At 67.7% G+C, this 113,300-nt stretch carries 104 protein-coding genes (2 of these 104 cut by a window edge); 50 read left to right on the forward strand and 54 right to left on the reverse strand.

Annotated elements, in window-relative coordinates:
* The 3 genes from VL15_RS25200 to VL15_RS25210 all read left to right on the forward strand — a co-directional run.
* Positions 1–62: the end of a DNA topoisomerase IV subunit B gene (locus VL15_RS25200; protein ID WP_048249215.1), read on the forward strand. Its footprint begins 1,921 nt before the window's first position; the window shows 62 of its 1,983 coding nt (coding positions 1,922–1,983); its start codon lies off the left edge, out of view; the stop codon is at positions 60–62.
* Positions 63–143: 81 nt separating this feature from the next.
* Positions 144–2,465 carry a DNA topoisomerase IV subunit A gene (gene parC, locus VL15_RS25205; RefSeq protein WP_048249216.1) on the forward strand — a complete coding sequence of 774 codons (2,322 nt, stop codon included), beginning with the start codon at positions 144–146 and terminating at the stop codon, positions 2,463–2,465.
* A 247-nt stretch (positions 2,466–2,712) separates the two neighbouring features.
* On the forward strand, positions 2,713–3,171 hold the full coding sequence (locus tag VL15_RS25210; protein ID WP_047898700.1) for a CopD family protein: 459 nt from the start codon (positions 2,713–2,715) through the stop codon (positions 3,169–3,171).
* A 48-nt stretch (positions 3,172–3,219) separates the two neighbouring features.
* On the opposite strand, the gene VL15_RS25215 is transcribed toward VL15_RS25210, so the two are convergent.
* Entirely contained in the window at positions 3,220–4,104 is an 885-nt protein-coding gene (locus tag VL15_RS25215; protein ID WP_048249217.1) for a LysR family transcriptional regulator, read from the reverse strand.
* A 113-nt stretch (positions 4,105–4,217) separates the two neighbouring features.
* Here VL15_RS25215 and VL15_RS25220 point away from each other — a divergent pair, with 113 nt between their 5' ends.
* Positions 4,218–4,664, forward strand: a complete 447-nt coding sequence (locus VL15_RS25220) for a multidrug/biocide efflux PACE transporter (RefSeq protein ID WP_048249421.1) — start codon at positions 4,218–4,220, stop codon at positions 4,662–4,664.
* A 46-nt stretch (positions 4,665–4,710) separates the two neighbouring features.
* Here VL15_RS25220 and VL15_RS25225 read toward each other — a convergent pair whose 3' ends face one another.
* The 7 genes from VL15_RS25225 to VL15_RS25255 form a co-directional block, all read right to left on the reverse strand.
* Positions 4,711–5,919 (reverse strand): chromate transporter, encoded by a 1,209-nt coding sequence (locus VL15_RS25225; protein ID WP_048249218.1) that lies wholly within the window; start codon positions 5,917–5,919, stop codon positions 4,711–4,713.
* A gap of 197 nt (positions 5,920–6,116) precedes the next feature.
* On the reverse strand, positions 6,117–8,456 hold the full coding sequence (locus VL15_RS25230; protein ID WP_048249219.1) for an EAL domain-containing protein: 2,340 nt from the start codon (positions 8,454–8,456) through the stop codon (positions 6,117–6,119).
* A 217-nt stretch (positions 8,457–8,673) separates the two neighbouring features.
* On the reverse strand, positions 8,674–9,555 hold the full coding sequence (locus VL15_RS25235) for a PhzF family phenazine biosynthesis protein (protein WP_048249220.1): 882 nt from the start codon (positions 9,553–9,555) through the stop codon (positions 8,674–8,676).
* A gap of 13 nt (positions 9,556–9,568) precedes the next feature.
* Positions 9,569–10,027, reverse strand: coding sequence for a RidA family protein (locus VL15_RS25240; protein WP_006478174.1), 459 nt, complete (start codon positions 10,025–10,027; stop codon positions 9,569–9,571).
* Between the two features lie 42 nt (positions 10,028–10,069).
* Positions 10,070–11,251, reverse strand: a complete 1,182-nt coding sequence (locus VL15_RS25245; RefSeq protein WP_048249221.1) for a PLP-dependent aminotransferase family protein — start codon at positions 11,249–11,251, stop codon at positions 10,070–10,072.
* Positions 11,252–11,403: 152 nt separating this feature from the next.
* Entirely contained in the window at positions 11,404–12,312 is a 909-nt protein-coding gene (locus VL15_RS25250; RefSeq protein ID WP_048249222.1) for a DMT family transporter, read from the reverse strand.
* A gap of 46 nt (positions 12,313–12,358) precedes the next feature.
* The gene (locus VL15_RS25255) at positions 12,359–13,051 is read right to left on the reverse strand and encodes a VOC family protein (RefSeq protein ID WP_048249223.1); all 693 of its coding nucleotides are present in this window, start codon (positions 13,049–13,051) and stop codon (positions 12,359–12,361) included.
* Positions 13,052–13,281: 230 nt separating this feature from the next.
* On the opposite strand from VL15_RS25255, the gene VL15_RS25260 reads away from it, so the two are divergent.
* The 4 genes from VL15_RS25260 (at position 13,282) to VL15_RS25275 (ending at position 17,877) form a co-directional block, all read left to right on the forward strand.
* The gene (locus VL15_RS25260) at positions 13,282–14,739 is read left to right on the forward strand and encodes a PLP-dependent aminotransferase family protein (protein WP_048249224.1); all 1,458 of its coding nucleotides are present in this window, start codon (positions 13,282–13,284) and stop codon (positions 14,737–14,739) included.
* Between the two features lie 158 nt (positions 14,740–14,897).
* Positions 14,898–16,796: a molecular chaperone HtpG gene (gene htpG / locus VL15_RS25265; RefSeq protein WP_048249225.1), complete on the forward strand. Its 1,899-nt coding sequence runs from the start codon at positions 14,898–14,900 to the stop codon at positions 16,794–16,796.
* Positions 16,797–16,804: 8 nt separating this feature from the next.
* Positions 16,805–17,401 (forward strand): chorismate--pyruvate lyase family protein, encoded by a 597-nt coding sequence (locus VL15_RS25270; protein WP_048249226.1) that lies wholly within the window; start codon positions 16,805–16,807, stop codon positions 17,399–17,401.
* Positions 17,401–17,877: a DNA-deoxyinosine glycosylase gene (locus tag VL15_RS25275; RefSeq protein ID WP_048249227.1), complete on the forward strand. Its 477-nt coding sequence runs from the start codon at positions 17,401–17,403 to the stop codon at positions 17,875–17,877. Before VL15_RS25270 ends, VL15_RS25275 begins: the two co-directional genes overlap by 1 nt.
* A 41-nt stretch (positions 17,878–17,918) precedes the next feature.
* Here the strand turns inward: VL15_RS25275 and VL15_RS25280 are convergent, their stop codons facing one another.
* Both VL15_RS25280 and VL15_RS25285 read right to left on the reverse strand, forming a co-directional pair.
* The gene (locus VL15_RS25280; protein ID WP_048249228.1) at positions 17,919–18,173 is read right to left on the reverse strand and encodes a hypothetical protein; all 255 of its coding nucleotides are present in this window, start codon (positions 18,171–18,173) and stop codon (positions 17,919–17,921) included.
* A gap of 42 nt (positions 18,174–18,215) precedes the next feature.
* Positions 18,216–18,494, reverse strand: a complete 279-nt coding sequence (locus VL15_RS25285) for a YlcI/YnfO family protein (RefSeq protein WP_048249229.1) — start codon at positions 18,492–18,494, stop codon at positions 18,216–18,218.
* A gap of 169 nt (positions 18,495–18,663) precedes the next feature.
* Here VL15_RS25285 and VL15_RS25290 point away from each other — a divergent pair, with 169 nt between their 5' ends.
* The 4 genes from VL15_RS25290 to VL15_RS25305 all read left to right on the forward strand — a co-directional run bounded on the left by VL15_RS25290 (position 18,664) and on the right by VL15_RS25305 (position 22,515).
* Entirely contained in the window at positions 18,664–19,581 is a 918-nt protein-coding gene (locus VL15_RS25290; RefSeq protein WP_048249230.1) for a spermidine synthase, read from the forward strand.
* Positions 19,582–19,780: 199 nt separating this feature from the next.
* Positions 19,781–20,023: a DUF3311 domain-containing protein gene (locus VL15_RS25295; protein ID WP_048249231.1), complete on the forward strand. Its 243-nt coding sequence runs from the start codon at positions 19,781–19,783 to the stop codon at positions 20,021–20,023.
* Entirely contained in the window at positions 20,020–21,570 is a 1,551-nt protein-coding gene (gene mctP, locus VL15_RS25300) for a monocarboxylate uptake permease MctP (protein ID WP_048249232.1), read from the forward strand. The genes VL15_RS25295 and mctP overlap by 4 nt, the downstream gene beginning before the upstream one ends.
* Positions 21,571–22,002: 432 nt before the next feature.
* Positions 22,003–22,515 (forward strand): hypothetical protein, encoded by a 513-nt coding sequence (locus tag VL15_RS25305; protein ID WP_048249233.1) that lies wholly within the window; start codon positions 22,003–22,005, stop codon positions 22,513–22,515.
* Between the two features lie 52 nt (positions 22,516–22,567).
* Here VL15_RS25305 and VL15_RS25310 read toward each other — a convergent pair whose 3' ends face one another.
* The 5 genes from VL15_RS25310 to VL15_RS25330 form a co-directional block, all read right to left on the reverse strand.
* Positions 22,568–23,020, reverse strand: a complete 453-nt coding sequence (locus tag VL15_RS25310) for a VOC family protein (protein ID WP_048249234.1) — start codon at positions 23,018–23,020, stop codon at positions 22,568–22,570.
* Between the two features lie 241 nt (positions 23,021–23,261).
* A complete protein-coding gene (tal, locus tag VL15_RS25315; protein ID WP_048249423.1) occupies positions 23,262–24,215 on the reverse strand; it encodes a transaldolase in 954 nt (317 codons plus the stop codon).
* 169 nt (positions 24,216–24,384) lie between these two features.
* The gene (locus tag VL15_RS25320; RefSeq protein WP_048249235.1) at positions 24,385–25,596 is read right to left on the reverse strand and encodes a benzoate/H(+) symporter BenE family transporter; all 1,212 of its coding nucleotides are present in this window, start codon (positions 25,594–25,596) and stop codon (positions 24,385–24,387) included.
* Positions 25,597–25,653: 57 nt separating this feature from the next.
* Complete coding sequence (locus VL15_RS25325) at positions 25,654–26,829, reverse strand: vWA domain-containing protein (protein ID WP_048249236.1); 1,176 nt, start codon at positions 26,827–26,829, stop codon at positions 25,654–25,656.
* Between the two features lie 27 nt (positions 26,830–26,856).
* Positions 26,857–27,699 (reverse strand): AAA family ATPase, encoded by an 843-nt coding sequence (locus VL15_RS25330; RefSeq protein WP_048249424.1) that lies wholly within the window; start codon positions 27,697–27,699, stop codon positions 26,857–26,859.
* A 244-nt stretch (positions 27,700–27,943) separates the two neighbouring features.
* Here VL15_RS25330 and VL15_RS25335 point away from each other — a divergent pair, with 244 nt between their 5' ends.
* Together VL15_RS25335 and VL15_RS25340 are read left to right on the forward strand one after the other, a co-directional pair.
* On the forward strand, positions 27,944–28,303 hold the full coding sequence (locus tag VL15_RS25335) for a c-type cytochrome (RefSeq protein WP_048249237.1): 360 nt from the start codon (positions 27,944–27,946) through the stop codon (positions 28,301–28,303).
* Between the two features lie 39 nt (positions 28,304–28,342).
* Entirely contained in the window at positions 28,343–28,702 is a 360-nt protein-coding gene (locus tag VL15_RS25340) for a c-type cytochrome (protein ID WP_048249238.1), read from the forward strand.
* A 72-nt stretch (positions 28,703–28,774) separates the two neighbouring features.
* Here VL15_RS25340 and VL15_RS25345 read toward each other — a convergent pair whose 3' ends face one another.
* Positions 28,775–29,242 carry a DUF1841 family protein gene (locus VL15_RS25345; RefSeq protein WP_419188694.1) on the reverse strand — a complete coding sequence of 156 codons (468 nt, stop codon included), beginning with the start codon at positions 29,240–29,242 and terminating at the stop codon, positions 28,775–28,777.
* A 197-nt stretch (positions 29,243–29,439) separates the two neighbouring features.
* Here VL15_RS25345 and VL15_RS25350 point away from each other — a divergent pair, with 197 nt between their 5' ends.
* Positions 29,440–30,369, forward strand: coding sequence for a DMT family transporter (locus VL15_RS25350; protein ID WP_048249240.1), 930 nt, complete (start codon positions 29,440–29,442; stop codon positions 30,367–30,369).
* Positions 30,370–30,459: 90 nt separating this feature from the next.
* Here the strand turns inward: VL15_RS25350 and nth are convergent, their stop codons facing one another.
* Positions 30,460–31,104, reverse strand: coding sequence for an endonuclease III (gene nth / locus VL15_RS25355; RefSeq protein ID WP_048249241.1), 645 nt, complete (start codon positions 31,102–31,104; stop codon positions 30,460–30,462).
* Complete coding sequence (rsxB, locus tag VL15_RS25360; protein ID WP_419188695.1) at positions 31,101–32,033, reverse strand: electron transport complex subunit RsxB; 933 nt, start codon at positions 32,031–32,033, stop codon at positions 31,101–31,103. Before rsxB ends, nth begins: the two co-directional genes overlap by 4 nt.
* 251 nt (positions 32,034–32,284) lie before the next feature.
* On the opposite strand from rsxB, the gene VL15_RS25365 reads away from it, so the two are divergent.
* Positions 32,285–32,917, forward strand: coding sequence for a TetR family transcriptional regulator (locus VL15_RS25365; protein ID WP_034184817.1), 633 nt, complete (start codon positions 32,285–32,287; stop codon positions 32,915–32,917).
* 89 nt (positions 32,918–33,006) lie between these two features.
* On the opposite strand, the gene VL15_RS25370 is transcribed toward VL15_RS25365, so the two are convergent.
* Positions 33,007–34,476, reverse strand: a complete 1,470-nt coding sequence (locus VL15_RS25370) for a polyhydroxyalkanoate depolymerase (protein ID WP_048249243.1) — start codon at positions 34,474–34,476, stop codon at positions 33,007–33,009.
* Between the two features lie 212 nt (positions 34,477–34,688).
* Positions 34,689–36,518, reverse strand: a complete 1,830-nt coding sequence (locus tag VL15_RS25375) for a glycoside hydrolase family 15 protein (protein WP_048249244.1) — start codon at positions 36,516–36,518, stop codon at positions 34,689–34,691.
* A gap of 165 nt (positions 36,519–36,683) precedes the next feature.
* Here VL15_RS25375 and VL15_RS25380 point away from each other — a divergent pair, with 165 nt between their 5' ends.
* The gene (locus tag VL15_RS25380) at positions 36,684–37,928 is read left to right on the forward strand and encodes a lactonase family protein (RefSeq protein WP_155420297.1); all 1,245 of its coding nucleotides are present in this window, start codon (positions 36,684–36,686) and stop codon (positions 37,926–37,928) included.
* 82 nt (positions 37,929–38,010) lie between these two features.
* Here the strand turns inward: VL15_RS25380 and VL15_RS43710 are convergent, their stop codons facing one another.
* Positions 38,011–42,519 carry a DNA translocase FtsK gene (locus VL15_RS43710; protein ID WP_419188696.1) on the reverse strand — a complete coding sequence of 1,503 codons (4,509 nt, stop codon included), beginning with the start codon at positions 42,517–42,519 and terminating at the stop codon, positions 38,011–38,013.
* Positions 42,520–42,774: 255 nt separating this feature from the next.
* Complete coding sequence (locus VL15_RS25390) at positions 42,775–43,320, reverse strand: META domain-containing protein (protein ID WP_048249248.1); 546 nt, start codon at positions 43,318–43,320, stop codon at positions 42,775–42,777.
* A 213-nt stretch (positions 43,321–43,533) separates the two neighbouring features.
* Between VL15_RS25390 and purT the strand changes: the two genes are divergently transcribed.
* The 4 genes from purT (at position 43,534) to VL15_RS25410 (ending at position 47,398) form a co-directional block, all read left to right on the forward strand.
* Positions 43,534–44,748, forward strand: coding sequence for a formate-dependent phosphoribosylglycinamide formyltransferase (purT, locus tag VL15_RS25395; RefSeq protein ID WP_048249250.1), 1,215 nt, complete (start codon positions 43,534–43,536; stop codon positions 44,746–44,748).
* Positions 44,749–44,766: 18 nt separating this feature from the next.
* Positions 44,767–44,952, forward strand: coding sequence for a DUF6726 family protein (locus tag VL15_RS25400; RefSeq protein WP_048249253.1), 186 nt, complete (start codon positions 44,767–44,769; stop codon positions 44,950–44,952).
* A 79-nt stretch (positions 44,953–45,031) separates the two neighbouring features.
* Positions 45,032–45,412 carry an MliC family protein gene (locus tag VL15_RS25405; RefSeq protein WP_048249254.1) on the forward strand — a complete coding sequence of 127 codons (381 nt, stop codon included), beginning with the start codon at positions 45,032–45,034 and terminating at the stop codon, positions 45,410–45,412.
* Positions 45,413–45,811: 399 nt separating this feature from the next.
* Positions 45,812–47,398, forward strand: coding sequence for a DEAD/DEAH box helicase (locus VL15_RS25410; protein ID WP_048249255.1), 1,587 nt, complete (start codon positions 45,812–45,814; stop codon positions 47,396–47,398).
* A 189-nt stretch (positions 47,399–47,587) separates the two neighbouring features.
* Here VL15_RS25410 and gluQRS read toward each other — a convergent pair whose 3' ends face one another.
* Both gluQRS and VL15_RS25420 read right to left on the reverse strand, forming a co-directional pair.
* A complete protein-coding gene (gene gluQRS, locus VL15_RS25415) occupies positions 47,588–48,481 on the reverse strand; it encodes a tRNA glutamyl-Q(34) synthetase GluQRS (protein WP_048249256.1) in 894 nt (297 codons plus the stop codon).
* A 22-nt stretch (positions 48,482–48,503) separates the two neighbouring features.
* On the reverse strand, positions 48,504–49,358 hold the full coding sequence (locus tag VL15_RS25420) for a sulfurtransferase (RefSeq protein WP_048249257.1): 855 nt from the start codon (positions 49,356–49,358) through the stop codon (positions 48,504–48,506).
* A 233-nt stretch (positions 49,359–49,591) separates the two neighbouring features.
* Between VL15_RS25420 and dnaE the strand changes: the two genes are divergently transcribed.
* The 3 genes from dnaE to VL15_RS25435 all read left to right on the forward strand — a co-directional run bounded on the left by dnaE (position 49,592) and on the right by VL15_RS25435 (position 55,858).
* A complete protein-coding gene (gene dnaE / locus VL15_RS25425; RefSeq protein ID WP_048249259.1) occupies positions 49,592–53,125 on the forward strand; it encodes a DNA polymerase III subunit alpha in 3,534 nt (1,177 codons plus the stop codon).
* A gap of 295 nt (positions 53,126–53,420) precedes the next feature.
* Positions 53,421–54,509 (forward strand): glycosyltransferase family 9 protein, encoded by a 1,089-nt coding sequence (locus VL15_RS25430; RefSeq protein ID WP_048249261.1) that lies wholly within the window; start codon positions 53,421–53,423, stop codon positions 54,507–54,509.
* 170 nt (positions 54,510–54,679) lie between these two features.
* Positions 54,680–55,858, forward strand: coding sequence for a glycosyltransferase family 9 protein (locus VL15_RS25435; protein WP_048249263.1), 1,179 nt, complete (start codon positions 54,680–54,682; stop codon positions 55,856–55,858).
* 168 nt (positions 55,859–56,026) lie between these two features.
* Here the strand turns inward: VL15_RS25435 and VL15_RS25440 are convergent, their stop codons facing one another.
* The 3 genes from VL15_RS25440 to VL15_RS25450 form a co-directional block, all read right to left on the reverse strand.
* Positions 56,027–57,307: an O-antigen ligase family protein gene (locus tag VL15_RS25440; RefSeq protein ID WP_048249265.1), complete on the reverse strand. Its 1,281-nt coding sequence runs from the start codon at positions 57,305–57,307 to the stop codon at positions 56,027–56,029.
* Between the two features lie 133 nt (positions 57,308–57,440).
* Positions 57,441–58,283, reverse strand: a complete 843-nt coding sequence (locus VL15_RS25445) for a glycosyltransferase family 2 protein (RefSeq protein WP_048249266.1) — start codon at positions 58,281–58,283, stop codon at positions 57,441–57,443.
* A 131-nt stretch (positions 58,284–58,414) separates the two neighbouring features.
* Positions 58,415–59,167, reverse strand: a complete 753-nt coding sequence (locus tag VL15_RS25450) for a glycosyltransferase family 2 protein (RefSeq protein WP_048249267.1) — start codon at positions 59,165–59,167, stop codon at positions 58,415–58,417.
* Positions 59,168–59,392: 225 nt separating this feature from the next.
* On the opposite strand from VL15_RS25450, the gene msbA reads away from it, so the two are divergent.
* On the forward strand, positions 59,393–61,144 hold the full coding sequence (gene msbA, locus VL15_RS25455) for a lipid A export permease/ATP-binding protein MsbA (RefSeq protein ID WP_048249268.1): 1,752 nt from the start codon (positions 59,393–59,395) through the stop codon (positions 61,142–61,144).
* Positions 61,145–61,238: 94 nt separating this feature from the next.
* Positions 61,239–61,619 carry an RcnB family protein gene (locus VL15_RS25460; protein ID WP_048249269.1) on the forward strand — a complete coding sequence of 127 codons (381 nt, stop codon included), beginning with the start codon at positions 61,239–61,241 and terminating at the stop codon, positions 61,617–61,619.
* Positions 61,620–61,683: 64 nt separating this feature from the next.
* Here the strand turns inward: VL15_RS25460 and VL15_RS25465 are convergent, their stop codons facing one another.
* The 5 genes from VL15_RS25465 to rng form a co-directional block, all read right to left on the reverse strand.
* Positions 61,684–62,253: an FUSC family protein gene (locus tag VL15_RS25465; protein WP_048249270.1), complete on the reverse strand. Its 570-nt coding sequence runs from the start codon at positions 62,251–62,253 to the stop codon at positions 61,684–61,686.
* A gap of 41 nt (positions 62,254–62,294) precedes the next feature.
* Positions 62,295–63,563: an MFS transporter gene (locus VL15_RS25470; protein ID WP_048249272.1), complete on the reverse strand. Its 1,269-nt coding sequence runs from the start codon at positions 63,561–63,563 to the stop codon at positions 62,295–62,297.
* Entirely contained in the window at positions 63,560–64,516 is a 957-nt protein-coding gene (locus tag VL15_RS25475) for a PRC-barrel domain-containing protein (protein ID WP_048249274.1), read from the reverse strand. The genes VL15_RS25470 and VL15_RS25475 overlap by 4 nt, the downstream gene beginning before the upstream one ends.
* Before the next feature lie 318 nt (positions 64,517–64,834).
* A complete protein-coding gene (locus VL15_RS25480; RefSeq protein ID WP_048249276.1) occupies positions 64,835–65,170 on the reverse strand; it encodes a YggL family protein in 336 nt (111 codons plus the stop codon).
* 126 nt (positions 65,171–65,296) lie between these two features.
* A complete protein-coding gene (gene rng / locus VL15_RS25485; protein ID WP_048249278.1) occupies positions 65,297–66,766 on the reverse strand; it encodes a ribonuclease G in 1,470 nt (489 codons plus the stop codon).
* A gap of 113 nt (positions 66,767–66,879) precedes the next feature.
* On the opposite strand from rng, the gene VL15_RS25490 reads away from it, so the two are divergent.
* Positions 66,880–68,040 (forward strand): RNA-guided endonuclease InsQ/TnpB family protein, encoded by a 1,161-nt coding sequence (locus VL15_RS25490; RefSeq protein WP_048249279.1) that lies wholly within the window; start codon positions 66,880–66,882, stop codon positions 68,038–68,040.
* Positions 68,041–68,086: 46 nt separating this feature from the next.
* On the opposite strand, the gene VL15_RS25495 is transcribed toward VL15_RS25490, so the two are convergent.
* The 8 genes from VL15_RS25495 to upp all read right to left on the reverse strand — a co-directional run bounded on the left by VL15_RS25495 (position 68,087) and on the right by upp (position 74,672).
* Positions 68,087–68,719 (reverse strand): Maf family protein, encoded by a 633-nt coding sequence (locus VL15_RS25495; RefSeq protein WP_048249281.1) that lies wholly within the window; start codon positions 68,717–68,719, stop codon positions 68,087–68,089.
* Positions 68,720–68,770: 51 nt separating this feature from the next.
* Positions 68,771–69,241: a 23S rRNA (pseudouridine(1915)-N(3))-methyltransferase RlmH gene (gene rlmH / locus VL15_RS25500; RefSeq protein ID WP_048249282.1), complete on the reverse strand. Its 471-nt coding sequence runs from the start codon at positions 69,239–69,241 to the stop codon at positions 68,771–68,773.
* Positions 69,242–69,260: 19 nt separating this feature from the next.
* A complete protein-coding gene (gene rsfS / locus VL15_RS25505; protein WP_048249284.1) occupies positions 69,261–69,710 on the reverse strand; it encodes a ribosome silencing factor in 450 nt (149 codons plus the stop codon).
* A gap of 4 nt (positions 69,711–69,714) precedes the next feature.
* A complete protein-coding gene (locus VL15_RS25510; RefSeq protein WP_196319625.1) occupies positions 69,715–70,440 on the reverse strand; it encodes a nicotinate-nucleotide adenylyltransferase in 726 nt (241 codons plus the stop codon).
* 14 nt (positions 70,441–70,454) lie between these two features.
* A complete protein-coding gene (gene hemF, locus VL15_RS25515) occupies positions 70,455–71,378 on the reverse strand; it encodes an oxygen-dependent coproporphyrinogen oxidase (protein WP_048249288.1) in 924 nt (307 codons plus the stop codon).
* A 312-nt stretch (positions 71,379–71,690) separates the two neighbouring features.
* On the reverse strand, positions 71,691–72,971 hold the full coding sequence (gene purD / locus VL15_RS25520) for a phosphoribosylamine--glycine ligase (protein WP_048249290.1): 1,281 nt from the start codon (positions 72,969–72,971) through the stop codon (positions 71,691–71,693).
* A 104-nt stretch (positions 72,972–73,075) separates the two neighbouring features.
* A complete protein-coding gene (locus VL15_RS25525) occupies positions 73,076–73,804 on the reverse strand; it encodes a YebC/PmpR family DNA-binding transcriptional regulator (protein ID WP_048249291.1) in 729 nt (242 codons plus the stop codon).
* Between the two features lie 217 nt (positions 73,805–74,021).
* Complete coding sequence (upp, locus tag VL15_RS25530; protein ID WP_048249293.1) at positions 74,022–74,672, reverse strand: uracil phosphoribosyltransferase; 651 nt, start codon at positions 74,670–74,672, stop codon at positions 74,022–74,024.
* 229 nt (positions 74,673–74,901) lie between these two features.
* Between upp and VL15_RS25535 the strand changes: the two genes are divergently transcribed.
* The 16 genes from VL15_RS25535 to VL15_RS25615 all read left to right on the forward strand — a co-directional run bounded on the left by VL15_RS25535 (position 74,902) and on the right by VL15_RS25615 (position 92,160).
* The gene (locus VL15_RS25535; protein ID WP_048249427.1) at positions 74,902–75,681 is read left to right on the forward strand and encodes an SDR family oxidoreductase; all 780 of its coding nucleotides are present in this window, start codon (positions 74,902–74,904) and stop codon (positions 75,679–75,681) included.
* 52 nt (positions 75,682–75,733) lie between these two features.
* A complete protein-coding gene (locus VL15_RS25540; protein ID WP_048249296.1) occupies positions 75,734–76,126 on the forward strand; it encodes a methylglyoxal synthase in 393 nt (130 codons plus the stop codon).
* A gap of 175 nt (positions 76,127–76,301) precedes the next feature.
* The gene (locus tag VL15_RS25545; RefSeq protein ID WP_048249298.1) at positions 76,302–77,276 is read left to right on the forward strand and encodes a quinone oxidoreductase family protein; all 975 of its coding nucleotides are present in this window, start codon (positions 76,302–76,304) and stop codon (positions 77,274–77,276) included.
* A 299-nt stretch (positions 77,277–77,575) separates the two neighbouring features.
* Positions 77,576–77,668 (forward strand): K(+)-transporting ATPase subunit F, encoded by a 93-nt coding sequence (gene kdpF, locus VL15_RS25555; protein WP_006752209.1) that lies wholly within the window; start codon positions 77,576–77,578, stop codon positions 77,666–77,668.
* Positions 77,665–79,470, forward strand: a complete 1,806-nt coding sequence (kdpA, locus tag VL15_RS25560; RefSeq protein WP_048249301.1) for a potassium-transporting ATPase subunit KdpA — start codon at positions 77,665–77,667, stop codon at positions 79,468–79,470. The genes kdpF and kdpA overlap by 4 nt, the downstream gene beginning before the upstream one ends.
* A gap of 54 nt (positions 79,471–79,524) precedes the next feature.
* Entirely contained in the window at positions 79,525–81,609 is a 2,085-nt protein-coding gene (gene kdpB, locus VL15_RS25565) for a potassium-transporting ATPase subunit KdpB (RefSeq protein ID WP_048249303.1), read from the forward strand.
* 18 nt (positions 81,610–81,627) lie between these two features.
* A complete protein-coding gene (kdpC, locus tag VL15_RS25570) occupies positions 81,628–82,209 on the forward strand; it encodes a potassium-transporting ATPase subunit KdpC (protein ID WP_048249304.1) in 582 nt (193 codons plus the stop codon).
* A 146-nt stretch (positions 82,210–82,355) separates the two neighbouring features.
* Positions 82,356–85,199, forward strand: coding sequence for a DUF4118 domain-containing protein (locus VL15_RS25575; protein WP_048249305.1), 2,844 nt, complete (start codon positions 82,356–82,358; stop codon positions 85,197–85,199).
* Positions 85,192–85,890, forward strand: coding sequence for a two-component system response regulator KdpE (kdpE, locus tag VL15_RS25580; protein WP_048249307.1), 699 nt, complete (start codon positions 85,192–85,194; stop codon positions 85,888–85,890). The genes VL15_RS25575 and kdpE overlap by 8 nt, the downstream gene beginning before the upstream one ends.
* 158 nt (positions 85,891–86,048) lie before the next feature.
* Positions 86,049–86,330 (forward strand): DUF333 domain-containing protein, encoded by a 282-nt coding sequence (locus VL15_RS25585; protein ID WP_048249309.1) that lies wholly within the window; start codon positions 86,049–86,051, stop codon positions 86,328–86,330.
* Between the two features lie 165 nt (positions 86,331–86,495).
* Positions 86,496–86,816 carry a quaternary ammonium compound efflux SMR transporter SugE gene (gene sugE, locus VL15_RS25590; RefSeq protein WP_048249311.1) on the forward strand — a complete coding sequence of 107 codons (321 nt, stop codon included), beginning with the start codon at positions 86,496–86,498 and terminating at the stop codon, positions 86,814–86,816.
* Between the two features lie 210 nt (positions 86,817–87,026).
* On the forward strand, positions 87,027–87,644 hold the full coding sequence (locus tag VL15_RS25595; RefSeq protein ID WP_048249428.1) for a DUF4126 domain-containing protein: 618 nt from the start codon (positions 87,027–87,029) through the stop codon (positions 87,642–87,644).
* A gap of 50 nt (positions 87,645–87,694) precedes the next feature.
* Positions 87,695–90,256, forward strand: coding sequence for an ABC transporter permease (locus tag VL15_RS25600; protein WP_048249313.1), 2,562 nt, complete (start codon positions 87,695–87,697; stop codon positions 90,254–90,256).
* 43 nt (positions 90,257–90,299) lie between these two features.
* Positions 90,300–90,710 carry a group II truncated hemoglobin gene (locus VL15_RS25605; protein WP_048249314.1) on the forward strand — a complete coding sequence of 137 codons (411 nt, stop codon included), beginning with the start codon at positions 90,300–90,302 and terminating at the stop codon, positions 90,708–90,710.
* 104 nt (positions 90,711–90,814) lie between these two features.
* Positions 90,815–91,546, forward strand: coding sequence for an alanyl-tRNA editing protein (locus VL15_RS25610; protein WP_048249316.1), 732 nt, complete (start codon positions 90,815–90,817; stop codon positions 91,544–91,546).
* Positions 91,543–92,160, forward strand: coding sequence for a DUF924 family protein (locus tag VL15_RS25615; protein WP_048249318.1), 618 nt, complete (start codon positions 91,543–91,545; stop codon positions 92,158–92,160). Before VL15_RS25610 ends, VL15_RS25615 begins: the two co-directional genes overlap by 4 nt.
* A 171-nt stretch (positions 92,161–92,331) precedes the next feature.
* On the opposite strand, the gene VL15_RS25620 is transcribed toward VL15_RS25615, so the two are convergent.
* The 11 genes from VL15_RS25620 to VL15_RS25670 form a co-directional block, all read right to left on the reverse strand.
* On the reverse strand, positions 92,332–94,224 hold the full coding sequence (locus VL15_RS25620) for an ArnT family glycosyltransferase (RefSeq protein WP_048249320.1): 1,893 nt from the start codon (positions 94,222–94,224) through the stop codon (positions 92,332–92,334).
* Positions 94,225–94,453: 229 nt separating this feature from the next.
* Positions 94,454–95,215, reverse strand: coding sequence for an SDR family oxidoreductase (locus VL15_RS25625; protein ID WP_048249323.1), 762 nt, complete (start codon positions 95,213–95,215; stop codon positions 94,454–94,456).
* A 22-nt stretch (positions 95,216–95,237) separates the two neighbouring features.
* Complete coding sequence (locus VL15_RS25630) at positions 95,238–95,819, reverse strand: TIGR00730 family Rossman fold protein (RefSeq protein WP_048249325.1); 582 nt, start codon at positions 95,817–95,819, stop codon at positions 95,238–95,240.
* On the reverse strand, positions 95,816–96,574 hold the full coding sequence (locus VL15_RS25635) for a TetR/AcrR family transcriptional regulator (RefSeq protein ID WP_048249327.1): 759 nt from the start codon (positions 96,572–96,574) through the stop codon (positions 95,816–95,818). The genes VL15_RS25630 and VL15_RS25635 overlap by 4 nt, the downstream gene beginning before the upstream one ends.
* A 206-nt stretch (positions 96,575–96,780) precedes the next feature.
* Positions 96,781–97,317, reverse strand: coding sequence for a diacylglycerol kinase (locus VL15_RS25640; RefSeq protein WP_048249329.1), 537 nt, complete (start codon positions 97,315–97,317; stop codon positions 96,781–96,783).
* Positions 97,314–98,348: a glycosyltransferase family 4 protein gene (locus tag VL15_RS25645; RefSeq protein WP_048249331.1), complete on the reverse strand. Its 1,035-nt coding sequence runs from the start codon at positions 98,346–98,348 to the stop codon at positions 97,314–97,316. Before VL15_RS25645 ends, VL15_RS25640 begins: the two co-directional genes overlap by 4 nt.
* A gap of 29 nt (positions 98,349–98,377) precedes the next feature.
* Positions 98,378–99,316, reverse strand: coding sequence for a UDP-2,3-diacylglucosamine diphosphatase (locus VL15_RS25650; protein WP_048249332.1), 939 nt, complete (start codon positions 99,314–99,316; stop codon positions 98,378–98,380).
* Between the two features lie 232 nt (positions 99,317–99,548).
* Positions 99,549–100,055, reverse strand: coding sequence for an RDD family protein (locus VL15_RS25655; protein WP_048249333.1), 507 nt, complete (start codon positions 100,053–100,055; stop codon positions 99,549–99,551).
* A gap of 6 nt (positions 100,056–100,061) precedes the next feature.
* Positions 100,062–100,817: a DUF3106 domain-containing protein gene (locus VL15_RS25660; protein ID WP_048249335.1), complete on the reverse strand. Its 756-nt coding sequence runs from the start codon at positions 100,815–100,817 to the stop codon at positions 100,062–100,064.
* A 26-nt stretch (positions 100,818–100,843) separates the two neighbouring features.
* Positions 100,844–101,272, reverse strand: a complete 429-nt coding sequence (locus tag VL15_RS25665; RefSeq protein WP_048249336.1) for a DUF3619 family protein — start codon at positions 101,270–101,272, stop codon at positions 100,844–100,846.
* Positions 101,269–101,832 carry an RNA polymerase sigma factor gene (locus tag VL15_RS25670; RefSeq protein WP_048249338.1) on the reverse strand — a complete coding sequence of 188 codons (564 nt, stop codon included), beginning with the start codon at positions 101,830–101,832 and terminating at the stop codon, positions 101,269–101,271. The genes VL15_RS25665 and VL15_RS25670 overlap by 4 nt, the downstream gene beginning before the upstream one ends.
* 352 nt (positions 101,833–102,184) lie before the next feature.
* On the opposite strand from VL15_RS25670, the gene VL15_RS25675 reads away from it, so the two are divergent.
* The 6 genes from VL15_RS25675 (at position 102,185) to VL15_RS25700 (ending at position 109,186) form a co-directional block, all read left to right on the forward strand.
* Positions 102,185–103,948, forward strand: a complete 1,764-nt coding sequence (locus tag VL15_RS25675) for an acetolactate synthase 3 catalytic subunit (protein WP_048249340.1) — start codon at positions 102,185–102,187, stop codon at positions 103,946–103,948.
* A 111-nt stretch (positions 103,949–104,059) separates the two neighbouring features.
* Positions 104,060–104,551, forward strand: a complete 492-nt coding sequence (ilvN, locus tag VL15_RS25680) for an acetolactate synthase small subunit (protein ID WP_011352712.1) — start codon at positions 104,060–104,062, stop codon at positions 104,549–104,551.
* A gap of 95 nt (positions 104,552–104,646) precedes the next feature.
* The gene (ilvC, locus tag VL15_RS25685) at positions 104,647–105,663 is read left to right on the forward strand and encodes a ketol-acid reductoisomerase (protein ID WP_048249341.1); all 1,017 of its coding nucleotides are present in this window, start codon (positions 104,647–104,649) and stop codon (positions 105,661–105,663) included.
* 127 nt (positions 105,664–105,790) lie between these two features.
* Positions 105,791–106,435: a phosphatidylserine decarboxylase gene (locus VL15_RS25690; protein WP_048249343.1), complete on the forward strand. Its 645-nt coding sequence runs from the start codon at positions 105,791–105,793 to the stop codon at positions 106,433–106,435.
* A 15-nt stretch (positions 106,436–106,450) separates the two neighbouring features.
* Positions 106,451–107,323 carry a CDP-diacylglycerol--serine O-phosphatidyltransferase gene (pssA, locus tag VL15_RS25695; RefSeq protein ID WP_048249345.1) on the forward strand — a complete coding sequence of 291 codons (873 nt, stop codon included), beginning with the start codon at positions 106,451–106,453 and terminating at the stop codon, positions 107,321–107,323.
* 318 nt (positions 107,324–107,641) lie between these two features.
* Complete coding sequence (locus VL15_RS25700; RefSeq protein ID WP_048249346.1) at positions 107,642–109,186, forward strand: 2-isopropylmalate synthase; 1,545 nt, start codon at positions 107,642–107,644, stop codon at positions 109,184–109,186.
* A gap of 74 nt (positions 109,187–109,260) precedes the next feature.
* On the opposite strand, the gene VL15_RS25705 is transcribed toward VL15_RS25700, so the two are convergent.
* The 3 genes from VL15_RS25705 to VL15_RS25715 form a co-directional block, all read right to left on the reverse strand.
* Positions 109,261–110,811, reverse strand: a complete 1,551-nt coding sequence (locus tag VL15_RS25705) for a SulP family inorganic anion transporter (RefSeq protein ID WP_048249347.1) — start codon at positions 110,809–110,811, stop codon at positions 109,261–109,263.
* 39 nt (positions 110,812–110,850) lie between these two features.
* A complete protein-coding gene (locus VL15_RS25710) occupies positions 110,851–111,492 on the reverse strand; it encodes a carbonic anhydrase (RefSeq protein ID WP_048249348.1) in 642 nt (213 codons plus the stop codon).
* Between the two features lie 382 nt (positions 111,493–111,874).
* A complete protein-coding gene (locus VL15_RS25715) occupies positions 111,875–112,387 on the reverse strand; it encodes a hypothetical protein (RefSeq protein ID WP_048249349.1) in 513 nt (170 codons plus the stop codon).
* Positions 112,388–112,556: 169 nt separating this feature from the next.
* Here VL15_RS25715 and VL15_RS25720 point away from each other — a divergent pair, with 169 nt between their 5' ends.
* Positions 112,557–113,300 carry the 5' portion of a branched-chain amino acid ABC transporter substrate-binding protein gene (locus VL15_RS25720; RefSeq protein WP_048249350.1) on the forward strand. 516 nt of this gene lie beyond the right edge of the window, so 744 of the gene's 1,260 nt are visible here — the first part of the coding sequence; it begins with the start codon at positions 112,557–112,559; its stop codon lies beyond the right edge, outside the window.

Below are 113,300 nucleotides of genomic sequence, written 5' to 3' on the forward strand. Positions count from 1 at the left end.
AGGCAGCCGCGCGGCGCGGCTGGCTCGAGGAAAAGGGCAACGACGTCGAAGCGGATATCTAGGCTTGACTCGATAAGCGCCCCGAGCGCGGCCGGGCAGGACGCCCGGCCCGGCCTTACGCCACTTACGAATACGGAATTCAGATGGACGACAATACTTCCGATCTCTTCGCCGCGCCCGACGCACCGGATGCCGAAGCGCTGACGCTCGGCAACTACGCGGAGCAGGCGTATCTCAGCTACGCGGTCAGCGTCGTGAAGAGCCGCGCGCTGCCCGACGTGTGCGATGGCCAGAAGCCGGTGCAGCGCCGGATTCTCTACGCGATGAACGAAATGGGCCTCGGCCCGGACGCGAAGCCGGTGAAGTCGGCGCGCGTCGTCGGCGACGTGCTCGGTAAATACCACCCGCACGGCGACCAGTCGGCGTACGACGCGCTCGTGCGTCTCGCGCAGGATTTCTCGCTGCGCTACCCGCTGATCGACGGGCAGGGCAACTTCGGCTCGCGCGACGGCGACGGCGCGGCGGCGATGCGTTACACCGAAGCGCGCCTCACGCCGATCGCGAAACTGCTGCTCGACGAGATCGACCAGGGCACGGTCGACTTCATGCCGAACTACGACGGCTCGTTCGAGGAACCGAAGACGCTGCCGAGCCGCATGCCGTTCGTGCTGCTGAACGGCGCGTCGGGCATCGCGGTCGGCCTCGCGACGGAGATCCCGTCGCACAACCTGCGCGAAGTCGCGGCCGCGGCGGTGTCGCTGATCCGCAATCCGAAGCTCACGCACGCGGAGCTGATGAACCTGATTCCGGGCCCGGATTTCCCCGGCGGCGGGCAGCTCATCTCGAGCGACGCGGAAATCGCGGCGGCCTACGAAACGGGCCGTGGCAGCCTGAAGATGCGCGCGCGCTGGAAGATCGAGGATCTCGCGCGCGGCCAGTGGCAACTGGTCGTCACCGAGCTGCCGCCGAGCACGTCGGGCCAGAAGGTGCTCGAGGAAATCGAGGAGCTGACCAACCCGAAGCTCAAGCTCGGCAAGAAGACGCTGACGCCGGAACAGCTCAACACGAAGAAGGCGATGCTCGACCTGCTCGACGCGGTGCGCGACGAGTCGGGCAAGGAAGCGGCGGTGCGGCTCGTGTTCGAGCCGAAGTCGCGCACGATCGACCAGACGGAGTTCGTGAACACGCTGCTCGCGTACACGAGCCTTGAATCGAACGCGACGCTGAACCTCGTGATGATCGGCGCCGACGGCCGGCCGGGCCAGAAGGGGCTGCTGACGATCCTCGACGAGTGGGTGAAGTTCCGCCAGCTGACCATGACGCGGCGCACGCGCCACCGTCTCGGCAAGGTCGACGATCGGATCCACATCCTCGAAGGGCGGATGATCGTCTTCCTGAACATCGACGAGGTGATCCGCATCATCCGCGAATCGGACGAGCCGAAGGCCGCGCTGATGAGCGCGTTCGGCCTCTCCGACCGGCAGGCCGAGGACATCCTTGAAATCCGGCTGCGCCAGCTCGCTCGGCTCGAGAAGATCAAGATCGAGAAGGAACTCGAAGCGTTGCGCGACGAGAAGGCGAAGCTCGAGGAACTGCTCGCGAACGAAAGCGCGATGAAGCGGCTGATGATCAAGGAGATCGAGGCCGATGCGAAGCAGTACGGCGATGAGCGCCGCACGCTGATCCAGCAGGAAAAGCGCGCGACGTTCGAGGCGAAGGTGGTCGACGAGCCGGTGACTGTGGTCGTGTCGCAGAAGGGCTGGGTGCGCGCGCTGAAGGGCCACGGGCTCGACCCGGCCGGCTTCACGTTCAAGGCCGGCGATCACCTGTACGCGGCGTTCCAGTGCCGCACGCCGGACCGGCTGATCGCATGGGGCAGCAGCGGCCGCGTGTACTCGGTCGACGTGTCGGTGCTGCCGGGCGGGCGTGGTGACGGCGTGCCGGTCACGTCGCTGATCGAGCTCGAATCGGGCTCGCACCTGATGCACTACTACGCGGCGCCGGCCGACCAGCAGCTGTTGCTCGCGTCGAGCAACGGCTTCGGTTTCCTCGCGAAGGTCGGCGACATGGTGAGCCGCGTGAAGGCCGGCAAGGCGTTCATGACGATCGATACGGGCGCGGTGCCGCTCGCGCCGATGCCCGTGCTGCCGAATGCGACGCAGATCGCGTGCCTGTCGAGCGGCGGGCGGCTGCTGGTGTTCGGGATGGACGAGATGAAGACGCTGTCCGGCGGCGGTCGCGGCGTGATCCTGATGGCGCTCGACGACAAGGAAACGCTCGTGCAGGCGCTCGCGATCGATCCGGCGGGTGTCGTGCTGATCGGCACCGGCCGCGGCGGTAAGGCGGCGGACGACACGCTGTCGTACGCGGGGCTCGCGCCGCACATCGGCAAGCGCGCACGCAAGGGCCGCGCGCCGGAGTCGAAGCTCAAGGTCGTCAGCGAGCTGCGTCCGCTGCTCGGCTGACGCCGGGCACGATCGTCCGGTTCGGCCGCGATCGAAGGCCGCACGTCCGCTTCGGCGGGCGTGCGGCCTTTTTCTTTTTGCTTCCGGATACGGGTAAGCAAGCGTGGCGCCGTCATGCGGAACTTGCAAAATATTGTGAAATCCCGTCCGGGGTCTGAACCGCGCGGCGCCAAGCGGGTCGAACGACGTTCGATGCCGCGTGCGACGCGGTCGTTCGCCGCACCCAACCCATCACAGGATTGCCCTCATGTCCCACGCTGTTGCCGTCGCGCTGTTTCTTCATCTGCTGGCCGTCGCCGTGTGGGTGGGCGGGATGGTCTTCGCGAACTTCTGCCTGCGTCCGGCGCTGTCCGACCTGTCGCCGCAGCTTCGGCTGCCGCTGATCGAAGGCGTGTTCGGCCGCTTCTTCAACTGGGTGGCGGGTTCGGTGATCGTGATCCTGCTGTCCGGCGGTTTCCTGCTCGTGGAATTCGGTGGCGCGCACGCGACGTGGTCGCTGCACGCGATGGCCGGGCTCGGCGTCGTGATGATGCTGATCTTCGGGCACATCCGGTTCGCGCTGTTCCCCCGCATCCGCCGTGCAGTGCAGGCGCAGAACTGGCCGGACGGTGCGCGCGCGGTGAACGCAGTGCGCCTGCTCGTCGTCGTGAACCTCGTGCTCGGTGTCGTCACGGTCGGCGCGGCCGTGCTGTCGCGCGGCTTCTGATCTTCCGGCGCCGCCAGGCGCCAGCCGCGGGCGCAGCAGCATGCGCCGCTACGCGGCCAGCATCGCGTCGAGCAGCCATGAGCCGGCCGGGCCGAGCGGCCGGTTGCGCGACCAGACGGCATCCACCCGAACGCGGCGCGGCCAGCCGCGCGCACGCAGTTCGCACAGGCGATCGCGGGCGAAGTGCTCGACCATCCAGCGCGGCAGTTCGGCCCAGCCGAATCCCAGCACGGCCATCTCCAGCAGCATCAGGTAGCTCGGTGCCAGCCAGTGCTGCGTGCCGACGACGATCCGGTCGTCGGTGCCGCGGCCTTCCGTTTTCACATAGGTGTTGAGGCGCAGTTCGCGCACGTCGCGCAGCGCCGCGTGCGGCACCTCCGTCTCGCCGTACGCCGCGAGCGCGTGCGTGCGGCCGACGAACAGCCCGATCTCCGATTCCTCCGCCACCGTCGCTGCGCCGATATCGGCCGGGTAGGCCGCACGCGCGGCCATCAGCCCAAGCTGCGCGCGGCCTTGCTGGATCAGGTCGAGCACGTCTTCGTGCTCGGCGATCTGGCATTCGAGCTCGAGCGCCGGAAAGCGCCGCTCGAGCGCCATCAACGTTTCCTCGTAGCGCTTCGACTGGTACGTATCGGATACGACGAGCGTCAGCCGCGCTTCTTCGCCGCCGGCAAGCCGCGCGGCCGTGCGGTCGATCGCCGCGCCGGCCTCGAGCGCGCGCTGCACCTGCGGCAGCAGCGCGCGCCCGGCGTCGGTCAGCGTCGGCGCGCGCGTCGAGCGATCGAACAACTGCACGCCGAGATCGATCTCGAGATTCGCGATCGCCTCCGACACGGTCGACTGGCGCTTGCCGAGCTTGCGCGCGGCCGCCGTGAACGAGCCGAGCAGCGCGGCTTCGGCGAAGGCGAGCAGGGCTTCGGGGGCGTGGCGCATGCGGCACTCCTGGCGGCGTTATATCGGTAAAACCGATGATATCAAACTGGATTCATACGGTTATGCCGATCAAAATGGCCGGCATGAATGAAGGACACGAATCGGAGGGAATCATGAAACAGATGAACAAAACGGTGACGGAACGGCTGCTGCATGCGCTGACGTTCGAGCTGGTCGCGATCGCGCTGTGTGCGCCGATCGGCGCGTGGCTGCTCGACATGCCGGTGTCGCACGTCGGCGTGCTGACGGTGATGGTGTCGCTGATCGCGATGGCCTGGAACATGGCCTTCAACACGCTGTTCGACCGCTTCGAGCGGCGCGCGGGGCTGTCGCGCACGCTCGGCATGCGGATCGCGCACGCGGGCCTGTTCGAGCTGGGTCTCGTCGCGATGGTGGTGCCGGTGGCCGCGTGGTGGCTGAACGTGAGCCTCGTCGAGGCGCTGCTGCTCGACCTCGGCATCGTGCTGTTCTTCCTGCCCTACACGTTCTGCTTCAACCTCGCGTACGACGCGCTGCGCGCCCGCTGGATGGCACGCCGGGTCGCGGTACAGGCGGGTTGAAGTGAATTGATACCGGCCGAGCCGGTGGAGCGGCGGCCGCCGCCCGTCAGCGTGCGGCGGCCCACAGCCACGCGCCGCAGGCAATCGCGACCGCGCCGTAGACGGCATAAACGGGCACCTTGAAGCGCGCGAAGCACAGCGTCGCGAACGCGCCCGTCAGCCAGTAAATCGGATCGGCCGGCTCGCGATGCAGGATCTTCACGACGGCGACGACGAGAAAGCCCGTCGTCGCCGCGCGCAGCAGGCGCATCCCGTGCTCGAAGCGCGAATGGCGCTTGAGCCGGAACAGGTGGTTCTGCGCAAACACGACGAGGCAGCCCGACGGAATGAACAGCGCGGCCGTGGCGAGCAGCGCGCCGACCCAGCCGTCGGTCAGGTAGCCGAGAAACGGCACGACATTGAGCAGCGGCCCCGGCGCCACGGGCGACAGCGCGAACGCAAGCGTGAAGTCGTGATCCGAGATGCCGGTGGCCGGCGTGACGAACAGCGTCTTGAGCACGGGCAGCGCGGAAAAGCCGCCGCCGAACAGCGTCATGCCGGCGCCCGCGAGGCGCGGCCACAGCAACTGCGCCTGGTAATCGCCGGGCAGCGGGACCGCGAACAGTGTGACGAGTACGCCGAGCAGTACGAGCAGGTTGCGATCGCGGGTCGACAGCGTGAAGTCGACCGCGTCGCGTTGCGGCGGCCCCGTCAGCCAGCCCGCTGCAAACGCGGCGAAAAGAATCCCGACGAAAGCGGCCGGACTATGCGCGAAAGCGAGCAGAATCGTCGATAGCGCGGCGATCACCTGTTCGAGCCGGGTGCTCGCGAGCGAGCGCAACTGCCTGACCCACGTGACGCCGATCAGCGCGGCGAGCACCATCCCGAAGTGATTGATCAGCATCGGATCGGCCAGCGAGCGCACGAGCGGCGTGCGATAGAACATCGCGAACAGCGTCATCAGTATGGAGAATGGCAGCACGCTCGCGATACCGGCGACCCATGCGCCGGCGCGGCCGTGCAGCGTCTGGCCGACCTGCACCGCGACATTGCAGCCGACGGGGCCCGGCACGAGCCAGGCGAGCGCGACGAGATCGCCGAACACGTGCGGCTCGATGCGCTGCAGCCGTTCCACGTAGTGGCGTTCGAGCTGCGCCATCATCGAAAGCCCGCCCCACGAGACCGCCGAAATGCCGGCGACGACCTTGAACAAGGTCCACAGGGAGGCCTGTGCCTGTTCGATAGGAGCAGTCGCTTCGACTTCTACGGTTGTCATGGTGGTGCTGTCGGCGCAGGGCCTGATCTCTCATGTGTGGACATGCCGGCGGCCCGCCGACACGTTGGCCCTCCCGATTGTCCGCCGCGCACGATGACACTGCCATGCGCGAAAACGCTAGTTAATGGACTAAACAATCGGATCGGAAAACGAAACAATTGCGGCGGCGCGCAACGCGCATCATGGCCGCGATGCGCTCAGGCGCCGGTGCTGCCGGTGGCGCGATGCGCGATGACGTTCGGATGGTCGCCGCGCACGCCGAAGCGCGCGATCAGCGCGGGAATCGCGTCGGCCGGCACCGGGCGCGAGAACAGGAAGCCCTGCGCCTCGATCTCGCCGAGCGCGGACAGCCACGTGATCTGCTCTTCCGTTTCCGTGCCTTCGACGACGACGGTCAGTCCGAGCGAGCGCGCGAGATGCACGATCGACGACACCATCACGCACACGCTGCGATCGTTCGGGATCGCCTGCACGAACGAGCGGTCCACCTTCAGCGTGTCGACGGAGAAGCGGTGCAGGTACGACAGCGACGAATAGCCGGTGCCGAAATCGTCGAGCGCGATCCGGATGCCGAGCTTCTTCAGCGCGACGATCTTCTCGGACACGAGTTCCGGGTATTCCATCATCGCGGTTTCGGTGATCTCGAGTTCGAGCCGGTTCGCGTCGATGCCGGTTTCCTGCAGCGTGCGCGAGATCGTCTCGATCAGGTCGCCGCGCCAGAACTGCACGGGCGAGATGTTGACCGCGAGCGTCAGCGTGTCGTGGCCGTCGTCGCGCCAGCGTGCGATCTGCTCGCACGCGGTGCGGATCACGAAGTCGCCGATCGGCACGATCAGGCCCGTCGATTCGGCGATCGAAATGAATTCGTTCGCGGAGATGATCCCGTGCTCGGGGTGATCCCAGCGCGCGAGCGCCTCGAAGCCGGTGATGTAGCGGTGCGTGAGGTCGATCTTCGGCTGGTACGCGAGGAACAGCTGCCCCTCGGCGAGCGCGACGCGCAATTGCTGTTCCCAGCGCATCAGGTGGTCGGCACGGTGCGACAGGTGCGGCGCATAGAACTGGTAGCAGTTCTTGCCGGCGTCCTTCGCGCTGTACATCGCGAGGTCGGCCTTCTTCAGCAGGTCGATTTCGCTTTCGTTCGCCACGCTGTGCAGCGCGATGCCGATGCTCGCATGCAGCACGAACGAACTGCCGCGCACGTCGAAGGGTTCGCCGAACATCCGGATGATCGCTTCCGCGAGCCGCACCGCGCGCCGCTCGACGTCGTCGCCCTTCATCACGACGACGAACTCGTCGCCGCCGATGCGCGCGAGCGAGCCTTCGTCGCCGACCGCATCGGACAGGCGCGACGCGGTCATCTGCAGCACGATGTCGCCGGCGTTGTGGCCGAGCGTGTCGTTGACGGTCTTGAAGTTGTCGAGGTCGATGAACAGCAGGCCGAGCCGCGACAGGCTCGTGGGCATCGACACGTCGTTGCGCAGCCCGCGCAGCGTCGCATAGCGGTTCGCGAGGCCGGTGAGCAGGTCGTATTCCGCGAGCTGCGTCATCTCGCGCTCGCGGCCGAGCAGCTTGCCGATCAGGCCCGTCGCGACGCCGAAGAACGCGAGCATCGCGAGCGTGATGAAGCTCGTCATCAGCAGGTAGACGTTGCGCGTGTGGTAGTAGTCCGCGAACTCTTCCGTTTGCGACAGCCCGACCATCACCGCGAGCGGGTAGCCGTCGAGGTGGCGGTACGACACGATGCGCGTCACGCCGTCGATCGGGTCGATGATCGTGCCCGTCACGCGCTCGGCGATCGGGTAAACACCCGAGGCCGAAAACGCGCCCGGCGCGTTGCTGACCGAGCCCGTGCGCCGCGCGAGCACCGTGCCCGTGTCGGACACGACCGCGATCACGCCTTCCTTGCCGATCGCCGCGTTGTTGTAGAAGTCGTTCGTGAAGTAGCTCGGGTCTTCCGACACGACGACGATGCCCGCGAAGCTGCCGTCCGGGTTGTTCAGGCGCCGTGTCATCTGCAGCGTCCAGTGGCTCGAGACGCGGCCGAGCACGGGCTTGCTGATGAAGAGGCGGTCGTCGTTGTTCGCGAGGTGAACCTTGAAGTGCTCGCGATCGGACAGGTTGATCGGCTGCGGATGGAGTTCGGCGGTGTTCGCGAACAGGATGCCCTTCGCGTTGACGAGCGACACCTGGATCAGCGTGTCGCTCGGTACGACGCCTTTTTCGACGGCGCTCGCGAGGTTGAAGCGCGCGGGCGACTTCTCGAACTCGAACTTGACGAAGCGGGTGATCTGGTCGACCTGGTGGATCGCCTTGACCGTATGCTGCTCGAGCGCGGAGGACAGGATTGCCGCGGACGCCGCGGCCTCCTTGTACGCGCTGTCCTTCTCCACCGACAGGCGCGCGATGATCACGGCCCACAGCAGCGCGAGCGCCAGCATCCCGAGCAGCGGGATCGCGAACAGCGCACGCCGGCGCGATTTGCGCGGCGCGCGTAGCGGCCGGGTCGGCGGCGTGTGGTTGGACCGGGCGGAGCTCATCGAAGAGGGTGGCGTCCTGCTCGCGTACGCCATCCTTCGGGATGGCGGGCTATGGTTGGAGTCGCCCCGGCGTCTGTTCGTTCGCGGGATGCGCAACCAGCGACAGACCTCCGAAACGACGGATTAGGCCCGATATTACTGGCTGGAAGGTTTTTGCGATAGTTGGGCGAATCGTAGGGGCGCCGGACGGGCCGGCGCCATCGCACATCGCGAAATGTCAGACGGGTGACCGGAAAGTGCCGTCGACGACCGTGACGGCGTGGCCGCCGATCCAGGTCGTGCCGTCTTCGTCGTAGCTGACGAAGATGCGGCCGTCGCGGCCGATCGCCGTGCCCTGGCGGGCCGTGTAAGACTGGCCGGGGCGGCGCGCCTGGCGCGTCAGCAGCCCGGCCAGCGCGGCGTTCGCGCTGCCTGTGACGGGGTCCTCGCCGACGCCGAAGTTGCCGCCCGTCATCAGGCAGCGGATTTCGAACGTCGCGGGGCCGCCTGCGGCATGCGGCGCGTAGGCCGCGAGGCCGTCCGTACCGTAGCGGTGCGTGATCGCCTCCAGCGCGGCCGGATCGGGCGTCAGGCCGATACAGGCGTCGGCCGACGTCAGCCGCACGACGAGCCACGGCGCGCCGTTGTCGACCGCGCACGGCTCGGCATCCAGATCGATCGCGTCGCTGCGCAGCGCGGCGGCCAGCGCCGCGTAGTCCGAACGGTCGAGCGGCGTGACGCGGGCCGGCGGCGCGGCGAACGCCCAGCCGTCGGCCTGCTCGCGCAGCGCGACCCGTCCGACCCCGCATTGCTGGATCAGCCGGCCCGGCGTGCGCGGCCGGGCGCCGCTTTCCAGGAACGCGTGCGCGGTGCCGAGCGTCGGGTGGCCGGCGAACGGCAGTTCGCCGCACGGCGTGAAGATCCGGACGCGATAGTCGGCTTCCGGATCGGTCGGCGTGCAGACGAACGTCGTTTCCGACAGGTTGGTCCAGCGGGCGATCTCGAGCATGTCGTCGTCGCCGAGCGAATCGGCGTCGAAGATCACGGCGAGCGGGTTGCCCTTGAACGGCACCGATGTGAACACGTCGACCTGCTTGAAGCGGACGAGACGGTCGGGCATCGCGCTGCGCCTGTTACGCGACTTCGGCGATCAGCTCGATCTCGACGCACGCGCCGAGCGGGATCTGCGCGACGCCGAAGGCCGAACGCGCGTGCTTGCCCGCGTCGCCGAACACTTCGGCGATCAGTTCCGACGCGCCGTTCGTCACGACGTGCTGTTCGGTGAAGTCGAGCGTCGAGTTGACGAGGCTCATCAGCTTGACGATGCGCGTGACCTTGTTCAGGTCGCCCGTGTGCGCGTGCAGCGTCGCGAGCAGGTCGATCGCGATCGAGCGTGCGGCCGCCTTGCCGTCTTCCGTCTGCAGATCCGCGCCGAGCTTGCCGGCCCAGACCTTGCCGTCCTTCTTCGCGATGTGGCCCGACAGGTAGACCGTGTTGCCGCTTTGCGCGCTCATCACGTAGGCGGCGGCCGGTGCGCCGGCGGTCGGGAGCTCGATGCCGAGCGACTTCAGTTTGTCGTAGACGTTAGCCATGCGTTCGATTCCTCGTAGAGAGTCGTGACAGGAAAAAGGGGATCAGAGGCGTTCGCGCAGCAGCTTGCCGAGCCGCGCGACACCTTCCTCGATCTTCTCGGGCGGCACCGTCACGAACGACAGGCGCAGCGTGTTCTGCTGCGCGTCGTCCGCGAAGAACGGCGCGCCCGGCACGAAGGCGACGTGGTTGTCGACGGCCGCGGCGAGCAGCGTCATGCTGTCGATCTGCGCGGGCAGGTTCACCCAGATGAACATCCCGCCTTCCGGGCGGTTCCACGTGACGCCTTCCGGCATGTGGCGCGCGAGCGAGGCGAGCATCGCGTCGCATTGCGCGCTGTACAGCTCGCGGATCGTCGGGATGTGCTCGTCGAGGAAACCGTCCTTGATCACTTCGTGCGCGATGCGCTGCGTGAGCGTCGGCGTGTGCAGGTCGGTGGCCTGCTTGGCCTGCACGAGCTTGAAGTGGAGTTCCTCGGGCGCAATGATGTAGCCGATCCGCAGGCCCGGCGCGAGCACCTTCGAGAACGTGCCGAGGTGCACGACGTGGTCGGGCGCCATCGACAGCATCGTCGGCAGCGGCTCGCCGCGGTAGTTCAGCGCGCCGTACGGATCGTCTTCCAGCACCGGGAACGGGCTCGTCTGCGCGAACGCGGCGAGCGCGCGGCGGCGCTCGACGGGCAGGCGGCGGCCGGTCGGGTTCTGGAAGTTCGGCTGCGCGTACAGCAGGCGCGCGCCTTGCGTGAGTTCGGGCGTGAGGCCTTCCGGCAGCAGGCCTTGCTCGTCGGTCGGCACCTGCACGTAGCGCGGCTCGTACAGCGAGAACGATTGCAGCGCGCCGAGGTAGGTCGGGGTTTCGACGAGGATCGGGCTGCCCGGATCGACGAGCGCCTTGCCGAGCAGGTCGAGCGCCTGCTGCGAGCCGGTCGTGATCAGCACCTGCGACACGCGCACGCTGTAGCGCTCGGCGATCCATTCGCGCAGCGGCAGGTAGCCTTCGGTCGCGCTGTACTGGAGCGCGGCGGCCGGCGCGTCGCGCAGCACGCGGTCGGCGGCGGCGCGCATGCGCTCGGCCGGGAACGTCGCGGGAGCGGGCAGGCCGCCGGCGAACGAGATGACCTCGGGGCGCTCCGTGACCTTCAGGATCTCGCGGATCGCAGAGCTCGTCAGCTTGCGGGCGCGTTCGGAAAGTTGCCAGTGCGGCGGATGCAGGTCGCTCGGATTCATAGTCTCCTCGTTCGGATATCGTGGTCAGTCAAGAAAGGTCGTTCGGGCCGATCGTCTCGACGCTGCCGGGTGGGCGAGCGCGAGCGCGGGCGAGCCTTCGCGGCCGGGTGGGCAAAACCGATCAGGCAAAACAGCCATTATGGCGCACCTGTTCAGCCGGCGCGAGCCGGTCGCGCGGCGGTGGCGACCGCCGAGCGGCGCCCGAGCACCACGGTGGCGATCACGGCGGCCGCGAACAGCCACGTCGTCGACGTCACCGTTTCGCCGAACAGCAGCGCGGAAAATGCGATCGTGAAGAAAATCTGCAGCAGCTGCACCTGGCCGACGCGCGCGATGCCGCCCATGGCGAGCCCCGCATACCACGCGAAAAAGCCGATGAATTGCGAAAAGAGGGTCACGTAGCCGAACGCGAGCCACGTGCGCAGCGCGAGCGGGCCCGGATGCGCGGCATGCTGCATCCACGCGAGCCAGGCGACCGGCAGCACGAGGAACGGCGCGGACACGACGAGCGCCCAGCAGATCACCTGCCAGCCGCCGATCTGGCGCGCGAGGCGCGCGCCTTCCGCATAACCGAGCGCGCCGATGCCGACCGCGACGAGCATCAGCGCATCGCCCGCCTGCACGGTGCCGCCGCCGTCGCGCAGCGCGAACGCGATCACGAGCGCGCTGCCCGCCACCGCGCTGGCCCAGAATGCCTTCGACGGCCGCTCGTGCGACAGCCAGGCGGCGTACAGCGCGACGAACAGCGGCTGCAGCCCGTTGACGACCGCGCCGTGCGACGCGGGCACCGATTTCATCGCCCATGCGGAGAACACCGGATACGCGATGATCACGCCGGCCGACGTGATCGCGAGGCTTTTCAGTTGCGCGCGGGTCGGCAGCGCCTCGCGGCGCCACCACAGCAGCAGCCCGGCCGGCACCGAGGCGGCGAGCGCGCGGCCGAGCCCGTTGAGCAGCGGATTGAGTTCGGACACGACGATACGCGTCATCGGCAGCGTCAGGCTGAAGATCATCACGCCGATCAGGCCGAGCAGCATGCCCCGGGTTTCGCGCGAATTCATGTCGTGGGTGTCTCCGTCTTGCAGGGTGGTTGTAATCGAGGGGCGTTCAGCGCAGCGTGCGCGCGCCCTGCGGGGTATCGAATTCGGCGACCAGCGCGGGCGGGCTGTCGCCGGTTTCCAGGTCGAGCAGATGCGCGGCGCCGAGCCAGTCGAGCTGCTCGCGGATCGCGTCCGCACGCGGGTGGGTGCCCTTGAGCGACTTCAGCGCGACGCCGTCGTGCGGCAGCGATTCGGCCGGGTGGCGCGGGCTGTCCCACTGGATCAGCGACGGTACGAGGCCGTCGCCCGAACCCTGCCACGCGGGGAACGCGCCGTCGTCGGGCACCGTGAGGCCCCAGGTCAGCTCGCCGCGCCGCATCGGGACGACGGGCGGGATGCGGGACGGGTACTGGCGCTGCCACAGCGCGAGCTGGCGCGGGCGGTCGACGCGCGCGACCCAGTGCGCGAGAAACGGGCCCCGCGCGAGCCGCGCGTGCATCGCCGGATCGTCGAGCCCGAACAGCCGCGCGCGCGGCGGCGTATCGGTATCTTCCGGGCCGGGTGCATCGGGGTCGATCGCGATCACTTCCAGATAGAGCCCGCCCCACGCGCCGAACAGTGCATTGTGGGTCCGCATCAGCGGGTGCCGGCCGCCGCCGGCCGGTTCGATGCCGAGCGCGTCGGCGACATGGCGCACGCCGTCGTCGAGCGTGCGTGCGACGATCACGAGATGGTCGAGTGTCAGGGAGCGGGCTGGCATGAACGTCGGTCGGGAAGCGAAAGTGTCATGGTAGGCAGGCGATGCGCCGGGCGGTTGCCGGACCGGCCGGCGCCCGAACCGCGACGCAGGCCGACCGGCGCGGCGCCAGGTGCGGCGGGGCCGGAACGGCGGCCGCACGGTCGCCATTCCGGTCAACTGTAATCGGCGATACCGGCACAGTAACGGTACAATCGGCGCGATAGCCTTCGGTACAGTTGGAGCTGCCGCCCATGTCCACCGTTCCACTCGCCCAGATTCCCGTGCCGCACGACACGGCCACGCTTACGCTCGTCGACCAGCTTGTCCAGTGGGCACGGCGGCGCATCGACGAACGCGTGTTCCGTCCCGGCATGCGGATGCCGTCGATCCGCAAGCTCGCGCTCGACAAGAGCGTGTCGCGCTTCACCGTCGTCGAGGCGTACGAGCGCCTCGTCGCGCAGGGTTACCTCGACTCGCGGCGCGGGTCGGGCTTCTACGTGCGCGAGCGCACGGCCGGCCCGCAGCCGACCGACAAGGTGGCGCGCGTGGCCGAGGCCGCGCCCGTGCACAACACGATCGACGTCGTCTGGCTGCTGCGCAACATGCTGCACACCGTCAGCCCGGAAAAGGGGCCCGGTCTCGGCTACCTGCCGGGCCGCTGGCTCGACGGCGAGCTGATCACCGGTGCGCTGCGCGCGCTCGGGCGCCAGTCCGGCGCGCAGATGCTCGGCTTCGGCACCGCGCAGGGCTTCCTGCCGCTGCGCCAGCAGCTGCAGACGCGCCTGGCCGAGGTCGAGATCGGCGCCACGCCCGACCAGCTCGTGCTGGTATCGGGGATCACGCAGGCAATCGACCTGATCTCGCGGATCTACGTGCGGCCCGGCGACGCGGTGATCGTCGGCGATCCGGCCTGGTTCCAGATGTTCGGCCGCTTCGCGTCGCAGGGCGCGCAGCTCATCGGGATGCCTTATACGCCCGACGGCCCCGATCTCGACGCGCTCGAGACGCTCGTGCAGATGTGGCGGCCGAAGATGCTCGTGATCAACTCGGTGCTGCAGAACCCGACCGGCACGTCGCTGTCGGCCGCGCAGGCGTTCCGGATCCTGAAGCTCGCGGAGGCGTACGACTTCCTCGTCGTCGAGGACGACGTGTACGGCGACCTGTGCCCGCCGAGCTATCCGGCCACGCGCCTCGCGAGCCTCGACCAGTTGAAGCGCGTGATCTACCTCGGCAGCTATTCGAAGACGCTCGCCGCGAACCTGCGGGTCGGCTACGTCGCGTGCGCGCCGGAGATCGCGAAGGCGATCACCGACCAGAAGATGCTGGTCGGGATGACGACGCCCGAGCTCAACGAGCGCGTCCTTTACAAGATCCTGACCGAAGGGCATTACCGGCGCCACGTCGAGCGGCTGCGCGCGCGGCTCGACGGCGTGCGCGACAAGACCGCGCGGATGCTCGAGCGCACAGGGCTCGGGCTGTTCACGATGCCGGCGGCCGGGATGTTCCTGTGGGCCGACACCGGTGTCGATTCGGACGCGCTCGCCGCCGCCGCGCACGAACAGGGGTTCCTGCTGACGCCCGGCAGCCTGTTTTCGCCGCAGCAGTCGTCGTCGACGTGGACGCGCTTCAATGTCGCGAACTGCGGCGATCCGGCGCTGCCGGGGTTTCTCGCGCGCTATATCGACTCGGCCGTGCGGCGCGCGTCGTGAGGTTGCGCGGCACGCCGGCCCTTGAAATCGCGCGCGCGGTCCCCAGATACGCGCGCAAACCGCTTGCGCCAGGCGGTCGTCCGTCCCGGGCCGGCCGGCATCACGCGCCGGGCGCCTGCGCCATACCATTCAAGTTCAAGTAAGAGGAAACAGCATCCATGGCACACGAAACGATGAGCTTTCAGGCAGAGGTCAAGCAACTCCTCCACCTGATGATTCATTCGCTCTACAGCAACAAGGAAATCTTCCTGCGCGAACTGGTGTCGAACGCGTCCGACGCGGCCGACAAGCTGCGCTTCGAGGGGCTCGCGGACAACGCGCTGTACGAGAACGATCCGAACCTGCGCATCCGCATCGGCTACGACAAGGCCGCGCGCACGATCACGATCGACGACAACGGCATCGGCATGAGCCGTGATGAGGCGATCGCGAACCTCGGCACGATCGCGCGTTCGGGCACCAAGGAATTCTTCACGAAGCTGTCCGGCGACCAGCAGAAGGATGCGGCGCTGATCGGCCAGTTCGGCGTCGGCTTCTACTCGGGCTTCATCGTCGCGGACAAGATCACCGTCGAGACGCGCCGCGCGGGCCTGCCGGCGAACGAAGCCGTGCGCTGGGAAAGCGCGGGCGAGGGCGATTTCACGATCGACGCGATCGAGCGCGCGCAGCGCGGCACGACGATCACGCTGCACCTGCGCGAAGGCGAGGACGAGCTGCTGTCGTCGCACCGCCTGCAGTCGATCGTCCAGAAGTACTCCGATCACATCGCGCTGCCGATCCTGATGCAGAAGGAAGAGTGGGATCAGGAAAAGGGAGAGATGGTCCTGAAGGACGAGGACGAGACCGTCAACCAGGCGAGCGCGCTGTGGACGCGTTCGAAGAGCGACGTCACCGACGAGCAGTACACGCAGTTCTACCAGCACATCGCGCACGACCACCAGGATCCGCTCACGTGGACGCACAACCGCGTCGAGGGCCGCAGCGAATACACGCAACTGCTGTTCGTGCCGTCGCATGCGCCGTTCGACATGTGGAACCGCGACTATCGCGGCGGCCTGAAGTTGTACGTGAAGCGCGTGTTCATCATGGACGACGCCGAGCAGCTGCTGCCGCAATACCTGCGCTTCGTGAAGGGGGTCGTCGATTCGGCCGACCTGCCGCTGAACGTGTCGCGCGAGATCCTGCAGGAAAGCCGTGACGTGAAGGCGATCCGCGAAGGCGTGACGAAGCGCGCGCTGTCGATGCTCGAAGAGCTCGCAAACGCGGAAGAGGATGCCGGCAAGGAGAAGTACAAGACGTTCTGGGGCGCGTTCGGCCAGGTGCTGAAGGAAGGCCTCGGCGAGGATCACGCGAACCGCGAGCGCATCGCGAAGCTGCTGCGCTTCGCGTCGACGCACGGCGATACCGACGCGCAGGACGTGTCGCTTGCCGACTACGTGTCGCGCATGAAGCCCGAGCAGAGCAAGATCTACTACGTGACGGCCGACGCATGGCAGGCCGCGAAGAACAGCCCGCATCTCGAGGTGTTCCGCAAGAAGGGCGTCGAGGTGCTGCTGCTGACCGACCGCGTCGACGAATGGATGCTGTCGTTCCTGCAGGAATTCGACGGCAAGCCGCTCGCGAGCGTGGCGCGCGGCGACCTCGATCTCGGCGAGCTGAACGACGAAGAGAAGAAGGCGCAGGAACAAGCAGGCGAGGCGATCAAGCCGGTTGTCGACAAGATGAAGGAAGCGCTCGGCGACAGGGTGAAGGAAGTGCGTGTCACGTTCCGCCTGACCGATTCGCCGTCGTGCCTCGTCGCGGACGACAACGACATGAGCGGCTACCTGCAGCGGATGCTGAAGGCGGCCGGCCAGAACGCGCCGGCGATGCAGCCGATCCTCGAGATCAATCCCGAGCACGCGCTCGTGAAGCAGTTGAAGGCCGACAGCGCCGATTTCGGCGACTGGTGCCATCTGCTGTTCGATCAGGCGCTGCTGGCCGAGGGCGGCATGCTCGACGATCCGGCGAGCTTCGTGAAGCGGACCAACGCGCTGCTGCTGTCGCGCGCCGCGTGAACGCACGCATGCGATTCGACGGCGGGCAGGCCGGCTGGCGCGAGACGCCGCGGCCTGGCTGCACGCTCGACCAGCGTGACTGGCTGACGCGCGGCGGATCGCTGACCGCGCATCTCGCGCGGCTCGGCCGCGTGAATGTGCGCGTGACGCGGGAGGCCGTCGACTGCCCGTGGTTCGACGAGCCCGATGCGGTCGCCAGTGCGCCGCGCGCACCGATGTGGGTGCGCGAGGTGATCCTGTCGGTCGACGGTACGCCGTACGTCGCCGCGCACAGCATCGCGCCGCTCGCCGCCAGCAAGGGCGTGTGGCAGGCGATGCGGCGGCTGCGCACGCGGCCGCTGGCGGAGCTGCTGTACAGCGATCCGCAGGTCGAGCGCTCGGCGCTCGTCAGCCGGCGCGTGATCGCCGGCCATCCGCTGTATACGCTCGCGACTCATGCGCTGCAGGGCGTGCGAGCGCCGCATGCGTTCGTGGCGCGGCGCTCGGTGTTCCAGCGTCACGGCAAACCGCTGATGGTCACCGAGTGCATGCTGCCGGCGCTGTGGCGTCATCTCGACGCGCACGGCGACGGGGCGCGTTCGGGTAGTCCGGGCGGAGACGCGTGATGCTGCAGGGTTTCGGGCCGGTGGTCGGGCCGAATACGCATACGATGATCCTCGGCAGCTTTCCGGGCGAGGCGTCGCTTGTTGCCGCGCAGTATTACGCGCATCCGCGCAACCAGTTCTGGCGGCTGCTCGGCACGGTGCTCGGCGAGCACGGGTTGCACGAACTGGCGTACGACGCACGGCTCGAGCGCGTGCTGACGCACGGGATCGGTATCTGGGATGTGCTCGCCGCGTGCCATCGCGAGGGCAGCCTCGATTCGGCGATCCGCAACGCGGAGCCGAACGATTTCGATTCGTTGAGGGAACATGCGCCGTTGCTGAAGCGCGTGTGTTTCAACGGCAAGACGGCAGGGCGGTTTGCCGACGTGATCGGCAGGGCGGGGTATGAAACGCTCGTGCTGCCCTCGTCGAGCCCGGCGAATGCGATGCTGTCGTTCGAGCAGAAGCTGGTGCAGTGGCGGGGGATTCGTTCCTGATGCCGGCATGAGCGCCGGGGAGGGGGCATCGCTCCCGTCGCTCAATCATCCTTGCCCCATCTCCACCCGGGCTTCTCGCCCTTGATCCAGCACACGACAGTCAGCAGCGCGATCAACACCACAATGCACGCGCCGTACGCGAACGGTGACTTGTGCGGCGGCAGCAGCCACGCGCTCGCGACGACTCCGATCACGAACAGCAGCAGTACGATCCAACCCTGCCACGCGACCGGTAAACCCCAGCCCCAACCGTAGCGTTTCGCCGGGAACCAGATCTTCTTGTCGTTCGAGGCCATGTGATTCCTCGTCGTCTGACGGTTGTGACGCGGACCGTTCGGTCAGCGAGCTTGCCGCTGGCGAACACGCATCGCATCGAGCCGGCGTTGCAGTCGTGCGAGCACGTCGGACGAGGCAACGTACTGGTCCGTGCGCGTCGCCTTGTCGCGGGATGCAATGCCGCGCGCAATGAATTCGCTTTGAAGCCGACGACGCTCGATGCTTTCACGGATTGATTGCTCGACGAAGCTCGACAGCGTTTCGCCGTCACACAGGGCGTGTTCGGCCGCGGCAAGCAGTTCCGGCTCGACCTGAACGGATGGAAAGGTGGCGGTCTTCATCAGGCAACGTCCTCCAACACGGTTGCGATGCATTATCGTCCACGCCGACCGTGGTTGCACGCTGACCGATCAACGCGGCGCAACGGTGAATCTGCCTCCAACAGTCGCCACCCCCCACCAATGCTATCCTCTCGTCCGCTCATCCAGCATCACCCAGCGAGATTCAATCATGACCCGACTGATCAAGCGCGCGTCCGCCGAGGCACGTGCGTTCAAGAATGGCAAGGCGTCCGCCTACAACGGCTCCGAAAAACTCCACCCGCCGCGCGTGAAGCGCCGCCCGGAAATCGACGAACACGACGACGTGCCGGTGCTCGAGGCACCGCGCAAGCCGCGCTTCGCGCCCGTCACGTTCTCCGAAGAGGGCGGCGTGCGCTTCCTGCACTTCGGTACCGAATGGGTGCAGGGCGCGATGCGGATCTCGAAGCCGCTGCATATCGAGCTCGAATACGCGCAGCAGATGATGGCGTGGCTGCTGTTCCTCGAAACGCCCGAGCGGATCGTCCAGCTCGGGCTCGGCACCGGCGCGCTGACCAAGTTCTCGCACCGCTTCCTGCCGCACGCGAAGGTCGAGGCCGTCGAGCTGAACCCGGCCGTGATCGTTGCCGCGCGCACGATGTTCGCGCTGCCGCCCGACGACGCGCGCCTCGCCGTGCACGAAGCCGACGCGTGGGATTTCGTCAACGACCCGGCCAACCGCGGCACGACGGGCGCGATCCAGGTCGACCTGTACGATGCGACCGCGCGCGGCCCCGTGCTCGACAGTGTCGCGTTCTACCGCGCGGTGCGCGGCTGCCTCGCCGATGCGGGCATCGCGACGATCAACCTGTTCGGCGATCATCCGAGCTTCGTGCGCAACATGAAACACCTGAACGCGGCGTTCGATCACCGCGTGATCGCGCTGCCCGAAGTGCACGACGGCAACCGGATCGCGATCGCGTTCTCGGGCCCCGCGCTCGACGTGCCGTTCGCGCAGCTCGACGCGCGCGCGAAGCTGATCGAGGACACGCTGAAGCTGCCCGCGCGCAAGTGGGTGAAAGCTTTGAAAGAAACGACGGGCGCACGCGACACCGCGTTCGCGATCTGACGCTTCATGCACCGGCGACATGCCGGTGCAACCGCGTGACAAGGGGCGGATCACCTCGGGTTCGCCCCCGCTTGACCGCGTGCCCGCGGCTCCTATACTGGCGCGAAGCCAGGGGGGCCGCAGCTTACCCGTTTTGCCGCTCCTCTCGCCGCCGTACCCGCTCAACAAGATCGATAACCGGGAAAGATGAGGAGACGTCATGGCTCACGATGCCGACGCCAACCGGGCCGCCAAGCGCTGGCTCTGGCTGCTGGTACTGCCGCTGATCGCGATGGTCTGGGTGCCGTCGTACAGCAAGATCGAACCGCAATGGTTGGGTTTTCCGTTTTTCTACTGGTACCAGTTGCTTTGGGTCTTCATTAGCGCGGTGATTACCGCGTTCGTGTATTTCAAGACCAAGAACGCGTGGAAGGCGAGCGGTTCGCAAGGAGGTGCGCAATGAATCTCGGCGCCACCTTCGTCTTCGTCCTGCTGTTCATCGGTGTCACGATCATCGGTTTCCTGGCCGCGAACTGGCGTCGCGGCGATCTCGCCCATCTCGACGAATGGGGCCTCGGCGGACGCCGCTTCGGCACGATCGTCACGTGGTTCCTGCTCGGCGGCGACCTCTACACGGCGTACACGTTCGTCGCGGTGCCCGCGCTCGTATTCGGCGCCGGCGCGATGGGCTTCTTCGCGCTGCCGTACACGATCCTGATCTATCCGTTCGCGTTCGTCGTGTTCCCGAAGCTGTGGAGCATCGCGAAGCGGCACGGCTACGTGACGGCCGCCGACTTCGTCAACGCACGCTACGGCAGCCGGATGCTCGCGCTCGCGATCGCGGTGACGGGCATCCTCGCGACGATGCCGTACATCGCGCTGCAGCTCGTCGGCATCGAAGTGGTGATCGGCGCGCTCGGATTCGACACGACCGGTTTCGTCGGGGACCTGCCGCTGATCATCGCATTCGCGATTCTCGCCGCGTACACGTACACGTCGGGGCTGCGCGCGCCCGCGATGATCGCGATCGTGAAGGATGTCCTGATCTACATCACGATCGCCGCGGCGGTCGTCGTGATCCCCGCGAAGCTCGGCGGCTTCGGCCACATCTTCGCGAGCGTGCCGCCCGCGAAGCTGCTGCTGAAGGCGCCGGACGCGATGAGTCTGAACGGCTACAGCGCGTACGCGACACTCGCGATCGGCTCGGCACTCGCACTGTTCCTGTATCCGCACTCGGTCACGGCGATCCTGTCGTCGTCGTCGGGCAACTCGATCCGCCGCAACATGGCGATGCTGCCCGCGTACTCGTTCGTGCTCGGCCTGCTGGCGCTGCTCGGCTACATGGCGCTCGCGTCCGGCGTGAAGGACATGCCGCAGTACGCGCCGTACTTCAAGGCGTTCGGTCCGAACTTCGCGGTGCCCGCGCTGTTCCTCGAGTATTTCCCGTCGTGGTTCGTCGGCGTCGCGTTCGCGGCGATCGGCATCGGCGCGCTGGTGCCGGCGGCAATCATGTCGATCGCGGCCGCGAACCTGTACACGCGCAACATCCACCGCGAGTTCGTGAACCGCAACATGTCGCACGAGCAGGAGACGCACGTCGCGAAGCTCGTGTCGCTGATCGTCAAGGTCGGCGCGGTCGCGTTCATCCTCGGGCTGCCGCTGACCTACGCGATCCAGCTGCAGCTGCTCGGCGGGATCTGGATCATCCAGACGCTGCCCGCGATCGTGCTCGGCCTGTACACGCGCGTGCTCGACCATCGCGGCCTGCTGGTCGGCTGGGCGGCCGGCATCGTGTGCGGCACGTGGATGGCGATCTCGTTGAAGCTCGCGAGCTCGATCTTCACGATCCACCTGTTCGGCCTCGCGATTCCCGGCTACGCGGCCGTGTGGTCGCTGATCGTGAACCTGGTGGTGTCGGTGGTGGTGAGCGTGCTGGTGCGCGTGATGGGCATGGCGCATGCGGAGGATCGCACGCGTCCGGAGGACTATCTCGACGTCGTCGAGAGCTGATCGCCGCCGTTTCTGTTGCAGTTTCGACACGACGCCCGCGACGCAAGTCGCGGGCGTTTTGCATGGTGCGCCGCGAAAGCCCCGTGTGGTGGTGCACCCGTTTTCGCGCATCTTCAAGTGATTCTAGGGTGGCCGCGCCGTGGCGAAAATCGGTGAAAGACCGATTGGGAGGCGCGCTGCCGGGTTGCCAATAATGCGTCCCGCCCGGCCTGTGCCGGGTGATTCGATCTCGACACGATTCGATTATATGAGGGATGCAATGATGAAGATTTGGTTGTTGGTACTCGGCATGTGCTGCGTCGCACTCGCCGGTTGCGTGAACGCGTACTACCGATGAGGCGCGGCATGAGAGTCCTGTTGATGTGGGCGCTCGTTGCGCCGATCCTGCTCGCCGGCTGCGCGAACATGTACTACCGTTGACGGCGGGCCGCGATGAAAACGATATTGTCGGGCGCCGTGCTGTGTGCGGCGCTGGCCGGCTGCATTTCGGTGTACGGCCCCGGGCAGCGATACGCGGCGCGCGATGCGCCGCCGGCGCAACACGACACGGCCGACGGTGCGCACGGCGCCGACGATGCATCGCGCATCGTGATCGGCAATCGCAAGTATGACGAAGTGTGGGCGGCGGTCGCGCAGTTCTATGCGGACCACAAGCTTGCGGCGCGCGTCAGCGATCGCGACGCGGGGCTCGTTGCCGCCGCGTATGCCGACTATCCGAACGCGGGCAACTTTCTGGACTGTTCCGAACTGAAGCAGACGTCGAACGTGACGCACACGCTGAAAGTCGTGACGCGCATCGACGAGGCGACGCAAGGTGTGAGCGTGTCGATCGACGTCGCGGGCATGGCCGGCGTGATCGCGGCCGGCAAGCAGAAGGGGGCGCGTGTCGCGTGCCGCTCGAACGGCACGCTGGAACAGGCGCTGGCGGAGGTGCTGCGCAAGTAGCGGGCCCGCCCGGATCGTCGCGACAGCACGATCCGGGCGGCATGCGTGCGCGTTACTGCTCCGCGCGCTTCGCGAGATCCTCGCGTTGCGACAGGTCCTCGACGTTGACCATCCAGTGCACGCCGAAACGGTCCTTCGTCATCCCGAAGCCGAGCGCCCAGAACGTCTTGCCGAACGGCATCGTCACTTCGCCGCCATCGGCGAGCGCATTGAACAGCTTCTGGCCTTCCTCGACCGTCGCCGGGTTCAGCGACAGCGAATAACCGGCGTGCGTGCCGCCCGGCTGGCTGCAGTCGCCGTCCGAGCACATGATCATCGAGTCGCCGATCGTGAAGCTCGCATGCATCACCTTGTCGGCCATCTCGGGCGTGATCGCGTGTTCGGGGTTCGGCGGCGCATCCTTGAAGTGCATCTTGAACATCGTCTTCGCACCGAGTGCCTTTTCGTAGAACTGAAGGGCTTCGTCGGCGCGACCGTAGAACGTCAGGTACGGTTGAACTTGCATCGTTGTCTCCTGTGATGGGCCGGTCCCGCGCGTCGGCGCGGGTTCGGGGTCGTGCAAGATTGACTGGGAAAGGGGACGTCGTGAGGCGGCCGGCGCACCCGTGACGTGGATTGTAGTGCGCGAGATTGACGATGGAGTGAAAAATAAAAACGGCCGCGAACATGACGTTCGCGGCCGTGTGCGGCGCGCTTGCTGACGGCTGTTGTCAGTGCTGCTGACAGCCGCTGACGCGCGGCACGCTTCAGCGCAGCCCGTCGATCAGCTTCTCGAGCTTCACCGCATCGGCGGCGAACACGCGAATGCCTTCGGCGAGCTTTTCGGTGGCCATCGCGTCGTCGTTCAACTGGAAGCGGAACGCGGCCTCGTCGATTGCGACGCGCTCGGACGGCTTGTCCTGCATTACTTCCGGCGACAGCTTGCGCGCGACCGTCTCGTTGCTGTCCTGCAGCTTCTGCAGCAAGTCGGGACTGATCGTCAGCAGGTCGCAGCCGGCCAGCTCGGTGATCTGGCTGGTCGTGCGGAAGCTCGCGCCCATCACTTCGGTGTGGTAGCCGAACGTCTTGTAGTACGCGTAGATGCGGCGCACCGACTGCACGCCCGGATCGTTCGCGCCGCCGTCCGTCGCTTCATTCCATTCCGCGCCGGCCTGCTTCTTGTACCAGTCGTAGATGCGGCCGACGAACGGCGAGATCAGCTGCGCGCCGGCTTCCGCGCACGCGGCGGCCTGCACGAGCGAGAAAAGCAGGGTCATGTTGCACTTGATCCCTTCCTTCTGCAGCACCTCGGCCGCGCGGATGCCTTCCCACGTCGACGCGAGCTTGATCAGGATGCGATCGCGGCCGATGCCGGCTGCTTCGTACAGCTTGATCAGTTCGAGCCCCTTGTCGATCGAGCGCTGCGTGTCGAACGACAGGCGCGCGTCGACCTCGGTCGACACGCGGCCCGGGATCAGCTTCAGGATCTCGGTGCCGAACGCGATCAGCAGGCGGTCGATGATGAAGTCGGTGCTTTCGTTGCGATGATCGCGGACGGTTTTCTCGAGGATCGGCTTGTACGCATCCTTCTGGACGGCCTTCAGGATCAGCGACGGGTTCGTGGTCGCGTCCTGCGGCTTGTATTGCGCAAGCTGCTGGAAGTCGCCCGTGTCGGCGACGACGGTCGTGTACTGCTTCAGCTGGTCGAGTGCGGTAGTCATGGCGATTCGGAAGAAGGGCGCGGGGCGCCGGGTTCTCACGGGCCGCGCGAGCGCGGCGGCGAAGCGAAGCGGCGCCGGGCGCCGCTTTCGATCCATCATTTTAGGCCCGATTCGTGTCGGGCACGTTTTGGCGTGCCCGCCGGCCACCTCGGGCGGGCGGCGAGCCGCGTCACGCGGGACGCCGCGCGTTCAGGATGACCTGCGTGACGATGCCCGCGACGAGCCCCCAGAACGCCGAGCCGATCGACAGCAGCGTGAGGCCCGACGCGGTGACCATGAACGTGACGAGCGCGGCTTCGCGCTGCTTCACGTCCTGCATCGCGTTCGCGAGCCCGCTCATGATCGAGCCGAACAGCGCGAGCGCGGCGACCGACACGACGAGCGCCTTCGGCAGTGCCGCGAACAGCGCGGCGATCGTCGCGCCGAAGATGCCGGCGACCAGGTAGAACGTGCCGCACCATACGGCGGCTGTGTAGCGCTTCGCGTGATCCTCGTGCGCTTCGGGGCCGGTGCAGATCGCGGCCGTGATCGCCGCGAGGTTCACGCCGTGCGAGCCGAACGGCGCGAGCAGCAGCGACGCGAGGCCGGTCGTCGCGATCAGCGGCGACGACGGTGTCGCATAGCCGTCCGCGCGCAGCACCGCGATGCCCGGCACGTTCTGCGACGCCATCGCGACGACGAACAGCGGAATGCCGATGCTGACGATCGACGCGATCGAGAATGCCGGCATCGTGAACACGGGCTTCGCGAGCGCGATGTGGAACCGGCTGAAGTCGAGCAGGCCGAGGCCACCGGCCACTGCCGTGCCGACGATCAGCGTCGTCACGATCGCATAGCGCGGCGCGAGCCGCTTGACGATCAGGTAGGTGAAGAACATCGCGAGCACGAGCGCGGTCTGGAACTGCGCGGCGCGGAAGATCTCGATGCCGATCTCGAACAGGATGCCCGCGAGCAGCGCGGCGGCGATGCCGGCCGGGATCTTGCGCATCAGCGTGTCGAACAGGCCGCTCACGCCGACGGCCGTCAGGAGCAGCGCGCACACGACGAACGCGCCGATCGCCTCGGGGTAGGGCACGCCGGGCAGCGACGCGATCAGCAGCGCGGCGCCGGGCGTCGACCATGCGACGACGACGGGCGCGCGAAAGCGCAGCGACAGGCCGATCGTCGTCAGCGCCATGCCGATCGACAGCGCCCAGATCCACGACGAGATCTGCGCATCGGTGAGGTGTGCGGCGCGGCCGGCCTGGAACATCAGCACGAGCGAGCTCGTGTAGCCGGTCATCATCGCGACGAAGCCGGCGACGAGCGCGGAGACGGAAGTGTCGGTGAAAAAGCGGCGGCCGCCGGCGCGGCCAGCGCTCGCGGTGGGCGAAGGGTTCATGCTATCTCCGGGGGGAGGCCGCTCGGACGCGGCCTTCGTGTCTGCTGGTGGGTTGCGTTATTTGCTGAGTGCGCGCATCGCGGATTCGAGGCCCGCGAGCGTGAGCGGATACATGCGATGGCCGAGCAGGTCGCGGATGACCGCGACCGACTGCCGGTATTCCCATAGCCGCTCGGGCTCGGGGTTCAGCCATGCATGATGGGGGAACTGGTCGGCGAGGCGGCGCAGCCACACGGCTCCGGCTTCCGGGTTGTTGTATTCGACCGAGCCGCCGGGCTGCAGCACTTCGTACGGGCTCATCGTCGCGTCGCCGACGAAGATCAGCTTGTAGTCGGGCGTGAACTTGTGCAGCACGTCCCACGTCGCGGTGCGTTCCGAGTGGCGGCGCCGGTTGTTCTTCCACAGGTGGTCGTACACGCAGTTGTGGAAGTAGAAGAATTCCAGGTGCTTGAATTCGGCCTTCGCGGCCGAGAACAGCTCTTCGGTGCGCTTGATGTGGTCGTCCATCGAGCCGCCGACGTCGAGCAGCATCAGCACCTTCACGTTGTTGTGGCGCTCGGGCACCATCCGCAGGTCGAGCCAGCCCGCGTTCGCGGCCGTGCTGCGGATCGTGCCGGGCAGGTCGAGTTCCTCTGCGGCGCCTTCGCGCGCGAAGCGGCGCAGCCGTCGCAGCGCGACCTTGATGTTGCGCGTGCCGATCTCGACGGAATCGTCGTAGTCGCGGTATGCGCGTGCTTCCCACACCTTCACCGCGGTGCGGTTGCCGTTCGACGGGCCGCCGATGCGCACGCCTTCCGGGTTGAAGCCGCCGTGCCCGAACGGCGACGTGCCGCCGGTGCCGATCCACTTGTTGCCGCCTTCGTGGCGTTCCTTCTGCTCGTCGAGCAGTGCCTTCAAGCGCTCCATCAGCTTGTCGAGCCCGCCCATCGCTTCGATCTGCGCCTTTTCCTCGGGCGACAGTTCGCGCTCGAGGCGCTTCTCGAGCCAGTCGAGCGGAATGTCGAACGCTTCGGACGGCAGCGCGGACACGCCGTGGAAATACGCGCCGAACGCCTGGTCGAACTTGTCGAAATACTGCTCGTCCTTGACGAGCGTCATCCGCGCGAGGAAGTAGAACGCGTCGATCGACGGCGAGATCAGCCCGGCCTTCAGCGATTCGAGCAGCGTCAGATATTCCTTCACCGAGACGGGCAGCTTGGCTGCGCGCAGCGCGTAGAAGAAATTGAGCAGCATGGCCGGGCCTTCGCGGGTGGGGGAGGATTACCGGTTGTGCCGGTTCATGTAGACGAGCCGTTCGAGCAGGCTCAGGTCCTGCTCGTTCTTCAGCAGCGCGCCCGCGAGCGGCGGCACGATCTGCTTCGCGTCCGCGCTGCGCAGCGCGTCGGCCGGGATGTTCTCGGCGAGCAGCAGCTTCAGCCAGTCGAGCAGCTCGGACGTCGACGGCTTCTTCTTCAGGCCCGACACGCCGCGCAATTCGAAGAAACTCTCGAGCGCCGCGCGCAGCAGCTCCTCGCGGATGTCCGGGAAGTGGACCGCGACGATCTTCTGCATCGTCGACGGGTCGGGGAACTGGATGTAGTGGAAGAAGCAGCGGCGCAGGAACGCGTCGGGCAGTTCCTTCTCGTTGTTCGACGTGATGATGACGAGCGGGCGGTGCTTCGCGCGCACGGTCTCGCGCGTCTCGTACACGTGGAATTCCATCCGGTCGAGCTCGCGCAGCAGGTCGTTCGGGAATTCGATGTCGGCCTTGTCGATCTCGTCGATCAGCAGCACGCTCGGGTGCTCGGCATCGAATGCCTGCCACAGCACGCCCTTGACGATGTAATTCGAGATATCCTTCACACGCTCGTCGCCGAGCTGCGAGTCGCGCAGCCGCGAGACGGCGTCGTATTCGTACAGGCCCTGTTGTGCCTTCGTCGTCGACTTGATGTGCCACTGCAGCAGCGGCATGTCGAGCGCGGCGGCCACTTCCTCGGCGAGCATGGTCTTGCCGGTGCCGGGCTCGCCCTTGATCAGCAGCGGGCGTTGCAGCGTCAGCGCGGCATTGACCGCGAGCTTCAGATCGTCGGTGGCGACGTAGTGCGAGGACCCTTCGAAACGCATGGCGGCGCTCTTCTTCATCGGGAAAAAACCCAGTATAAGTCAGAAGGGCTGTCCGGTTGGGCCGCGCCCGCGTATCGTTGCAGGGCTGTGGCGGGGCGAACCGGGGCGTCTTATGGACGCGTTCCCCGCCGACGCGGTACAATCTGGCCGTTTTTTTTGGCCTGCGTGGCGATCCGATAAGCAATACGGCGCGGGCCGTTGCCGCTTTGGCGCCAGTTTCCCCTCAAGCTAGGTTACAAGAGCTATGAACAAATTCGTCGGCAAACACGTCGTTGTCGCAGCGCTCGTGGCGCTCGCGGGCAGCGCGCAGGCGGCCGGTGTGGTCGGCAACCCGAAGGACGGGGCGAGCAAGGTCGCCATGTGCATCGGCTGCCACGGCATCCAGGACTACCGCACGGCTTACCCGGAGGTCTACCGGGTGCCCGTCCTCGGCGGCCAGAACCAGCAATACCTCGAGAACGCGCTGAAGGCCTACCGCAAGAAGGATCGTCACTTCCCGTCGATGAATGCGGTCGCCGGTTCGCTGACGGATCAGGACATCGCGGATCTGGCGGCCTACTACGCCGCCCAGAAGGCCGACTCGAAGGACAATCCCTACAAGTAAGCGCGCGCCGCCGATCTCGCCGGCGGGACAGGAGCATTCATGAACAACGCATTCAAGACGGCGGCGGTTGCACTGGCGGCCGGCCTCGCGATCGGTACCGCGCACGCGGCGGACGCCACGAAGGGCAAGGAACTGGTCGAATCGCACAACTGCGCCGCCTGCCACGGCGCGCAGATGAACAAGCCGATCAACGCCGAATATCCGCGCCTCGCCGGCCAGCATGCCGACTACCTCGTGTGGGCGATGCGCCAGTACCAGATGGGCCTGACGAACCCGCTGCTCGGTCGCAACAACGCGATCATGCAGGCGCAGGTGCAGAGCCTGTCGGTCAGCGACATGAAGGACATCGCGTCCTACATCGAATCGCTGAAAGAGACCGACCTCGTATTCAAGAAGTAAGCGCGACGGGCCCAGCCGGCCCGCGCAGCAAAAACACCCCGCCTCGGCGGGGTATTTTTTTGTCCGCGGCGCTCAGTCGTGCGATGCGCGGCGCAGGATGCGCTGCAGGTACGCGTCGGTATCAGGCGGCGTGTTGGTGCGCTGCGCTTCCCAGATCGTCTCGCCGAGGCATTCCATGATCGCGTGCTGCGCGTCGTGGGTCGAGTCGAGCTTCGCCGCCAGCTTGTCGTGCGCGGCGCGGATGCCGGGCGGCTGGTCGATCGACAGCTGCTCGCTGATCGCGAGGTGCATCGACAGGTGCAGGAACGGGTTCGTGCGACCTTCCTCGGGCGTGTAGTTGCGCGCGGCCGCGCCGTCGGCATCGTCGAGTTCGGCGTGGTATTCGGGATGCTCGACGATCCAGTCGGCTGCTATCGCTTCCAGCGGCGTCAGGATCTCGCCCGCGCGCTGCTTGCGCCAGGTCTCGGTGAAAAAGCGACGCACTTCGTCGCGGCTTGGATTGAACATGGTGGGGGAACGTCGTGATTCGGGCGGCGTCATGCCGCGTCGCGCATTGTACGCCGGGTCGGCGGACGGTGCCGGAGGCGGCCTGTGGCGGTTCGGGTTGGCGCGACGGGGGGAGGCTGCGGCTACCCCGTGCCGGATCGGCGAACGGGTAAGCGCGGGCTAGGCTCGCGACCGTCGCGCCGCTACACTCCGACGATTCCCGTTACCGTGCCGTTCCCGCCCGTCTCGTCATGACCGCCACCGCCCGCTCATCGTCCTCCGCCCTGCAGGGTACGCTCTACGTCGCGCTGTCCGCCGCCGCGTTCGGCGCGATGGCGATCTTCGGCCGCTACGCGTATGCGGCCGGCGTCGACGTGCTCGGGCTGCTGATCGTGCGCTTCGCGATCGGCGGTGCGGTGCTCGCCGCGATCGCGCGGCATCGCGGCGTCGCCTGGCCGCGCGGACGCGCGCTCGCACCGCTCGTGGCGATGGGCGCGCTCGGCTACGTCGGGCAGTCGTTCTGTTATTTCAGCGCGCTGCAGCACGCGCAGGCGAGCCTCGTGGCGTTGCTGCTGTACCTGTATCCGGCCTTCGTCACGCTGCTGGCCGCGTGGTGGCTCGGCGAGCGCCTCACGCGCGCGAAGGCCGTCGCGCTCGTGCTGTGCGTCGCGGGCTCGGCGCTGATGGTCGGCGGCGGGCACGGCGAGCCGCTCGGGATCGCGCTCGCGCTGGCCGCTGCGGTGATCTATTCGCTGTACATCGTCGGCGGTACCAAGGCGACGCGCGGCGTCGATCCGCTCGCGACCACCGCGATCATCTGCGTGTCGGCGACCGCGACGCTGGTGGCGATCGCCGTCGTGCGGACCGCGGCGTTCGGCGCGCCGCCGCGCTGGCCCGTGACGGCCGGCGGGTGGGCGTCGATGCTCGCCATTGCGCTCGTGTCGACGGTCGCGGCGATGCTCGCGTTCTTTGCCGGGCTCGAGCGGCTCGGGGCCGCGCGCACGTCGATGCTGTCGACGCTCGAACCGGTCGTGACGGTCGCGCTCGCGGCGCTGCTGTTCGGTGAAGCGCTGTCGCCGCTGCAGTGGGCGGGCGGCGTCGCGATCCTCGCGGCGGTGCTGGCGCTCGTGCGCGCGGGCGGCGCGGCGGCCGACGATGCCACTGCGACGTCCAACGCGTAGTCGGGGAGGGGAAGGGCATGTGTGCCACAACGGAGCCTGCGGGGCGGGCTCCGTCGGACAGGCCTGCCGCGTTTCTGCCGTGCCTGATGCTTACTCGTTGGGCGGCGGCGTCTTCGGCCTGAATTCGCACAGCGGCTCGATCGCGCAGTGCCAGCATTCGGGCTTGCGGGCCTTGCACACATAGCGCCCGTGCAGGATCAGCCAGTGATGCGCGTCCTGCAGGAATTCCTTCGGCGTGAACTTCTCGAGCGCGGCCTCGACGGCCCGCACGTCCTTGCCAGGCGCGAGCCCCGTGCGATTCGCGACACGGAAGATATGCGTGTCGACCGCGATCGTCGGCTGGCCGAATGCGGTGTTCAGCACGACGTTCGCGGTCTTGCGGCCGACACCCGGCAGGCTTTCGAGCGCTTCGCGATCGGCCGGCACCTCGCCGTCGTACTGGTCGAGCAGGATCCGGCACGTCGCGACCACGTTCTTCGCCTTGGTGCGGTAAAGACCGATCGTCTTGATGTACTCGGTGACGCCTTCCTCACCAAGCGCGACGATTTGTCGCGGGGTGTTCGCGACCGGAAACATTTTTCGCATCGCCTTGTTGACCGACACGTCGGTCGCCTGCGCGGACAGCATCACGGCGATCAGCAGCTCGAACGGCGTCGTGTATTCGAGCTCGGTGGTCGGATGCGGATTGAGGCTCTGCAGCGTTTCGTAGATCGCGCGTCGTTTGCTGGCGTTCATGGAGCGTTCTGGTCGGGCGGCGCGGAAGGGCCGCCTTGGTCGTCGTTGCCTGCGTCGCTGTCGTTGCCGTTGCCGCCCGGCGCAGCGGCTTCGGTGTCGCGCTGCGCCTGCTGTTCGGCGACTCGTTTGCGGCGGGCCTCGGCCGCGTCGATCTGCGCCTGGACGGCTGCGCTCACGCCTTCGGTGTTCTTCGGCCCGGCACCCTGCCCGGAGAGTTCTTCCTTCTTCTTGCGTGCTCGTTCGAGCGCAGCGGCGATGATCGCGCGTTTCTTCGCATCGGCGTCGTCGGCGGCCGGTGCGGTGGCCGGCGCGCTGGGCTGCGTATCGGGCTGCGTTCCGGGTGGCGTGTCGGGTTGTCCCGCGGCCGGCTTCGCGGCACTGGCCGCGCGGCGTGCGGCAGCGCGCGCTTCGGCGGCCTCGCGTTCGCGGCGCTGGCGGGCGAGCCGCAGGTCATGGTGTTCGCGCGCGGCATCCGCCTGCTGCTGCGACCACGCGTCCCAGCCCGTGCGATCGCCGGTCACCGGCAGCATCGCGATGCAGTCGACGGGGCAGGGCGGCACGCACAGGTCGCAGCCCGTGCACAGCGACTCGATGATCGTGTGCATCTGCTTCGGTGCGCCGACGATCGCGTCGACCGGGCACGCCTGCATGCACAGCGTGCAGCCGATGCACAGGCTTTCATCGATGAATGCGACGGCGCGCGGATGCTCGCTGCCGTTGACGGGGTTCAGCGGAATCACCGGCTTGCCGAGCAGGCCCGCGAGGCGTGCGATGCCTTCGGCGCCGCCGGGCGGACACTGGTTGTAGTTCGCGTCGCCGGCGGCGATCGCCTCGGCGTACGGACGGCAGCCGTTATAGCCGCACTTCGTGCATTGCGTCTGGGGAAGCAGATCTTCGATGCGATCCGCAAGTGTTTTGGAGTCGGTCACGGTGACAACGGGCGCAGCGGCGCCGAATGGCTCTCGGCCGCGTCGGGCGCGGCCGGAAAGGTTTGCCAAAGCTCGATTATCGCCGATTTCCCGCATTGCGCTGGACGCAGTCTGTGCGCATAATCGAACCGCTTTTTTGCAGGGGCTCAGCAGGAGGGCGGCCGCACGCGGCGCGCCCGTTCCAGGGCGGCCGGCGCCGAGGCAGTGCGGGTGCCGGTCCGGATCACGCGGCTCACATAGCAAAACGCCACATGAATCAGCCAAAAATCAAAAGAGATCCTGAAGGTACGCGCCGCCGCATCCTGATGGCGGCAGCCGAAGAGTTCGCGAGTGGCGGGTTGTTCGGCGCGCGTGTCGATCAGATCGCGCGCCGGGCCGAAACCAACGAGCGCATGCTCTATTACTACTTCGGCAGCAAGGAGCAGCTGTTTACGGCCGTGCTCGAACACGCGTTCTCCGCGCTGACCGAGGCCGAGCGCGTGCTCGATCTCGACGGCGTCGCGCCGGTCGAAGCGGTCACGCGGCTCGCGCATTTCGTTTGGGACTACTACCGCGACCATCCGGAACTGCTCAGGCTCATCAACAACGAGAACCTGCACGAAGCGCGCTACCTGCACAAGTCGACGCGGATCCGCGAGATGATGTCGCCGATCGTCGCGAAGCTCGGCAACGTGCTGACGCGCGGCCAGAAGGCCGGGCTGTTTCGCAGCGACGTCGATCCGCTGCGCTTCTACGTGACGCTGTCGGGGCTCGGCTACTACATCGTGTCGAACCGCTTCACGCTCGCCGCGACGCTCGGCCGCGACTTCACCGATACCGACGAGCGTGCGGAGATGGTCCGGATGAACACCGAGGTATTGCTCGCGTATCTGCTGCGGCGCTGATGCGCTGATCCGCTGACGAGCGGCCGCCGGATACAAAAACGCCGCCGTGCGCAGGCAACGGCGGCGTTCTTTCGTCGGAACGCGGTGCGTCAGGCGGCCTTGCGCGCGCGAACGGCTTTTGCGCGCGGGCTGCTGCTTGCGCGTTTCGCGGCCGGTGCGGCCTTGGCGGGCGCGGCGGCCGTGGCTGGTGCTTTCGTGCGTGTGCGCTTCGCCGCGGTGGTGCGCGATTCGACCGGCGTGTCGACGGCCGGTACAGCCGCGAGCGTCGTGACCGCCGGTGCATCCGGGCGATCCTTCGTCGCGCCCTGCTTCGGTTCCGGCGCATGCTCGCGGATGAAGTCGCGCAGCTGCGGATAGATGATCGTGCGCCAGCGGCGGCCCGAGAAGATCCCGTAGTGACCGCACTTCTCGGCGGTCAGGCTGCGGCGCTGGTCTTGCGGGATGCCCGTGCACAGCTCGTGCGCGACGTGCGTCTGGCCGCTGCCCGAGATGTCGTCGAGTTCGCCCTCGATCGTCATCAGCGCGGTGTGCTGGATGTCCTGCGGACGCACGCGTTCGCCTTGTACATCCCACGTACCCTCGGCCAGCCGGAATTCCTGGAACACGACGCGAATCGTTTCGAGGTAATACTCGGCAGCCATGTCGAGCACCGCGTTGTACTCGTCGTAGAAGCGGCGGTGCGCTTCGGCGTCGTCCTCGTCGCCGCGCAGCAGGCTCTGGTAGAAATCCCAGTGCGATTGCGCGTGCCGTTCCGGGTTCATCGCGACGAAGCCCGTGTGCTGCAGGAAGCCCGGATACACCTGGCGGCCTTCGCCCGGATAGTTCGCGGGCACCGTATGGATCACGTTGTTCTCGAACCACGCGGTCGAGTGCTGCGTCGCCAGCGAGTTCACCGACGTCGGGCTGCGGCGCGCGTCGATCGGGCCGCCCATCATCGTCATCGTGAGCGGCGTTTCCTCGCCGCGGCTCGCCATCAGCGAGATCGCCGCGAGCACCGGCACCGTCGGCTGGCACACCGAGATCACGTGCAGGTTGCGCGCGCCGATGTGGCGGATGAAGTCCTGGATGTACGCGATGTAGTCGTGCAGGTGGAACGGACCGGTCTCGACCGGCACCATCCGCGCGTCGATCCAGTCGGTGATGTAGACCTTGTGATCCTGCAGCAGCGTGCGTACCGTGTCGCGCAGCAGCGTCGAGTGGTGGCCCGACAGCGGCGCGCAGACCAGCACGACCGGCTCGTCCTTCAGTTGCGTGACGGCGTCGGCGTCGTCCGAATAGCGCTTGAAACGCAGCAGCTGGCAGAACGGCTTCTCGACGATCGTCTGCTCGACGATCGGGATGTTGTGGCCGTCCTTGACGATCTGATGAATGTTGAATTCGGGCTTCTCGTAATCCTTGCCGAGCCGGTACATCAGTTCGTAGGCAGCGGCCATCCGCGTCGCGCCCGGCATCAGCGAGAACGGGCTGGACGGATTGGCGAACGATTTGGAGGCGGCCTGGGCCCAGGCCGTGAGCGGGCTCAGCATGGCCCGCTGGAATTCATGCAGTTGGTAAAGCATGCAGACTACTCCCGCGTGGGGGACGGTGCGCAAGGGCGGCGTGGGGCGTCGCGGCGTGCCGTTGGGGTCAGCGGCCGGCCATGTTGCACTGCAGCCGGACAATCGCGTCGATCATATCGGACAACGATGGGTGGTGCAATGCAACATTTCCCCGATTTTTCATCAAAATTTTGCGATTTGACGTTCTCTGAAGAAGCCGCTCGCGCCCCCGTTCAGCGCCCCGTGGCCATCGCCGGTGCGGGCTGGCCGGCCGCGCGCGCCATCGCGTCCTCGTGGTGCATCAGGTTCATCGCGGTATGGACGAGCGCCACGTGCGAGAACGCCTGCGGGAAGTTGCCGACGAGCCGCCCGGCGACCGGGTCGTATTCCTCCGCGAGCAGCCCGAGGTCGTTCGACAGCGACAGCAGCCGGCTGAACAGGCGGTGCGCGTCGTCGATCCGGCCGAGCAGCGCGTAATTGTCGACCAGCCAGAAGCTGCATGCGATAAACGTGCCTTCGCCGGGCGGCAGGCCGTCGTCGTAGTCGGTCGTGCGGTAGCGCATCACGAGGCCGTCGTGCAGCAATTCTCGCTCGATCGCGTCGACCGTGCCGACGATGCGCGGGTCTTCCGGCGGCAGGAAGCCGAGCAGCGGCATCAGCAGCACGCTCGCGTCGAGTTCGTCGCTGCCGTAGCTCTGCGTGAACGCCTGCTTGCCCTCGTGCCATGCGTTGTCGCATACGTCGGCGTGGATCTGCTCGCGCAGCGCGCGCCAGCGGTCGAGCGAGCCGGGCAGCCGGAACATCTCCGCGGACTTGATCGCGCGGTCGAACGCGACCCACGCCATTACCTTCGAGAACGTGAAATGGCGGCGCCCGCCGCGCGTTTCCCAGATGCCCTCGTCGGGTTCCTGCCAGATCTTCTCGAGATGGTCGAGCAGCGCGCACTGCACGGACCAGACCGTGTCGTCGGCCTGCAGGCCGCCCACGCGTGCGAGGTGCAGCGCGGCCATCACCTCGCCGAACACGTCGAGCTGGAGCTGGTTCGCGGCGCCGTTGCCGATGCGTACCGGCTTCGAATCCTGATAGCCGGGCAGCCAGTCGAGCTCCATTTCCGGCAGCCGGCGTTCGCCGGCGATCCCGTACATGATCTGGATCTGCTCGGGCGAGCCGGCCATCACGCGGCCGAGCCACGTGCGCCACGCGCGCGCCTCGTCGTAGTGGCCGCCGCGCATCAGCGCGAGCAGCGTGATCGTCGCGTCGCGCAGCCAGCAATAGCGGTAGTCCCAGTTGCGGTTGCCGCCGATCTTCTCGGGCAGCGACGTGGTCGGCGCCGCGACGATCCCGCCGGTCGGCTCGTACGCGAGCGCCTTCAGCGTGATCAGCGAACGGCGCACGGCGGCCGCGTAGCGGCCCTGCACCTGGCAGCGGCCCGACCATTCGAGCCAGTAGTTCTCGGTGCGCGCGAGCATCGACAGCGGATCGCGCGCGGGCGGCAGCCGCAGGTGCGACGCCGCGTAGCTGAGCGAGAACGGCACGCGCTCGTCGGCGCTCACCGTGAATTCCGCGAGCGTATGGAGGTTTTTGCCGGCGAGTGGCACCGGCGTGCGCAGCACGACGGTATCGGGGCCGGCAATCGCCTTCATGCCGTCCTCGCGGGTCAGTTGCGTGACCCACGGGACCGAAAAGCCGTAATCGAAGCGCAGCACGAGTTCCATGCGCATCTTCATCGTGCCGTGGCGACCGACGACGATCCGCACGAGTTCGGACCAGCCGTTGCCGGGCGGCATGAAGTCGATCACGGTGACGGCGCCGTCGGCGCTTTCGTAATCGGTTTCGAGAATCAGCGTGTCGCCGCGATAGCGGCGGGTCGTGTGCGTGATCGCGGCGTCGGCGGCCGGCGCGAGCAGCCAGCGGCCGTGCTCGGGCGTGCCGACGAGCGCCGCGAAGCAGGCGCCCGAATCGAAGCGGGGCCAGCACAGCCAGTCGACGGAGCCGTCTTTCGCGATCAGCGCGGCGGTGTGGCCGTCGCCGACGAGGGCGTAGTCTTCGATCAGGGCGGGCATGGGCAGGCGATCCTTGGGTATTCGAGTTCACAATGCGGACGGCGGCGGCCGAGCTTCACGTGCCGGCACCCCGCCCCGTATACTCGGCCGGGCGGCGGAGCGCAGGTACGGCAGGCGTTTCGTCCTATCTCAACACTTGAAGCGACTCGATGCAAGGAGGATTCAATGCCCAACCGTTTACGCGAGCGTGACGCACGCGCTTCGACACGAGGGTTCCCGCTTAGGCTCGCTCACTGGATGAAAGGTTTCGCGATCGTGCTCTCCCTTTCCGCGACCCACGCATTTGCGCAGCAATCGCCCGCCGCGGCCGACGGCGTCTACAACCTGCTCGTCGGCACCTATACGGGCGGCGGCAGCGACGGGATCTATGTTTACCGCTTCGATACGAAAACCGGCAGCGTCGCGCCCGTGTCGTCGGCGAAGACCGTGAATCCGTCGTACCTGTTGCCGAGCCGCGACGGTCGTACCGTCTACGCGGTCAACGAGCTGCCCGGCGACGACGGGCCGGCGACGCAGCGCGGCGGCGTCAGCGCATTCCGCTTTGATGCGAAGACGGGCGCGCTGACCTTCATCGACCGCGTGTCGTCGGAAGGGAACGATCCTTGCTATCTCGCGCTGTCGCCGGACGGCAAATATCTCGTGACGGCCAATTACTCGGTCGCGGCGGATCCGGGCGGCAGCTTCGCGGTGTTTCCGCTGCGCGACGACGGCGCGGTCGGCCAGGCCGTGCTGACCGTGCACCATGAAGGCACGGGCCCCGTGAAGGGCCGCCAGGACGGCGCGCACGTGCACTCGACGGTGTTTTCGCCGGACGGCCGTTACCTGTTCGTGCAGGATCTCGGCGCGGACAAGATCTACGGCTACCGCTACACGGTGGACGGCAGCCGCGGCCTGATCGGCCCGACCGACACGCGCTACACGCAGGTGAAGGCCGGCTCGGGCCCGCGCCACATGGTGTTCGGCGCCGACGGCCGGTTCGCATACGTGACGAGCGAGCTCAACGCGTCGGTCGAGGTGTTCGGTTACCACGACGGCAAGCTGACGCCGGTCGAGACCGTGCCGATGACGGCGCCGGGCTTCAAGGGCAAGGTCGGCGGCGGCGCGATCCACCTGTCGCCGGACGGCCGCTTCCTGTACGTGAGCAACCGCGGCGACGCGAACGATCTCGTGATCTACGCGGTGAACAAATCCGATGGCCGGCTGAAGTACATCGGCCGCCAGTCGAGCCTCGGCAAGACGCCGCGCGAGTTCCTGATCGATCCGACCGGCAAGTGGCTGATCGTCGGCAATCAGGACAGCGACACGTTCTACGTGTTCAGCCGCGATGTCGAAACGGGGCAGCTCGGCGCGAATCCGCGGAAGGTCGCGGTCGGCAAGCCGGTCGATTTCAAGCTGGTGCCGGTGCAGTAAATGAAAAAGGGCGCTGCCGATGCAGCGCCCTTCGTGTTCCGGGGCAGCCGGTCGTGCGGGGTGTCCGCGCCGGCCGCCGTGCTCAGTCGGCCGCGGCCGGGACGAGCACCTCGCGGCTGCCGTTGATGCCCATCGCCGATACGAGCCCGGCCGCTTCCATTTGCTCGACGAGGCGCGCGGCACGGTTGTAGCCGATGCGCAACTGTCGCTGCACCGACGAAATCGACGCGCGCCGCGTGCGGACGACGAACGCGACGGCTTCGTCGTACAGCGGATCGGCTTCCGCGTCCGGCGCTTCTCCGAACAGGTCCTGCGTCGCGCCGTCGGCGGCCGGGCCCTCGAGGATCCCTTCCTCGTACTGCGGCTCGCCGAACTGCTTCAGGTACTCGACGATCCGGTGCACTTCCTCGTCGGCGACGAACGCGCCGTGCACGCGCTGCGGATAACCCGTGCCAGGCGGCAGGAACAGCATGTCGCCCATCCCGAGCAGCGATTCGGCACCCATCTGGTCGAGGATGGTGCGCGAGTCGATCTTCGACGACACCTGGAATGCGACCCGCGTCGGGATGTTCGCCTTGATGAGGCCGGTGATCACGTCGACGGACGGACGCTGCGTCGCGAGGATCAGGTGGATGCCGGCCGCGCGCGCCTTCTGCGCGAGGCGCGCGATCAGCTCCTCGATCTTCTTGCCGGCGACCATCATCAGGTCGGCCAGCTCGTCGATCACGACCACGATCAGTGGCAACGTCGACAGCGGTTCCGGATCCTCGGGTGTCAGCGAGAACGGGTTGCCGATCTTCTTTTCCTTCGCTTCCGCGTCGCGGATCTTCTGGTTGAAGCCCGCAAGGTTGCGCACGCCGACGGCCGACATCAGCCGGTAGCGCTTCTCCATTTCGCCGACGCACCAGTTCAGCGCGTTCGCCGCGAGCTTCATGTCGGTGACGACCGGCGCAAGCAGGTGCGGGATGCCTTCGTAGACCGACAGTTCCAGCATCTTCGGGTCGATCATGATGAGCCGCACGTCCTCGGGCGTCGCCTTGTACAGCAGCGACAGGATCATCGCGTTGATCGCGACCGACTTGCCCGAGCCCGTCGTGCCCGCGACGAGCATGTGCGGCGCTTTCGCGAGATCGGTGACGACCGGGCGGCCCGTGATGTCCTTGCCCATCGCGATCGTCAGTTGCGACGGCGAATGCTGATACTCGCGCGAGGCAAGAATTTCCGACAGGCGGATCATCTGGCGCTTCGCGTTGGGCAATTCGAGGCCCATGCAGGTCTTGCCGGGAATCGTCTCGACGACGCGGACCGACGTGAGGCCGAGGCCGCGCGACAGGTCCTTCATCAGGCCGACGATCTGGCTGCCGCGCACGCCGAGCGCGGGTTCGATCTCGAAGCGCGTGATCACGGGGCCGGCCGATGCGCCGACGACCGTCACCGGGACCTTGAATTCCTGCAGCCGCTGTTCGATCACCTGCGCCGTCTGGGCGAGGTGTTCCTCGGTGATCATTTCGACGTCGTCGGACGCGGGCTCGAGCAGGTCGAGCGTCGGCAGTTCGACGTTGAACGCCACCGGCGCGTGGAATTCGAACGCGTTCGGGCGTGGCTGGCGTACCGGGGTGTCGGGGGCGGCTGCGGCTGCGTCGGCTGCGGCCGGCTCGGCCGGCTCGGCCGGTTCGGTTGCGTCGGTGGCGGTTGCATAGGCTGGCGGGGCAACGGGAATCGCCGGCGTGGGCAGGCCCGCTCCGGGGATGGTTGCCGGCGGTTGCGAGCCTGTGGTCGGTGCGGCAGCCGGTGTTGCGGAGACATTCGACACGGACCAGCTCGCCGGCGATGCGGCGGGGGCGGGCGGCGTTGCGAACGTCGGGGTTGCGATTGCGGCGGGCGCGGAAGCGATCGACGGAGCCTGCGTCGCGGTTGTTGCGCCGATGGATGCCAGCGATCCGACTGCGGTGACAGGCGAGCGGGTGACCGGGGGAGCGGAAGTTGCCGAAGCCGTGCTCGTCGGGGCGACTGCGCCGGTGGGCGTTGCCGTCACGACCGAAGCGGCAGGCGGCACGGGCAGGCTGGCTGCCGGCTGCGGTGCGAATGCGCTGGATGTGCCGGATGCGTTGAATGCCGTGCCGGTCGACGAGGTTGCCGTGTTGGCTGAAACTGTCGACGCGAGCGTGGACGGCTGTGCCGCGATCGAGCCGGACGTGAAATTCACGGGCGTCGCGGTAGCGGTTGCGGGAGTTGCCGCCGGTGCGGGCTCGTTAGCGGTCGAACCGGCTGCCGAAGCCGAAGCGCCGGTCATCGACGGTGTGACTGCGGGCGCAACGGTTGAGGCGGGCGTCGACGCGCGAGCGAACGAACCGTAAGTCATTCCCGTGACGGCAGGTGCCACCGACGCGACGGATGCAACGGTCGATGCCGATGCGGCCGGCTGCGAAAGCGATGCGGATGCCGTGCCGGTTACGCCGACCGATGAACCCGCAGCGGTGACAGGCGCAATGCTCGATGCGGACGCGGGTGCCTGCGCAGTCGAACCATGGGCGGCGCCGACGAGCGGCGACGCAGCTGCGGCCGACGCCATCGGTGCTGCGGCAAACGGTTGAATTGCCGACGATTTCGGCAATGCCGCGGAGACGGCCGTATTGGTCGTCGCAGGTTGCACCGTCGGCGGAATCGACGGCGTCTGCGCCCAATCCGTCGCGGGCGTGGCGCCTGGTGCGATCGCCGATGGCGATGCCGCAGGTTCCGTCGCGACCGGTTTGGTTGCTTGCGCTGCGGTATTCGATGCAGCCAGTGCGGACACTGCCGCAAGCGGCATGGCCTCGGAAATTGCGTGCGCCGACGTTGCGGCGATCGACGAAGAGGGGAGGGCAGCGAACGGCGCCATGCCCCCGGCCGGTTTTACGTCGGTGTGCGCATCGGCGACGCCCTGTGGCACGCGAGCCGATGCGGGGCGATCGATGGCAGGAGCCGGTGGCGCGTCGTACTCGTCGCCGGAATCGACTGGCGCAGCCGGCCCGCTTGCGGCGATGCCGTGAACCGCTTCGCCGTCCGGTTGCGCGGAGGCGGCATGGGCAGGCTCGGATTCCGTCGCGTGCGTCGTCGACGCGGCGAGTTCGTTCCCGGTCGATACGTCGAATGCGGAAACCGGCGTGCTGTCGAGGTCTTCCCACGGAGCGAGGTCGACGGGCGCGTCCAGCGACGGCGCGGGCGTGATTCCGAACGCCGGCGCGGCGCGTGCCTCGTCGACGTGCGGGATCGGGAGGTCGGCGTGATGTGCTGACGCGGCATCGTCGATGCCGGGGTTCGACAGCATGCGTGGCGCGGCGGTGTCGAGCGCCGTGGCGCCCCAATCGGCAATCGACACGTGGATAGCGGGTTCTGCCGGCATGAACGCGTCCAGCACGATCGGCTCGCTGTCGTCGTACGCCGGTGCGGCATCGTGTTCGACCGGAGTCCCTGCGTCATGGGCTGCGATGTCGTGCGTTGCCGCGGCAAACCCATTCGGCACGGCTGCCGATGCCGGCGCGGAAATGCTGCCGGCAGCCGTCGCCACACCGGCCACGGCTGCGCCTGCGGCAGCCGCATCGGCCGCCTGCGCACCGCCCAGCGTGGCCCATTGCGCGGTGCTGGCCTCGATCGAACGCAACGTGTCGTGAACGCTCGGCGCCGGCGTGATCGGCGCCGCGGGTTTTTCCGTCCATGCATAGAGCGGCGCACGCGTCGGCGTTTGCGGCGACGGGCGGCGTCGCGCCGGGTCCGGCGGCAGGCCGGTCGCGGCCGTTCCTGCGACCGGGCGCACGGGCGGGCGGGGCGGCGGCGCGCTGGCCGGCCGCGGCGTGACCGTGGCGCGCGGCGCAGCCTGCTTCAATGCAGCGGTGGCCGGTCGCGCGGCAGTCGGCCGCGGCCGGACGGGTTCGAATCCGACCGGAAGCGGGGCCGGATCGGGGCGCGGCACGTGCGTGTTCGCCGCCGCGCGCGCGAGGCTGGCGGTACTGCCGGTCGTGGGGGGCGGCATCGCGCTGGCCGGGATCGGCGCGGGCGGTGCCGGCACGCGCTGGGTCGCGGTCGGCTTCAGCCAGCCCGACGGCGCGACGGGTTCCGCGAGCGGACGCGCGGGCGTCTTGCTGCGCGGCTTCGGCCGCGCCTGCGGGTCGGGTTTCCACAGTGTGGGGCGCGAATACCGGCCGTTCTGGCGCGGCGCCATCGAGTTGACGGTATGCGCGGTGGTCGGCTGCACGATGTCGTCGTCGCGATGCAGTGCGCTGCGCGGCAGGTCGGCGATGCCGCGCGCGTCGTCGTCGCCGCCGTCGCGCGACAGCTTGACGCCGAACGACGTGTCGACCCAGGCGGAGAACTGCCGCCAGCCGATGCCGGTCAGCCAGGGCAGCCCGGCCAGGAACAGCACGACCATCGAGACCGGCGTGCCGATCGGGCCGAGCACGTGTGCGAAGCCGGCCGAGAACGCATGGCCGAGCGCGTTCGTGTCGGGACCCGACAGCGGACTCGTCAGCGTGCAGCTCGCAACGAACACCGCCGCGAAGCCGATCCAAAGGCGGATCGAACCGCGGCCGGCGAGCCCGCCGCCGCCGGGCAGCATCGCCTGCACGAGACGCCAGAAGAGAAGGAGGAACCAGACGGCGGAGATGCCGAACCAGCCGAAGACAACCGTGTGCATGCTTTGAAACAGGAGTGGGGAGGGGCGCGCGAGGCGCGACCCGCCGAGTTTAACCGGCCGGCGAACAAGACTCTAACGCGGCATGAATTCGATTCACGCCGCGCGACGCGTGTGCGCGGCACACGCGCGTGGCGCGCAACGCGAAGGCGGTCGGTCGGCCTTCGCGCGCGCCGTGCATCAGGGGCTCCGGTGCGTGAAGGTCAGCGTGGCGCCGGCATCGGTCACGATCTGCAGCTGCTGCGGATCGCGCATCTGCACGCCGGTTTTTGCGACGTGGGCGAGCGCGTCGAGGTACGCGTGTTCGAGCTGGCCGCCGAGCGTATTCGGGCAGGCCATCCGCGTGCCGGCGAGCGGTCCGAAGCTCAGCAGGCCGTTCTTGATCGCGTAGGTGCCCATGTAGCGGTTGCAGCCCGAGAACCCGCTGGCGTTCCGGATGCCCGATTCGGTCGACAGCGCGAGCTTGATCGGTTCGCCGTTGTCGCCGTGCGGGATCGTGCGTTGCGTGCCGTCGGCGTTCACCCAGCTGGTGAGTTCCCAGTTCGTATCGTCAAGCAGCTGGACGGCGGCCGGGTTGTACGGGTCGGGCGCGGGGGCGGCGGAATCGGGATGGGTCGGCATCGCGCAGGCGGCGAGAAGCGTGGCAAGCGTCAACGCGCACAGCGGCGCGCGCAACGGGCGAAGCAGGCCGGTGCGTGCGCGTGCGGCTGCGGACAGGTGGGACATGAGCCTCGTTCCTCATCGGATTCTGATCAAGGCGTAAGAGTAACGCACCCGCGCCACGGCAGGCGAGCCGACACTTCACACGTGAAAACGTTCGCGGGCCGCCCGCGAGCCGTTCGAGGCCGGCCATCGGCGTGGCGAAACGCGCCAAACCGGCGCCGTGGCGCGTGTTAACATCGATGCCGTTTTCGTCCTCCACCAGAAGCGGGAAATCACATGCAGATCGGTCAGCGGCTCGGTACGCCGCTTTCACCCTCGGCCACGCGCGTCATGCTGCTCGGCGCCGGCGAACTCGGCAAGGAAGTCATCATCGCGTTGCAGCGGCTCGGCGTCGAAGTCGTTGCGGTCGACCGCTATCCGGACGCGCCGGGCCACCAGGTCGCGCATCGCGCGCACGTGATCGACATGACGGATGCCGCCGCGCTGCGGGCGATCGTCGAGACCGAGCGCCCGCACCTGATCGTGCCCGAGATCGAGGCGATCGCGACCGACGCGCTCGCGGCGATCGAGGCGGCCGGCCTCGCAGAAGTGATCCCGACCGCGCGCGCGACGCAGCTCACGATGAATCGCGAAGGGATCCGCCGGCTCGCGGCCGAGGAACTTGGCCTGCCGACGTCGCCGTATGCGTTCGCGGATTCGTTCGAAGCGTTCAGCGCGGCCGTCGCGAAGATCGGCATGCCGTGCGTCGTGAAGCCCGTGATGTCGTCGTCGGGCAAGGGGCAGTCGGTCGTGAAGACCGAAGCCGACGTGCAGTCCGCGTGGGACTACGCGATGGCGGGCGGGCGCGTGAACCACGGCCGCGTGATCGTCGAGGGCTTCATCGATTTCGAATACGAGATCACGCAGCTGACCGTGCGCGCGATCGACCCGGCGACGCTCGACACGCGCACCTACTTCTGCGAGCCGGTCGGCCACGTGCAGGTCGCGGGCGACTATGTCGAGTCGTGGCAGCCGCAGCCGATGAGCGCGGCGGCGCTCGAGAAGTCGCGCGAGATCGCGCACAAGGTCACCGAGGCGCTCGGCGGGCGCGGATTGTTCGGCGTCGAGCTGTTCGTGCGCGGCGACGACGTGTGGTTCTCCGAGGTGAGCCCGCGGCCGCACGATACGGGCCTCGTCACGCTCGCCTCGCAGCGCCAGTCGGAATTCGAGCTGCACGCGCGCGCGATTCTCGGGCTGCCGGTCGATCCGGCGCTCGGCACGCCGGCCGCGTCGGCCGTGATCTACGGCGGGCTCGACGAACGCGGGATCGCGTTCGAAGGCGTGCGTGACGCGCTCGCGGTGCCGGGCGCCGACCTGCGCCTGTTCGGCAAACCGGAAAGTTTTGCGAAGCGGCGCATGGGCGTCGCGCTGGCCACCGGCGCGACCGTCGACGAAGCCCGCGAACGCGCGAAGCGCGCCGCCGCGGCCGTCCGGCCCGTGTCGGCCCGCTGACGGAACAAGGAGAGGACGATGGCGCCGATGTGGCTGCGTATCGGAAAACTGGGTGTCGTGCTGGCGCTTGCCGCGAGTCTCGCGGGTTGCGGCGTCGCGGCCGCGCCGTGCCGGATCGCATCGGCCGGGCTCAAGATCGTGCCGCTCGTCGGCCATCTCGCGGCCGCGCCGACCGACGCGTGTGCTGACGTCATCGATCCCTGACAGCGCGACCCGACGCGAACCGACAATAACCGCGCGCCCCGCGAGGGCGCGTTTCCACCCGTCTCGTGAGAGGACCTGCATGATTCGTCAAACCCTCGCCGCGCTCGCGCTTGCCGGCACCGCCGTTTCCGTCGCGCATGCCGCGCAACTGACCGTCGAGGAAATCGACGCCGATTCGCGCCAGATGACCGTCTACCAGTGCGCGAACCAGAAGCAACCCGTGCGCGTGTCGTACTGGCTTGCAGGCAACGGCCAGAGCTTCGCGCTCGTGCCGGTCAACGGGCGGCAGATGCTGTTCGTCGATACCGTGTCGGCGTCGGGCGCGCGTTACCAGGCCGGCCGTTATACGTGGTGGACGAAGGGCAAGGAAGCGACGCTGCGCGACGAGATCGCCGACCAGAGCTCGCCGCCGCTGCTCGGCGACTGCGTACAGGTCGAGAAGAAAAAGAAGAAGGGCTGAACGCCGGGTACGATCGCGGATCTTGCCCGAAGGTGCTTGCTTGCTGGCGGCCGGCTGCAAGATCTGAACGCCCGACATGCGGGCCGGCAGCGGGCGTCCGGGCAAGATAAATTGGCGATCGGACCCCTGATATCGCTGGCTGGCCGAGCGGGATAGCCTGACCGGGCCGCCCGTCGACCGCGCGGGGCCTTGCCGGCCGCTGCGCGAACTGTCGTTGCGGCCGTTCGTGGCGTTGTCACGGACAGATGGCCGCGCAGTGCTACAATACGCCCCTTTCCGCCGGCATTCGCGCCGAACGGAGTCCGCACGGCCTGATGCCCGGTGTTCGAATTGAACCGGTCCCAAGCGCCAGAGCGGCGCCGCGCGGCGCGCCGCGGCTCCGTCTACTTCCGAATTGTGATGAGCGCAGGCCCGGCTGGCCTGACGCACGATGTCCCCGCCGCGCCTTTTGAGCGAAACGCCACCATGTCCGATTCTGTCGCCAAGCCCGTCGACGCAAACTTCGATCAATTCGGCCTTGCCGCCGATATCCTGAAAGCCATTGCGGAGCAGGGTTATACGACGCCGACGCCGATTCAGGCGCAGGCCATTCCGGTCGTGCTCGCCGGCCGCGACGTCATGGGCGCCGCGCAAACGGGTACCGGCAAGACCGCGAGCTTCTCGCTGCCGATCATTCAGCGCCTGCTGCCGCAGGCCAGCACGAGCGCGTCACCTGCGCGCCACCCGGTGCGCGCGCTGATCCTCACACCGACCCGCGAGCTCGCCGACCAGGTCGCCGCGAACGTCCATGCGTATGCGAAGCACACGCCGCTGCGCAGCGCGGTCGTGTTCGGCGGCGTCGACATGAACCCGCAGATGGCCGAACTGCGCCGCGGCGTCGAGGTCCTGATCGCGACGCCGGGCCGCCTGCTCGACCACGTCCAGCAGAAGACGGCGAATCTCGGCCAAGTGCAGATCCTCGTGCTCGACGAAGCCGATCGGATGCTCGACATGGGCTTCCTGCCCGATCTGCAGCGCATCCTGAACCTGCTGCCGAAGGAGCGCCAGACGCTGCTGTTCTCGGCCACCTTCTCGCCGGAAATCAAGAAGCTCGCGTCGACCTACCTGCGCAACCCGCAGACGATCGAGGTCGCGCGCAGCAACTCGACGAACGCGAACGTCACGCAGATCGTCTACGACGTCGCCGAAGGCGACAAGCAGGCGGCCGTCGTGCAGTTGCTGCGCGATCGCGGGCTCAAGCAGGTGATCGTGTTCTGCAACAGCAAGATCGGCGCGAGCCGGCTCGCACGCAATCTGGAACGCGACGGCGTGGTCGCGTCGGCGATCCACGGCGACAAGACGCAGATCGAACGGATGCAGGCGCTCGACGCGTTCAAGCGCGGCGAAATCGAGGCGCTCGTCGCGACCGACGTGGCCGCGCGCGGCCTCGACATCGTCGAACTGCCGGCCGTGATCAACTTCGACCTGCCGTTCAGCGCCGAAGACTACGTGCACCGGATCGGCCGTACGGGCCGCGCGGGTGCGACCGGCGACGCGCTGTCGCTGTGCAGCCCGAACGAGCGCAAGCAGCTCGCTGATATCGAGAAGCTGATCAAGCGTCCGCTCGAAGTGCAGACGCTCGCGCTCGACAAGCCGGCGCGCCAGCGTCACGACGACCGTGGCAGCGAGCGTGGTGGTGAGCGCGGCGGCGACCGTAGCGGCGATCGCAACAGCGAGCGCGGTGGCGAACGCGGTGGCCGGCGTGAGCGCGACGAGCATCGCGGTGCGTCGGGGCACCGGTCGGCCGGTTCTTCCGAGCGTGGCAGCCGTCCCCGTCGTCATGAAGCGCCGGTCGACGATTTCTTCCTGAAGCCGTACGAGCCGTCGGCGCAGGCGAAGCAGGCGGACGACGTGCAGCACGCGCACCAGCCCGAGAAGAAGGGGCCGAAGCGTCAGGTTGCCGCGCTGCTCGGCGGGTTCGGGATGCCGCGCAAGCCGTCGGCGTAAGTTCGGCGAGCCTGGCGAGGCAGCCCGTGAGCGCTGCCGGAGAAGCGGGTGCATGCGATGAGCATGCGCCCGTTTTTCATTGGGGCCGTGGTTTCGTGGGGGATCGGGAAAGGGCGCGGGGTGCCGGCGGGCGATGCAACCGATACTCGAGCGGTAATCGATCGCCGCGAAATCGGCTCGGAGTGAGCGTTAGCCGGCCAGCGGCCCGAAGCGGCGCGCCCACGCAGCCGTCGCGGTCGCGTAGAACGCATCCAGCGTCATGCCCGCCAGCGCGCCATCGGGCGCGAGGCCCAGATGCGCGGCCGCGGCCTGCAGCGCCGGTAGCGGATCGTCGCGTTCGAGCGCGGTGGCGCCCGTCTGCTTGCTGAGCTTCTCGCCGCTTGCATCGACGACGACAGGCACGTGCAGATAGCGTGGCGTCGGCACGCCGAGGCAGTGCTGCAGATGGATCTGGCGTGCGGTCGAATCGAGCAGGTCGGCGCCGCGCACGACGTGCGTGATGCGCGCATCGGCATCGTCGACGACGACCGCGAGCTGATAGGCCCATTGCCCGTCCGCGCGCTTCAGCACGAAATCGCCGACGTCGGTCGCGAGGTTCTGCGATTGCGTGTGCTGCCAGCGGTCGTCGAACGTGACGATTGCATCGTCGCCGTCCGGCACGCGCAGCCGCCACGCGCGCGCGGGTTTGCCGTGCAGGCCGGTGCGGCAGGTGCCCGGATACGCGAGTGTCGTGTGGCGCTCGTGCGCGGCGCGCAGTGAATCGGCGATTTCCTTGCGCGTGCAGCCGCACGGATAGACGAACCCCGCCGCGACCAGCCGCTCGAGCGCGACCGTGTACGCGGCATCGCGCGTGTTTTGCCAGACGGGCGGTTCGTCGGGCGTCATGCCGAAATGCGCGAGCGTCGCGAGGATAGCGTCGGCCGCGCCGGGCACCGTGCGCGGGCCGTCGAGGTCCTCGACGCGCACGAGCCATGCGCCGCCGTGCGCGCGTGCATCGAGCCAGCTCGCGAGCGCGCCGACCAGCGAGCCGAAGTGCAGCGGACCGGTGGGCGACGGCGCGAAGCGGCCGCGATAGCCGTTCATCGGAGCGCGGAGCGACGCGTGGTTACGCGGCGCTGGCTGCCTGCGCGCAGGCCGGGCACGACGTGCCGGGCACGTAGCTCGGCGATTGTTGCGCGTCCGGCGTGACGACCGCGCGGCACGCGTAGCACGTGACGTTCTCGGTGGGCTGGAGTTGCGGGTTCAGCGCGGTGCGGTAGTCGAACACGAAGCAGTCGCCGTGATAGTGCGCGCCGCCGACTTCCTCGAAGTACTTCAGGATCCCGCCTTCGAGCTGATACACGTTGTCGATGCCGATTTCCTTCATGTGGATCGCGGCCTTCTCGCAGCGGATGCCGCCGGTGCAGAACGAGACGACCGTCTTGCCTTCGAGATCGGCGCGGTTCGCGTCGATCACTTCCGGGAATTCGCTGAACTTGTCGATCCGGTAGTCGAGCGCGTTGTCGAACGTGCCGACGTCGATCTCGAACGCGTTGCGCGTGTCGAGCATCACGACCGGGCGGCCCGCGTCGTCGTGCCCGCGGTCGAGCCATGCCTTCAGCGTGCGCGCGTCGACGAACGGCGCGCGGCCGAGTTCCGGCTTGATCGCCGGCTTCTTCATCGTGATGATTTCGCGCTTCAGGCGCACGAGCATGCGGCGGAACGGCTGCGAGTCGGACAGGCTTTCCTTGAACTGCAGCGTCGCGAACTTGCCTTCGAACAGCGGATCGTGGCGGATGTACGCGATGAACGCGTCGGCTGCTTCGCGCGTGCCGGCGATGAACAGGTTGATGCCTTCCGGCGCGAGCAGGATCGTGCCGCGCAGGCCGAGTTCGTTGCAGCGGGCGGTGACGAGCGGGCGCCATTGTTCGTTCGCGTCGAGCGACACGAAGTGGTAGGCGGCGAGGTTGACGATGGTCATGATGGTCCGACGGGAAAACGGCCGCGGCCGTGCGGCGGGCGCACGGCGGCCCGCAAAAAAGGGTGCGAAGCCGGGGCGGAGATTCGAAAAACCGTATTATCCCGCAAACCGCGCGCGCGTCGGCATCCAGCCGTTTGGCGGGTGACGCGACGCGTCGTCGCGCGCATCGGCCGAACGGCCGGCACGGGGATTTTTTGGGCAGCCTGTGCGGCGGGGCGGCTACAATAACGCCCATGTCAGATCCTCGCTTCGTCCATCTCCGCGTTCACTCCGAATTCTCGATTGCCGACGGCATCGTGCGTCTCGACGACATCGTCAAGGCGGCGGCCGCCGACGGCCAGGGCGCGCTCGCGCTCACCGATCTCGGCAACGCATTCGGTCTCGTCCGTTTCTACCAGGAAGCCCGCGGCAAGGGCATCAAGCCGATCGCCGGCTGCGACGTCTGGATCGCCAATCCGGACGATCGCGACAAGCCGTCGCGGCTGCTGCTGCTCGTGAAGGACAAGGTCGGCTACCTGAATCTCTGCGAGCTGCTGTCGAAGGCATGGCTCACGAACCAGTATCGCGGCCGCGCGGAACTCGACGCGAGCTGGCTCGACGGCGAGCTCGCGCAGGGGCTGCTCGCGCTGTCGGGCGCGCAGCAGGGCGATATCGGGCTCGCGCTCGCGGCAGGCAACGACGAAGCCGCGCGCCGTCACGCCGAGCGCTGGGCGAAGGTATTTCCGGGCGGCTTCTACATCGAGCTGCAGCGTTACGGCCAGCCGGGCGCCGAGGCGTATATCCAGCAGGTCGCGACGCTCGCCGCGTCGCTGCGGCTGCCGGTCGTCGCGACGCACCCGACGCAGTTCATGACCGACGACGATTTCACCGCGCACGAGGCGCGCGTGTGCATCTCGGAAGGCGACATGCTCGCGAACCCGCGTCGCCAGAAGCGCTTCACGACCGACCAGTATTTCCGCACGCAGGACGACATGGCCGCGCTGTTCGCCGACCTGCCGTCCGCGGTCGCGAACACGGTCGAGATCGCGAAGCGCTGCAACCTGAAACTCGAGCTCGGCAAGCCGAAACTGCCGCTGTTCCCGACGCCGGACGGCATGTCGCTCGACGACTACCTGGTCCAGCTGTCGAAGGAAGGGCTCGAGACGCGGCTCGCGCAGTTGTATCCGGCCGAAGCCGAACGCGACGCGCAGCGCGAGACGTACTACAAGCGCCTCGAATTCGAGTGCGGGACCATCACGAAGATGGGCTTTCCCGGCTACTTCCTGATCGTTGCGGACTTCATCAACTGGGCAAAGAACAACGGCGTGCCGGTCGGCCCGGGCCGCGGCTCGGGTGCCGGTTCGCTGGTCGCGTACGCACTCGGCATTACCGACCTCGACCCGCTGCGCTACAACCTGCTGTTCGAGCGCTTCCTGAACCCGGAACGCGTGTCGATGCCCGACTTCGACATCGACTTCTGCCAGCACGGCCGCGATCGCGTGATCCAGTACGTGAAGGAGAAATACGGCGCGGACGCGGTGTCGCAGATCGCCACCTTCGGCACGATGGCCGCGAAGGCGGCCGTGCGCGACATCGGCCGCGTGCTCGACCTCGGCTACATGTTCACCGATGGCATCGCGAAGCTGATCCCGTTCAAGCCGGGCAAGCACGTGACGATCGCCGACGCGATGAAGGAAGAGCCGCAGCTGCAGGAGCGCTACGACCACGAGGACGAAGTCCACCAGCTGCTCGATCTCGCGCAGCGCGTCGAAGGGCTCACGCGTAACGTCGGGATGCACGCGGGCGGCGTGCTGATCGCGCCCGGCAAGCTGACCGATTTCTGTCCGCTGTACACGCAGGGCGACGACGGCGGTGTCGTCAGCCAGTACGACAAGGACGACGTCGAAGCCGTCGGCCTCGTGAAGTTCGACTTTCTGGGCCTCACGACGCTGACGATCCTCGACTGGGCCGAGCGCTACATTCGCCGCCTCGATCCGTCGAAGGCCGACTGGTCGCTCGCGCAGGTGCCGCTCGACGACGCCGCATCGTTCCAGATCCTGAAGAAGGCCAACACGGTCGCGGTGTTCCAGCTGGAAAGCCGCGGGATGCAGGGCATGCTGAAGGACGCGCAGCCCGACCGCTTCGAGGACATCATCGCGCTCGTGTCGTTGTACCGTCCGGGCCCGATGGACCTGATCCCGAGCTTCTGCGCACGGAAGCACGGCCGCGAGAAGGTCGACTATCCGGATCCGCGCGTCGAACCCGTCCTGAAAGAGACCTACGGCATCATGGTCTATCAGGAGCAGGTGATGCAGATGGCGCAGATCATCGGCGGCTACTCGCTCGGCGGCGCGGACTTGCTGCGTCGCGCGATGGGCAAGAAGAAGCCCGAGGAGATGGCCCAGCACCGCGAGATCTTCGCCGAGGGCGCGGCGACGAACGGCCTCACGCGCGAGAAGTCCGACGAGATCTTCGACTTGATGGAGAAGTTCGCGGGCTACGGCTTCAACAAGTCGCACGCGGCCGCGTACGCACTGCTCGCGTATCACACCGCGTGGCTGAAGGCGCACCATCCGGCCGAATTCATGGCGGCCAACATGACGCTCGCGATGGACGACACCGACAAGGTGAAGATCCTGTTCGACGACTGCGCCGTGAACAACCTCGCCGTGCTGCCGCCGGACATCAACCAGTCGCATTACCGGTTCGAGCCCGTCGCCGAAGCCGACGGCAAGCGCTCGCGCACGATCCGCTACGGCCTCGGCGCCGTGAAGGGCAGTGGCCAGAACGCGATCGAGGAAATCCTGCGCGCCCGCGAGGAAAAGGCGTTCACCGACCTGTTCGACTTCTGCGAGCGGATCGACCGGCGCGTCGTCAACCGCCGTACGGTCGAGGCACTGATCCGCGCCGGCGCGTTCGATTCGCTGAACGCGAACCGCGCGCAGTTGCTCGCGTCGGTGCCGCTCGCGATGGAAGCGGCCGACCAGGCCGAGGCGAACGCGATGCAGGCCGGCCTGTTCGACATGGGCGCCGAATCGCCGCACGCGCATGCGCTCGTCGACGAGCCCGCGTGGGACGACAAGCGCCGCCTGCAGGAAGAAAAGGGCGCGCTCGGCTTCTACCTGTCCGGCCACCTGTTCGACGCGTATCGCGACGAAGTGCGTCGCTTCGTGCGACAAAAGGTCGGCGACCTGAAGGAAGGGCGCGACAAGCTGGTCGCGGGCATCATCGCGTCGCTGCGCACGCAGATGACCCAGCGCGGCAAGATGCTGATCGCGCTGCTCGACGACGGCTCGGGCCAGTGCGAGATCACGATCTTCAACGAGCAGTTCGAGGCGAACAAGGCGCTGTTCAAGGAAGACGAACTGCTGATCGTGCAGGGGCAGGCGCGCAACGACGCATTCACGGGCGGCATCCGTTTCACGACCGACACGGTGATGGATCTCGAACGCGCGCGCAGCCGTTATGCGCAGGCCGTGCGGCTGACGATGAACGGCAACGCCGACGCGGCCGAGCTGCGCCGCGTGCTCGAGCCGCACGTGTCGAAGGACGATCCGGCGGCCGCGACCGCGGTCGAAGCACCCGCGCCGCGCGGCGGCGGGCGCGATGGCGGCCGGCGCCCGCAGGCGCCGCTGCCGAACGGGCTCGCGGTCCAGATCCACTACAGCAATGCGCGGGCACAGGGCGAAATGCGTCTCGGCGACGCGTGGCGCGTGAAGCCGAGCGACATGCTGCTCGCGGAACTGCGCGCGGCGTTCGACGGCAGCATCGTCGAAATCACGTACTGATCGCGTCCTCACCGAGCGGCTGTCGCGATACGCGGCCCGTCGCATCGCCATCGTGCGGTGCGGCGGGCCGTTTTCACGTCTGCGGGTAATCGGGTCTTGGGGCTGCCGTCCGGACGCTATACAATCCGGCGCTAGCCGCACGGACGCGGTTCATCCGGCGGGCCGCGCCGATATTGCGCGCATAAACGGGGGCGGATCTGTGCGGTGCGCGGCAACGTGCACCAGGCCGTCCCGGAACAGGACGCCGTGGAACGGCCCGTCGCGACGATAAAAGACTGACAGTCACCACATGACCATGGCCAATGGGAACCCGACGCAGCGGATCCTCGTGATCCGGATTGATTTTCTGGGCGACATGCTGTGCACGACGGCGTTCCTCGGTGCGCTGAAGGAGCGTTGGCCCGGCGCGGAGCTGCATGTGGTCGCGAACCGCTACAACGCGGCCGCGCTGGCCGGAAACCCGGACGTGCACAAGATCCACACCTACGTGTACAGCCGCCAGTGCGAACGCAACGACCGTCCCGGGCGGATGCGCGCGCTCGTCGACCGGCTGCGGCTCGTCCGTCGCCTGCGTCGCCTGCGGTTCGACCTCGTGGTCGTGCCGAACGGCGGCATGCATCGCAGCAGCATGCAGTTCGCGCGCCAGCTCGGCGCGAAGGATTGCCGCTGGCACGATGCCGACACCGAATTCGACGATCGCAAGCCCGAGCACGTCGCGCAGCGGCCGATGTGCCATGAGGCGCTGTCGGGTTTCCGGCTCGTGCCCGAACTCGGCCGCGCCGATCTCGACCGCCTCGAACTGTCAGTTCATCCCGATCGCACGCTGCAGGATGCGTGGTATCGCCTGCTCGGCGAGCGTACGAAGCCGCGCGTCGGGCTGTTCGTGTCGAACAAGGCGGTCGAGCGCCGCTGGCCTGCGGACCGCTGGCGCGACCTGGGCGAGCGGCTTGCGCCGTTCGCCGACGTGATCGTGTTCCGCGACCCGGCCGTTCGCGATGCCGCCGAGGACGATGCGTGGCGCGATGTGAGCGCGCGGCATGTCGCGCCGTCGTCGGTCGCCGAACTGGTGGCCGCCGCAAGCTTGCTCGACACGATCGTGTCGGCCGACAGCGCACCCGTGCATCTCGCGTCGGCACTCGGCGTACCCGTCGCCGCATTGTTCGAGGACCGTCCCGAGAAATACCTGCGCTGGCATCCGCTTGGCGTGCCGCACGTGATCCTGCGAGCCGGCACGACCGTCGACGCGATCGATGTCGACGCGGTCGAGCGCGCGGTGCGTCATCTGCTGACGCAGGCCGGCCATCGCGACGAGCCGGTGGCCGACGCGGGTTGCCCGCGTTCCGTTGCTGCTGCGGTGCCCGCGATCATGACGATCGCTTCGTAGCGCCGGAAGCCCCGCGCACGGCCACAGCGCCGGCGCGCGGGCACTTGCCGCACGGCGTCCCACTACCGGGGCCTCATCGGGGCAACTGCACGGCCGGTTCGCCATGCCGCGCCGGCTGCGGCAAAATCCTGTACATTGCCAGCCTTGTTCAGCCAGCCAGACCGATCGCCGTGGCCCTGTTTTCCTCTGCCCGCCCGCCCAGAACCATCCTCGTTGCCGCGCCGCGCCGTATCGGCGACGTGCTGCTGACGACGCCGCTCGTGCGCTCGCTGAAGGCCCGCTGGCCGGACGCGCAGATCGACATGCTGGTGTTTCGCGGCACCGAGGGCGTGCTCGAGCACAATCCGGACGTTCGGCGTGTGATCGTCGTCGCGCAGCGCGCGGGAATCCGCGAGCGGCTGCGCGACGCGCTGTCGATGTGGCGTCGTTACGATCTCGCGTGCGCGGCGCTGAGCTCCGACCGGCCGCGTTTCTATAGCTGGTTCGCGGGCCGCAAGCGGGTCGGCCTCGTCGACCCCGACCGCGTCACGTGGCTGACGCGGATGATGCTGAACGGGATCGCGATCAATCACCATGAATCCGCGCATACGGTCGTCAGTACGCTCGCACTCGCGCCCGTGATCGGCATCGAACCGGTGTCCGAGGTCGTCGCGCCCGGCATCGGCGACGATCCCGCGCGGCGCGCCCGCTTCGACGCGTGGCTCGCGGAGTCGCCGGCGATCCGCGACGGCAAGCCGCTGGTCGTCCTGCATCCGTATCCGATGTTCCGTTACAAGCAATGGCGGCTCGACGGCTGGGTCGAGATGATCGGCTGGCTGCGCGAGCACGGCTTCGCGGTCGCGCTGTCGGGCGGCCCGGCCGACGGCGAGCGCGCGTATGCGGAGCAGGTCGCGGCCGAAGCGGGCGGCGACGTGCTGAACCTGGTCGGCCGCCTCACGTTCGGCGAAAGCGCGGAGCTCGTGCGGCGCGCGCGGCTCTTCATCGGGCCCGACACCGGCGCGACGCACGTCGCGGCCGCGACCGGCACCGACACGATCGCGCTGTTCGGTCCGTCCGACCCCGTGCGCTGGGGGCCGTGGCCGCAGCACTGGCCTGCGACCGAGAATCCGTGGCCGCTACGCGGCTCGGGGCGGCACGGGAACGTGTGGCTGCTGCAGGGGGAGGGCGATTGCGTGCCGTGCCGGCACGAGGGCTGCGAGCGCAAGGTCGACAGCCACAGCGATTGCCTCGACCATCTCGGCGCGCAGCGCGTGAAAGCCGCGGCGGCCGAGATGCTCGGGCTGACTCCGCCGGGCCCGGCCGAAACCTTCGTCGACACGTCGCGACTGCATCGCGCCGGATCCGACTGACGGCCGACACCACTGACCACGGACGCGCGGGAGACGCGCGTTTTTTCTTCGTTCGTAAGAGGCTGGTTCAGCGACGAGCCGTGCGGCTCGCTCGCTTTGACGGCGGCGAAGGCGGAGGCGCTCCACTGCCACCGAAGCCGGCGGCAGCAGAGCGTGTGCCGTTGCGCGTTACGCGCTGCGCCGGATCGCCGACGTCTCGCGCGGCAATGCCTCGCTGCGTGCGCCGCAACCGAGCAGGATGCCGGCCAGCAGCACGATCAGGTGGCCTTCGGCGAAATCGAGCAGCAGCGAATTCGCGAGACTGCCGATCGTGAAGATCGCGAGCCAGGCGAGCAGCAAATGCTGCGAGCGCGGATCGAGCGTGCGGCTGCCGCGCGCGATCTGCACGATCAGGTTGATGAACAGCAGCACGCCGAGCGAGCCGAGCTGCACGGCCATCAGCAGGTATTCGTTGTGCGGGTTCGACGTGAGCTGGCCTTCGGCCGCCGTCTTGCCGGCCGTGAGCTTCTCGAATTCGGATTCGAGGCCGCCCGCGCCGTAGCCGATCACGGGGCGCTGGCGATACAGCTCGAGCCCCTTCTTGTACCACTCGAGGCGCAGCCCGGTCGACGTGGCCGCATCGCTCTGCCGGTATTGCTGCACTTCCGTCACGACCTTCGTGAGGCGGCCGTTGTGAATCGTGCACGCGGCGACCACGAGCGCGACACCGCACAGAACGAGCACACCGGCGGCGAGCCCCGCGCGCAGCGCCGATTGCCGGCGCAGCAGCAACACGAAACGCACGGCGACGACGAGGATCAGCAGCAGCGCGATGACTTGGCCCGTGCGCCCCTGCAGCATCACGAACACGTTGACGAGCGACCACGCGGCGACGCCCGCATACGCGACGCGGGATAGCGTCGTGCGGGCCGCCAGCGCGAGATCGGCCGCCTGGTAGAACAGCAGCGCGCCGAACATGCCGGCGGCGATGTGGTTCTTGAATACCCAGGCGCGCGACAGCGGCAGTTCGGTCGCGTGCGCGGGCCCGATCGAAGTCAGCCCGAGATAGTTGGTCGTCGACAACAGCAGGATCACGCACAGCGTGCCGAACCAGCAGCGCCGCACGATCGGCGCCCAGTTCGAATGACGGAACGCGAGCACGGCGAATGGCAGCAGCAGCAGCTTGTCGTACTTGGCGACCCAGTTCCACGCCTTGTGGTGCGGCGCGACCGTGTACGTGACGCTGGCGGCCAGCGCGGCAAGGATCAGCAGCGCCGCGAGCGAAGCCGGGTCGGTGACGAACGAGCGCAGGTCGCGCCAGAATTCGGGGGAGATCACGAGCGCGGCGGCGAACAGCCCGCAGAAGACGTTGGTCAGCGCGGTCGAGACGGGCACCATGCAGAGCGCGGCGACGGCGAATGCGCGGGCGGCCGTCAGGCGCCGCGAGGCGGGAGCGGAAAACGAAAGCATCGGAACCTGTCGAATGGACGAATGCGGCTTGCGGGCATCGTGCTGCGCGCCGCGCGTCCCGGTGGGAGACCCGGGGCGAACGGCGCAGTATACGCGAAGCAGGGGGTGTTACCGTGCAGTTTTCGGGGCTCGATCAGCTGAACGCGCGCTTGATCCGCGAGCGCAGCAGCGCGCGTTTCAGGCGCCCTTCGACAGCCGGCGTATCGAGCGCGACGCGCGTGCCGGCCGGCTCGCCGCGATGCAGGTAGTAGCGGTCGAACGTCGCCTGGGTCATACCCCATTTGTTGAGAAACTGGCGGCGGCCGTCGTTCTTGACGATCTTGCCCGTGCTCTTCTGCTGGAAGTGGTACACGAGGCTGTCGCCGACGCCGATGAAGATCCGGCAGCCGGCGTCCCAGAATTTCATCGAGAAGTCGTTGTCGCTGCTCATGCCGGGCGACAGCTCGCTGCTGTAGCCGCCGATGCGGTTCCACCAGTCGCGGTGCACGAGCGTCGGCGGCCAGGTCGAGCCGAGCCAGTCGGCGCGCGCGAGCCGCGGGGTGGCGTCGACGAGGCCTGCCGCGTCGAATTGCTCGGCGTCGCGGCCGAAATTGCTGACGACGACGCATGGGTTGCGCGTGTCGACCGGCTCGACCATCGTGCCCGACAGCATGAAGAGGTCGGTCGGCATCTGTTCGATGCGGCGTACGAGCGCCGCGTCCCAGCCGGGGCAGCAGAACATGTCGTCGTTCATGTAGACGACGTAGTCGCGCGTCGCGCGCGCGGCGGCCAGGTTCACCGCATGGCAGATGCCGATGTTGGTCGGCGACGCGGTGTGCTCGATGCCTTCGCTGCGCACCCAGTCGAGCGTGCCGTCCGAGCCGTCGTTCACGTGTACGATGATCTGGTGGTCGTACGCGGAGTGGCGGCGCAGGCTGTCGACGACGAGCTTGAGGTACGGCAGGTTGTTCCAGGTCGGAATGATGATGGAGAACATGGCGGTCGGATTCGGTGGTCGTCGTGGCGGGCAGTGCGTGGCGCAGCCCCTCGGGCGGGCACGCGCGGCGCGGACAGCCCGGCATTGTAACGCCGGGCCGGCCGCGTGCCGGCGGCGCGCGGGGCGGGCTTTCAGCGCGCCGGTTCGTGGCCGAGCTTCAGGAAGCGGTAATACACGGTTTCCGCGTTGAACACGGCGATCATGAAGCCCGCGCGGCCGTCGAGGAACCCGCGCCGCAGCACGTAGGTGCGCACGAACGCCCAGGCGCCGCGCGCGAGCGCCTTGCCGAAGCCGCCGCGCTGGCCGGCCGCGCGGCGCTGGCGCGCGCCGGCCGTCGAATACGCGTCGAGCTTGCGCACGACGGTTTCGAAGTCCTCGTACGAGTAGTGCATCAGCTTGCCGGGCAGGCGCTGCGCGGCGGTATCGAACACGAGGCGCTCGTGCACGAGATCGTCCGAGAAACGGGCGGCGCCGCGCCGGAACAGGCGCGGCACCCAGTCCGGATACCAGCCGCTGTGATGGATCCACTGGCCGCAGAAGCTCGACAGCCGGTCGAGTGCATAGACCTGCGCGGCCGGTGCGCGGATCGCATCGCGGATCGACTGCGCGAGCGCGGGGCTGACGACCTCGTCGGTATCGATCGACAGGATCCAGTCGGTGCCGAGCGCGTCGAGCGCGCGGTTCTTCTGCGGGCCGAAGCCCGGCCAGTCCCGCTCGACGATCACGCGCGCGCCGTGCGCCTGCGCGATCGCGACGGTATCGTCGGTGCTGCCGCCGTCGATGACGACGACATCGTCGGCGAACGACAGCGCATCGAGGCACTGCGCGAGCCGCGCGGACGCGTTGAGGGCGATGAGGGCGACGCCGAGGGAGGGTTCAGCCATGAAATCGTCGGAAAGGCGGAGAAATCGGTGAGCGGCAGTATACCCGCGGCCCGGCCGTGGGCCGCATCGGCCATGACCGTGCCGGCGGGGGCGGTGCGGCTATAATGTTGGGCCCTTTTAGGCACCCGCCCGACAGGGGCGAAATCCCGGGTGGTCACGCGCCGGGCGCCGCATCGCGGCTCAAGAAGGATTGCCTTGGAAACCCAGAACACTCTTCGCAAACCGATGGACAGCACCGGCACCTCGCCGGTCACGGTCCTCAAGCGCCTGTGGCCGTACATCCGGCCGCTGATCGGCATCGTGGTGCTCGCCGTGATGACGATGGGCGTCGTCGCGGCCACCGAGGCCGGCATTCCGGCGCTGCTCAAGCCGCTCCTCGACCACGGCTTCGGCGCGCACGGCAGCGACAACGCGAAATGGTACGTGCCGATCGCGGTGATCGGCCTCGCGCTCGTGCGCGGCGTATCGCAGTACGCATCGAATTACCTGCTCAACTACGTGTCGAACCGCATCCTGCTGCAACTGCGGCTCGAGATGTTCCAGCGGATGCTCCACACGAGCGCGTCGTTCTTCCAGCGCGAGACCGCGAGCACGGTGATCAACGCGATCGTGTTCGAGGTCAACCAGATCCTGTCGGTGCTGACCGGCGTGATGGTCACGCTCGTGCGCGATTCGCTGACCGTGATCTTCCTGCTCGGCTACCTGTTCTACCTGAACTGGCGGCTCACGCTGATCGTCGCGGTGATCCTGCCCGGCATCGGCTGGCTCGTCAGCAAGATCAACCGCCGCCTGCGTCGCCTGAACCGCGAGCACCAGACGCTGACCAACGAGCTGTCGTACATCGTCGAGGAGACGGTCGCCGGCTACAAGGTCGTCAAGGTGCATAACGGCGAGACGTACGAGATGGACCGCTTCACCGCGATGAGCAAGCGCCTGCGCGGCTACGCGATGCGCATGACGATCTCGGGCGGCCTCGCGCAGCCGCTTACGCAGTTCCTCGCGTCGATCGCACTCGCGGTCGTGATCACGATCGCGGTCGTGCAGTCGACGAACGACCAGACGACGGTCGGCGGCTTCGTCGCGTTCGTCACGTCGATGCTGCTGGTGATCTCGCCGCTCAAGCACCTGATCGACGTCAACCAGCCGCTGCAGCGCGGGATGACCGCCGCCGAGCTGATCTTCGGGCTGATCGACGAGCCGTCCGAGCCGCAGGGCGGCGGCCGGCCGCTGCCGCAGGCGCGCGGCGAGATCGAGTTTCGCGGCGTGACGTTCGACTACGGCGCGGCCGAGCGGCCGACGCTCGACCGCATCTCGTTCAAGGTCGCGCCGGGTGAAATGATCGCGCTCGCCGGCCCGTCCGGCAGCGGCAAGACGACGCTCGTGAACCTGCTGCCGCGCTTCTTCGACCCGACGGGCGGTGCGATCCTGGTCGACGGCGTGCCGGTGTCCGATTACGACCTCCACGCGCTGCGCGGCCAGATGGCGATGGTCAGCCAGGACGTCGTGCTGTTCAACGACACGATCGCCGCGAACGTCGCCTACGGGCAGACGCCCGACCGCGCGCGCGTGCAGGCCGCGCTCGAGGCCGCGAACCTCGCCGATGCGGTCGCCGCGATGCCCGACGGGCTCGACACGCTCGTCGGCGGCAACGGGATGCGGCTGTCCGGCGGCCAGCGTCAGCGGCTCGCGATCGCGCGCGCGATCTACAAGGACGCGCCGATCCTGATCCTCGACGAGGCGACGTCGGCGCTGGATTCGGAATCGGAGCGCCACGTGCAGGCCGCGCTTGAGCGGCTGATGGAAGGCCGCACGACGCTCGTGATCGCGCACCGGCTGTCGACGATCGAGCGCGCGGATCGCATCCTCGTGCTCGAGGCCGGCAAGATCGTCGAAGAGGGCAGCCACGACGAACTGCTGCGCCACGGCGGCCTGTACGCGCACCTGCACCGGATCCAGTACCAGCAGCAGGCGGCGTAACGCGCGGTCATGCGGCCGCGCGTTACCGTGTGCTAGTCTTCATCGGGTAGTTCGAGTGGTTTCGTTCGACGTGACAACACGGAGGGAAGGCACAATGAAGAAGATGCACGGGATGATGCTGGCCGCGGTGATCGCGGCGGGTTTCGCCGCACCGGCCGCGATGGCGCAGGATCACGACAACCACAACGACCAGGGCGACCACGGCATGCAGCGTGGCCACGGCCCGAAACGCCCGCCGCCCGGCCAGATGCGTCATGAGGACGACGTGCCGCCGCGCTGGGCCGACCAGCCGCGCCGCGAGTGGCACAAGGGCGACCGGCTTCCCCCCGAGTTCCGCGATCGCCAGTACGTGATCGACGACTGGCGCGGCTATCGCCTGAGCCCGCCGCCGCGCGGCTATCAATGGGTTGGCGTCGGCGGGGATCACCTGCTGGTGCAGATCGGTTCCGGCATTGTGCTGCGGATCGGCGACTGACCTTGCCGATCGCCCGGCACGTATCGCGATGCCGCGATGCGCGCCGGGCAGCCGGCCCGCCGCGTCACTTTGCCGCCGTCGCGCGGCGAAACCAGCGCCGCTCGATTTTCGACATCACCCAGCACACGCCTAGCGCACACACGGTGCCGAGCGCGACCTCGCCCAATCGCATCAGCGGAATGTCCCACAGCGGGCCGTTGCCCGGAAACAGCAGCACGATCGTTGCGGTCACGCCGCCGAGCCGTGCCGCGCTGCCGACGTTCAGACACCAGCAGCAGACGATCGTGAGCGCCACCGCGAGTGCATAGGCAACGAGGCGATCGCCGCCGAGCGCGGCGCCCGCGAAGCCGAGCACGCCGCCGATCATCGCGCCGATGAACTGGTCGCGCGACAGCGACATCGTGTCCGAGTAGTTGTGCTGCGTGACGGCAATCGCCGTGACGGCGGCCCAGACGGCCTGCTCGGTGTGCAGCGCACGGCCGATCGCGAAGGCGAGGCACGCGCCGCAGACGGCCTGGACGGCCATCAGCACGCCTTGCGCGAGCCGTTCGCCGAAGGTCAGCCCCTTGAACAGATCGAAGATCGACTGCTGGATCTGCTGGCGGGCTTCGTTGAGTGTCCTGATCGTATCCATCGTGAGTCGGCCAAGAAGCGGATAACGGCGGCGTGCCGCCTTCAGTGCGCCTGCTCGGGCGATGCGGGGGCCGCTTCGTCGGCGGCCGCGTCGCCGTTCTCGACGCGCGTTTCGGGCATCACGAGCCAGACCAGCAGCACCGCGAGCGCGCCCGCGCCCGCGAGCCCGAAGAAGCTGACCGCGTTGCCGAAATGATCGGCGACGTAGCCGGCCGCAGCCGTGCTGAGCGTCGCACCGATCCCGGCCGCGAGCCCGAACAGCCCGATGCACAGGTTGTAGCGGCCCTTGCCGCCCGCGACGTCGGCCGCGATCAGCGGCAGCATCACGCCGAACACCGCCGCGCTGATGCCGTCGAGCATCTGCACGGGCACGAGCAGGTACGGGCTGCTCACGCCGGCGAACAGCAACGCGCGCACCGGCAGCGCGGAGAAGCCGAGCAGCAGGATTGGCCGGCGCCCCCAGCGTTGCGCGGAGCGGCCGACCCACGGCGACAGCATCGCGACGATCGCCTGCGGCACGATGATGCATGCGGCGATCACGAGCTGCACGTTCTCGCCCATCCCGGCCGTGACTTCACCGGCCGCGAGGTTCAGCATCGCCGCGTTCGACAGGTGGAACAGCACGACGCACGCCGCGAAGATCAGCATCCGGCGGTCGCGCAGCAGTTCGAGCAGCGTTTCGCGCTCGCCGGCTTCGCCGTGGTCGCCGTGATCGTCCGGCTTCGACGATTGCGGGATCACTTCGTGCGTCGGCTGGATCATCGCGAGCGCGAACAGCGCGGGCAGCGCCAGCACGGCGGTCAGCCAGAACACCGCGCGCGCGGAGAAGTATTCGCCGGTGAGCCCCATCAGGCCCGCCGCGACCGCGCTGCCGATCGACGCCCAGCGCGCATTGCGGCCGAGCCGGTCGCCGAGGTCGGCGCGGCCGACGAGCGAGAACGAAATCGCGGCCATCGCCGGCACGAGCATGCAGCTCGCGAAACCGTGGAACACCTCGGCGGCGATCACCGGCACGATCGTCGGACTCGACGCGAGCAGCACCGCGGACAGGATGATGGCCACGATCGCCCACGCGGCCGCGCCTTTCTTGTTCTTTAGCGCATCGACGGCCGCGCCGCCCGGCACCTGGCTGACCATCGCGCTGATCGTGCCGATCGACAGCACCATGCCGATCTCGCCCTGCGTCCACTTGTGCGACGCGAGGTAGGACGCGATGAACGGACCGAACCCTGTTTGAACGTTTGCAACGAAGAAGTTGAGCCAGTCGAGGGACCGGAGACTGCGTACGCTGACGGAATGCTTGATCGTCATCGGGCAACACTCGCAGACGAAGCCGGCGCAGCAGGCGGCGAGACCACGACGATCGGCTTGTCTGCCGCGTACGGCGGCGACGCCTTGATCTGCGCGTCGTTCAGGTCGAGCTGCGGATGCAGCGCCTTGTCGCGCGTGACGAAGCGCAGCGCGCCCCAGCTCGCGGCGATCGAGCGGCGGTCGGTATTGACGAGCCCGCCGAGGTCGAGCACGACGGCCTGCGGTTGGGCGCCTCGGTCGATCAGCACGTCGACGATGCGGCCGATCTTCGTGCCGTTCGGGCGCTCGACATCGCTGTCGAGCATCGGCAGCCGCGTCGCGGGCGAGGCCGCGGCCGAGCCCGACAGCGGCACGGCTTTCGGCCGCGCGGCCGGCGGCAGGTCGCCTGACGGCACGTCGAGCACGATCGGCTCCTGCTTGCCGCCCGGCGTGAAGCGGAACACGTTCCACGGGAAGATGACCTTGCGGTCGCCGACGCCCATGAAGCCCTGCAGGTTGACGATCATCTCGCGCGGCTTGCCGCCCGCGTCGACCACCATGTCGACCGCGCGGCCGATCACCTTGCCGTTGCGGCGCGCGACTTCGCTGTCGAGCAGCGCATGGATCTGGGTGCGGTCGATCGGGCGCGTCGCGACGAGCGGCGCGGGCGGCGGCGGGGGCGGCGTCGGCGTTTCGGGGCGCTGCACGGGCTTCGGCCGCGTCACCTCGCGGTGCGGCTTCTTCGGCGCTTCCGGTTCTTCCGGCTGCGTCGGCGCCGGCACGGGCGGCATCGTCAGCGGCTCGCCGGCCGTTTCCTCGACAGGCTCGACGAGCGCCTCGCTGATCGGCGCGGGCGGATTCTGGGTCGGCAGCAGCCCGCAGCCGGACAGCAGCGCGGCGGCGGCGAGAATCAGGAAGACCGTCGAGGACGGAAACGACTTGCGGGATGCGGGAAACGGAAGTCCGCCGCTCATTGACACTCACTCCATGGGTCGGGGGCGGCCCGAAGGCACGCGGCTGGCGATGGATGGCGGGTGCGGGCGGCGCACCACGCGAGGTGAGAGTTTAACGTGTCTTGCTTTCAGGACCGATTTCGATGGCCCGTTGGAGGCGGACTGTCGGGAAAAGGTAGGGATCGGCGCGGCGCGATTCGTGAGAGTCGGTACCGGTGGCGCGGGTGCCGAGCGGCGGGAGGAGAGGGGCGCACGCAGGCGCCGCAGGCGGCGCCGGCCTGACCCGCCTTCAAGGCGGACAGGCGCGGGCGCTGCCCGATGCAGCGAGAAGCCGGAAAATCAGGCGTCCGGATACCACGCGTCGGTGAATTCGCTGACATTGACGTCGGTCAGTTCCGGCCGTGCAGCCAGCCACCCGCGCACGAGCTCGCGATCGGCGTCGGTCGTCGTGCCGCGCGGTGCGCCGGAGATCACGTAGGCGCCGATGCCTTCGTCCGCGGACGCGACGGTCAGGAGTCCGTGCGCTTCGACGAAATCGATGAACGCGTCGATCAACTCGCCGCGTTCGAGGTCGGTCAGCTCGTTGCGGTAATGCGCGGTTGCGTTGAACGCGAGTTCCTGGAACTCGCCGATGTGGAGTTTCTTGCGCTGGCGGCGGTTGTGGCCTTGGCTCATGGTATGTCGTGAATGCGAAAAGGGGGGTGAAAGGGCGGCGGCGGGTGCTGACGCGGCATGCGCGAGCGACCCGGGCGCCGCATCGAAGCGCCGCGCGGCAATGCCGGCGGCGGGATGGGCGGAACCTTACATCAGCACGATATCGTACTGCTCCTGGCTCAGGTTCGACTCGACCTGCAGCGACACCGGCTTGCCGATGAAGTCGATCAGCATCGCGAGATGCTGCGACTCCTCGTCGAGGAACAAGTCGATCACCTGCTGCGCGGCGATCACGCGGAATTCGCGCGGATTGAACTGCCGCGATTCACGCAGGATCTCGCGCAGGACGTCGTAGCACACGGTGCGCGACGTTTTCACCTGGCCCTTGCCCTGGCAGGTCGGGCACGGTTCGCACAGCACGTGCGCGAGCGATTCTCGCGTGCGCTTGCGCGTCATCTCGACGAGCCCGAGTTGCGAGAAGCCGTTGACCGTCACGCGCGTGCGGTCGCGCGACAGCGCCTTTTTCAGCTCGGACAGCACCGCGTCGCGATGCTCGGCGTTCTCCATGTCGATGAAGTCGATGATGATGATCCCGCCGAGGTTGCGCAGCCGCAGTTGCCGCGCGATTGTGTGCGCGGCCTCGAGGTTGGTCTTGAAGATCGTGTCGTCGAAGTTGCGCGCGCCGACATAGCCGCCCGTGTTCACGTCGATCGTCGTCATCGCCTCGGTCTGGTCGATCATCAGGTAGCCACCCGACTTCAGGTCGACGCGGCGCGACAGCGCGCGCTGGATCTCCGTCTCGATGTTGTACAGGTCGAACAGCGGCCGCTCGCCCGTGTAGTGGTGCAGCTTCGGGGCCACGGCCGGCGTGAACTCGGACGCGAATTCCGCGAGGCGCTGGTACGTCTCGCGCGAATCGACCTGGATGCGCGTCGTGTCGTCGTTCGCGAAATCGCGCAGCACGCGCTGCGCGAGATCGAGATCCTGGTACAGCAGGCTCGTCGCCGGCAGCCGCTGCGCAAGCCCGACGATGGTCGCCCAGGTCTTGCGCAGGTACGTGACGTCGCCGGCCAGTTCGTCGGAGGTGGCGTCCTCGGCGATCGTCCGCACGATGTAGCCGCCTTTCTCGTCCGGCGGGATCACGGCCGTCAGGCGCGCGCGCACGGCCTCGCGCTCGGCCTCGCTCTCGATCTTCTGCGAGATGCCGATATGTGGCTCCTGCGGCAGGTAGACGAGCGTGCGGCCCGCGATGCTGACCTGCGTCGACAGCCGCGCGCCCTTCGTGCCGATCGGATCCTTGATCACCTGGACCATCAGCGTCTGGCCTTCGAACACGGTCTTTTCGATCGGCTGGTGCGGCGCGCTCGACTGTGGCTCGCCCGCGATGCGCGGCTGCCAGATGTCGGCGACGTGCAGAAACGCCGCGCGCTCGAGGCCAATGTCGATGAACGCCGACTGCATGCCGGGCAGCACGCGCACGACCTTGCCGAGATAGATGTTGCCGACCCGCCCGCGCGACAGCGTGCGCTCGACGTGAAGTTCCTGCACCGCGCCTTGCTGGACGAGTGCGACCCGCGTTTCCTGCGGCGTGAGGTTGATCAGGATTTCTTCGTTCATCGAGTTTGCTCCGAGAAACCCCGTCCTTCAGGTCGGGGCGTCGATGGGGTGCAGCCAAATGACTGCCCCTCCAAGGCTTGAGGCATACGTGAGCCTATGACATGGTGTAACGCATGGACATCAAGCGCGCCTATCGATTCAGGTTCTACCCGACGTCCGAGCAGGCAGCGATGCTTGCTCGGACGTTCGGGTGCGCGCGCTTTGTGTACAACCACATGCTGCGGATGCGCACCGATGCGTGGCAGCAGCGTCGAGCGCGTGTCAGTTATCACGAGACCTCCGCCGCGCTTACCGCGCTGAAGAAAACACCCGAGCATGCGTGGCTGAAGGACGTCAGTTCGGTCCCGCTCCAGCAGGCGCTGCGCCACTTGCAGACGGCATTCTCGAACTTCTTCGCCACGCACGCGAAGTACCCGAACTTTCGGCGCAAGGACGGCGTGCAATCCGCCGAGTACACGGCGAGCGCCTTCAAGTGGGACGGTACTTCGCTGAGATTGGCGAAGATGGACGCGCCGCTTGCGATTCGCCGGTCACGTACCATTCCGAAAGGCGCGAAGGTAACCACCGTCACGGTGTCGAAAGACACGGCTGGTCGATACCACGTGTCGATGCTGTGCGACGACGTGGTTTCTGCAAAATCGGAAGCATCCGGTATGGTCGGCATCGACTTCGGGTTGACAAATTTTATCGTTCTTTCAACTGGAGAGAAGATCGCTGCACCGAACGCGTTCCGCAAGAACGAAGCCAAGCTCGCTAAGCTGCAACGACGGCTGGCGAGGAAGCAAACGGGGTCCGCGAATCGCAGGAAGGCGAAACTCAAAGTCGCACGCATGTACGCCCGGATAGCAGACGGCCGCAGGGATTTCCTGCACAAGCTTTCAACCCGGCTGATCCACGAAAACCAAGTGATCGCCATCGAAAGCCTTGCCGTCAGCCACATGCTAAAGAACCGAAGGCTCGCAAAATCGATCGGCGATGCAGGCTGGTCGGAATTCGCACGGCAGTTGACGTACAAGGCCGAGTGGTACGGACGCACGTTGATCGGAATCGATCGCTGGTATCCGTCCAGTAAGCGATGTTCCGATTGCGGGCATACCGTCGCCACGCTGCCGCTGAAGGTGCGCTCGTGGGTCTGTCCGGAGTGCGCAGCGCCCCACGATCGCGACATCAACGCAGCACGTAACGTTTTGGCCGCCGGACTGGCGGTGTCAGCCCATGGAGAAGGCGTAAATCCCATGTCTCTTAGTGAGGCGATGTCGGGTGGCATTCGTTGAAGTGGGAATCTTCGTCCTTCAGGAAGGAGATCTGTCAAGGTGGGGTTCAGAAGGCGACACGCGCCGCACGCAGCAGCGCGGCGGTCTCAAAGAGGGGCAGACCCATGATACCCGAATGGGAACCGTCGATCCGCTCGATGAATTCGGCGGCGCGCCCCTGGATCGCGTACGCACCGGCCTTGCCGAACGGCTCGCCCGTTTCGACGTAGCGCGCGTAGGCGTCGTGCGACGCGGCCGCGAAGCGCACCGACGAGCGCGACAGCGCGGGCGGCAGCAGTTCGCCGCCGGCATCGATCACGGCGACGGCGGTCAGCACCGCGTGTTCGCGGCCCGCGAGGCGCGTCAGCATCGCGAGCGCGTCGTCCGCGTCGGCCGGCTTGCCGAGGATCGCGCCGTCGATCGTCACCGTCGTGTCGGCGACCAGCACCGGCGCGGCCGGCTTGCCGCTCGCGACGAGGCGCGCACGCGCGGCCTCGGCCTTCGCGACGGTCACGCGCCGCACGTACGCATCGGCGGCTTCGCCGGGCAGTTCGGCCTCGAGCGCCTCGGCGTCCTCGTCGGGGCGCGGCAGCAGCAGTTCGAAGCGTACGCCGATCTGCTGCAGCAGCTCCTGGCGGCGCGGGCTTTGCGAAGCGAGGTAAAGGGTGGGGAAAAGCGCGGGGGACGTGCTGGACGGCATGGTGTCGTTATCTCGGTGAGCGCGCGCGGCGCGCGTCTCGAGGACGACACGTCATGCGCGGTGATAGGGGTGATTCTGCGTGATGCTCCACGCCCGGTAAAGCTGTTCGGCGAGCAGCACGCGCACCATCCCGTGCGGCAGCGTCATGCTCGAGATGCGCAGCAGCACGTCGGCGCGTGCTTTCAGTTCCGGATCGAGCCCGTCGGCGCCGCCGATCACGAATGCGACGTCGCGGCCGTCCTGCTGCCAGCCGGGCAGCGCCTGCGCGAGCTGCATCGTGGTCCAGTCGCGGCCGCGCTCGTCGAGCGCGACGAGGCGCGCGCCCTTCGGCAGCGCGGCCTCGATCTTCTGCCGCTCGGCGGCCATCACGCTGTCGGCGCTACGGCCGCCCGAACGCAGTTCGGGCTTGATTTCGCGCAACTCGATGCGCAGCTCGGGCGGCATCCGCTTCGTGTATTCGTCGAAGCCGGATGCGATCCAGCCCGGCATCTTGTGGCCGACCGCGAGGATGAAAAGCTTCATCGGGACGATTCGTGACGACTTAGCGGCGGCGGGCGGCCGTTTTGCGCGCCGGGCGGGCTGCCGGTGCTTCTTCCTCGTCGTCCTCGTCTTCGCTTGCGGTGGCGAAGCCGTTCGGGCCCTTGCCGCCGCCGAGTTTCATCCGGACAGGCTTGTCGCCCCAGATTTCCTCGAGGTTGTAGTACTGGCGCAGGGCCGGCTGCAGGATGTGCACGACGGCGTCGCCGCAGTCGACCAGCACCCATTCGCCGGTGTCTTCACCCTCGGAGCTGACGACGTCGCCGCCGGCTTCCTTGACCTTGTCGCGCACGTTCGACGCGAGCGCCTTGGTCTGGCGGTTGGAGGTGCCCGAGGCGACGACCACGCGGTCGAACAGTTCGGTCAGGTGGCTGGTGTTGAACACCTTGATGTCTTGCGCCTTGACGTCTTCGAGGGCGTCGACGATCACGCGCTGCAGTTTGCGAATATCCATGGAATCAGGTGTGGTAGAGGCGATGTTGAAGAATATAGGCCCATACGGCGGCCGGCACATGCTCGGCCGACGCGTCGGGCATTTGCGCATGGCGCGCGATGCATTCGCGCAGGTGCGCGCGGATGTCGGTCGCGGCAATGTCGAATGCGAGTGCCGTGTCGATCAGCAGGCTGCCGGCCGGCGTGGCCTTCAGCACGTCGGCGCCGGCCTGCCGCGCGGCGATTTCCCGCGCGACGTCCGGCGGCGCCGCACCGAGCTCGAAGCCCGGTCGCGTCGACGCGCAGATGTGCGCGTAGTCGAACAGCTTGCGCCAGTCACGCCACGTGTCGAGGCGCACGAGCTGGTCGGCGCCGATCAGCAGCGACAGCGACGCGTCCGGGCCGATCCGCTCGCGCCAGCGCGCGAGCGTGTCGACCGTGTAGGTCGGGCCGGCGTGCTCGATCTCGTCGGTGGCGACGGTCACGGTCACGCCCGGCAGCACGAGCGCATCCGCGGCCGCGCGCGTCATCGCGAGCCGGTGCTCGGCGGCCGACACGTCGCGCTTCTGGTACGGCTGCCCGGCGGGCAGCAGCACGAGCTCGGTCAGACCGAGCAGCTCGGCGAACCGGCGCGCGAGCGCGAGATGGCCGTCGTGGATCGGGTCGAAAGTACCGCCCAGCAAGCCGATACGACGCGGCAGCGGGGCGGGGCGGATGGTGGTGTCCAGAAACGCGTCCTTTTCTTGGGGCAGCGGGGCGCGCGGGCTCACACCCAGTCGCGCGGCACGATGAAGTCGCTGTACAGGCGCGCTTCGGGCGTTCCCGGTTCGGGCTGCCAGTTGTAGCGCCAGTTCGCGACCGGCGGCATCGACATCAGGATCGACTCGGTCCGGCCGCCGCTTTGCAGGCCGAACAGCGTGCCACGGTCGAACACGAGGTTGAATTCGACATAGCGGCCGCGGCGGTACGCCTGGAAATCGCGCTCGCGCTCGCCGTACGGCAGGTCGACGCGGCGCTCGACGATCGGCAGGTAGGCCTGCAGGAACGCATCGCCGACGCTTTGCATCATGTCAAACGAGCGTTCGAAACCGGGCTCGGAGAAATCGTCGAAGAAGATCCCGCCGATGCCGCGCATCTCGTTGCGGTGCTTCAGGAAGAAATATTCGTCGCACCACTTCTTGAAGCGCGGGTACAACTCGGCGCCGAACGGGTCGAGCGCATCCTTGCAGGTCTGGTGGAAATGACGTGCGTCGTCCTCGAAACCGTAAACCGGTGTCAGATCCATGCCGCCGCCGAACCAGAACACGGGCTCCTCGCCCGGTTTCGTCGCGATCAGCATCCGCACGTTCATGTGCACGGTCGGGCAGTACGGATTGCGCGGGTGCAGCACGAGCGACACGCCGAGCGCCTCGAAGCCGCGGCCCGCGAGCTGCGGGCGCGCCGCGCTCGCCGACGGCGGCAGCGCGTCGCCCGCGACGTCGGAAAAGCCGATTCCCGCGCGTTCGAACACGCGGCCGCCCTCGAGAATCCGCGTGCAGCCGCCGCCGCGCAGGCGTTCGGCCGGGCCGCGCTGCCATGCGTCGGTCGCGAGCGGCGTGCCGTCGAGCGCGCCGAGCGCGTCGGCGATGCGTGCCTGCAGGCCCTGGAGGTACGTGCGCACGCGCGCCACGTCGTAGGTTGAATCGGTCATGTCTGGACTGGGTGCCCCCGCCCGAAGCGGGGGCCGTAAAAAAGGCATCTGCCGGGCATTCTATCGAACCCCGGCAGAGGGGCCTGTTCCCGCTAATAACGGGCTTGCGAACGTGCCTTGCCGGTCGCAGTGCAAGGCGCGAGGAGCGCCGTTTGGCCGAGCCAAACAAGCGACGAGCAACGCCGCAATGCGGCCGGCAAGGCACGTTCCCGAAACTAACAAAATTCCATCCCTGGTGGCCAGCGCAAGCCCGTTATTAGCGGGAACAGGCCCCTTCGGCCGCGCAGCCTTGCGGCGCGGCCGAAGCGAACATCACGCGTTCTTGCGGTTGAGCGCGCGGAAGCCGATGTCGCGGCGGTACTGCATGCCTTCGAAATTGATCTGGTTGATCGTGTCGTACGCATGCTGCTGCGCTTCGCGCACCGAATCGGCAAGGCCGACCACGCACAGCACGCGCCCGCCGGATGTCACGAGCTTGTCGCCGTCGCCGAGCGTCGTGCCCGCATGGAACGTGACTGCCTGCTCGGTCTCGGCCGGGATCCCGTTGATGCGGTCGCCCTTGCGCGGCGCGTCCGGGTAGCCGTGCGCGGCCAGCACGACGCCGAGCGCGGTGCGGCGGTCCCAGTCGAGCTCGACCGTGTCGAGCGTGCCCGCGATCGCCTGCTCGACGATCTTCGAGAAATCGCTCTTCAGGCGCGCCATGATCGGCTGCGTTTCCGGGTCGCCCATCCGGCAGTTGAACTCGAGCGTGCGCGGATTGCCTTCCTTGTCGATCATCAGGCCCGCATACAGGAAGCCCGTGAAGCGGATGCCGTCCTTCTCCATCCCGCGCACGGTCGGCATGATGATCTCGCGCATCACGCGTGCGTGCATCTGCGGCGTGACGATCGGCGCGGGCGAATACGCGCCCATGCCGCCGGTGTTCGGGCCGCGGTCCTCGTCGAGCAGGCGCTTGTGGTCCTGGCTGGAAGCCAGCGCCAGCGCGTGCTTGCCGTCGACCATCACGATGAAGCTCGCTTCCTCGCCGTCGAGGAATTCCTCGATCACGACGCGCGCGCCGGCATCGCCGAGCTTGTTGCCCGACAGCATCATGTCGACCGCCGCATGCGCTTCCTCGAGCGTCATCGCGACGACGACACCCTTGCCGGCCGCGAGGCCGTCGGCCTTCACGACGATCGGTGCGCCCTTCGCGTCGATGTACGCGTGTGCGGCGGCGGCATCGGCGAAGGTTTCGTAGTCGGCCGTCGGGATGCCGTGGCGCTTCATGAACGCCTTCGCGAAATCCTTCGAGCTTTCGAGCTGCGCGGCTTCGCGGGTCGGGCCGAACACCTTCAGGCCGCGCGCGCGGAACAGGTTGACGATGCCGGCTGCGAGCGGTGCTTCCGGCCCGACGAGCGTGAACGCGATGCCTTCGCTTTCCGCGAAATCGGCGAGTTCGTCGAGCGCCGTGATGTCGACGTTCTTCAGGCGCTCGTCCTGCGCCGTGCCGCCATTGCCCGGTGCGACGTAGACCATCTGGACGCGCGGCGACTGCGCGAGCTTCCACGCCAGCGCATGTTCGCGGCCGCCGGAACCGACGACGAGTAGTTTCATGGGATTCCCCGCAGACTAGAAAACAGGGCGGCCGGCACGCTCAGGCGCGCCGGCCGCGGATTCGGTCGGGCCGCCGCCGCGACAGGAGCACGGCGGCCGGCATTTCATTCCTCGACGATGACGGCGTTCGTATACACGTCCTGCACGTCGTCGAGGTTCTCGAGCGCGTCCAGGAGTTTCTGCATCTTCGCCGCGTCGTCGCCGGTGAATTCGACTTCGTTCTGCGGCTTCATCGTCACTTCGGCGAGTTCGGCCTTGAAGCCGGCGGCTTCGAGCGCGTCCTTCACCGCTGAGAATGCCTGCCAGTCGGACAGCACTTCGATCGAGCCGTCTTCGTTCGTGTTCACGTCGTTCGCGCCGGCTTCGAGCGCGGCTTCCATCAGCGCGTCTTCCGACGTGTCGGGCGCGAACAGGAACTGGCCGACGTGATCGAACATGAACGCGACCGAACCGTCGGTGCCCATGTTGCCGCCAAACTTCGAGAACGCGTGGCGGACTTCCGCGACCGTGCGGGTGCGGTTGTCGGTCAGCGTGTCGACGATGATCGCCGCGCCGCTGATGCCGTAGCCTTCGTAGCGGATTTCCTCGTAGTTCGCGCCGTCCGCGCCGCCGACGCCGCGATCGATCGCGCGCTTGACGTTGTCCTTCGGCATGTTCGCGTCGGCCGCCTTGTCGACCGCGAGACGCAGGCGCGGGTTCGAGGCGACGTCGCCGCCGCCGAGGCGCGCCGCGACCTGGATTTCCTTGATCAGGCGAGTCCAGATCTTGCCGCGCTTCGCGTCGGCCGCTGCCTTCTTATGCTTGATGTTGGCCCATTTCGAATGACCAGCCATACCTTTCTCCGTGCCCGGGCGCGCTGCGCGGGCGATTGTGCCAATGTGTCGTTGAATCGGCGGCCGTTTCGGCGGGCATGAAGCCGCGGGGCCGCGCGTGTCGAGTAGATCGAGATTTTATCACGCGGCGACCGCCGGATCGGGGCCGCCGCACATGGCCGAACGGCCGGGACGGCCGCCGCGGGCCGGGCCGCGCGCGGCCCGGCCGTGCAGGTGCTCAGTTCTTGGTGCCGAACAGGCGGTCGCCCGCGTCGCCGAGGCCCGGCACGATGTACGCATGCTCGTTCAGGTGCGAATCGAGCGACGCGACGAACAGCTTCACGTCAGGGTGCGCGTCCTGGAACACCTGCACGCCCTCGGGCGCGGCGACCAGCGCGACGAACGTGATGTTCGCGGCCGGCACGTTGCGGCGCTTGAGCACGTCGACCGCATGCACGGCCGAGTAGCCGGTCGCGACCATCGGGTCGCACAGGATGAAGATGCGGTCTTCCAGATCCGGCAGGCGCACGAGGTATTCGACCGGGCGGTGGTCCTCGGCGCGGTAGACGCCGATGTGGCCGACGCGCGCGGACGGAACCAGGTCGAGCAGGCCGTCCGACATCCCGATACCTGCGCGCAGCACCGGCACGATCGCCAGTTTCTTGCCCGCGATCACCGGCGCGTCGACCTCGACGAGCGGGGTTTCGACCCGCTTGGTCGTGATCGGCAGGTTGCGGGTGATCTCGTAACCCATCAGCAGCGTGATTTCGCGCAGCAGCTCGCGGAACGTGCGCGTGGACGTGTCCTTGTCTCGCATGTGCGTGAGCTTGTGCTGGATCAGCGGGTGATCGGTGATGAAGAGATTCGGGAAACGGCTGTCCTGTTTCATGACGGGGGCGCCTTTACGGCAAAAGAGGATCGGGGGCGGGGGCGGGCGCAAGCCGGCCGAGCGCTTATGCCCGCAATTTTACCAAGGCGCGCCGCATGATCCGGATAATATCGACGTCTCACGACAATCCGCGCGCCTGCGCCCGCCCGTTCGCCTGCCTGGCCCGCCCGTGGTCATGGGCCGGAGCGACCGGGCCGCGCCGGCGCGCGTCGCCAACCAGGAGTCGACGATGGATCTCGGCATCGCAGGAAAGACCGCGCTCGTATGCGCGGCAAGCAAGGGGCTCGGTCGCGGCTGCGCGGAAGCGCTGGCCGCCGAAGGCGTGAATCTCGTGATCGTCGCGCGCACGCGCGACACGCTCGACGCGACGGCCGACGCGATCCGCGCGGCGTCCGGCGTGACGGTCACGGCGGTCGCCTGCGACATCACGACGCCGGACGGCCGCGCGGCCGCGCTCGCCGCGTGCCCGCAGCCGGACATTCTCGTGACGAATGCCGGCGGCCCGCCGCCCGGCGACTTCCGCGACTTCTCGCACGACGACTGGATCCGCGCGCTCGAGTCGAACATGCTGACGCCGATCGAGCTGATCCGCGCGACCCTCGACGGGATGATCGCGCGCGGCTTCGGCCGGATCGTCAACATCACAAGTTCGGCCGTGAAGGCGCCGATCGACGTGCTTGCGCTGTCGAACGGCGCGCGCTCCGGGCTGACCGGCTTCGTCGCCGGGCTGTCGCGCAAGGTCGCCGGCCAGGGTGTGACGATCAACAACCTGCTGCCGGGGCTGTTCGACACCGACCGGATCGCGACGACGCTTACCGCATCGGCGAGGGCGCAGGGCGTGACGGTCGACGAAATGCGTGCGCGACGCACGAAGGACATCCCGGCCGGCCGCCTCGGCACGCGCGACGAATTCGGCGCGGCGTGCGCGTTCCTGTGCAGCGTGCATGCCGGCTATATCACCGGGCAGAACTGGCTGCTCGACGGCGGCGCGTACCCGGGCACGTTCTGACGCGCGCCCGACTCGATATCACGATAACAACCGAACGACGAAGGAACTGGAGATGAGCAAACCCCGCATCGCACTGATTGCGCACGACGCGAAGAAGGACGAGATCGTCGCGCTCGCGGGTCAATACCGCGCGACGCTTGCGCAATGCCGGCTGGTCGCGACGGGCACGACGGGCGGCCGCATCGCGGCCGCGCACGGGCTCGAGGTCGAGCGCAAGCTGTCGGGGCCGCTCGGCGGCGACCTGCAGATCGGCGCGGAACTGGCCGACGGCCGCGTCGATGTCGTCGTGTTCCTGCGCGACCCGATGACCGCGCAGCCGCACGACCCGGACATCACCGCGCTGGTGCGCGCGTGCGACGTGCACGACGTGCCGGTCGCGACCAACGTGGCCACCGCGCGGATGCTGCTCGACGATCTGGCGCGCAACATGCAGGACGTTTGCTAGGCGCGTGCCGCGCCCGATTGTCCCTGTTGACGGCAGGGCCATGCACAAACGGCTGCGGCGCGCGAGAATCGTGCGTCGCGACGCACACCCGCCGCCAGGTTCCGGCATGAATCGGCCGGGTTGCGCATCGGCGACCCGGATTTCCCTGACTGATTGACAGAAGAGGAGCAAAACGATGCCGAAAGCAATCCGATACGACCAGGCAGGCGGCCCGGAGGTGATGAAGTGGGTCGACGTCGAGGTCAGCGAGCCGCAGGCGGGTCAGGTCCGCGTCAAGCAGCATGCGGTCGGGCTCAACTATATCGACGTGTATTTCCGCACCGGTCTCTATCCGCAGCCGCTGCCCGCCGGGCTCGGGATGGAGGCGGCGGGCGAGGTGACGGCGGTCGGCGACGACGTGACCGCGTTCAAGCCCGGCGACCGCGTCGCCTATGTGTGGTCGTCGCCCGGCGCGTACGCACAGGAGCGCGTGCTGCCCGCCGATCGCCTCGTCAAGCTGCCGGACGGCATCAGTTACGACGAAGCGGCGTCGGTGATGCTGCAGGGGCTGACCGCGCACTACCTGCTGCGCCGCACGTATCCGGTCAAGGCCGGCGACACGATCCTGATCCATGCTGCGGCGGGCGGCGTCGGCCTGCTGGTCTGCCAGTGGGCGAAGGCGCTCGGTGCGACCGTGATCGGCACGGTCGGCTCCGACGAGAAGGCCGAACTCGCGAAAGCGCACGGCTGCGACCACCCGATCGTCTACACGCGTGAGAACTTCACGCAGCGTGTGAGGGCGATCACGAACGATGCGCTCGTGCCGGTCGTCTACGATTCGATCGGCAAGGATACCTACATCGGTTCGCTCGACAGCCTCGCGCCGCTCGGGCTGTTCGTCAGCTTCGGCAACGCGTCGGGCCCGCTGCCGCCGATCGACTCGAAGGAGTTCTCGTCGCGCGGCTCGCTGTTCTTCACGCGCCCGACGCTGTTCTCGTACATCGCGAAGCGCGCCGATCTCGAAGCGGCCGCGGCTGAATTGTTCGATGTGATCCTGTCGGGCAAGGTGAAGACGAGCATCAACCAGCGTTATCCGCTCGCGGAAGTCGGCCGTGCGCATGAAGATCTCGAAGCGCGCAAGACCACCGGCTCGACGATCCTCGTTCCCTGACCTGTCCCATCGTGCCGGCGCCATGCCGGCACGCGTCTTCGCGGGCGGCGCCACGGCGTCGCCCGTCCCGCCCCGAATCGCTCCCGCCCTCGCGTTTACACGTTTTTTATATCCGCCCCGACACCTTTGACCCGTCCTTTACGTGCGTTCCCATAAGGTTCTAGTCGTCTCACTTCGATGACGGAGAACACAAAAATGGATGGGGTATTTATCGGCGCCCTGGTGCTTTTCACCGCGCTGATCCTCGGTTTGATCGCCGGTTGCGAGAAGCTCGTGCAATACGGTCGCGGGGGGCGAGCATGACCTGGATGCTTTGGCTGGCGGGCGCATCGACGGCCCTGCTGTTCGCGTATCTCGTCTTTGCGCTGCTGCGCGCGGAGGACATCGAATGAACGCGAACAACCTGTTGCAATCGCTGTTGTTCATCGTCGTACTGCTGGCGGCGGCCGTTCCGGTCGCCCGCTACCTGACGGCGGTGATGGACGGCACTTCGCGCGTCGTGCGCGTGTTCGGACCGCTCGAGCGCGTGCTGTACCGCATCGCCGGCGTCGATGCCGGCACCGAGATGAACTGGAAGCAGTACGCGATCGCGACGATCGCGTTCAACGCGCTCGGCGCATTGTTCCTTTACGGCCTGCTGCGCCTGCAGGGTTTCCTGCCCGGCAACCCGCAGCAGTTCGGCGCGATGACGGTCGACGGCGCATTCAACACGGCCGTCAGCTTCGTCACCAACACGAACTGGCAGGACTACACGCCCGAGCAGACCGTCAGCTACCTGACGCAGATGCTTGGCCTGACCGTGCAGAACTTCCTGTCGGCCGCGACCGGCATCATCGTCGTGATCGCGCTGATCCGCGGCTTCGCGCGTCATACCGCGCAGACGATCGGCAACTTCTGGGTCGACCTCACGCGCGTGACGATGTACGTGCTCGTGCCGATGTCGGTGATCATCGCCGGGCTGCTGATGAGCCAGGGCGTGATCCAGAACATGAAGGCGTACGAGGACGTGCCGGTGCTGCAGACGAGTACCTATGCGGCACCGAAGCTCGACGCGCAGGGCAACCCGGTGAAGGACGACAAGGGCAACCCGGTGACGGTGCCGACCCCGCTCACGAAGCAGACGCTCGCGATGGGTCCGGTCGCGTCGCAGGAAGCGATCAAGATGCTCGGCACCAACGGTGGCGGCTTCTTCAACGCGAACTCCGCGCACCCGTACGAGAACCCGACGCCGTTCGCGAACTTCATCCAGATCTTCGCGATCCTGATCATCCCGGCCGCACTGTGTCTCGTGTTCGGCCGCATGATCGGCGACCGCCGGCAGGGCATCGCCGTGCTCGCGGCGATGACGGTCGCGTTCGTGGTCGCGGTCGGCCTCGAGGTGAGCGCCGAGCAGGGCGGCAACCCGACGCTCGCGGCGCTGCACGTCGACCAGTCGACGAGCGCGCTGCAGCCGGGCGGCAACATGGAAGGCAAGGAAACGCGCTTCGGGATCGCGCAGACCGGCATCTTCACGGTCGCGACGACGGCCGCGTCGTGCGGCGCGGTCGACACGATGCACGATTCGCTGACGCCGCTCGGCGGTCTCGTGCCGATGCTGCTGATGCAGCTCGGCGAGGTGATCTTCGGCGGGGTTGGCTCGGGCCTCTACGGGATGCTCGTGTTCGCGCTGCTCGCGGTGTTCGTCGCCGGCCTGATGATCGGCCGCACGCCGGAATACGTCGGCAAGAAGATCGAGTCGTACGAGATGAAGATGGTGTCGATCGTCGTGCTGCTCACGCCGCTGCTCGTGCTGGTCGGCACGTCGATCGCCGTGCTCGCCGATGCGGGCAAGGCCGGCATCGCGAACCCGGGCCCGCACGGCTTCTCGGAAATCCTGTACGCGTTCAGCTCGGCCGCGAACAACAACGGAAGCGCATTCGCGGGCCTGACGGTCGGCACGCCGTTCTACAACTGGATGACCGCGATCGCGATGTGGTTCGGCCGCTTCGGCACGATCGTGCCGGTGCTGGCGATCGCCGGCTCGCTTGCCGCGAAGAAGCGCATCGCGGTGACGAGCGGCACGCTGCCGACGCACGGTCCGCTGTTCGTCGTGCTGCTGCTCGGTACCGTGCTGCTGGTGGGCGCGCTGACCTACGTGCCGGCGCTTGCGCTCGGCCCTGGCGTCGAGCACCTGATGATGTGGCTGGGCGCGTAAAGCGCGCCCGCATGGCGACACATTGAAAAGACTGAAGAGATTGAAGAGATCGCAATGACTCAACATTCCGCAACACGGTCCATGTTCGATCCGGCGCTGCTGCGCCCGGCGATCGTGGACTCGTTCAAGAAACTCACGCCGCGCACGCAGTTCCGCAATCCGGTGATGTTCTGCGTGTACGTCGGCAGCATCCTGACCACGATTCTGTGGATCGCGGCGCTCTCCGGCCAGGCCGAGGCGCCGTCGGGCTTCATCCTCGCGATCGCGCTGTGGCTGTGGTTCACGGTGCTGTTCGCGAACTTCGCCGAAGCGCTCGCCGAAGGGCGCTCGAAGGCGCAGGCCGCGTCGCTGCGCAGCGCGAAGAAAGACGTGATGGCGAAGAAGCTCAACGAGCCGCATCCGAAGTCGCCGATCCGCATCACGACCGCGACCGAGCTGCGCAAGGGCGACGTCGTGCTCGTCGAGGCCGGCGACGTAATCCCGGCCGACGGCGAGGTCGTCGACGGCGTTGCATCGGTCGACGAATCGGCGATCACCGGCGAATCCGCGCCGGTGATCCGCGAATCGGGCGGCGACTTCTCGTCGGTGACGGGCGGCACGCGCGTGCTGTCCGACTGGATCGTCGTCAAGGTCACCGCGAACCCCGGCGAGGCGTTCCTCGACCGGATGATCGCGATGGTCGAAGGCGCGAAGCGCAAGAAGACGCCGAACGAGATCGCGCTGACGATCCTGCTCGTCGCGCTGACGATCGTGATGCTGCTCGCGACCGCGACGCTGCTGCCGTTCTCGACGTTCGCGGTCGAAGCGATGAAGGCCGGCCACGTGGTGACGATCACCGCGCTCGTTGCACTGCTCGTGTGCCTGATCCCGACGACGATCGGTGGCTTGCTGTCCGCGATCGGCGTGGCCGGGATGAGCCGGATGATGCAGGCGAACGTGATCGCGACGTCCGGCCGCGCGGTGGAAGCGGCCGGCGACGTCGACGTGTTGCTGCTCGACAAGACCGGCACGATCACGCTCGGCAACCGCCAGGCATCGACGTTCGTGCCCGCGCCGGGCGTGACCGAGGAAGCGCTGGCCGACGCCGCGCAGCTGTCGTCGCTCGCCGACGAAACGCCGGAAGGCCGCAGCATCGTCGTGCTCGCGAAGGAGCGCTTCAACATTCGCCAGCGCGACATGGCGCAGCTTCATGCGTCGTTCATCGGCTTTTCCGCGCAGACGCGGATGAGCGGCGTCGATCTCCCGGGCCGTGAAATCCGCAAGGGCGCGGCCGACGCGATCCGCCGCTACGTCGAGACGCACGGCAGCCGGTTCCCGGAAGAAGTGCGCCGCGCGGTCGACGAAGTCGCGCGCCGCGGCAGCACGCCGCTCGTCGTGGCCGACCTGCATGAAGGGGCGGCACGCGTGCTCGGTGTGATCGAGCTGAAGGACATCGTGAAGGGCGGCATCAAGGAGCGCTTCGCGGAACTGCGCAAGATGGGCATCAAGACCGTGATGGTGACGGGCGACAACCGGCTGACGGCGGCGGCGATCGCGGCGGAAGCGGGCGTCGACGATTTCCTCGCGGAAGCGACGCCGGAAACCAAGCTCGCGACGATCCGCGAACACCAGGCGGCCGGCCGGCTCGTCGCGATGACGGGCGACGGCACCAACGACGCGCCGGCGCTCGCACAGGCCGACGTCGCGGTGGCGATGAACACGGGCACGCAGGCCGCGAAGGAAGCGGGCAACATGGTCGACCTCGACTCGAACCCGACGAAGCTGATCGAGATCGTCGAGATCGGCAAGCAGATGCTGATGACGCGCGGCTCGCTGACGACGTTCTCGATCGCGAACGACATCGCGAAGTACTTCGCGATCATCCCGGCCGCGTTCGTGACCACGTACCCGCAACTGCGCGTGCTCGACATCATGCACCTGACGTCGCCGGCGTCCGCGATCCTGTCGGCGGTGATCTTCAACGCGCTGATCATCGTCGCGCTGATCCCGCTCGCGCTGAAGGGCGTGACCTACCGGCCGCTCGGCGCCGCGTCGCTGCTGCGCCGCAACCTGCTGGTCTACGGCCTCGGCGGCGTGCTGCTGCCGTTCCCGTTCATCAAGCTGATCGACATGACGCTCGCCGCACTCGGCTGGGCCTGAGGTCTTGAAGGAAACATCATGAAAACGTTGATTCGTCCGCTCGTCGTGCTCTTCGTCGTGCTTACCGCGGTGACGGGGCTCGCGTATCCGGCCGTGATGACCGTGTTCGGCCAGGCCGTGTTCCCGTCGCAGGCGAACGGCAGCCTGATCGAGAAGGATGGCAAGGCGGTCGGCTCCGCGCTGATCGGCCAGCAGTTCGACGCGCCGAAGTACTTCTGGGGCCGGCTGTCGGCCACGTCGCCGATGCCGTACAACGCGACCGGCTCCGGCGGTTCGAACCTCGGCCCGCTGAATCCGTCGCTCGCCGACCAGGTGAAGGGGCGCATCGCCGCGCTGCGCGACGCGGGCACCGACATGTCGAAGCCCGTGCCGGTCGACCTCGTGACGGCGTCGGCGAGCGGCCTCGATCCGGAGATCACGCCGGCCGCCGCCGCGTATCAGGTCGACCGGGTGGCGAAGGTGCGCAACCTGACGCCCGACGCGGTCGCGCAGATCGTCGCCGCGAACACGACGGGCCGCCAGTTCGGCGTGCTCGGCGAGCCGCGCGTGAACGTGCTGAAACTGAACCTCGCGCTCGACGCGGCGCAGGCCGCGCACTGATCGCAAATTGATCGGCGTCCGGCGCGGTCCGACCCGCGCCGGACGCGTATTTTCCGACGGCGCATGCGCCGTCTTTGCCTTTTGCGGCGATTTGGAACAACAATGCTCGTACTCGCGCGCATCCGGGCGCTCCGCCTTCCTGACGCATGAACCGTCCCGATCCAGACCAACTCCTCGACAAGCTGCAGCGAGACGAAGAAAAGCAGCGGCGCGGCCAGCTCAAGATCTTCTTCGGCGCATCGGCCGGCGTCGGCAAGACCTATGCGATGCTGCAGGCCGCGCGCCAGCGCCTGCAGGAAGGCGTCGACGTCGTCGTCGGCATCGTCGAGACCCATGGCCGCGGCGAAACCGCCGCGCTGCTCGACGGCCTCGACGTGCTGCCGCTCGCGCGCATCGACTATCGCGGCCGCACGCTCGCCGAATTCGATCTCGACGGCGCGCTCGCCCGCCAGCCGCAACTGATCCTCGTCGACGAGCTTGCCCATTCGAACGTGCAGGGTGCGCGGCACCTGAAGCGCTGGCAGGACGTCTACGAACTGCTCGACGCGGGCATCGACGTGTATACGACCGTCAATGTCCAGCATCTCGAAAGCCTCAACGACGTGGTCGGCGCGATCACCGGCATCCGTGTGTGGGAGACCGTGCCCGACCGCGTGTTCGACGCGGCCGACGAGGTCACGCTCGTCGACCTGCCGGCCGAGGAACTGCTCGAGCGGATGCGCGACGGCAAGGTCTATCTCGCGCAGCAGGCCGAGCGCGCGGTGCGCAACTTCTTCCGCAAGGGCAACCTGATCGCGCTGCGCGAGCTGGCGCTGCGGCGCACGGCCGATCGCGTCGACGCGCAGATGCGCGAATACCGCGCCGACCGTTCGATCCAGCGCATCTGGCAGGCGCGCGAGCGCCTGCTCGTGTGCGTCGGGCCCGGCGCCGAAGCGCCGACGCTCGTGCGCGCGGCCGCGCGGCTCGCCGCGAGCCTGAAGGCCGACTGGATCGCCGTGTACGTGGAAACGCCGCGCCTGCAGCGGCTGCCCGATGCGCAGCGACAGCGCACGCTCGACGCGCTGAAGCTCGCGGCCGAGCTGGGCGCCGAGACGGCGACGCTGGCCGGCACTGACGCAGTCGCCGCGCTGATCGGCTACGCGAAAGTGCGCAACGTGTCGAAGATCGTCGCGGGCGGCTCGCCGAAGGTCGGGCTCATGCGCCGCTTCGCGCGGCCGTTCGGCGAGAAGCTCGCCGAGCGCGCGGGCGACGTCGATCTGATGCTGATCCGCGCGTCCGCGAGCGACGAGGCGCGCGCCGCGCCGCTCGACCCGCGTGCGCGCGACTGGCGCGACGCGTTCGCGCAGTTCGGCACGCATCGTTCGCCGCCGCGGCACTACGCGTACGCGGCCGCGATCTGCGCGGCGATTACGGTCGTCGCGAGCCTCGTGTCCGAGCGGCTCGACCTCACGAACCTCGTGATGCTGTACCTGCTCGGCGTCGTGTTCTCGGCCGTGCGGCTCGGGCGCGGCCCGGGCGTGCTGCAGTCGTTCCTGTCGGTGGCCGCGTTCGATTTCTTCTTCGTGCCGCCGCGCATGTCGTTCTCGGTCAGCGACACGCAATACCTGCTGACCTTCTTCGGCATGCTGCTGACGTCGCTCGTGATCAGCCACCTGACGTCGACGCTGACGCGCCAGGCGAGCGTCGCGCAGCGCCGCGAGCGCCGCACCGGCGCGATCTATGCGATGGCGCGCGAGCTGGGCGCGGCGCTGACGACCGAGCAGATCGTCGAGATCGGCAGCCGCCACGTGGGCGAGGTGTTCCGCGCGCGCGTCGCGTTCCTGCTGCCGGACAGCGCGGACAAGGTGCGCCAGAAGATCGAGGAGCCCGACGCGGCCGTCACGCTGACGGGCGCCGATCTCGACAGCGACGTCGGCCAGTGGGTGTACGACCAGCAGAAGCCGGCCGGCCGCGGCACCGATACACTGCCCGCGACGGTCGCGCTGTACCTGCCGCTGAAGGCGCCGATGCGCACGCGCGGCGTGCTCGCGGTCGCGTCGCGCGAGCCGCGCGAACTCGAGGTACCCGAGCAGCAGCGGATGCTCGACGCATTCGCCGCGCAGATCGCGCTCGCGCTCGAACGTGTGCACTACGTCGAAATCGCGCGCGACGCGCTCGTCAACATGGAGTCCGAGCGGCTGCGCAACTCGCTGCTGTCGGCGATTTCGCACGACCTGCGCACGCCGCTCACGACGATCGTCGGTTTCTCGTCGATGCTCGCGAACGGGCGCGCGGCCGCGCAGAGCGGCGACGTTGCGGCGGCCGAACGGTTCGCGCAGCGCGAGGGCGAACTCGTCGACGCGATTCACGACGAGGCGCTGCGCATGACGGGCATCGTCACGAACCTGCTCGACATGGCGCGGCTGCAGGCCGGCAGCCTGCAGCTGAAGCGCCAGTGGTCGCTGCTCGAGGAAGCCGTCGGCGCGGCGCTCGCCGCGTGCAAGCGCGTGCTCGCGCGCCATCCCGCTCGCGTCGCGCTGCCGGTCGACCTGCCGCTGCTGCAGATGGACGCGGTGCTGATGGAGCGCCTGTTCACCAACCTGTTCGAGAACGCGGCGAAGTACACGCCGCCCGACACGCCTATCGATATCGGCGCGGAGCGTGTGTCCGACGACGGGCTGCCGTTCGTGCGCGTGCACGTCGACGATCACGGCCCGGGCCTGCCGGCCGGCATGGAAACGCGGATCTTCGACAAGTTCACGCGCGGCGAGAAGGAATCGGCGACGCCGGGCATCGGGCTCGGCCTCGCGATCTGCCGCGCGATCGTCGAGGCGCACGGCGGTAAAATCGGCGCGCTCAACCGCACCGCGCCCGACGGCCACGTGACGGGCGCGCGCTTCTGGTTCACGCTGCCGGTCGAGACGCCGCCGGCCGCACCCGCCGTACCCGACGACGAAGCCGACGTACCGGGCGCATCGTCCCCATCCGAGCCATTGCCAGACCATGAGTGAACCCAGCCTGACCGTCGTCCTGATCGAGGACGAAAAGCAGATCCGACGTTTCGTGCGTGCCGCGCTCGAAGAGGAGGACATCGCCGTGTTCGAGGCCGAAACGGGCAAACAGGGGCTGATCGACGCGGCGACGCGCAAGCCCGATCTCGTGATCGTCGACCTCGGCCTGCCCGATACCGACGGCCTCGACGTGATCCGCGAGCTGCGCGGCTGGTCCGAGGTGCCGGTGATCGTGCTGTCCGCGCGTACGCAGGAAGAGGAGAAGGTCGCCGCGCTCGACGCGGGTGCCGACGACTACCTGACCAAGCCGTTCGGCGTGTCCGAATTGCGCGCGCGGATCCGCGCGCAACTGCGCCGACGCAACCAGGGCGGCGCCAACGAGTCGCCGAAGGTGAGCTTCGGCACCGTGATCGTCGATCTCGCGCTGCGCCAGGTGTGGCGAGACAACGAGATCGTGCACCTGACGCCGCTCGAATACCGGCTGCTCGCGACGCTCGTGCGGCACGCGGGGCGCGTGCTCACGCACCGCCAGTTGCTGCGCGACGTGTGGGGGCCGTCGCACGTCGAAAGCCATCACTACCTGCGCATCTACATGGCGCACCTGCGCCAGAAGCTCGAGCGCGACCCGGCGCAGCCCGAGTACATCGTCACCGAGACGGGTGTCGGCTATCGGCTCGTCGGCGCCGCGTGACGGGCAACGCCCGGCGTCGGCAGCGCATGCGGGCGTGACGCCGCGGGCCGGCGGGGTTGCGGCGACGCGACAGTCTCGCGCCCGACGCCCGCCGTGCACACCGGCCGCGGATTCCCCGTTATGCTGACCGCTCAGCGAACAAAAACAAGGAGCGTGCAATGTCCGTCCGTCTGACCGTCATCTGTGCGCTGGCGCTTGCTGCGCCCGGCGCGTTCGCCCAACCGCTGCCGCCGGGGCAACAGCCGCCCGGTCAGGCGGCGCTGGCCAATCCCGCGTCGGTCAACTGCGAGAAACTCGGTGGTCGCCACGTGATCCGCAGCCTGCCGCGCGGGCAAGTCGGGATGTGCATGTTCAAGGATGGCCGCGTGTGCGAGGAGTGGACGCTGTACCGCGACGACCGCTGCGTCGGCGACGTTGCGCCAAAGCGCGTGTCGAACTGATGTCGTTTTGATCGGGCCCGGCCGATCCTGCCCCGGATCGGCCGCCGGCCGTGCGCCGCGCCCGGCGTGTCCGTAAGCATCTTGTTATACTCGGCGCCGCCCGGGGACGACCCCGGGTCATTCGCTTCAACGGGGACGGCCCCATCCGATACGGAGTACGTCGAGATGGCGTGGGTATTGTTGTTGATTGCCGGTTTGCTGGAAGTGGCCTGGGCGGCCGGCATGAAATCGTCGGACGGCTTCACGAAGCTCGGTCCGTCGGTGTTTACGATCGTCACCGCGCTGGCCAGCTTCGGGCTGCTCGCGGTCGCGATGCGCCAGTTGCCGCTCGGTACCGCGTACGCGGTATGGACGGGCATCGGCGCGGTCGGCGCATTCGTGTTCGGTATCGTGATGATGGGCGAGGCGCTGACCGCCGCACGCGTCGCGAGCGCCGCGCTGATCGTCGCGGGGCTGATCGGCCTCAAGCTGTCGTCGGCCGCCTGATGCCGGCCCCTGGGCGCACGAGCACCCGGGGCCGCGCTGCGGAATTGCGCCGGTCGCCCGGATAGCCTGTCTATAATGGAACGCATTCGGGCCTGAATGCCGATGCGCCGTTCGCGGCACGCGGTGCCGGTCGCCACGCGCCGCGCGGCCGGTCAGACCGACCCGATCCGATCAATCGGCAAATCGCACGGAAAGTGCAAGGAGAGGGCCATGATCGAAGCCATTTCGCTCGGCGCGGGGCTCGCGTGGGCGAGCGGGCTGCGCCTGTACCTGACGGTGCTGATCGCCGGCGTGCTGGCGCGGGTCGGCTGGCTCCATCTACCCGACACGCTTGCCGTCCTGATGTCGCCGTGGGTCATCGGCGCCGCGGCCGTGCTTGCCCTCACCGAATTCCTTGCCGACAAGATCCCCGCGTTCGACTCGCTGTGGGATGCCGTGCACACCTTCATCCGCATCCCGGCCGGTGCCGTGCTCGCGGCCGGCGCGCTCGGCCATGCCGATCCGACCGTGCTGGCGGTCGCGGGGCTCGCCGGCGGCTCGCTTGCCGGTGCCGCGCACGTGGCGAAGGCCGGTACGCGCGCGCTGATCAACCTGTCTCCCGAACCGATTTCGAACTGGGTCGCGTCGTCGACCGAGGACGGCCTCGTGGTCGGCGGGCTGGTACTCGCGTTCTTCGTTCCGCTCGCGTTCCTCGTGCTGCTCGCGGCCTTCATCGCTGCTTCGGCGTGGGCGCTGCCGCGCCTGTGGCGCGGTGTGTCGGGCGGTTTTCGCGGGATGGCGAACCACATGGTGTCGCGGCTCAACTCGATCGGGGGGAAGCGCGATTGAAGGGGCCGCAACACGCGGCGCAGCCGCCGGCCGGGCACCCCGGCCCTGACATGCACGCGCATGCCGGCCGCTTCGGCCTGCGCGATCTGGTCCGCCAGGCCGCGCGGATGACCGCGCGCGACTGGCGCGCGGGCGAACTGACCTTGCTTGTACTCGCGCTGGTGCTCGCGGTCGCGGCGCTGACGAGCGTCGGCTTTCTTGCCGATCGCCTGCGCCAGGGGCTCGAGCGCGACGCGCGCCAGATGCTCGGCGCCGATTTCGTCGTGCGCGCCGATCGCCCCGTCGATCCGTCGTTCGACCGGCAGGCCCGCACGCTCGGCTTGCAGACCGCAACGACCGCGATCTTCCCGAGCATGATCGCGTCCGCTGCGGGCGGGCAGGCGACCGACGCGGCACCCTCGCGCCTCGCTGCCGTGAAGGCCGTGTCGCCCGGGTATCCGCTGCGCGGCGCGGTCGATATCCTGCCGGCCGGCGCTACCGTCGCGCACAAGGCGGCCGCGATTCCAGCCCCCGGCACCGTCTGGGCCGATCCCGCGCTACTCGACGCGCTGCACCTGAAGGCAGGCGATACGGTGCGCGTCGGGCTGCGCACGTTCACGGTCGCCGCGTCGATTTCCCGCGAACTCGATCGCGGTTTCTCGTTCGTCAATTTCTCGCCGCGGCTGATGATGCGCGCGGATGAACTCGCCTCGACGGGGCTCACGGGCTACGGCAGTCGAGTCACGTACCGGTTGCTGGTCGCCGGCGATGCGCAGGCCGTCACGCGCTTCGAAACGTATGCGCACGCGCGCGTCGATGGCGGGAAGCTGCGCGGCGTCGGCCTCGAGTCGTTGCAGGAAGGCCAGCCGCAGGTGCGGCAGACGCTCGATCGCGCGCGCCATTTCCTGACGCTCGTCGCGCTGCTGACCGCGCTGCTCGCGGCGGTCGCGATCGCGATGGCCGCGCAGCGCTACATGCGGCGCCATCTCGATGGCTGCGCGACGATGCGCTGCCTCGGCGTGAGCCGCCGCACGCTCGGCGCGCTGTTCGCGCTCGAATTCGTCGGCATCGGAATCGTGGCGGGCGCCGCGGGCGCGGCGCTCGGCTACGGCGGCCACTGGGCGTTGCTGGCCGCGCTCGGCGGGCTGATTGACGTCGTGCTGCCGCCGCCCACGCTGTGGCCGGCGCTCATCGGCGTGGCCGCCGCACTCGTGCTGCTGCTCGGCTTCGCGCTGCCGCCGCTCGTGCCGCTCACGCGCGTGCCGCCGGTACGCGTGCTGCGGCGTGAGTGGGGCGATGCGTCGCGCACCGCGTGGGCCGCGTATGCGATCGGCATCGTGCTGTTCGCGGGGCTGCTGATCGTCGCGGCCGGCAACCTGAAGCTCGGCCTGATCGTCGCGGGCGGTTTCGCCGGTGCGTTGGTCGGTTTCGCGCTGATCGCGCGGCTCGTGTTGTTCGCGGCCGCGCGCGCGGTGCGCAACGCGCGCGTGGCCGCGGGCGTCGGCTGGCGCTACGCGCTCGCGTCGCTGCACCGGCGCGGCACCTCCAGCGCGCTGCAGATCACCGCGCTGGCGCTCGGCCTGATGTGCCTGCTGCTGATCGCGATCACGCGCAACGACCTCGTCGCGGGCTGGCGGCAATCGACACCGCCCGATGCGCCGAACCAGTTCCTGATCGACATCCAGCCCGACCAGCGCAACGACGTCGCGGCCTATCTGACCGCGCACGGCGTGCGCGACGCGGTGCCCGCGCCGATGGTGCGCGGCCGCCTCATTGCGATCAACGGCAAGCCGGTGAATCCGGACGCCTACCCGTCCGACGAGGCACGCCGGCTCGTCGACCGCGAGTTCAACCTGTCGTACACGACCGAGCTGCCGTCCGACAACCGGATCGTCGAAGGCGACTGGTTCGGCACCGCGGCCACGCCGCAGATCTCGATCGAGGCCGGCCTGGCGAAGACGCTGAACGTGAAACCGGGCGACGTGCTGCGCTTCGACGTGACGGGGCTGACGGTCGACGCGCCGATCACGAGCGTGCGCAAGCTCGACTGGGGCACGTTCCGCGTCAATTTCTTCGTGCTGATGCCGCCGGCGGCGCTGAAGGATTTCCCGGCCGTCTATCTCACGAGCTTCCATCTGCCGGCATCGGATGCCGCGCTGCTCGATCCGCTGATCGCGCGCTACCCGAACCTGACCGCGATCGACGTTGCGCCGATCCTCGCGCAGTTGCAGCGGATGATGCTGCAGGTGGTCGGCGCGGTGCAGTTCCTGTTTCTGTTCACGCTCGCGGCCGGCGTGCTCGTGCTGTACACGGCGCTCGCCGGTTCGCGCGACGAGCGGGTGCGGGAGGCCGCGCTGCTGCGCGCGCTCGGCGCGTCGCGCGCGCAGGTCAACGCGGTGCAGCGCGCGGAATTCGTCGTGGTCGGCGCACTGGCCGGCGCGCTGGCGTCGGCGGGCGCGATCGCGGTCGGCTGGGTGCTGGCGTCGCGCGTATTCGACTTCCAGCTGGCCGTCGATCCGTGGCTCGTGCCGGCCGGCATCGTGGCCGGCGTCGCATGCGCCGGTGCGGCCGGCTGGCTGAGCCTGCATAATGTGTTGCGGCGCCCCGCGCTGCAGTCGCTGCGCGACGCATGAGTGTCGCCGGCGGCCCCGAAGATCCTGTTTTCCGACTATCCGTATGACCGATGTGAATGACGATGCGCCGTCGCAGCCGACGGCGTTCGAACTCGTGGGCGGCGAAGCCCGCGTGCGCGAAATGGTGGACCGCTTCTACGACCTGATGGACCTCGAGCCCGAGTTCGCGCAGATTCGCGCAGTGCACCCGGCGTCGCTCGACGGTTCGCGCGACAAGCTGTTCTGGTTCCTGTGCGGCTGGCTCGGCGGCCCCGACCACTACATCAGCCGGTTCGGCCATCCGCGGCTGCGCGCGCGGCATTTGCCGTTCCCGATCGCGTCGGTCGAGCGGGACCAGTGGCTGCGCTGCATGGCGTGGGCAATGGAGGATATCGGGCTGTCCGAGCCGTTGCGCGAGAGGCTCATGCATTCGTTTTACGAAACGGCCGACTGGATGCGCAACCGGCCCGGTTGATCGACCGGTACGCCGCTGCCCGCGCGCGGGGCGATCTGCGTCTGGGCGCGCATGCCGCGCGGCGCGACACTGATCGTTTCCCCCATCGATACGAGGCTCGCCCGATGACGACACAAGCGCTGTTTCGCGAAGACGCGTACCTCACGCAATGCGACGCGATCGTTCAGGCCGTCGGCGACGACGGCATTCGGCTCGACCGCACCGTGTTCTATCCGCTCGGCGGCGGCCAGGCCGGCGACACCGGCACGCTGACGCTGCCCGACGGCAGCACGATCGAGATTGCCGATACGCGCAAGGCAAAGTTCGACGGCGCGACGCCCGACGACGCCGTGCACGTGCCGGCGCCGGGGCAGGAGGCGCACGTCGTCGCGCTCGAGCCCGGCACGCGCGTGGTCGCGACGATCGACTGGCTGCGCCGCTACCGGCACATGCGCCTGCATACGGCCGCGCACCTGATGTGTGCGGTGCTGCCGTACGCGGTCGACGGCTGCAGCGTGACGGCCGACTACGTGCGGCTCGATTTCGCGACGTCCGAAGCGATCGACCGCGACGACGTCGAGCGTCGCCTTGCCGGCCTGGTCGTCGGCGCGCATCCGGTCACGACCGAATGGATCACCGACGACGAGATGGCCGAGCGGCCCGAACTCGTGCGCACGATGAGCGTGAAGCCGCCGATGGGCCTCGGCCGCGTGCGGCTGCTGCGCATCGAGAATGTCGACCTGCAGCCGTGCGGCGGCACGCATGTGCGCAACACGTCGGAAATCGGCGGGCTGCGGGTCGCGAAACTTGAAAAGAAGAGCGCGCGGACCCGGCGCCTCGTACTGGAGTTTGCATGACGATCGACACCGGCAGGGCGGGTGCGGCGCCGCTGGATCCGCAAGCGCGGGACATTCTGGATTTCTGGTTCGGCGAACCGGGTTCGGCCGAATTCGGGCAGGAACGCAAGATCTGGTTCAACGGCGGCGCGGCGTTCGACGACGTGCTGCGCACGCGCTACGGCGCTTTGCTCGACGCCGCGTGCGATGGCGCATGCGATCACTGGGCCGGCTCGCCGTCGGGGGCGCTGGCGCTGATCGTCGTGCTCGACCAGTTTTCGCGCAACATCCATCGCGGCACGCCGCGCGCGTTTGCCGCCGATCCGAGGGCGCTCGCGCTCGTGCGCCGCGTCGTCGCGGCCGGGTGGGACGCGCAGTTGCCGAGCGGGCATCACCGCGCGTTCGCGTATCTGCCGTTCGAGCACGACGAGTCGGTCGAGAGCCAGCGCGAGTCCGTGCGCCTGTGCGCGGGCATTCGCGACGAAGCAGGGTGCGAGAGCTATCACCGCTTCGCGTTGCGGCATGCGGCCGTCGTCGAGCGATTCGGCCGCTTCCCGCACCGGAACGCGATTCTCGGCCGTGCTTCGACCGATGAGGAGACGGCGTTCCTGCGCGAACCGGGTTCGTCGTTTTGAGCGGTCGGGTGGTTGCCCGATGAGGAGAAGCGGCACGCCCGCGGAGTCGTGCGGGCGCCGTGGCGGTCAACGGAAGATGCGAGACGGTCGGCGCGCACTGCGCTCAGGCGGCCATTCCCGACCGCTGCCGCACATCAAGCCAGGCACGACGGCGCAGCGCGCCGTCCTGCGTCACTGCAAATGCTGTTCGGGCGTGCGTACGTAGACGCGCAGCAGTTCGTCGTTGTCGCCCGGGCGGGCGCCGGTCCAGAACAGTTTCCATTCGCTGCCGGGCGCCGGATCGACGGCCCGCACGCCCTGGACGATCATCCAGGTACAGCGCGTCGTCCGCGCGTCGTCGATCGGCGTGTGCTGGATGCCGGAGAAGTAGTACAGCATCGGCGCTTCCGATTCGCCGAGCCCATGCAGGCTCGCCATGCAGTCGCCGTCGTTCCATTCGAGCGCGAGATGCGCGTTCAGGTCGTCGAACACCGAGCGGTAGCTCTTCGCGATATCGAGCCACGGCAGCAGCAGCGTATAGACGAGCCCCCAGACGACGAGTGCACCGGCGCCCCACGACAGCGCACCGCGCCAGCGGCCCGTCGTGCGCAGCTTCGGCAGCAGCGTCAGCCAGCCGATCGTCAGCGCGAGCGCGCCGATCACGAGCGCGGGCTCGATCGGCATCGTCCAGTCGAGCGGCAGCCAGCGGCCGAGCGGCGCGAGATCCGCGCGCGACGCGGCCGGGTCGGCCATCACCGCCCAGATCGCCCATGCGAGCGCGGCGGCGGTGCCGAACAGGATGCGGCTCAGGTAATCCCATGCGAGATGCAGCTGGCGCGGCAGGCGTTCGATCGCCTGCGCGGCGACCAGCGCGAGCGGCGCGAAGAACGGCAGGATGTAGAGCTGGCGTGACGTCGCGGACACTTGCAGCACCACGAGCCCGATGCCGACGAACAGCACGGGCAGCGCGATGCGCGGCGTGCGCCAGTCGCGCCATGCACCGCGCGCGAGCGCGACGATCGCGAGCGGCGCGACGGGGAAGCCGACGAGCAGGAACGCACGCAGGATGAAGAACGGCTTGTCGTTTTCCGCGCCCAGTTCCGGGACGGAGAAGCCGAAGAAGCGGCCGACGTTGTTATCCCAGAACCACGTCATGAACAGCGTTTCGGAGCGCAGGAACAGCGCGGTCGGCCAGATCAGCGCGAACGGCGCGAATACGAGCGCGGCGATGCCGAGCGAGCGCGCGAACGCGCGGGTGCGGCAGGCCGGGTAGAGCACCAGCGTGCCCACGAGCGTGGCCGCGAACACGAGCGGCACGAACAGCCCCTTCGTCATCAGCGCGATGCCGACGCCCGCGCCGAAGATCGGCGCGGCCCAGCGGCCCGACGGCCGGACCGGCAGTCCGTGCCGCATCTGCTGCGCGCGCGCGACGTGCTGCATCACGAGTTCGAGCAGCCCGCAGAAGCCCATCGCCGTGCCGGTGAACAGCGCGACGTCCGTCATCATGTCGTGCATGTGCTTGATGACGACGAGCGTGCCTGCGCTCAGCACGACGGGGCCGATCACGCGCAGGTCGAACCAGCTGTCCGCGCGGCTGGCCACGCGCGCCGCGCGCGCGATGAAGCCGAACGCGAGCGCCGCGAACAGCGCGCTCGCGAGCCGTGCCGCGTCGTGCAGCGGCATCACCCGCTGCAGCAGCCATGCGAGACTGGTCGCCACCCATGCGTAAAGCGGTGGCTTTTCCATGAACGGCAGACCGGCATTGGTCGGCACGACGAAATCGCCGGTTTCGAGCATGTGCTGGATGATGCCGAACGTGTAGGTTTCGTCCTGTTTCCACGGATCGTGGCCGAGCACGCCCGGCAGCACATACGCGCAGACCAGGGCGGCGACGAGCAGCCAGGCCCGCCAGCCGAGCAGCAGCGAGCGGCCGCGGGTGGCGCTGGTTGCGGCCGTCGCGGCCACGACGGGCGTGCCGGCGGCGTCCAGCGTCGCGGTGGGGTTGGCGTCGGCGGTCGAGCGGGTGTGCTGGGCCGGAGCGGGCACAGACGTGCGTCGCCGGCTGGGCGCTGCGGTTCCGGGCATGGAAAGAGATCTCGGGTCGAGTCGAGCCGGTCCGGCGGCATGGGCAGGACCGATAAGGGCCACATCAGGGGGCGACGGACAGGCTGGATGACGCCTGTCTGAATGTCCGCTAGTAGAGCACGGAACTGTTACGGGTGTTTACTGAAACCGTCACAAAATTGTGGAGATTTGTGGTGTCGTGACGACAGATAGTTTCAGGCGGCCATTATTATGCGCCGCGAATGCGGGTTTACCGGCCGCCGCCGACGTCGAGCAGGGCGCCCGTCGTGTATGACGCCGCGTCGCCCAGCAGCCAGACGATCGCTTCGGCGATCTCGTGCGCTTCGCCTGCACGGCCGAGCGGCGTCTGCACGCCGAGGCGGGCCGCACGGCCCGGCTGGCCGCCGCTCGCGTGGATGTCGGTCTCGATCAGGCCGGGGCGCACCGCGTTGACACGCACGCCATGCGGGCCGAGTTCCTTCGCAAGACCGATCGTCAGCGAGTCGACCGCGCCTTTCGAGCCCGCGTAGTCGACGTATTCGTTCGGCGAGCCGAGCCGGGACGCGATCGACGACACGTTGACGATCGCGCCGCCGCGGCCGCCACGATCGGTGGACAACCGGCGCGCGGCTTCGCGCGCACACAGGTACGCGCCGAGCACGTTGGTGTCGAACATCCGCCGCAGCCGGTCGGCCGGCATGTCGGCGAGCGGCATCGACGGCGCGACGATGCCCGCGTTGTTGACGAGCGCGTCGAGGCGTCCGAATGCGGCGGTGACGCCGTCGAACATCGCGACGACGTCGGCCTCGTTCGCGACGTCGCCCGCGACCACGCACGCACGGCCGCCCGCGTCGCGGACGGCCTGCGCGGTGAGTTCGGCCGCCGCCGCGTCGCGCGCGTAGTTGATGCCGACGTCCCAGCCGCGTTCGGCTGCGAGCACGGCGGTTGCGCGGCCGATGCCACGGCTCGCGCCGGTGATGAGGACGGCCTTGCGGTCGGACGGTGCGGTCATCGCGTACGGTTTCCGGTGAGGGTTACTTTGCCGCGTCGGGCGCCCACTTGTCGCTGGCGGGCGGCTGGTAGCGACGCAACTGCTCGATCAGTTCGACAGGCTTCGAATCGACGCACAGCGCGTCGAAATAGGTCGGGCGCATGAAACCCTCGTCGACCGTATGGCGCAGCAACGCGATCAGCGGATCGTAGAACGAATCGATGTTGTAGAGCGCGACGGGCTTGCGGTGATAACCGAGCTGCGCCCACGTGTAGACCTCGAAGAACTCCTCGAGCGTACCGGCGCCGCCGGGCATCGCGACGAACGCATCGGCGAGGTCCGCCATCATTTTCTTGCGGTGGTGCATGTCGGGCACGACGTGCAGTTCCGACAGCCCCGTATGGCCGACTTCCTTGTCGACGAGCAGTTCGGGGATCACGCCGACCGCACGGCCGCCGGCCGCCATCACTTCGTCGGCGATCACGCCCATCAGGCCGACGCGGCCGCCGCCGTAGACGAGCGTGAGGCCCGCATCGACGAGCGCACGGCCGAAGGCGCGCGCGGCGTCGGCATAGAGCGGCCGCACGCCTGACGACGAGCCGCAATAAACGCACACAGCCTTCATTGCTTGGCGTCCTTCGCGGGGGCCTGCCCGACGGTGACCGGCCCGCCGGCGGGGCGCGGCGAACCGTCGCGCGGCGGCAGGTAGTCGGTGAACTGGCGCTTGGGCAGCTTGCCGGAGACCAGATCGTCGAACAGCTGGCGCGAACGCCCGCGCAGGTACGGCGCCATCACGGAGATCACGTGCATGCTGACCTGGTGCAGTTCCTCGCGGATCGCGTCCTGGTCGTTGTACTTGCGCGGATGCATCACGTACTGATACGACAGCCAGTACGTCGAGATGACGGCCATGTTGGTTGCGATGACCTCGATCTCGGCGGGCGTCGCGACCATCTCCGCGTCGGACACGAGCAGCTCGCACATGTCGTGTGCGAAGCGCACCTTGTGGCTGATGATCTGCTTGAAGTGCGTCTCGAGCGTGCGGTTGCGGGCGAGCAGGTCGTTGAGGTCGCGATACAGGAACCGGTAGGTCCACATGAAATCGGCCATGTACTGCAGGTACGACCAGGTTTCGTCGATCGTCGGACGATGATCTTCGGGGAAGCGCAGCCGCCGTTCGATCTGCTGCTCGAACTGCGCGAAGATGCTGTTGATGATGTCGTCCTTGTTGCGGAAATGGTAGTACAGGTTGCCTGGACTGATTTCCATTTCCTCGGCGATCGTCGTGGTCGTGACGTTCGGCTCGCCGATCTCGTTGAAGAGTTTCAACGACAACTCGAGAATCCGTTCGCGGGTGCGGCGGGGAGGTTTCGCTTCCATGTCGTCCGGCCCTGTGTGTGCCGGACTGGCGGGCGCTGCAATCGATGCTGCGTGATTCGTCCGGCGCGGGTTGCTGTTCTATGTCTAGCGGACGATTATAAACCGGGGTTTCGCCACATCGGGCGCATTTCGTGATCGCGGCCCCGCGCGGCGCATGGTGCGGCGCCGCACGCGGGTGGTGCCGAGGGCGCCCGCCGGGCAGCCGTCTAGAAGCCGAGCCAGTGTGCGACGACCGGGCCGAGCACGAAGCCCCACGTCGTCACGCACGCGAACAGCGCGACCGTCACGGCCGCGCTGCCGAGGTCCTTCGCACGCTTGGACAGCTCATGGCGTTCGAGCGAGATGCGGTCGATCGCGGCCTCGACGCTCGAGTTCAGCAGCTCGACGATCAGCACCAGCAGCACCGAGCCGATCAGCAGCGCGCGCGACGCGGCGGGCACCGGCGCGAACGCGCCGATCGGGAGCATCAGCGCGGCGAGCGTGAGCTCCTGGCGAAACGCGCTCTCCTCGCGGATCGCGACACGAAAGCCGTTCAGCGAGTGCTTGAGTGCGTACCAGGCGCGCGTGATGCCGCGGTGGCGCTTGTACGGGTTCGGCGGCAGCGGGGTCAGCTGATCGTCGGGGCCGAGCGGTTCGTGCGCGTGCACGTCCGCTTCGGCGTGCGGCTCGTCCTCGTCGAACGGGCGGTGCCGATGCTGCGGCGCGGCGGGGGGCGGGGTCTTGTCGTTCAGGTCTCGTTTCAAACGGCGGCACCTTCGGCTGGCGAGTACGCGGTCTTCGGCAGCGGCTTCAGATGCGACGCGAACTGCTCGGATGCCGCGCGCCACGAGAAGCGTTCGGCCCACGCGCGCGCGGTCGTGCGTTCGATCTTCAGCGCTTCAAGGCAGGCTTCCTGCAGGTCCTCGTGCATCGAGCCCGCGTCGCCGCCGCGGAGCACGTCGATCGGGCCCGTGACGGGATACGCGGCAACCGGCGTGCCGCAGGCGAGCGCCTCGAGCAGCACGAGGCCGAACGTGTCGGTGCGACTCGGGAACACGAACACGTCGGCCGCAGCATACACCTTCGCGAGCTCGGCCTGTGACAGCACGCCGAGATAGTTCGCCTCCGGATAGCGCGACTTCAGCTCGGCGAGCGCGGGGCCTTCGCCCGCGACCCATTTCGAGCCGGGCAGGTCGAGGCGCAGGAACGCCTCGACGTTCTTCTCGATCGCGACGCGCCCCACGTACAGGAAGATCGGCCGCGCGGTGTTGAGCACCTTCGACTCCATCGGCCGGAACACGTCGAGATCGACGCCGCGGGTCCACAGCACGACGTTCGTGAAGCCGAATTTCTCGAGGTCTTCCTTGACGACCGGCGTCGGCGCCATCACCGCGAGCGACGGGCCGTGGAACCAGTGCAGGAAGCGGTAGGTCGCGGCCAGCGGGATGCCGAAGCGCGCCTGTACGTACTCCGGAAAGCGCGTGTGGTACGCGGTCGTATAAGGCAGCTTGCGCGAGCGCGCATAGCGTCGCGCGGCGAGGCCGAGCGGGCCTTCAGTCGCGATGTGCAGCGCGTCGGGCCCGAACGCGTCGATCCGCGCGCGCAGCTTGCGGTACGGCAGGATCGACAGGCGGATCTCGGGGTAGGTCGGGCAGGGCACCGTGCGGAATTCCAGCGGTGTCAGCAGTTCGACGCGATGGCCGAGCGCGGTGAGTTCGCGCGCCGTGCTCTTCAGCGTGCGCACGACGCCGTTGACCTGCGGTTCCCACGCGTCGGTGACGATCATGATCTTCATCGCGGCATTGTCCTGTAAGTAGAGTGGTGTCAGGCAGTGGCCTTGGCCTTGCGCGACGAGGTCTCCGACGGTGCGGCGCGCATCACCGTCCAGTAGACGATCTTCAGTTCGCCTTCCATCGTTTCGACGAGTGCGGACAGGCTTTCGACCCAGTCGCCGTCGTTGCAGTACAGCACGCCGTCGATATCGCGGATCTCCGCCTTGTGGATGTGGCCGCACACGACGCCGTCGCAGCCGCGGCGGCGCGCTTCGTCGGTCATCACGGTTTCGAACTGCGAGATGAAGTTGACCGCGTTCTTCACCTGGTGCTTCAAGTACTGCGACAGCGACCAGTACTGGAAGCCGAGCCGGCTGCGGATCCGGTTGAACCAGCGGTTCAGTACGAGGATCAGCGTGTAGAGCGTGTCGCCGAGGTACGCGAGCCATTTCGCGTGCTGGATCACGCCGTCGAACAGGTCGCCGTGCACGATCCACAAACGTTTGCCCGCGAGCGTCGTGTGGAACGCCTCGCCGCGCACCTGGATGTCGCCGAACGCGAGGTCGCAGAACTGCCGTGCACCCTCGTCGTGATTGCCGGGGATGTAGACGACCTGCGTGCCCTTGCGTGCCTTGCGCAGGATCTTCTGCACGACGTCGTTGTGCGCCTGCGGCCAGTACCAGCCTTTCTTCAGCTGCCAGCCGTCGATGATGTCGCCGACGAGGTACAGGTATTCCGAATCGTTGTGGCGCAGGAAGTCGAGCAGGTACGGCGCCTGGCAGCCGCTCGAGCCGAGGTGGATGTCGGACAGCCAGATGGTGCGATAGCGATGCGCGGACGAGTCGGGGTCGTCGTGCGGCGTGACGTGCTCGGCAGGTGGTTCTTGCGATGCCAGGTCATCGGCTGCGGCCGAGCCGGACAGGAAGGCGGTGACGGCGCGGGCGCCGATCGGGTGACGGAAGAGGGAGGTCGCGGACGATTTCTGGCCCATGCATGACTCGCGCCGGTTGACATTACCGGCATTCCGCCATGCGGGCGTGACTGTGCCGTGACAGTCACGAGACGTTCTTATTACGACCGTTGCAGGGTGTTTAGCAGTGAATGAAAGGGCGTTGTGTAACCTGTCGAACCGAAAGGCTGGCGGTTGTCCGGCAGGTCGTCAGACCGGATGGGAGAAGCCTGGGCGAACTGCTTTCGTCTGGCGAATGCGGCGCGTTGGCGTGTCAGCGCGGCATGGCGACGACGCGCGTGCGCGCGAGCCGGTCGTGCGGGAACTGGCGGCCGGCATGCAGCCGGGCGGCGCCGGCCCACGCGACGATCCACGCGGCGGCGAGCGCGAGCGTGACGGGCACCGACAGGCCGAGCAGCGGATGCAACGCGAGCGGCGGCACGAACCACAGCCAGCCGAGCGCATAACGAACAAGCGCGTGGGCCGCGCTCAGCGGCCGGCCGCTCGACGATTCGAGCCGCAGCCGCCAGGTCTTCATCGGCAGGGTCTGGCCGCCGTGCGTCCAGAACCAGACGAAGTACGCGCCGACGACGAGCGCGATCCAGGCGGCGAGCAGGTTGTGGTGGACGAGGCCGTTGCGTTGTTGCGTCGCGAGGCTGAACGCGAGCCCGGCGAAGAACACGACGCCGAACAGCAGCACGCCTTCGTAGAGCAGCGCGGCGAGGCGCCGCCGCACGGACGGCGCGGCGGCCGGAGTCTCGGGTGCGGGGGCGTTCGCCACGGCCGCTCAGGAGCCCTTGAACAGCGAAGGTGCGTCGGCGGGCGACACCGGCGCCACGGCGGCCGGTGCGGAAGCGGTGCCGGCCGTCGACGACGCGGGCACCGGCGTCGCGGCAGCGCCGGCCGACGCGGGCGCCGGTGCGGCGGCCGCGCCGCTTGCCGGATGTTCGTGCGAATTGACGAGGCGGCGGACGTCACGGTCGGCGACGGTCGGCGGTGCGCTGACCACGCTCGGCCGGCGACGGCGCTCGGCGGCCGCGAGACGTTCCTTCTGCTCCTCGGGGAGTTGCTGGTAAGCCTTCCACGCGCGCTCGCGCGCTTGTGCGGAAAGCTCCTTCGCGCTCTGGTAGTTCTCGCGCGCGACGCGGCGCTGCTCGGGTGTCATCCGCGCCCATTCGGTCATCCGATCCTGCAGGCGCTTTTGATCATCGGGCGTCAATTTCGCGAAACGCGATGCGATCTTCAGCCATTTACGCTTGCGGGCATCGCTGAAGCCGTCCCACTGGTCGGCGAACGGCGCGAGTGCCGCGTGCTGCGCCGGCGTGAGACGCGCCCACGACAGCGGGCCGGTGGCGGCCGGCAGTGGCAGCGGTGTGAGGTCGGTGCTCAGCCCGGTCGCGGCCGATGCGGGCACGGCAGGGTTGCTGGCCGTGACGGTGGTCGTCGCGAGGGGCGGGTTGAATCGCGAATAGGTGGCGACGTAGGAAACGGCGATCGCGATCACGCATCCGAAAAATACGGCCAGGCCGCGCTTCTGACTCACCCGTGCGATCCCCTCGTTATTGTCTGTTAGTGAGCGCGCGAAAGATACGCGTTGAACCCGTGATCGAGATACGCGTTGAGCGGCAGGTCGTCGCTGAGCATCGCCGCGTCGATATCGGCGAGTTCGGCGGTGCGCTGCAGGTCTTCCCAGTAGGCGATGCCGACGAGCCCGGCGAGCAGCAGTGCGAGCGGCCACGCGCGCAGCAGGCGGCGCGCGAGCGACGCCTGCGGGCGGCTCGTGGGCGCCGGGCCGAATGCGCCGCCGGCCGCACCGGCGAAGGCCGGCACGAACACCGGCACGGTCGCGGCTTCGGGCTTCTTGCGCGCGAGCGCAGCCCGACGGGCGACGGCCAGCCGGTCGGTGGTCTCGGCTGGCAGTGCGGCCGCGTGCTCGTCCAGCGCGCGGCGCACCTTCAGCGCGAATTCGTGTTCTCGATTTGCGGGAGCGAAGCTCATAGCGTGATTCCTTTGGCCTTGAGCGCGTGCGCCAGGGTGTGGGTGGCTCGTGAGCAGTGCGTCTTGACGCTGCCTTCGGAGCACCCCATCGCGGCGGCAGTCTCGGCGACATCCATATCTTCCCAATAACGCATCAGGAACGCTTCCCGTTGACGTGCCGGAAGTTTCTGGATTTCTTCGTCGATCAGGGCCAGAACCTGCTCTCGTTCGAGGCGGTGCTCGCTGCTCTCGACGCCCGCGTTGTCGTCCGCGGATTCGAGCGTTTCGAGGGGGTCGAAGTCGTCGTCGTCGGTGTTGTTCAGCGACGAGAAGAGCGTAACCCAGGTGTTGCGGACTTTCTGCCGGCGGAACCAGTCGTGGATCGCGTTCTGCAGGATCCGCTGAAAAAGCAGCGGCAATTCGGCCGCCGGCCGGTCGCCGTACTTCTCCGCAAGCTTGATCATCGCGTCCTGCACGATGTCGAGCGACGCATCGTCGTCACGCACGGCGTACGCAGCCTGCTTGAACGCGCGCCTTTCGACGCCCGCCAGAAAGTCGGCGAGTTCCTTGTCTGATGCCATTCCGTAAAGGTATGCGCTGCGGACTGCGGCGTGTGAAAGGTCGAAAAATTTCGTAAAACCCGCGGATGCTATCAAATTTTCGGGCCGCTTGGCACCGGGTTGGTCGCCGCGCGTTGCGCGCGAGCCGCGGCGGCGGGGTGCCGGGCGGCGCGCATGATGCGCTGCGGGATATTTTGCTTGACGCCCTAATCGCGACCCGCTATCGTCAATGATTCGCAACATGAAGTGATGGTCTCATTTGAGGCTGGCCCAAGAAGCCCGCCCTTCAAACTGGACGCGCCGCTTGAACCCGAGCCACAAGCCCGGCAGAGAGCACCCAATCAATTTTTTGCCGAAAATTCGAAAGGTCAAAATGAACATGCCCAGCGCGGAATTCTCCACGTCGGAACCCCTTTCCCCTCCCGATAGCGACTCCATCGGCGGCACCGTGCTCATGAAGGCACTGGCCGACGAAAACGTCGAATTCATCTGGGGCTACCCCGGCGGCTCGGTTCTCTACATCTACGACGAGCTTTACAAGCAGGACAAGATTCAGCACGTGCTGGTGCGCCACGAACAGGCGGCCGTGCACGCAGCCGATGCGTATGCGCGTTCCACCGGCAATGTCGGCGTCTGTCTCGTGACGTCCGGCCCCGGTGTCACCAACGCGGTGACCGGCATCGCAACGGCGTACATGGATTCGATCCCGATGGTCGTGATCAGCGGCCAGGTGCCGACTGCTGCGATCGGCCAGGACGCATTCCAGGAATGCGACACGGTCGGCATCACGCGTCCGTGCGTGAAGCACAACTTCCTCGTGAAGGACGTGCGCGACCTCGCGGAAACCGTCAAGAAGGCGTTCTACATCGCCCGCACGGGCCGTCCGGGCCCGGTACTGATCGACATCCCGAAGGACATCTCGAAGACGCCGTGCGAGTACGTGCCGGTCAAGAGCGTGTCGCTGCGTTCGTACAACCCCGTCACGAAGGGTCATTCGGGCCAGATCCGCAAGGCCGTGTCGCTGCTGCTGACCGCGAAGCGTCCCTATATCTACACGGGTGGCGGCATCATCCTCGCCGACGCGTCGCGTGAACTGAACCAGTTCGCGGACCTGCTCGGCTACCCGGTCACGAACACGCTGATGGGCCTCGGCGGCTATCGCGCGTCGGACAAGAAATTCCTCGGCATGCTCGGCATGCACGGCACCTACGAAGCGAACATGGCGATGCAGCACTGCGACGTGCTGATCGCGATCGGTGCCCGCTTCGACGACCGCGTGATCGGCGACCCGGCGCACTTCGCGTCGCGTCCGCGCAAGATCATCCACATCGACATCGACCCGTCGTCGATCTCGAAGCGCGTGAAGGTCGATATCCCGATCGTCGGCGACGTGAAGGAAGTGCTGAAGGAGCTGATCGAGCAGCTGCAGACGGCCGAGCATGGCCCGGACACCGAGGCGCTCGCGCAATGGTGGAAGGACATCGAGGGCTGGCGCTCGAAGGACTGCCTGAAGTTCGACCGCGAAAGCGAGATCATCAAGCCCCAGTATGTGGTCGAGAAGGCGTGGGAACTGACGGACGGCAATGCGTTCGTGTGTTCGGACGTCGGCCAGCACCAGATGTGGGCCGCGCAGTTCTACCGTTTCAACAAGCCGCGTCGCTGGATCAACTCCGGCGGCCTCGGCACGATGGGCTTCGGCCTGCCGGCAGCGATGGGCGTCAAGATGGCGCACCCGGACGACGACGTGCTGTGCATCACGGGCGAAGGCTCGATCCAGATGTGCATCCAGGAACTGTCGACCTGCCTGCAGTACGACACGCCCGTGAAGATCATTTCGCTGAACAACCGCTACCTCGGCATGGTCCGCCAGTGGCAGCAGATCGAATACAGCAAGCGCTATTCGCATTCGTACATGGATGCGCTGCCCGATTTCGTGAAGCTCGCCGAAGCGTACGGCCATGTCGGCATGCGGATCGAAAAGACCTCGGATGTGGAGCCGGCGCTGAAGGAAGCGCTGCGCCTGAAGGATCGCACCGTGTTTCTCGACTTCCAGACCGATCCGACCGAAAACGTCTGGCCGATGGTACAGGCCGGCAAGGGCATCACCGAGATGCTGCTCGGATCGGAAGATCTGTAACGGCGCGACGCGCGCGGGCCCGGATGCGGCCGCCTTCACGAAGGGCGGTGCGGCACGCGGCGGCGCGCGGCGCGAGTGAATCGACACGGACACATTCTGGAAGAAGCGAACATGAGACACATCATTTCCGTCCTGCTGGAGAACGAACCGGGCGCGCTGTCGCGCGTGGTCGGTCTGTTTTCCGCACGCGGCTACAACATCGAAACCTTGACGGTGGCGCCGACCGAAGACCAATCGCTGTCGCGGCTCACCATCGTTTCCATTGGCTCCGACGACGTGATCGAACAGATCACGAAGCATCTGAACCGCCTGATCGAGGTGGTGAAAGTGGTGGACCTGACCGACGGTGCACACATCGAACGCGAGCTGATGCTGATCAAGGTACGTGCAGTGGGCAAGGAGCGCGAAGAAATGAAGCGGATGGCGGACATTTTCCGCGGCCGCATCATCGACGTGACCGAAAAGACCTACACGATCGAATTGACGGGCGCGAGCGACAAGCTCGACGCATTCATCCAGGGGCTGGACGCGGGCGCGATCCTCGAGACCGTGCGCACCGGCAGCTCCGGCATCGGACGCGGCGAGCGCATCCTGAAGGTGTGATGCCCAAAGGCACGCCGGGTGCGCCGTCATGTCCCGGCCCGCAGTACTCCATCTGAACGAATTATTGAATTTTTTGAATTAGCGAAGGAACCATCATGAACGTTTTCTACGACAAAGACGCTGACCTCTCCCTCATCAAGGGCAAGCAAGTCACGATCATCGGCTACGGCTCGCAAGGCCATGCACACGCGCTGAACCTGAAGGAAAGCGGCGTGAACGTGACGGTCGGCCTGCGCAAGGGCGGCGCGTCGTGGAGCAAGGCCGAGAACGCCGGCCTGTCGGTCAAGGAAGTCGCGGAAGCCGTGAAGGGCGCGGACGTCGTGATGATGCTGCTGCCGGACGAGCAGATCGCCGACGTGTACGCGAAGGAAGTGCACGCGAACATCAAGCAGGGCGCGGCGCTGGCATTCGCGCACGGCTTCAACGTCCACTACGGCCAGGTGATCCCGCGCGCCGACCTCGACGTGATCATGATCGCGCCGAAGGCACCGGGCCACACCGTGCGCGGCACGTACTCGCAAGGTGGCGGCGTGCCGCACCTGATCGCGGTTGCACAGAACAAGTCGGGTGCGGCACGCGACATCGCGCTGTCGTACGCGGCAGCGAACGGCGGCGGCCGTGCGGGCATCATCGAGACGAACTTCCGTGAAGAAACCGAAACCGACCTGTTCGGCGAGCAGGCCGTGCTGTGCGGCGGTACCGTCGAGCTGATCAAGGCTGGCTTCGAAACGCTGGTCGAAGCGGGCTACGCGCCGGAAATGGCGTACTTCGAGTGCCTGCACGAACTGAAGCTGATCGTCGACCTGATCTACGAAGGCGGCATCGCGAACATGAACTACTCGATCTCGAACAACGCCGAGTACGGCGAGTACGTGACGGGCCCGCGTGTCGTCACGGAAGAGACGAAGAAGGCGATGAAGCAGTGCCTGACCGACATCCAGACGGGCGAGTACGCGAAGAGCTTCATTCTCGAGAACAAGGCAGGCGCTCCGACGCTGCAATCGCGCCGCCGCCTGACGGCCGAGCACGAGATCGAGCAGGTCGGCGCGAAGCTGCGCGCGATGATGCCGTGGATCGCGAAGAACAAGCTCGTCGACCAGTCGAAGAACTAAGCACCGCGTGCTGTTCCGGCCCTTCGAGTGGAGGGTCGGCATCAAAAAGCCGTCCGAAGGCAGCAGTGCCCCGGGCGGCTTTTGTTATGCTACGGGCTTTGCAATTCACCGAACACAGAACGAATCCATGAACTATCCTCATCCGATCATCGCGCGCGAAGGCTGGCCGTTCATCGCGATTGCTGCCGTCATCGCGCTGTTGATCCACGCCGTCGGGGGCTTCGGCTTCGCGTGGCCGTTCTGGCTGCTGCTCGCTTTCGTCGTCCAGTTCTTCCGCGATCCGCAGCGCCCGATCCCGGCGCAGCCGAACGCGGTGCTGTGCCCGGCGGACGGCCGCATCGTCGCGGTCGAGACCACGCAGGATCCGTATGCGAACCGCGAAGCGCTGAAGATCAGCGTGTTCATGAATGTCTTCAACGTCCATTCGCAGCGTTCGCCGGTCGATGGCGCGATCACCAAGGTCGAATACTTCCCGGGCGCGTTCCTGAACGCGGCGATCGACAAGGCGTCGACCGAGAACGAGCGCAATGCGGTCGTGATCCAGACGGCGAGCGGCAAGACCGTCACCGCCGTGCAGATCGCCGGCCTCGTCGCACGCCGGATTCTCTGCTACGTACGCGCCGGCGAGCCGCTGTCGCGCGGTCAGCGCTACGGTTTCATCCGCTTCGGTTCGCGCGTCGACGTGTACCTGCCGATCGGCAGCCGCGCGAAGGTGTCGATCGGCGAGAAGGTCTACGCGTCGTCGACGATCCTCGCCGAGCTCGAACAGTAAGCGGCGGGGCGCACGATGGCCGCATTCAAACCGCGCCGGCCGCGCAACGGCTCCAGCCAGACGCCACGTCCGTTTCGCCGCAACAAGGGGATGGCACCCGATCCGGTGCCCATCGAGAGCCGCCGCGCGTCGCGCCAGCGCTTCCTGAAGACGCGCGGCATCTACCTGCTGCCGAACGCGTTCACGACCGCCGCGCTGTTCTGTGGCTTCTTCGCGGTCGTGCAGGCGATGAACGTGCGCTTCGAGATCGCCGCGATCGCGATTTTCGTCGCGATGGTGCTCGACGGAATGGACGGGCGCGTCGCGCGCATGACGCATACGCAAAGCGCGTTCGGCGAGCAGTTCGACAGCCTGTCCGACATGGTGTCGTTCGGCGTCGCGCCCGCGCTCGTGATGTACGAGTGGGTGCTGAAGGATCTCGGCCGCTGGGGCTGGCTCGCCGCGTTCGTCTACTGCTCGGGCGCCGCGCTGCGTCTCGCGCGCTTCAATACCAACATCGGGGTCGTCGACAAGCGCTTCTTCCAGGGGCTGCCGAGCCCGGCCGCCGCCGCGCTGATCGCGGGCTTCGTGTGGCTCGCGACCGACAACCGCGTGCCGATGAAGCTCGGCTGGCTGCCGTGGGTCGCGTTCGTGCTGACGATCTACGCGGGCGTGACGATGGTGTCGAACGCGCCGTTCTACAGCGGCAAGGCGCTCGACGTACGGCATCGCGTGCCGTTCGCGGCGATCCTGCTCGTCGTCGTCGCGTTCGTGCTCGTGTCGTCCGATCCGCCGCTGATGCTGTTCTGCCTGTTCGTGCTGTACGGGCTGTCCGGCTACGTGTTCTGGGCCTATATGGCCATCCGCGGGCGGGCGAACCCGGCGCGCTCGTCGCAGCGCGATCACTGACCCGATACGCGATTTGACCGGAAACGGCGGCCTCAGGGCCGCCGTTTCCATTTGCCCCTTTTTGAATGGGGCGGCCCGGAGTGCCCGGGTGCCGTCCGATTGCGCGTCCAACGGAATGCCGCTATAGTCTTCGGCATGACTGCATTTCCCCGCCTCTCCCTCCTTCTAGCCGGTGCGCCGCTACGCGCGCTAGCGTTGGCGCGCCTGCCGCGCTGACCGTTCTCGCCCTCCGTCAAGCTTCGTCTGTTGTTGAGCGTCGCCAGCGGTGGCGCGATCTCATTACGTTTGACTTCCGTATAAAGAGCCCTGGAGCCCCCCATGACAGACAAGCTGATCATTTTCGATACGACGTTGCGTGACGGCGAACAATCGCCCGGCGCGTCGATGACGAAGGAAGAGAAAATCCGCATCGCGAAGCATCTCGAGCGGATGAAGGTCGACGTGATCGAAGCCGGCTTCGCGGCCAGCTCGAACGGCGACTTCGACGCGATTCACACGATCGCCGGTCTCGTGAAGGACAGCACGATCTGTTCGCTGGCCCGCGCCAACGACAAGGACATCCAGCGCGCGGCCGACGCGCTGAAGCCGGCCAACAGCTTCCGGATCCATACGTTCATCGCGACGTCGCCGCTGCACATGGAAAAGAAGCTGCGGATGACGCCCGACCAGGTGTTCGAGCAGGCGCGCCTCGCGGTGCGCTTCGCGCGCAAGTTCACCGACAACGTCGAATTCTCGCCGGAAGACGGCAGCCGCTCCGATCTGGATTTCCTCTGCCGCGTGCTGGAAGCCGTGATCGCCGAAGGCGCGACGACGATCAACATCGCCGACACCGTCGGTTATGGCGTGCCGGAGCTTTACGGCAACCTCGTGAAGACGCTGCGCGAACGCATTCCGAACTCGGACAAGGCGATTTTCTCGGTGCACTGCCATAACGATCTCGGGATGGCCGTCGCGAACTCGCTCGCCGGCGTGAAGATCGGCGGCGCGCGTCAGATCGAATGCACGATCAACGGTCTCGGCGAGCGCGCGGGCAACACGTCGCTGGAAGAAATCGTGATGGCCGTGAAGACGCGCAAGGACTACTTCGGCCTCGACGTCGGCATCGACACGACGCAGATCGTGCCGACGTCGAAGCTCGTGTCGCAGATCACCGGTTTCGTCGTGCAGCCGAACAAGGCCGTGGTCGGCGCGAACGCGTTCGCGCACGCATCGGGCATCCACCAGGACGGCGTGCTGAAGGCGCGCGACACCTACGAGATCATGCGCGCGGAAGACGTGGGCTGGACCGCGAACAAGATCGTGCTCGGCAAGCTGTCGGGCCGTAACGCGTTCAAGCAGCGCCTGCAGGAGCTCGGCGTGTCGCTCGACAGCGAAGCGGAACTGAACGCCGCGTTCATGCGCTTCAAGGATCTGGCCGACCGCAAGTCCGAGATCTTCGACGAGGACATCATCGCGATCGTGTCCGAGGAATCGGCGCTCGCGCACGAGCAGGAACACTTCAAGTTCGTGTCGCTGTCGCAGCGTTCGGAAACGGGCGAGCAGCCGCAGGCGAAGATCGTGTTCGCGGTCGAAGGCAAGGAAGTGACCGGCGAGGCACGCGGCAACGGGCCGGTCGATGCGACGTTCAACGCGATCGAGGGCGAAGTCGGTAGCGGTTCCGAGCTGCTGCTGTACTCGGTGAACGCGATCACGACCGGTACGCAGGCGCAGGGTGAAGTGACCGTCCGGCTGTCGAGGAGCGGGCGGATCGTCAATGGCGTCGGCACCGATCCGGACATCGTCGCTGCATCTGCGAAGGCGTACATCTCCGCGCTGAACAAGCTGCATTCGAAGGACGACAAGGTCAACCCGCAGCGCTCATAAGCGCCGCGCGCTGCGCATCGCCGAAACGCCCCGTGGCGGCCCAGTGCCGCCCGGGGCGTTTTTTCATGCGCCGCTCATTCCGCGGCCGGCGCGCGGAACATCCAGCGGCGTCCGGCCGGGCGGGGCGCCGGGCTGCGTCGGCGGAACTCGACCGTGATCCCTCGCCGCGGCGCATCGGCGACGAACGCGTCGAGCAGTTCGAGCACGTCGTGATCGATGTAGTCGGCGCGTGTCGCGTCGATGATCACCGCCGCCCGGTCCGGAATGTGTCGCAGATGATGCTTGACCTGCACCTTGCCGAGAAACGATACGTCCTTGCGGAACGACAGCAGGAAGTGGTCGTCGTGCTGCGCGAGCGTGACAGGGCTTTTCAGGTTCGCGACGGCGACCGCCAGCACGCTGCAGGCGAGGCCGAACGCGATGCCGAACAGCAGGTCGACCGCGAGCACGCCGGCGATCGTCGCGGCGAACGGCACGAACGCGGCCGGCCCCTGCTTCATCACCGAGCGGAACAGCGCCGGTTTCGCGAGCTTGAAGCCGGTGTGGATCAGGATCGCGGCAAGGCTCGCGAGCGGGATCAGGTTGATCAGGCCGGTGAGCGCGAACACGCTCGCGAGCAGGAGCATCCCGTGGACGATTGCCGACATCCGGCTTTGCGCGCCCGCGTTGACGTTCACCGAGCTGCGCACGATCACCGACGTGATCGGCAGGCCGCCGAACGCACCTGCGACGAGATTGCCGACGCCCTGTGCCTTCAGTTCGCGGTCGGGCTGGGTCGGCCGGCGCTTCGGGTCGATCTGTTCGACCGCTTCGAGACTCAGCAGCGTTTCGAGGCTGGCAACGACCGCGAGCGTGATCGCGACGCGCCACACGTCCGGATTGACGAGCTGCGCGAAGTTCGGGCCGAGCTCCGCGTGCTTGAGCGATGCCGCGAACGCCGCGAACGATCCAAGCTCGGGCAGCGTCACGCGATGGGCCGCGCCCGGCGCGACCGACGGCGCGACGATGCTCAGCACGAGCGTGGCGCCGATGCCCAGGACGACGACCGCGAGCGGCGCGGGCACCGAGCGCACCAGCGCGAAGCGGCGCAGCAGCGGCGTGTCCCACGCGATCAGCAGCGCGAGCGAGGCGAGCGCGATGGCCGTGGCCGCCCACGCGACCGGCAGGCCCGGCCAGGAAGCAAACGATTGCGCGGCCGAGCCGCCGATGCCGAACGCAAACGGAATCTGCTTCACGATCAGCAGCAGGCCGATCGCGGCGAGCATGCCCTTGATGACGGGCGACGGCACATAGGCGGCGAAGCGGCCGGCACGCAGCATGCCGAACCCGAACTGCAGCACGCCGGACAGCAGCACCGCGAGCAGGAATGCGGAGAAGCTGCCGAGTTGCGCGATCCCTTCGACGACGATCACGACGAGCCCGGCGGCCGGTCCGCTGACGGAGAGCGACGAGCCGCTCAGCAGCGCGACGACGATGCCGCCGACGATGCCGGACACGAGCCCGGCGAACGGCTCGACGCCGGATGCGTTGGCGATGCCGAGGCACAGTGGCAGCGCAACGAGAAAAACGACGATGCCGGCGACGATGTCGCGCGGCAGGGTGGACAGGCGCTCGTTCAGTTTCATGGTTGGGGTGATTTCATTGGCGTAGGGGGCGGGTGCGAATCAGCCGAGCGCGGTGGCCGTCGCGGCCGTCACGGATTCGACCTCGGCAGACGGCGTCGCGTAGCCGGAATCGAGCTCCAGCAGGCGGCCGTCGGCGAGCGAAAAGATCCAGCCGTGCACGAGCGGCGGCCGTTCCCGGCCCCGCACGATCGGCGAGGCGCGCAGCAGCCGCACCTGTTCGAGCACATTCAGTTCGGCGAGGCGGTCGGCGGCGACCGTGTCGTCGAGCCCGTCGAGCGTGCCGCGATGGCGCCGCGCGAGCGCGCAGAGCGGCGCGATGCGGCGCGCGACGTGCGGCAGGTCGGACGGCGGCGGCAGCAGCGACGCGCGCACGCCGCCGCACCCGTAGTGCCCGCACACGATCACGTGGTCGACCTGAAGCACACGCACCGCGTACTCGAGCACGCTGGCGGAATTGTCGTCGTCGGGATGGAACAGGTTCGCGATGTTGCGATGGACGAACAGCTCGCCGGGTGCGCAATGCGTGATGGTTTCGGCCGGCACGCGGCTGTCCGAGCAGCCGATCCACAGCACGCGCGGATTCTGGCCGCGCGCGAGCGCGTCGAAAAAGCCGGGCGTGTGTTCGCGCGTCTCGCGGGCCCACGCGATGTTGGCGACCAGCATGCTCTTGGGGCGATTCATAAGGACTCCTTTTTGATACAGGCAAATGAATATCGGGCGAATTGGCTCAATATGTTGCTTTCTAAATTGAAAGGTTGAATTTCGACTGATATTAGGGGTATGCCCTAGCGTTCCGGGTGTCCTGAAACAAATTGTTTCAAATTGGCTGGACGTAGTGCATCGCCTGCACCAACCCAACGCATGACATGCATGGCGCATGCCTGTTTCCACGCGAAGGCCCGCATGACGGGGATTTCAGCGGATTGCCATCGGAATGTCATCGATCGGAAAAGATTTCCGTCGTACTTTCTGAATTAATTAGATGGCGGAAAAAAGGAAATGGCCATTCACGCAATAATTCGTGAATGGCCATTGTGAAAATTGCGCGTCAATGCGTAATCGATCAGAACATGTTGCGGCGATCGGGATCGTGCAGCGGGTCCGGCGTTTTCTGCGTGATGCGCAGAATGCCCTGCGGATCGAAATAGAAGCTGTACATCATGTACCAGACGTTGTCCTCGAGATACCGGTACGTCCACACCTCACGCTTCATCAGCGGGAAGTAGGATGTCTCGACGGGGCGTCCGAAATTGACGAGGACATCGGTCTTCGTCCACTTGCCGATCTCCGCGCGATAGAACTCGCTCGGTTGCAGCACCTGGCGCACGTTGACGATCTTGTGAGCGGCGTCGACGTCGGCCGCGACAGTGACCTCGCCCATCGGCTGGGTCGGCCACATCAGGCGCTTGCCGCCGCCGGGCAGGTCGTAGATCTCGCGCGGCGGGCCCATGCGCGCGACGATCGCCGACTCGTCCTGGCCGGCCTGGTATTGCTGCCACGGTTGCGCGCAACCGGCCAGCAGCGCGGCGGCGCAGGCCAACAGCACCGGCAGGCGCGCGGAAATGCGAATGTCCATGGGGATTCTCCAGAACACGGAAACACATCCCGTTTTATCACGGACGGCACGTGACGGCGCATCGCGCGAAAAAAATCGGTGCGGATCGCCGGCGCTGCCATGCTTGCGGGCGGCAGGGGCGCGGGCCTATGATCCGCGCTTCTCGGGCAGATTGAAGGGCAGGTAGCCGATGCAGGGATGGAAGCGGTATGCGCTCGCGGTGAGCGCGGGCTGGATGCTGGCGTCGTCCGCGTTTGCCGCGGGCGAGCCGGTGCGGATCGCGCTGATCGAAGGGATGTCGGGCCCGTTCGCGAACGCGGGCGCGGCGGTCGAGCGCAACCTGCGCTTCGGCGTCGAGCAGGTCAACGCGGCGGGCGGCGTGAAGCTGCGCGACGGCGCGCATCCGCTCGAGCTGGTCGTGCTCGACAGCAAGGGCAGCCCGGAGGAGGCGCTCGTGCAGTTGCGCGCGGCCGCGGACCGCCATATCGGTTTCGTTGCGCAGGGCAACAGCTCGGCCGTCGCGGCCGCGCTCGTCGCGGCGCTCGACAAGCTGAACGCGCGAGATCCGGACAACCGGATGCTGTTCCTCAACTATTCGGCCGACGATCCGGCGCTGACCGGCGCGCGCTGCAGTTTCTGGCATTTCCGTTTCGACGCGCATGCAGGGATGCGGATGGCCGCGCTCGCGGACGTGATGGCGAGCGACCGTGCGCTGCGCAAGGTCTATCTGCTGAACCAGGACTACAGCTTCGGCCACGACGTGAGCACGCTCGCGCGGCAGGCGCTCGCCGCGCGGCGCCCCGACGTGACGATCGCCGGCGACGAATTCCACCCGATCGGCCGGATCAAGGATTTCTCGCCGTACGTCGCGAAGATCCGCGCGAGCGGCGCCGATGCCGTCGTGACCGGCAACTGGGGCAACGACCTCACGCTG

Source organism: Burkholderia cepacia, assembly GCF_001039005.1.
GTDB classification, from domain to species: Bacteria; Pseudomonadota; Gammaproteobacteria; order Burkholderiales; family Burkholderiaceae; genus Burkholderia; species Burkholderia theae.

Excerpts from the sequence above, each read along its gene's own strand:
- VL15_RS25690 (WP_048249343.1), top strand. The coding sequence starts at position 105,791 with ATGAACTATCCTCATCCGATCATCGCGCGCGAAGGCTGGCCGTTCATC.
- VL15_RS25535 (WP_048249427.1), top strand. The coding sequence starts at position 74,902 with ATGGATCTCGGCATCGCAGGAAAGACCGCGCTCGTATGCGCGGCAAGC.
- VL15_RS25270 (WP_048249226.1), top strand. The coding sequence starts at position 16,805 with ATGCGATTCGACGGCGGGCAGGCCGGCTGGCGCGAGACGCCGCGGCCT.
- kdpB (WP_048249303.1), top strand. The coding sequence starts at position 79,525 with ATGACTCAACATTCCGCAACACGGTCCATGTTCGATCCGGCGCTGCTG.
- parC (WP_048249216.1), top strand. The coding sequence starts at position 144 with ATGGACGACAATACTTCCGATCTCTTCGCCGCGCCCGACGCACCGGAT.
- VL15_RS25405 (WP_048249254.1), top strand. The coding sequence starts at position 45,032 with ATGATTCGTCAAACCCTCGCCGCGCTCGCGCTTGCCGGCACCGCCGTT.
- VL15_RS25325 (WP_048249236.1), bottom strand. The coding sequence starts at position 26,829 with ATGCTGCTCAATTTCTTCTACGCGCTGCGCGCAGCCAAGCTGCCCGTC.
- rlmH (WP_048249282.1), bottom strand. The coding sequence starts at position 69,241 with ATGAAGCTTTTCATCCTCGCGGTCGGCCACAAGATGCCGGGCTGGATC.
- rsfS (WP_048249284.1), bottom strand. The coding sequence starts at position 69,710 with ATGGATATTCGCAAACTGCAGCGCGTGATCGTCGACGCCCTCGAAGAC.
- VL15_RS25490 (WP_048249279.1), top strand. The coding sequence starts at position 66,880 with ATGGACATCAAGCGCGCCTATCGATTCAGGTTCTACCCGACGTCCGAG.
- kdpC (WP_048249304.1), top strand. The coding sequence starts at position 81,628 with ATGAAAACGTTGATTCGTCCGCTCGTCGTGCTCTTCGTCGTGCTTACC.
- VL15_RS25705 (WP_048249347.1), bottom strand. The coding sequence starts at position 110,811 with ATGAAACTGAACGAGCGCCTGTCCACCCTGCCGCGCGACATCGTCGCC.
- VL15_RS25630 (WP_048249325.1), bottom strand. The coding sequence starts at position 95,819 with ATGAAGGCTGTGTGCGTTTATTGCGGCTCGTCGTCAGGCGTGCGGCCG.
- VL15_RS25305 (WP_048249233.1), top strand. The coding sequence starts at position 22,003 with ATGAAAACGATATTGTCGGGCGCCGTGCTGTGTGCGGCGCTGGCCGGC.
- VL15_RS25345 (WP_419188694.1), bottom strand. The coding sequence starts at position 29,242 with ATGACGCCGCCCGAATCACGACGTTCCCCCACCATGTTCAATCCAAGC.
- dnaE (WP_048249259.1), top strand. The coding sequence starts at position 49,592 with ATGTCAGATCCTCGCTTCGTCCATCTCCGCGTTCACTCCGAATTCTCG.
- VL15_RS25240 (WP_006478174.1), bottom strand. The coding sequence starts at position 10,027 with ATGGCTAACGTCTACGACAAACTGAAGTCGCTCGGCATCGAGCTCCCG.
- VL15_RS25420 (WP_048249257.1), bottom strand. The coding sequence starts at position 49,358 with ATGACCATCGTCAACCTCGCCGCCTACCACTTCGTGTCGCTCGACGCG.
- hemF (WP_048249288.1), bottom strand. The coding sequence starts at position 71,378 with ATGACCGATTCAACCTACGACGTGGCGCGCGTGCGCACGTACCTCCAG.
- VL15_RS25670 (WP_048249338.1), bottom strand. The coding sequence starts at position 101,832 with ATGGCATCAGACAAGGAACTCGCCGACTTTCTGGCGGGCGTCGAAAGG.
- VL15_RS25710 (WP_048249348.1), bottom strand. The coding sequence starts at position 111,492 with ATGAATCGCCCCAAGAGCATGCTGGTCGCCAACATCGCGTGGGCCCGC.
- rng (WP_048249278.1), bottom strand. The coding sequence starts at position 66,766 with ATGAACGAAGAAATCCTGATCAACCTCACGCCGCAGGAAACGCGGGTC.
- mctP (WP_048249232.1), top strand. The coding sequence starts at position 20,020 with ATGAATCTCGGCGCCACCTTCGTCTTCGTCCTGCTGTTCATCGGTGTC.
- VL15_RS25255 (WP_048249223.1), bottom strand. The coding sequence starts at position 13,051 with ATGCCAGCCCGCTCCCTGACACTCGACCATCTCGTGATCGTCGCACGC.
- VL15_RS25460 (WP_048249269.1), top strand. The coding sequence starts at position 61,239 with ATGAAGAAGATGCACGGGATGATGCTGGCCGCGGTGATCGCGGCGGGT.
- VL15_RS25625 (WP_048249323.1), bottom strand. The coding sequence starts at position 95,215 with ATGACCGCACCGTCCGACCGCAAGGCCGTCCTCATCACCGGCGCGAGC.
- VL15_RS25390 (WP_048249248.1), bottom strand. The coding sequence starts at position 43,320 with ATGTCCCACCTGTCCGCAGCCGCACGCGCACGCACCGGCCTGCTTCGC.
- VL15_RS25595 (WP_048249428.1), top strand. The coding sequence starts at position 87,027 with ATGATCGAAGCCATTTCGCTCGGCGCGGGGCTCGCGTGGGCGAGCGGG.
- VL15_RS25400 (WP_048249253.1), top strand. The coding sequence starts at position 44,767 with ATGGCGCCGATGTGGCTGCGTATCGGAAAACTGGGTGTCGTGCTGGCG.
- VL15_RS25600 (WP_048249313.1), top strand. The coding sequence starts at position 87,695 with ATGCACGCGCATGCCGGCCGCTTCGGCCTGCGCGATCTGGTCCGCCAG.
- VL15_RS25350 (WP_048249240.1), top strand. The coding sequence starts at position 29,440 with ATGACCGCCACCGCCCGCTCATCGTCCTCCGCCCTGCAGGGTACGCTC.
- VL15_RS25650 (WP_048249332.1), bottom strand. The coding sequence starts at position 99,316 with ATGGGCCAGAAATCGTCCGCGACCTCCCTCTTCCGTCACCCGATCGGC.
- VL15_RS25525 (WP_048249291.1), bottom strand. The coding sequence starts at position 73,804 with ATGGCTGGTCATTCGAAATGGGCCAACATCAAGCATAAGAAGGCAGCG.
- VL15_RS25610 (WP_048249316.1), top strand. The coding sequence starts at position 90,815 with ATGACGACACAAGCGCTGTTTCGCGAAGACGCGTACCTCACGCAATGC.
- VL15_RS25495 (WP_048249281.1), bottom strand. The coding sequence starts at position 68,719 with ATGCCGTCCAGCACGTCCCCCGCGCTTTTCCCCACCCTTTACCTCGCT.
- sugE (WP_048249311.1), top strand. The coding sequence starts at position 86,496 with ATGGCGTGGGTATTGTTGTTGATTGCCGGTTTGCTGGAAGTGGCCTGG.
- VL15_RS25370 (WP_048249243.1), bottom strand. The coding sequence starts at position 34,476 with ATGCTTTACCAACTGCATGAATTCCAGCGGGCCATGCTGAGCCCGCTC.
- VL15_RS25475 (WP_048249274.1), bottom strand. The coding sequence starts at position 64,516 with ATGAGCGGCGGACTTCCGTTTCCCGCATCCCGCAAGTCGTTTCCGTCC.
- VL15_RS25245 (WP_048249221.1), bottom strand. The coding sequence starts at position 11,251 with ATGAATCCGAGCGACCTGCATCCGCCGCACTGGCAACTTTCCGAACGC.
- gluQRS (WP_048249256.1), bottom strand. The coding sequence starts at position 48,481 with ATGAACGGCTATCGCGGCCGCTTCGCGCCGTCGCCCACCGGTCCGCTG.
- VL15_RS25215 (WP_048249217.1), bottom strand. The coding sequence starts at position 4,104 with ATGCGCCACGCCCCCGAAGCCCTGCTCGCCTTCGCCGAAGCCGCGCTG.
- VL15_RS25470 (WP_048249272.1), bottom strand. The coding sequence starts at position 63,563 with ATGACGATCAAGCATTCCGTCAGCGTACGCAGTCTCCGGTCCCTCGAC.
- VL15_RS25575 (WP_048249305.1), top strand. The coding sequence starts at position 82,356 with ATGAACCGTCCCGATCCAGACCAACTCCTCGACAAGCTGCAGCGAGAC.
- VL15_RS25310 (WP_048249234.1), bottom strand. The coding sequence starts at position 23,020 with ATGCAAGTTCAACCGTACCTGACGTTCTACGGTCGCGCCGACGAAGCC.
- VL15_RS25700 (WP_048249346.1), top strand. The coding sequence starts at position 107,642 with ATGACAGACAAGCTGATCATTTTCGATACGACGTTGCGTGACGGCGAA.
- kdpF (WP_006752209.1), top strand. The coding sequence starts at position 77,576 with ATGACCTGGATGCTTTGGCTGGCGGGCGCATCGACGGCCCTGCTGTTC.
- htpG (WP_048249225.1), top strand. The coding sequence starts at position 14,898 with ATGGCACACGAAACGATGAGCTTTCAGGCAGAGGTCAAGCAACTCCTC.
- VL15_RS25465 (WP_048249270.1), bottom strand. The coding sequence starts at position 62,253 with ATGGATACGATCAGGACACTCAACGAAGCCCGCCAGCAGATCCAGCAG.
- pssA (WP_048249345.1), top strand. The coding sequence starts at position 106,451 with ATGGCCGCATTCAAACCGCGCCGGCCGCGCAACGGCTCCAGCCAGACG.
- VL15_RS25605 (WP_048249314.1), top strand. The coding sequence starts at position 90,300 with ATGACCGATGTGAATGACGATGCGCCGTCGCAGCCGACGGCGTTCGAA.
- VL15_RS25540 (WP_048249296.1), top strand. The coding sequence starts at position 75,734 with ATGAGCAAACCCCGCATCGCACTGATTGCGCACGACGCGAAGAAGGAC.
- VL15_RS25230 (WP_048249219.1), bottom strand. The coding sequence starts at position 8,456 with ATGAGCTCCGCCCGGTCCAACCACACGCCGCCGACCCGGCCGCTACGC.
- VL15_RS25615 (WP_048249318.1), top strand. The coding sequence starts at position 91,543 with ATGACGATCGACACCGGCAGGGCGGGTGCGGCGCCGCTGGATCCGCAA.
- upp (WP_048249293.1), bottom strand. The coding sequence starts at position 74,672 with ATGAAACAGGACAGCCGTTTCCCGAATCTCTTCATCACCGATCACCCG.
- VL15_RS25450 (WP_048249267.1), bottom strand. The coding sequence starts at position 59,167 with ATGGCTGAACCCTCCCTCGGCGTCGCCCTCATCGCCCTCAACGCGTCC.
- VL15_RS25545 (WP_048249298.1), top strand. The coding sequence starts at position 76,302 with ATGCCGAAAGCAATCCGATACGACCAGGCAGGCGGCCCGGAGGTGATG.
- VL15_RS25635 (WP_048249327.1), bottom strand. The coding sequence starts at position 96,574 with ATGGAAGCGAAACCTCCCCGCCGCACCCGCGAACGGATTCTCGAGTTG.
- VL15_RS25380 (WP_155420297.1), top strand. The coding sequence starts at position 36,684 with ATGCCCAACCGTTTACGCGAGCGTGACGCACGCGCTTCGACACGAGGG.
- VL15_RS25275 (WP_048249227.1), top strand. The coding sequence starts at position 17,401 with ATGCTGCAGGGTTTCGGGCCGGTGGTCGGGCCGAATACGCATACGATG.
- VL15_RS25330 (WP_048249424.1), bottom strand. The coding sequence starts at position 27,699 with ATGCGTTTCGAAGGGTCCTCGCACTACGTCGCCACCGACGATCTGAAG.
- ilvC (WP_048249341.1), top strand. The coding sequence starts at position 104,647 with ATGAACGTTTTCTACGACAAAGACGCTGACCTCTCCCTCATCAAGGGC.
- VL15_RS25220 (WP_048249421.1), top strand. The coding sequence starts at position 4,218 with ATGAAACAGATGAACAAAACGGTGACGGAACGGCTGCTGCATGCGCTG.
- VL15_RS25440 (WP_048249265.1), bottom strand. The coding sequence starts at position 57,307 with ATGCTTTCGTTTTCCGCTCCCGCCTCGCGGCGCCTGACGGCCGCCCGC.
- VL15_RS25430 (WP_048249261.1), top strand. The coding sequence starts at position 53,421 with ATGGCCAATGGGAACCCGACGCAGCGGATCCTCGTGATCCGGATTGAT.
- VL15_RS25225 (WP_048249218.1), bottom strand. The coding sequence starts at position 5,919 with ATGACAACCGTAGAAGTCGAAGCGACTGCTCCTATCGAACAGGCACAG.
- msbA (WP_048249268.1), top strand. The coding sequence starts at position 59,393 with ATGGACAGCACCGGCACCTCGCCGGTCACGGTCCTCAAGCGCCTGTGG.
- VL15_RS25410 (WP_048249255.1), top strand. The coding sequence starts at position 45,812 with ATGAGCGCAGGCCCGGCTGGCCTGACGCACGATGTCCCCGCCGCGCCT.
- VL15_RS25250 (WP_048249222.1), bottom strand. The coding sequence starts at position 12,312 with ATGAATTCGCGCGAAACCCGGGGCATGCTGCTCGGCCTGATCGGCGTG.
- VL15_RS25375 (WP_048249244.1), bottom strand. The coding sequence starts at position 36,518 with ATGCCCGCCCTGATCGAAGACTACGCCCTCGTCGGCGACGGCCACACC.
- purT (WP_048249250.1), top strand. The coding sequence starts at position 43,534 with ATGCAGATCGGTCAGCGGCTCGGTACGCCGCTTTCACCCTCGGCCACG.
- VL15_RS25675 (WP_048249340.1), top strand. The coding sequence starts at position 102,185 with ATGAACATGCCCAGCGCGGAATTCTCCACGTCGGAACCCCTTTCCCCT.
- VL15_RS25445 (WP_048249266.1), bottom strand. The coding sequence starts at position 58,283 with ATGTTCTCCATCATCATTCCGACCTGGAACAACCTGCCGTACCTCAAG.
- VL15_RS25585 (WP_048249309.1), top strand. The coding sequence starts at position 86,049 with ATGTCCGTCCGTCTGACCGTCATCTGTGCGCTGGCGCTTGCTGCGCCC.
- purD (WP_048249290.1), bottom strand. The coding sequence starts at position 72,971 with ATGAAACTACTCGTCGTCGGTTCCGGCGGCCGCGAACATGCGCTGGCG.
- VL15_RS25260 (WP_048249224.1), top strand. The coding sequence starts at position 13,282 with ATGTCCACCGTTCCACTCGCCCAGATTCCCGTGCCGCACGACACGGCC.
- VL15_RS25715 (WP_048249349.1), bottom strand. The coding sequence starts at position 112,387 with ATGGACATTCGCATTTCCGCGCGCCTGCCGGTGCTGTTGGCCTGCGCC.
- VL15_RS25620 (WP_048249320.1), bottom strand. The coding sequence starts at position 94,224 with ATGCCCGGAACCGCAGCGCCCAGCCGGCGACGCACGTCTGTGCCCGCT.
- VL15_RS25295 (WP_048249231.1), top strand. The coding sequence starts at position 19,781 with ATGGCTCACGATGCCGACGCCAACCGGGCCGCCAAGCGCTGGCTCTGG.
- VL15_RS25285 (WP_048249229.1), bottom strand. The coding sequence starts at position 18,494 with ATGAAGACCGCCACCTTTCCATCCGTTCAGGTCGAGCCGGAACTGCTT.
- kdpA (WP_048249301.1), top strand. The coding sequence starts at position 77,665 with ATGAACGCGAACAACCTGTTGCAATCGCTGTTGTTCATCGTCGTACTG.
- VL15_RS25665 (WP_048249336.1), bottom strand. The coding sequence starts at position 101,272 with ATGAGCTTCGCTCCCGCAAATCGAGAACACGAATTCGCGCTGAAGGTG.
- VL15_RS25480 (WP_048249276.1), bottom strand. The coding sequence starts at position 65,170 with ATGAGCCAAGGCCACAACCGCCGCCAGCGCAAGAAACTCCACATCGGC.
- VL15_RS25290 (WP_048249230.1), top strand. The coding sequence starts at position 18,664 with ATGACCCGACTGATCAAGCGCGCGTCCGCCGAGGCACGTGCGTTCAAG.
- VL15_RS25645 (WP_048249331.1), bottom strand. The coding sequence starts at position 98,348 with ATGAAGATCATGATCGTCACCGACGCGTGGGAACCGCAGGTCAACGGC.
- tal (WP_048249423.1), bottom strand. The coding sequence starts at position 24,215 with ATGACTACCGCACTCGACCAGCTGAAGCAGTACACGACCGTCGTCGCC.
- VL15_RS25340 (WP_048249238.1), top strand. The coding sequence starts at position 28,343 with ATGAACAACGCATTCAAGACGGCGGCGGTTGCACTGGCGGCCGGCCTC.
- VL15_RS25210 (WP_047898700.1), top strand. The coding sequence starts at position 2,713 with ATGTCCCACGCTGTTGCCGTCGCGCTGTTTCTTCATCTGCTGGCCGTC.
- VL15_RS25320 (WP_048249235.1), bottom strand. The coding sequence starts at position 25,596 with ATGAACCCTTCGCCCACCGCGAGCGCTGGCCGCGCCGGCGGCCGCCGC.
- VL15_RS43710 (WP_419188696.1), bottom strand. The coding sequence starts at position 42,519 with ATGCTGCCCGGCGGCGGCGGGCTCGCCGGCCGCGGTTCGATCCGCCTT.
- kdpE (WP_048249307.1), top strand. The coding sequence starts at position 85,192 with ATGAGTGAACCCAGCCTGACCGTCGTCCTGATCGAGGACGAAAAGCAG.
- VL15_RS25280 (WP_048249228.1), bottom strand. The coding sequence starts at position 18,173 with ATGGCCTCGAACGACAAGAAGATCTGGTTCCCGGCGAAACGCTACGGT.
- VL15_RS25235 (WP_048249220.1), bottom strand. The coding sequence starts at position 9,555 with ATGCCCGACCGTCTCGTCCGCTTCAAGCAGGTCGACGTGTTCACATCG.
- ilvN (WP_011352712.1), top strand. The coding sequence starts at position 104,060 with ATGAGACACATCATTTCCGTCCTGCTGGAGAACGAACCGGGCGCGCTG.
- VL15_RS25365 (WP_034184817.1), top strand. The coding sequence starts at position 32,285 with ATGAATCAGCCAAAAATCAAAAGAGATCCTGAAGGTACGCGCCGCCGC.
- nth (WP_048249241.1), bottom strand. The coding sequence starts at position 31,104 with ATGAACGCCAGCAAACGACGCGCGATCTACGAAACGCTGCAGAGCCTC.
- VL15_RS25335 (WP_048249237.1), top strand. The coding sequence starts at position 27,944 with ATGAACAAATTCGTCGGCAAACACGTCGTTGTCGCAGCGCTCGTGGCG.